The organism is Streptomyces sp. NPDC031474 (genome assembly GCF_055581185.1).
On the sequence record NZ_JBVIJX010000011.1, the window covers coordinates 1 to 115,343 of the forward strand.

Consider the following 115,343-nt stretch of genomic DNA (forward strand, 5'->3'; position numbering starts at 1 on the left):
ACAACTCCACCAGAGCCAATCCCGGCCTCCCGCCACACGCCACAACGACGTGCACAGAAAAGCCGAACACGGCCACCGTCAACCATCAGCTGGGACCGAAGTGTCAAGCATCTCCCGGGACCGGACAGACGCTGGTCAGGGCGGTGCGTTCAGATTTTCTCTACGAGGTTCAAGGCGGCTTCCGCCCGCCGAGGCTGGCCGCCGTCGCCGACAAACCCGCCGTTCAATCGGGAGGCCAGCTACGCCGCAGGTGGCGAGCCGCCCCGGCAGTCGGGGGTAATCCGGGGTTGCCGGAGCGGCAATCTGCCTGGTCGCCGGGCTGACCGTAACTGGGCTCCTGGCGGAGCAAGTTGTCGCCTACGACCGTCCTACGGCCGGATCGCAGGCACAGGGCCGACCAGGGGGCCGCCCCTCACGTTCGCCGCCGGGCTCACCGAGGGCGGTGGCCGGCGCTGCCTCCGGCGGGGAGCGAAGCTCCCGGCCGCCCGTCGCAGGCCAACCCCTCCCGCCCCGGCCCCCGCGCTGCGAGACTGATCGACGCACCAGCTGGCCGCACGCCTGCTGTGGGTCGCCCCGGCGGCCGCCCGCCGAACCGCGTAGGTCATTGGGCCTACCTGATTGGTCTAGACCCTTGACGGCAGTAGTGACGGCAACAACCACGAACAACCCCGGCCGAACCCGCACCTCAGCGGACCGTCGAATACCGCTTGACCTGCGAAAACGCAGGTAGAGAGGGGTCGCGTAGCACACGTACTATGTGCTGGCTGGCTCGATACCAGTCCTGGTCCACAATTCTGGCTGTTGGACGGCATCCGATGACGTGCTGGACCATATCTACGACACCTATGGACCGGCGGTGGCTCAAGGGGTGGAGTACAACATAGCTCGATATGGCGAGGGCGCTACTGGACATGCCCTCAATGGGATCGGAACTGATGCGGTGGCTACCGCGCACTACCTCGCGCAGCCTCGCAATTTCACCCACGTCGACTCTTCGACCGGCAATGCCGTCCACTATGACTCGTCAAACAAAATACTCGTGGTTCGAACCCCGCAAGACGTGCATGCCTACAACTTCACAGAGCAGCAGTGGAAGAATGCCGTCGGAACAAAATATGTCGAACCCTAATCGGTCGGTCCGGTTTTCGATTGGGGCGGGCATTGTGCTGCTGATCCAGATGATTTCATGAAGCGGGTACGTCGAGTGAGGGGCTGGGCGCATGGGCGCGGTCTCGATGGCAAAGGAATAGGATTTGCATGCATATGGAATATATGGAGGGTGAATTCTCCCTCACGATGAACCGTCGCGAGGTCGTCATGATCATCTCGGTTTTGGGGTGGGTAGATGCTCTAGTCCCGTCCGACCAAGCGTTCAAAGATTACGTCGGCTGGTCGAGGGGGGAGTGTGAAGCATTTACGGACATGCTCGCCGACTTCTACCGGTCGGTCCCGCCCGGAACTCCCGAATAAATCGATTGTGAAGGGGATCACTATTGCCTCGAGTGGGGCGGCGGCGTCGACGGAGATGCAGCGCTGCACAAAGTAGTAGTGGTTCATCCCCGATAGTCGGCTGTTTGGGTCGATGGGCTGGTAATTAGCTCTTTTTAATATTAGGCAGGGTGCCTGGCTGAAGCAGAGATGTTCTCGCTGCCCAGGCGGGTAGGGAGGGTCTCATGTGGTGATTCTCGCGAGCGGATGACGAGGTCCACGCCTTGCTCCGGGGCGCGGTCGAGTGTCAGAGGCCGTGGAGGCAGACCTGCCGGCGTCCGGCCCGGCCGCGTCGAGGGGGTCGCCAGTAAGTGTGGTGAGACGAGGCTGCTGTCTCTCCGGTCCGCCTTGCCGACACGTGTGGACGTGCCCGTCGTCGCCTGCCAGGATGGGGTGCCAGGGAGGGGGCGCTTTGGGCTGGGATCCGCATGAGCTGTTGGCGCCATGGCCGGCGGCGACTCCGTATCCCCCGCGTACTCGCGAGAACCATCGTTGCCACGTGGCTGATTGGCTCGATCACGGTTGCGAGACGGGCCTGGCGTGGGACAGGGCCGCCGCCCAGCACGTCGCGCTGTGAGCCCACAGGCCTGGGGCACCCCACAGCTCCACGGCGCGGCGCATCTCCGCGGTCCGCTCCTTCTACGCGTAGTCGCTCCGCAGTGACGCCGTCGCGCACAACCCGGCGGTCCGCCGCCCTCGTCTCGGGAATCCCGCCCAACTGACCCCGGCAGGTCTCGGCTCATGGTAGATGGCGGTCCTTCTCGCCGTGTTCGACGAGCGGGGCCCGCACGCGTCGCCAGTGAGAGCCGGCACGGCGGCCCGCTGTTCACCGGCCGTACGGGAATCAGGATGCCGCACCGTTATCCCCATGACCTGCTCCGTGCGGTGGCCAGAGCGAGCGGCCTGCCTTCACCACCCGTATGAGGTGACCGAGGCGGGCTGGGTCAGTGGTGACGATCTCGTCGGGGGCGTCGCTCTCGCGGAGGCGGAGGGTGCCGTCGGGGGTGGCCGCGAGGTAGAGGCAGTTGCCGGACTCGTCGCCGCTGAACGATGATTTCTGCCAGGTGAGTTGGGGCACTGTGGGCCTCTCTAGAGGTCGTACAAGAGGTGTTGGATCAGCATCAAGGAGCCCGGTACCGCCTGCGCTTCGGGGGCGTGCGAGGGTGCGATCGGAGGGAGCGCGGATTCCTTCAACCGGGTGAAGAGCGCACGGTATTGGGACAGATGGTCAGGTGCGTCACGGTAGATCGGCTCGTTCGGATGTTCCAGTACGACCGTGGCCAGTTCTTCGACCGGCGGCCGCACGTACAGGAACGGGGTGCTGACGCCCAGGAAGGTTCGTGCGCGGAACGGGAAGACCTGGATGGTCACGTTCGGCAATCTCGACAGTTCGATGAGATGCAGCAGTTGCCTGCGCATAACAGTGGAGCCGCCGTAGTGCATGCGCAGGGCGGCCTCGTGGATCACGGCGTGCACAGCGGGGGCGTTCTCGCCCACGAGAGGTCGCTGCCGCTCCAGCCTGAAGGCAATGGCGTCCTCGGCTGTGGCGTGTTTGGGCTTCACGTCTGCGAACAGAGCCCGGATGTACTCCTCGGTCTGGAACAGGCCGGGGACGAGCAAAGGCTCGTACGAGCAGAGGCTGACCGCACCGGCCTCCAGTTCCGCGAGGTTGAGCGCGTACTGAGTGACCCTTCCCTGATAGGCGCTCCACCAGCCCTTGCCGCTGGACTCGGACATGGCGACCAAGGCTTCAAGATATGGGGCAGAAATGCCCCCGTAGTGCTGGCATAGCTTGTGCATCCGGTCGGTGGTGACGGCCGTGCGGCCGGCCTCGATCTTGCTCAGGAAAGGGGCCTTCATGTCGGCCGCCGCAGCAGCGTCGTTCGTGGAGATGCCGCGGGCCTCGCGCAGTCTGCGCAGCTCGGCCGCGACGCGCCGCTGCCGTTCACTGATCCTGGTTCGTAGCGCCAAGGGTCCGTCCTTTTCTGGGAGTTGGGTGTCACTCTTTCGTGGAAGGTGGTGGAAAATCTGGCCCCACTCGCTCTACCGTCAGTATCGCAACCGGCACACACTGTGTGTAGCCGAGCGGTGAATCTTCCCTAGGGCGGAGGCCTCATGAACAACGAGGACGACTGGGAGTACAGCATCAACCTCCCGCACAACCCCCTCGCCGTCGACGTCGCGCGCGGTGCCCTGCGGCTGATCCTCCGCGCACATGGGTTCGGCGAACTCCTCGTCACAGCCGAACTGTTGGTCTCCGAGCTGGTCACCAACGCGCATGTGCACGCCCCTGGCCCTTCCTGTCTCCGCGTGAAGGGCTCGGCTAAGTGGCTGCGGCTCTCGGTCTGGGACACCAGCAGTGTGCCGCCCCGACTTCCACGGCTGTGCGGCGCCGAGCGTGAAGAGGGGCGCGGGATCGGGATCGTCGAAGAGCTTGCCGACCGGTGGGGGCATTACTCCCTCGGCGCGCCCGTCCCGCGCGGGAAGCTGGTCTGGTGCGAGCTGGGCGGTGGGTGACTCGTGGGAGGGAACCGGCGTCAGGCGGTCGCCGACGAGGTCAGGCCGTTCAGCAGGAGCATGGTGAAGGTGCGGGCCCATTCGGCGTCGACAGGCTCGGCGCTCACCAGGGACCGGTGGACGACCGCGCCGGCGACGACGTCGAAGATGAGGTCGACGGTGCGGGCCGCCTCCTCGGGGTCGGACTCCGGGGGGAGTTCGCCGCGGGCGTGGGCGCGGGCCCGGCCCTCCAGGACGAGGTCCTTCTGAGGGTCGACGATGGAGGCGCGGATGCGCTCGCGCAGGGCGTCGTCGCGGGTGGACTCGGCGACGGCCGCCATCAGACCGCTCTTGGCCTCCGGGCGGGCCAGGATCGCCGCGAACTGCAGGACCACGCCCTCGATGTCGGCGGCCAGGCTGCCGCGGTCGGGGAGTTCGAGTTCGCCGAAGAGTTCCGCGACCGCGTCGACGACCAGTTCGTTCTTGCCGGACCAGCGGCGGTAGAGGGTCGTCTTCGCCACGCCCGCGCGCGCGGCCACATCGCCCAGGGTCAGCTTCGACCAGCCCAGTTCGACCAGCGCCTCCCGTGTCGCAGCCAGGATCGCGGTGTCCGCGGCGGCGCTGCGCGGACGGCCGGTACGGCATACGGGGGTGCGGCTCTGCATCCCCCGACCATAACCGGCGGTTTGTTCCGGGCTCCCGTGAGGCAGATCACCAGAGGGCGATACCGGGGGGTGCTGTTGTGGCGGCACTCAGTGCCATTACGCTACGACTCGTAGCGTAAGCGCGTGTCGTCGGGGACGTGCACGGAACGCTTTTCATGTAGGGGCGCTGACGGGGGAGGATAGACGCATGCAGCCACGGAACATGTCCATGAGCGGAGTCGTCGACCTCGCCGCGGTGAAGGCGGCCCAGGAGGCCAAGGCGAAGGCGGAGCAGACGCGCGCCGAAACGGCGCGGCAGGGCGGCGCGGGGGCCGTCTCCCCGGCCGATCTCGTCATCGACGTCGATGAGGCGGGTTTCGAGCGGGAGGTCCTGCAGCGGTCCGCCGAGGTGCCGGTCGTCATCGACTTCTGGGCCGAGTGGTGTCAGCCCTGCAAGCAGCTGAGCCCCGTCCTGGAGCGGCTCGCCGTCGAGTACAACGGCCGCTTCCTGCTCGCCAAGATCGACGTCGACGCCAACCAGATGCTGATGCAGCAGTTCGGGGTGCAGGGCATCCCGGCGGTGTTCGCCGTCGTCGCCGGGCAGGCGCTGCCGCTCTTCCAGGGGGCGGCCGGCGAGGCCCAGATCCGGCAGACCCTCGACCAGTTGGTGCAGGTCGCCGAGCAGCGCTTCGGGCTCACCGGTCTGAGCGTCGATCCCGACGCCGAGCCGGGCGGCCGTCCGGAGGCCGCCGCGGCCGAGCCGGTCGGGCCGTACGACGGACTGCTCGAAGCCGCCGTACAGGCGCTGGACGCCGGTGACTTCGGCGGCGCGGTGCAGGCGTACAAGAACGTGCTCGCCGACGACCCGGGCAACAGCGAGGCCAAACTCGGGCTCGCGCAGGCCGAGTTGCTTCAGCGGGTGGGCGGTATGGATCCGCAGCAGGTGCGCAAGGAGGCGGCCGACCGACCCATGGACGTCGAGGCGCAGATCGCCGCGGCCGACCTGGATCTGGTGGGCGGTCATGTCGAGGACGCCTTCGGGCGGCTCATCGACACCGTGCAGCGCACGGCCGGCGATGACCGGGACGCCGTACGGATGCGACTGCTCGAACTGTTCGAGGTGGTCGGGCCCGACGACCCCCGGGTGGCGGCGGCCAGGCGGGCGCTGGCGCGCGCGCTGTTCTGATCCGGACGGAGCGCGGGTTCTGACCAGTCGCTAAACGTCAGAGCCCGTGTCGCCGGAGTGAAAGTTCTGCCGAGAAGGTTCTTCCGCGGCCGCGTTTTACCAAATCTTGGTAATCGCGGCCGCTGTTACTGCCAGTAAGACGAGGGCGTTGATCTGTCGGATTCTGTCCATCCATCAACAGCTTTGTCCTGGGCATGGATGACACCCTGTGTTGCCGGTCGAGACCTGTGGGTCGTTGTTCGGTTATCCGGCCGTTACTAGCCAGTAACGAACCCTCTTGTGCGGGCGGCGAGAATGCACCACGATCGGCCACGCTCGGTCCAATCCCGTACCCCGACAGCCGGTTGGGTCAACGGGTTTTCCTGGGTCCCCACCGAGCAGGGCAGGCGGCAGTGGCGCCGGCCCTTGGGCAGGGGGGTCTTCGCTGCGCGAAGCCTGCCCAGCAAGGTTGTGCGTGATGCGTGTCAGGCGCGACCAGTGGTTGTCGCTCGGGGGTGATCGCCGGTGATCGGTGCGCGGTTCGCGCCTCCGAGTTACGGGCGCTCCCCTTCCCGAGGACGTAGCACTTCTCCCATCCCTGCCCGGCTGAGCCGCCGTTTCAGGAGGCTAGTCAGGGCCAGGAGATGTACGTCCGAGAAGGAGGAAATATGGAGTCCCAGGTGCGTGGCGGGACCAGATGGAAGCGGTTCGCTGTGGTCATGGTGCCCAGCGTCGCCGCCACGGCATGCATAGGTGTCGCCCTCGCGCAGGGTGCACTGGCCGCGTCGTTCAGCGTGTCCGGCCAGTCGTTCAAGGTTACGGCCGACCAGCTCGACGGCACGGGCTTCTCGCAGTACGGCGCGATCGACTCGGGTTACACCCTCGACGGCAAGAAGACGGCTCACCCCGTCGCCGTCTCCGGGTTCAAGAGCGCCACGATCACGAACATGTGCCAGTCCGTGGTCACCCCGAACATCCCGCTGATCGGTTCCGTCAGCCTCACGCTGAAGGCGGGCGGCGGCAGTAAGCCGGTCGAGGCCGAGAACCTGTACATCGACGTCGAGGACCTTTCGGCGGACGCCGTGTTCCGGGGTCTCGACATCGGCGTCGCGGCCAAGGACGCCAGCAAGGGTCCTGGTCTCAAGAGCGGTGACGCGGCGAACCCGTTCGGGTTCGCCCAGCAGGCCGACTCCGTCACGCTGACCGACGTGAAGCAGACGGCGTGGGCGACCACCGCCGGAACCTTCAAGCTCAGCGGCCTGAAGATGTCGCTGTCGACGGGTGTCAAGGAGTGCTACTAAGCACTCTCTGACGGGCGGGGGAGCCGGTGGCGCCCCCGCCCGTCCATCGTGAAGGCCGGGTCTTCACGCGCTGTACGACTCACCACCACAGAAACGCCGCACCAGGGAGCTGTTTTCCATGAGCGCCGAGACCCCTGCCGACCCCGGTCAGTTCACCCGCCGGAGGCAGCAGTTCCGCGCCTGGCGGGGCACCAGGCCTTTCTGGGCGGGCCTGTTCGTCCTTCTCGCCGGCTTCCCCATCGCCTACTTCCCTTACGCGCACCTCCAGGTGGGCCATCTGACACTGGCGATGTCGACCACCGCGGGCGCCGGGTCGCTGATCATCGGTGTGCTGCTGGGCGTCCTGGGCATCAGTCTGTGGTTTCAGAAGCACGTACAGGTCTTCGCGGGCGTCGCGGCGATCCTGCTCGGCCTGGTCTCCATCCCGGTGTCCAACCTCGGCGGATTCCTCATCGGCTTCCTGTTCGCGCTGATCGGCGGGGCGATGGCCGTGTCCTGGGCGCCGGGCACGCCGCCCGCCCCGGCCCAGGCGCCCGACGCCGTCGCGAACGCCGGAGACGCCCCCGAGGGCGCGTTTCCCGAGGGTTCCGCCCCGGCGGGCGATCTCACCGTGAACCCGTACAGCACGGGCCCGGCCCCCGCTGCGGGGCCGTCCTTCACCAAGGACGACGAGGCGCCGGGCGAGCCGCACGATCTGCACGAACTGTCACGAACGAGCCCGGCGAACGGGGCGAACGGGAGGCACAGTGCCGGCTGACGAGGTTTCCACCGGGAGCGATGTGGACGCTGCCCGCGTGAGAACCACCGGGCCGCGCCATGCGGCACCCAAGAAGCCGCTGTTCACGAGATTCCACGTGCCGGCCGGCAAGGCGATAGCCCTGGCGGCCATGCCGACGGCGGTTCTCATGGGGATGGGCTTCACGCCGACCCTCGCCAACGCCGACGACCAGCCGGCGTCCAAGAGCCTCACGATCGACGAGTACAAGGACTGCGTGGCGGCCCTGGAGGGCGCGGACGCGTCCGCGTCGGCCTCGCCGTCGCCGTCCGCCTCGGACAGCGCGAGCGAGGACGCCGGCAGCTCGAAGGGCGACTCCAAGGACGAGTCCACGGACGGTTCCAAGGGCGGCTCGAAGGACACGTCGGGCGACTCGGGCGACAAGGGCGGCTCCTCCTCGTCGGATTCAGGTTCCGGCGACGCGGCGGAGCCCTCCCCTTCGGCGTCCTCCTCGCCCGCGAAGTCGGCGACGTCCGGTGACACCGCGACGGCGAGCCCCTCGGCCACCGAGACGAGCAAGAGCGTCCTGGAGACCGTCGGCGACGCCATCACGGACCTCTTCGACGGCAAGGACGCCGACTCGACGGCCACGGCGAGCCCGTCCCCGTCGGCCTCCGGATCGGCCTCGGCCGGCGACGCGTCGTCGGGCTCGGGCTCCGGCTCCTCGGACCCGTCCGGCTCCTCGGGCTCCGGCACGTCGGGCAAGGACTCCTCCGGCACGTCCAAGGGCACCAAGGACGCCGTCACCGACAAGGTGAAGGACACCGTCAAGGACACCGCCGAAACGGCCGGGGAGACGGCGAAGGACGCCGGGAAGGCCACCGGCGACGCCACGGCCTCGCCGAGCCCCTCGGAGAGCGCCACCACGAACGCCGACGACTGCCCCGTCGCCACCGACGACGAGGGCGGCATCGACAACAAGATCAGGCTGCCCGACGACCCCTGGTACCTGAACGCCAGTTCGCTGCTCCTCAAGGGCGCCGACTACCAGGGCGTCGTCAAGGTGAAGACCGCCAACGGCACCGTCAAGGAGGTGCTGAAGTACGTCATCTCCGACGGGACGGACATCGGCGACCTGCACCAGACGGTCAACGACAAGCAGTCCGGCCGGACCTACCACGTGCAGGCCGGCAAGGGCACCACGTCGACCATCCGCGACGGCGACACGATCATGTACACGGAGAGCATCTCCGGGAACCTGTTCGGCCTGATCCCGATCACGTTCAGCCCGAAGAGCCCGCCGCCCCTGAACATCCCGCTGATCTACTTCACCAACGTGAAGGTGCAGCAGGCGGGTCAGTTCGGCGGCACGCTGACCGTGCCGGGACTGCACCAGTACACGACCGCCGGCTGACGGACGACACGAGCAACACCGGCTGAGCGCCCCCCAGACCCGTCCGGGAGCCGCACAAGCGCTGAGGGCGCCCCCTTCAACAGGGGGCGCCCTCAGCGTCGTTCACGCCCCTTCGCGGGGCTGCCGGGATCAGTCGCGGGAGCCGCCGCCGCCGAGGTGGTGGACGCGCAGCATGTTGGTGGTGCCGGGGACGCCGGGGGGCGAACCGGCCGTGATGATGACGATCTCGCCCGGGTTGAAGCGGTTGATCTTGGCGATCTCCATGTCGACCATGTCGACCATCTCGTCCGTGGTGTTCACGAACGGCACGACGTGCGACTCGACGCCCCAGCTCAGCGCCAGCTGGTTGCGGGTGTTCTCGTCGGTGGTGAAGGCGATGATCGGCTGGGACGCCCGGTACCGGGACAGCCGGCGGGCGGTGTCGCCGGACTGCGTGAAGGCCACCAGGCCGCGGCCGCCGAGGAAGTCGGAGATCTCGCAGGCGGCACGGGCGATCGAACCACCCTGCGTGCGCGGCTTCTTGCCCGGCACGAGCGGCTGCAGACCCTTGCTGAGCAGCTCCTGCTCGGCCGCGGTGACGATCTTCGACATCGTCTTCACGGTCTCGATCGGGTACGCGCCCACGCTCGACTCGGCGGACAGCATCACCGCGTCCGCGCCGTCCAGGATCGCGTTGGCCACGTCGGAGGCCTCGGCGCGGGTCGGACGGGAGTTGGTGATCATCGACTCCATCATCTGGGTCGCCACGATCACCGGCTTGGCGTTGCGCCGGCACAGCTCGATGAGGCGCTTCTGCACCATGGGGACCCGCTCCAGCGGGTACTCGACGGCGAGGTCGCCACGCGCGACCATCACACCGTCGAACGCCATCACGACGTCCTCCATGTTGTCGACCGCCTGCGGCTTCTCCACCTTGGCGATGACGGGGACCCGGCGGCCCTCCTCGTCCATGACGCGGTGGACGTCGTTGACGTCCTTGGCGTCCCGGACGAAGGACAGCGCGACCAGGTCGGCGCCCATCCGCAGCGCGAACCGCAGGTCGTCGATGTCCTTCTCGCTCAGCGCGGGCACGTTGACGGCCGCGCCGGGCAGGTTGATGCCCTTGTGGTCGGAGATGACACCGCCCTCGATGACGATCGTCTTGACCCGCTGGCCCTCGACGTCCAGGACCTTCAGCTCGACGTTGCCGTCGTTGATGAGGATCTGGTCGCCGCGCGAGACGTCACCGGGCAGGCCCTTGTACGTCGTGCCGCAGATCGTCTTGTCGCCGGGGACGTCCTCGGTGGTGATGGTGAACTCGTCACCGCGCACCAGCTCGACGGGACCCTCGGCGAAGGTCTCGAGACGGATCTTCGGGCCCTGCAGGTCGGCGAGGACACCGATGGCCCGGCCGGTCTCCTTGGCGGCGGCCCGGACCCGGTCGTAACGGCCCTGGTGCTCGGCGTGCGTGCCGTGGCTGAAGTTGAAGCGGGCCACGTTCATGCCGGCCTCGATCAGCGACACGAGCATTTCATGGGAGTCGACCGCGGGGCCGAGAGTACAGACGATTTTCGAACGGCGCATGGGGCGATCCTATCGGTTTGTTTCGCAACGGAATATTCCGTCTGGTGGAAGATACAAATGAGAAGGGATGTGCTCAGTTGCCACGCGGCGGAGCCGCATTTCAACGCGGCTGCTCGGTCGCCACGCGGCGGAGCCGCATATCAATACCGTTCCACCAGTGCGTAGGTCTGTGTGGCGATCTCCAGTTCCTCGTCCGTCGGCACCACGGCGACCGCCACCCGCGCGCCGGCGGGCGAGATCAGCCGCGGCTTGTCGCCGCGTACGGCGTTCAGCTCGCCGTCCACCGCCAGACCCAGCGACTGAAGGCCCGCGAGGGCCGCCTCCCGCACCGGCGCCGCGTTCTCCCCGACCCCGGCGGTGAACGCGACGGCGTCCACGGTGCCGAGTACCGCGTAATAGGCGCCGATGTACTTCTTCAAGCGGTGAATGTAGATGTCGAAGGCGAGCTTCGCCCGCTCGTCGCCCTCGTCGATCCGCCGCCGGATCTCCCGCATGTCGTTGTCGCCGCACAGCCCGATCAGACCGCTCTTCTTGTTGAGAAGAGTGTCGATATCGTCGATGGACATTCCCCCAACGCGCGCCAAATGGAAGATGACGGCCGGATCGACGTCCCCGGAGCGGGTCCCCATGACGAGACCCTCGAGCGGGGTGAGCCCCATCGAGGTGTCCACGCACCGGCCCCGCTCGACCGCCGACGCGGACGCCCCGTTGCCCAGGTGCAGCACGATGACGTTCACCTCTTCGGGGGTCTTCCCCAGCAGCTTCGCCGTCGCCCGGGAGACGTACGCGTGCGACGTCCCGTGGAAGCCGTAGCGGCGCACGCGGTGCGCGTCGGCGGTCTCGACGTCGATCGCGTAACGGGCCGCGGCCTCCGGCATCGTCGTGTGGAAGGCGGTGTCGAAGACGGCGACCTGGGGCAGATCCGGCCGCAGTGCCGTCGCGGTGCGGATGCCGGTGAGATTGGCCGGGTTGTGCAGCGGCGCGACGGGGATCAGCCGCTCGATCTCGGCGAGGACGGCGTCGTCGATCACCGTCGGCTCGGTGAAGTGCTTGCCGCCGTGCACCACGCGGTGGCCGATGGCGGCGAGCTCGGGGGAGTCCAGCCCCAGCCCGTCCTTGGCCAGCTCCTCCGCGACGGCCTTCAGCGCGGCGTCGTGGTCGGCGATCGGCCCGCTCCACTCACGGCTCTCGCCGCCGGCCGCCAGCGGCGTGTGCTTCAGCCGGGAGGACTGCTCGCCGATGCGCTCGACGAGCCCGCTCGCCAGCCGGCTGCTGTCGCGCATGTCGAGCAGCTGGTACTTCACCGACGAGGAGCCGGAGTTGAGGACGAGGACGCGCGTGGAGCTCACTGGGCGGTTGCCTTCTCACTCGATGTCTGGGCCTGGATCGCCGTGATGGCGACGGTGTTGACGATGTCCTGCACGAGGGCGCCCCGCGACAGGTCGTTGACGGGCTTGCGCAGCCCCTGCAGCACCGGCCCGACCGCGATCGCGCCGGCCGAACGCTGCACGGCCTTGTAGGTGTTGTTGCCGGTGTTGAGGTCCGGGAAGATCAACACGCTGGCCTGCCCGGCGACTTCGGACCCCGGCAGCTTGGTCGCCGCGACGGTCGGCTCCACGGCCGCGTCGTACTGGATCGGCCCCTCGATCTTCAGGTCGGAGCGCCGGGCCCGGACCTGCTCCGTCGCCTCCCGCACCTTGTCGACGTCGGCGCCCGAACCCGACGTGCCCGTCGAGTACGACAGCATCGCGATCCGCGGCTCCACGCCGAACTGCGCGGCGGTCGCCGCCGACTGGATGGCGATGTCGGCGAGCTGCTCGGCGTTCGGGTCGGGGTTCACGGCGCAGTCGCCGTAGACCAGGACCTTGTCGGCGAGGCACATGAAGAAGACCGACGAGACGATGTCGGCGTCCGGCTTGGTCTTGATGATCTCGAAGGCCGGGCGGATGGTCGCGGCCGTGGAGTGCACCGAGCCCGAGACCATGCCGTCGGCGAGGCCCTCCTGCACCATCAGCGTGCCGAAGTAGTTCACGTCCGAGACGACGTCGTACGCCAGCTCCACCGTGACGCCCTTGTGGGCGCGGAACCCGGCGTACAGCTCGGCGAAGGAGTCGCGCAGCTCGCTGGTGGCCGGGTCGATCAGCTGGCAGTCGCCGAGGTCGATGCCCAGGTCGGCGGCCTTCTTGCGGATCTGGTCGACGGGCCCGAGGAGCGTGAGATCGCAGACGCCGCGACGCAGCAGCACCTCGGCGGCGTGCAGCACCCGCTCCTCCGTGCCCTCCGGCAGGACGACCCGGCGCTTGTCGGAGCGGGCCTGTTCGAGGAGCTTGTGCTCGAACATCATCGGGGTGAGCCGGTCGGTGCTGGGCGCGGAGACCCGCTTGAGCAGCTCACCGGTGTCGACGTGCCGCTCGAAGAGCCCGAGCGCGGTCTCGGCCTTGCGCGGGGTGGCCGCGTTCAGCTTGCCCTCCATCGAGAACAGCTGCTCGGCCGTGGGGAAGCTGTTGCCGGGCACCGACACGACGGGGGTGCCGGGGGCGAGGCGGGCGGCCAGGGTGAGGATCTCGTCGGTCGGGACCTCGCCCAGGGTGAGTACCACCCCGGCTATCGGCGGGGTGCCGGCGCTGTGCGCGGCGAGCGAGCCGATCACCAGGTCGGCCCGGTCGCCCGGGGTGACGACCAGCGCGCCCGGCGTGAGAGCGGCCAGGAACTTCGGCAGCATGGCCCCGCCGAAGACGAAGCCGAGGGCGTCGCGGGCCAGCCCCGAGTCGTCGCCCAGCAGCACCCTCGCGCCCAGGGCGTGACTGATCTGCGCGACGGTCGGCGCGGACAGGGCCGGCTCGTCGGGCAGCACATAGCAGGGGACAGGCAGCCGGTTGGTGAGGTGGGAGGCGATCTCGTCGCGGTCCTCGCGGTCGACCCGGTTGGCGACCATGGCGAGGATGTCGCACCCGAGGCCCTCGTACGCCCGGTAGGCGTTGCGGGTCTCGGCGAGCACGGACTCCGTGGTCTGCCCCCGGCCGCCGACGACCGGCAGCACGGACGCGCCGAACTCGTTGGCGAGGCGGGCGTTGAGGGCGAGCTCGTCGGGGAACTGGGTGTCGGCGTAGTCGGTGCCCAGGACGAGGACGACGTCGTAGTCGCGGGCGACCAGGTGGAACCGGTCGACGAGGGTCGAGACCAGCTCGTCGGCCCCCTGCTCGGCCTGCAGCGCGGACGCCTCGTGATAGTCCATGCCGTAGACGCTCGTCGGGTCCTGCGCCAGCCGGTAGCGGGCGCGCAGCAACTCGAACAGCCGGTCGGGTCCGTCGTGGACGAGGGGCCGGAACACGCCCACCCGGTCGACCTGCCGGGTCAGGAGTTCCATGACCCCCAGCTCGACGACCTGCCGGCCGTCGCCGCGGTCGATACCGGTGACGTACACGCTGCGGGTCACGCGAGCTCTCCGTTTCCTTGCAGTTTCAGGGACACAAAAATCGCCCACCTAGGTGAGCAGATCCCTCTTGACAATACCCCTGGGCGTAGATAAGGCGCCCGTCAAGCGACAGCCCGCTCGGCGGCGTGAAACAATCGAACCTGGCTCCCCGGTACCCACAGCGAGCAGGAGACACAGCACGATGCGCATCGGAGTTCTCACCGCAGGCGGCGACTGCCCCGGCCTGAACGCAGTGATCCGGTCGGTCGTGCACCGCGCCGTCGACAACTACGGCGACGAGGTCATCGGCTTCGAGGACGGCTACGCGGGTCTCCTGGACGGCCGCTACCGCGCTCTCGACCTCAACGCGGTGAGCGGCATCCTGGCCCGCGGCGGCACCATCCTCGGCTCCTCCCGCCTGGAGCGCGACCGGCTGCGCGAGGCCTGCGAGAGCGCCTCCGACATGATCCACGACTTCGGCATCGACGCGCTCATCCCGATCGGCGGCGAGGGCACGCTGACGGCGGCGCGGATGCTGTCGGACGCCGGGCTGCCGGTGGTCGGCGTCCCGAAGACGATCGACAACGACATCTCCTCCACGGACCGCACGTTCGGCTTCGACACGGCGGTCGGCGTCGCCACCGAGGCGATGGACCGCCTGAAGACGACGGCCGAGTCGCACCAGCGGGTGATGGTCGTCGAGGTGATGGGCCGCCACGCGGGCTGGATCGCGCTGGAGTCCGGCATGGCGGCGGGCGCGCACGGCATCTGTCTGCCGGAGCGCCCCTTCGACCCCGCCGACCTGGTGAAGATGGTCGAGGAGCGGTTCGCGCGCGGCAAGAAGTTCGCGGTGATCTGCGTCGCGGAGGGCGCGCACCCGGCCGACGGCACCATGGACTACAGCAAGGGTGCGATCGACCAGTTCGGCCATGAGCGCTTCCAGGGCATCGGCACGGCACTGGCGTACGAGCTGGAGAAGCGGCTCGGCAAGGAGGCCCGCCCGGTCATCCTCGGCCACGTCCAGCGCGGCGGCGTCCCGACGGCCTACGACCGCGTCCTCGCGACCCGCTTCGGCTGGCACGCGGTGGAGGCCGCGCACCGCGGCCAGTTCGGACGGATGACGGCGCTGCGCGGGACGGACGTGGTGATGGTGCCGCTGGCGGAGGCGGTGACCGAGCTGAAGACGGTCCCGAAGGACCGGATCGTCGAGGCCGAGTCCGTTTTCTAGACATTTCAGGCGCTGCTGGACGTATCTGGGCTGGACGTATCTAGGCGGTCCGGCTTGCAAGGCTCGTCCAGAAGGTGTCGACGATCCGGTCGAGGAAAGCCCGGCCGGCGTCGCTCGCCTCGTCGGCCGCGCCGCCGTCGCCCCAGCTCAGCGTGGCGGTCAGCTGCCCCTGGTAGTCCCGGTGCAGCTCCTGGAGCGCGTTCTCCAGGAGCCGCCGGTCCAGGGGCACGATCCTGCCCACCGGTTTCACGTACGCCTGCCAGCGGGTGCTGACGGCGGTGCGCAGCAGTTCGGCGAGCCTGGCCTCGTGGCCGGTTACGGTGATCAGGTCGGGCAGCGAGAGGTCGAGCAGCTCGGCGAGCGCGGCGGACTGCCGGTCCGTGCCGTGCCACTGCCCGCTCTCCTCCATCCGCGTGTATGCCGGGAACTCGTGCCCCACGGCCCGCGCGACGTCCTCCGGGGCGAGACCTCGGGCGATGCGGTGCTCGCGCAGGGTGCGGGGCCGTCCGATCAGCTCGGCGGGCGAACACCACAACACCCCTGCCAGGGCGGTGAGTTCGGGGTAGGCGGGGGTGAGTGTCCCCCGTTCCCAGGCGTGGACGAGGTCGGGCGTGGCATGCGCGAGGGCGTAGGACGCGCGGAGCCCGTGGGCGACGTGGGCCGGGGTCATCCCGAGGGCGACGCGGAGCCTGCAGGCGGCGGGCGCGTTGAAGGGAGGACCTGCCTGGCGGGTGTGGGACGGGGGTCTGGGCACGGGGACAACGTAGGGGGTGGGTGGCGGGGTGGCTACAGGGGGTTGGGCCGGAGTGACGGATCGTAGAAGGGGTTAAGGGCGTCCCGTGCGTCCCGCGTGTCCCGTGTGTCCCGTGTGTCTCGTGTTCCCTGTGATCTTCCCGATGACCGGTCCGTAGTAGGTCCCGCCCTGGAAGGTGATGTGGTCGCCCCCGGAGCCGGAGCCGGAGCCGCGTCGGGGGCCTTCCGGGGTGCCAAGGGTGTCGGACGTGTCCTGTGGGTGGTGCTTGCGCAGGACCGCCACCGCCACCTCCGCCGCCTGCGCGGCGGCCAGTCGTTGTGACCCGGTGGCGTCGGCCCTGCTCTTCCTCGCGTCGGCGCGGTCGCTGATCCCGCGGATCACCAGGGCGCTCACCTGGCCGTTCAAATGGGCCGCGTGGGCTGCGCCCGAGCCCTCCATCTCGATCGCGGCGGCGTCGTTGTAGTGCTCGCGAAGGAACGTGACGATTTCGGACTCGGCGTCGGCCAGGACGACGTCCCCCGAGGCGATCGGCTTGAAGTGCGGCCGTACGTCCGTCATGTCCCGCACGGCCGAACGGGCCGCCTGGACCAGGGCGTTGGACGCGTGCCAGGCCTCGGGGCGGGAGTGGAAGCCCTGAGGGGTCCACTTGCCGCCCTGGATGCCGTAGACCTTGGTGCCGACGAGGACGTCCCCGATGCCGATGTCCTCCTTCAGGCTGCCCGCGATGCCGACGAACAGCACGGCCTGCGGGCGGAGCCAGTTGATGAGCTGGGTGGTCATCGCGGAGGCGTTGCTCACGCCCTCGCCCAGCTCGGCGAGCGCCACCTGCCAGGACGTGCCGTCCAGGCGGCCGATCTCGACGCGGGTTCCGTCGGGATGGACGTCCTCCTGCCGGTCGGCGATGTGGGCACGCACGGCCGCGTATTCGAGCGCGAGTGCGGTAAGGACCACGACAGTGGGTTTTGTCTCTGACACACCTTTAAGGTACTGCCAGGTTCATCGGGGGAGAGGGTGGTTGCAGTGGCCGAACAGGACGTCGGGGCGGGGCAGTTGCTGCTGGCCGAGTACCAGAGCGTCAAGGACGAGCAGAAGGCGCGGATCGGGTTCCGGGACAACCTGCTGTACGTGACCCTGGCGGTGGTGGCCGCCGTCATCGCCGCGGCGGCCCAGGCCAAACAGACGTCCATGCTGCTGGCGTTGCCGCCGGTGTGTGTGGTGCTGGGGTGGACCTACCTGGTCAACGACGAGAAGATCTCGGCCATCGGACGGTATGTGCGGGGGGAGTTGGGGCCACGGCTGGCGCAACTGACCGGTACCGAGGCCGCTTTCGGGTGGGAGACCTATCACCGGGGCGATGCCCGGCGGGTGTCCCGGAAGGTCGTGCAGTGCGCCGTCGACCTGCTGGCGTTCTGCGTCGTGCCGTTGGCCGCGCTGGTCGTGTACTGGAGCGGGGGACAGGTCTCGGCGGGCCTGCTGGTGCTGTCCCTGGCCGAGGCGGCCGGCGTGGTCGGGCTGGGGGTGTTCGTGGTGCTGTACGCGATGCCGTTCGGGAGCGGAAGCGGAGCAGGCGGCGGAGGCGGAGCAGGCGGCGGGGGCGGAGCCGACAGTGATGACGGAGCCGACAGTGGTGGCGGACCCGGGGGCGATGACGGAGCCGGCAGTGGTGGCGGAGCCGGGGGGTGACCCCGTCTCACCGTCCCTTTCCGGCACTCCGTACCCATCGGTACACCAGTTCCGGCCTCCCGACCTGCCCGTACAGCGGCTTGCGTTCCGCTCGTCCCGCCTCCACCAGGTGTTCCAGGTACCGCCGGGCGGTGATCCGGGAGATTCCCACCGCCTCGGCGACGCCCGCCGCGGTGAGCCCCTCCTGGGCCTCCCGTATCGCCTCCGTCACCCGCTCCAGGGTCGGTGCGCTCAGGCCCTTCGGGAGCGCGGCGGGCCCGGGTGCGCGCAGGGCGGCCAGGGCGCGGTCGACCTCGTCCTGGCCGCTCGCCTCGCCCGCGGCACCCCGGAACTCGGCGTACCGGACCAGCCGGTCCCGCAGGGTTGCGAACGTGAACGGTTTCAGTACGTACTGGACGACCCCCAGGGAGACGCCCTCGCGCACCACTGTCAGGTCCCGCGCCGACGTCACCGCGATCACGTCGGCGTGGTAGCCGGCCGCGCGGAGCGATCGGGCCAGTTGCAGCCCGTGCGCGTCGGGGAGGTGGAGGTCGAGCAGGAGCAGGTCCACCGGGGTGCGGTCGAGCAGGCGGCGGGCTTCCGCGCCCGTGTGCGCCTTCCCGACCGCGACGAAGCCCGGCACCCTCCCGACGTACATGACATGGGCGTCCGCGGCGACCGGATCGTCCTCGACGACCAGTACTCTGATCGGCTCCTCGGCCGTCATCCCCTGCCTCCAGACGTAGACGCGGAACCGGATGCACCGGACGCGGAGCCCGCCCGCAACGGCAGACTGACCGTGAACTCGGCTCCGCCGCCCTCCGCCTCCGCCACCGACAGCGTCCCGTCGTGCCGGTGCACGGCCTGCCGGACCAGGGCCAGCCCGAGGCCCCGGCCGCCCGGCCCGGCCGGTTTCGTGGAGAAGCCGCGTTCGAAGACGAGGGAGGCGTGCGCGGGATCCACGCCCGTTCCCGTGTCCGTCACCCGGAGCAGGAGCTCGTCGCCCTGCGTGTACGCGGTCACGGTCACCCGCGCCGGCACGCTGCCCTGCGCCGCGTCGACGGCGTTGTCGATGAGGTTGCCCAGGATCGTCACCAGGTCCCGGGCCGGCAGCGACTCGGGGAGCAGCCCGTCGTCCAGGTCGCTGTCCGGTGAGACCACCAGCTCCACGCCCCGCTCGTTGGCCTGGGCCGTCTTGCCCAGCAGCAGGGCCGCCAGGACCGGCTCGCTGACCGCCGCGACCACCTGGTCGGTCAGCGCCTGGGCGAGTTCCAGTTCCGCCGTCGCGAAGTCCACGGCCTCCTCCGCGCGGCCCAGCTCGATCAGCGAGACCACCGTGTGCAGGCGGTTCGCCGCCTCGTGGGCCTGCGAGCGCAACGCCTGAGTGAAGCCCCGCTCGGAGTCCAACTCGCCCGTCAGGGACTGGAGTTCGGTCACATCGCGCAGGGTGACGACGGTGCCCCTGCGTTCGCCGCCCGACACCGGGGAGGTGTTCACCACCAGTACCCGGTCCGCCGCGAGATGGACCTCGTCCACCCGGGGTTCCGAGGAGAGCAGCGCGCCCGTCAGCGGGGCCGGCAGGCCGAGGTCCGCCACCGACGTGCCCACCACCTCTCCGGAGACGCCCAGCAGCTCCTGGCCGCCGTCGTTGATCAGCGCCACCCTGTACTGCCCGTCCAGCATCAGCAACCCCTCGCGCACCGCGTGCAACGCGGCCTGGTGGTAGTCGTGCATCCGGCTCAGCTCCGCCGCGTTCATGCCATGGGTGTGCCGGCGCAGGGACGCGTTGATGACGTACGTGCCGATCGCGCCGAGGGCGAGCGCGCCGACGGCCACCCCGAACAGGGCCGTCACCTGGCCCTGCACCCGCTTGCTGATCGACTCGACCTTGATGCCCGCGCTGACCAGTCCGATGATCCGGTCGTTGCCGTCCTTGATCGGGGTGACGGCGCGGACGGACGCGCCGAGAGTGCCGGTGTAGGTCTCGGTGAACGTCTCGCCCTTCAGCGCCCTGGCCGTGTTGCCGCGGAAGCGCTGGCCGATCTGGGTCACGTCCGGGTGGGTCCAGCGGATGCCCTTCGGATTCATGATCGTGACGAAGTCGACCTCCGCGTCCTTCATGACGCGCAGGGCGTAGGGCTGGAGCTCGACGGTGGGGTTCGGGGTGCTGATGGCCGACCGTACCGAGGGGGAGTCGGCGACCGACCGGGCCACGGCCTTGGCCTGGAGGCCTGCCGCCTCCTCGGCCTGGCTGCGGTCGCTGACGTACGTGAACAGCGCGTATCCCGCGACGAGCACCGCTATCAGCACCGCCTGCATGGCGAAGAGCTGGCCGGCGAGGCTGCGTGGTCTCGGGAGGTCGGGGATGCGCATGTCGTCAGTGTGCCTCCGAGGTTAAGTGTGAACTAAATGAACGGAAGGGTGACCGCGCTCACAGGGGCGGGGGATAGTCGCCGCATTCCCCCATAACTCCCCGGACGTGAGCCGCACGCCGGTGATGCCGACGAAGACGTCAAGGAGGGCAGCCGTGGCCGCCAGCAGCACCCCCGATACGGCACCTGCCGCACCCGTGGTCAAGCGGGACCGCACCCACTATCTCTACCTCGCGGTGATCGGCGCGGTCGCCATCGGCATCGCCGTGGGTCTCATCGCCCCCGACTTCGCCGTCGAGCTGAAGCCCATCGGCACCGGTTTCGTGAACCTGATCAAGATGATGATCTCGCCGATCATCTTCTGCACGATCGTTCTCGGCATCGGATCCGTACGGCAGGCCGCCAAGGTCGGCAAGGTCGGCGGTATCGCGCTCGGCTACTTCGTGGTCATGTCCCTCGTGGCGCTCACCATCGGCCTGGTCGTCGGCAACATCCTGGAGCCGGGCAGCGGGCTCCACATCACCGACGCCGTGAAGGAGAGCGGTCAGGCGCAGGTCTCCGCGGAGGCCAAGGACACCACCGAGTTCCTGCTCGGCATCATCCCCACCACGATCGTCTCCGCATTCACCCAGCCGGACGTCCTGCAGACCCTGCTCATCGCGCTGCTCTGCGGTTTCGCCCTCCAGAGCATGGGCAAGGCCGGCCAGCCGGTGCTGCGCGGCGTCGAGCACATCCAGCGGCTCGTCTTCCGCATCCTCGCGATGGTCATGTGGGCCGCCCCGGTCGGCGCGTTCGGCGCGATGGCCGCGGTCGTCGGCTCGGCGGGCGTGGACGCGCTCAAGAGCCTCGCCGTCCTGATGCTCGGCTTCTACACCACGTGCTTCCTGTTCGTCTTCATCGTGCTCGGCGCGCTGCTGCGGATCTTCGCGGGCCTGAACATCCTGACGTTCTTCAAGTACCTGGCCCGTGAGTTCCTGCTGATCCTCTCCACCTCCTCCTCCGAGTCGGCGCTGCCGCGGCTCATCGCGAAGATGGAGCACCTGGGCGTCAGCAAGCCCGTCGTCGGCATCACCGTGCCGACCGGCTACTCCTTCAACCTCGACGGCACCATGATCTACATGACCATGGCGTCCCTGTTCATCGCCGACGCCATGGGCACGCCGATGTCGATCGGCGAGCAGATCCCGCTGCTGCTCTTCCTGTTCGTCGCCTCCAAGGGCGCGGCCGGTGTCACCGGCGCCGGCATGGCGACCCTGGCCGGCGGCCTCCAGTCGCACAAGCCCGCCCTGGTGGACGGCATGGGCCTCATCGTCGGCATCGACCGCTTCATGAGCGAGGCCCGCGCCCTCACCAACTTCGCGGGCAACGCCGTCGCCACCGTCCTGGTCGGCACCTGGACCAAGGAGATCGACAAGGAGCGCGTCCAGCTGGTGCTCGCCGGGGGTCTGCCCTTCGACGAGAAGACCCTGCTCGACCACGAGGACGAGGCCGAGGACGACTCCGCGGACCTGCCCGAGCAGCGCGAGGGCGGCGAGAAGGAACTCGCCAAGGCCTGATCCGCTGACGGGCCCCCGACTCCGGGTGTCCGGCCCCGCCTGAACCGGGGCCGGACACCCGGGCACCGCACCGCCGCACCGCCGCACCACCCCCGTCTCCACCCTCACCACTCCCGTCCCCACCTTCTCCACCTTCTCCACCCCACCGTCTCCGGGCGGCCGAGCACTCCCCCGTGGCTCGGTCGCCCGGTTTTGTTGTCGGCGCACGGTGTCGTCGGCGTTGCCTTGACGTCGGCGTCAAGCCGTACCTTCGTAGGCATGCGCATCGGCGAGCTGGCCGCGCGGGCCGGGACCACGACCCGGACGCTGCGGTACTACGAGTCCCGGGGGCTGCTGCCCGCCCGGCGGAACGACAACGGATACCGGACGTACGACGAGGCCGACCTGAAGCTGTTGCGGCAGATCAGGACGCTTCAGGACTTCGGGTTCGACCTGGAGGAGACGCGGCCCTTCGTGGAGTGTCTGCGGGCCGGGCACCCGGAGGGCGACTCCTGCCCGGCGTCGCTCGCTGTCTACCGGCGCAAGCTGGCGGAGCTGGACGAGCTGATCGGGGAGTTGCGGGCGGTGCGGGAGACGGTCGCGGGGCAGTTGGTCAGGGCCGAGCAGGCCCGCGACGAACTGGCAGCCGAGGCGCTGGTTCCGGGGGGTCCGGAACCCGGGTGTGAACTGGGCCCGAGGGTGGCCCCAGAAGGGCGGGAGTTGTGATCAAGGCTGAGGGCGTGGCGGAAGTGACGGACGCGGACTTCGGGTGGGAGGTGCTGGGGGCAGGGTTGCCGGTGCTGGTGGAGTTCACCGCCGACTGGTGTCCGCCGTGCCGGCAGATGGGGCCGGTGCTGAGGGCGATCGCCGCGGAGGAGGGCGAGCGGCTGAAGGTGGTGCAGCTGAACGTGGACCTGAACCCGGAGACGACCAACGCCTACAAGGTGCTGTCGATGCCGACGTTCATGGTGTTCCGCGACGGTGAGCCCGTGAAGGCGATGGTGGGGGCCCGGCCCAAGCGGCGGCTGCTGGAGGAGCTGTCCGACGTGCTCTGAGCCCGTGGCTCCGAGCCCCCGTCGCACACTTCGCCGGGCAGCTCACCGGATACGAAGAAATCCCCCGAGCAATTGCGCTCGGGGGATTTCTTTGCGTATATTCGATGGTTCGCGACTTCAAGAGAATCAGGTCGCAAAGAAGCTCAGTGAGCACAGTATATGCGGGCGGGAGTGGAATTGTCAAACACCGACTTTCCGGATAGTGAATTGCGGCGCGAGCAGGAATTCATCGACCGGGTGTACGCGAGGGTGGACGCCCTGCGCGGCGACACCGAGACCTCCGTCACGGACGCGCTCGCCCAGGGCAACACGCCCCAGCAGGCCCGACTGGAGCGCGACATCCTCGTCGCCGAACGCTCGGGTCTGCTGGCCGCGCTCAACGCGGTGGACGGCTCCCTCTGCTTCGGCCGCATCGACCTCACCTCCGGCACCAGCCACCACATCGGCCGCATCGGCCTGCGCACCGACGACGCCGAGCACACGCCGATCCTCATCGACTGGCGTGCCGATGTCGCCCGCCCCTTCTACCTGGCCACCGGCCACACCCCGCTGGGCCTGCGCCGCCGCCGGCACCTCACCACTTCAGGCCGCCGGGTCACCGCCCTGCACGACGAGATCCTCGACCTCGGCGACCAGGAGCGGACCGGCCACGAGGACCCCACCGGCGACGCCGTGCTGCTCGCCGCGCTGGGCTCTGCCCGCACCGGCCGCATGAACGACATCGTGCAGACCATCCAGGCCGAGCAGGACGAGATCATCCGGGCTCCCCACCGAGGGGTCCTGGTCGTCGAGGGCGGCCCCGGCACCGGCAAGACGGCCGTCGCCCTGCACCGCGCCGCCTACCTCCTCTACGAGCACCGCGAACTGCTCGCCAAGCGGGCCGTGCTGATCGTCGGCCCCAATCCCGCCTTCCTCGGCTACATCGGCGAGGTGCTGCCCTCGCTGGGCGAGACCGGCGTGCTGCTGGCGACGGTCGGCGAACTCTTCCCCGGCGTGAAGGCGACGGCGACCGACACCCCCGAGGCGGCCGCCGTGAAGGGCCGCGCCGACATGGCGGACGTCCTCGCCGCCGTCGTACGCGACCGGCAGGCGCTGCCCGACCCGGTGATCACGATCGAGCACGACCGTGAGGTCCTGATGCTCGACGACGGACTCGTGGGCGTCGCCCGCGAGCGCACCCGCGCCGCACGGCTGCCGCACAACGCGGCCCGCGAGCACTTCGAGGGCTACATCCTCAACACGCTGACGGACATGGTCGCCGAGCGCATCGGCACCGACCCCTACGACGGCTCGAACATGCTGGACGCCAGCGACATCACCCAGATCCGCGACGAGCTCGCCGACAACCCCGAAGTCTGGTCCGCCATCGACCGGTTGTGGCCGCGCATCACTCCGCGCCGCCTGGTCGCCGACTTCCTCGCCGCCCCCGAGGGGTACGTGAGCGACGAGGACGCGGCCGCGATCCGCCGCCCGGTGACCCGGGCCTGGACGGTCGCGGACGTCCCGCTGCTCGACGAGGCGGCCGAACTCCTCGGCGAGGACGACCGGTCGGCCCGCGCGCGGGCCGACCGGGAGCGCGAGACACAGGTCGCCTACGCCCAGGGCGTCCTCGACGTCTCCTACGCCTCGCGCACCTACGAGTTCGACGACAAGGAGGAGGAGGACTCCGAAGTCCTGTCCGCGCACGACATCATCGACGCCGAGCGGTTCGCCGAGCGGCACGAGGAGGACGACCACCGCAGCGCCGCCGAGCGCGCGGCGGCCGACCGGACCTGGGCGTTCGGCCACATCATCGTCGACGAGGCGCAGGAGCTGTCGCCGATGGCCTGGCGGCTGCTGATGCGGCGCAGCCCGACCCGCTCGATGACCCTGGTCGGCGACCCGGCCCAGACGGCCGAGGCGGCCGGTGTCGGCTCCTGGTCGGGGATCCTCGCCCCGTACGTCGAGGACCGCTGGGAGCACACCCGCCTCGGCGTCAACTACCGCACCCCGGCCGAGATCATGGAGGTCGCTGCGGCCGTCGTCCGCGCGCAGAACCCCGACTTCGAACCGCCGAGCTCGGTCCGCTCGACGGGAGTGAAGCCCTGGGCCCGCGCGAGCGACGACCTGCCGGGCGCGGTCGCCGAGGCCGTGGCCGAGCTGACCCCCGCCGAGGGCCGGCTGGCGGTGATCGCCCCGCGCGCGCTGCACCGACGGCTGGCGGCCCGCCTGGACGGCGTGACGGCGGGCGCGGAACCGGACCTGACCCGCACGGTCGTCCTGCTCGACCCGCGCCAGGCCAAGGGGCTGGAGTTCGACTCGGTGCTCGTCGTGGAGCCCGCCGACTACGGCACCAGCGACCTGTACGTAGCCCTCACCCGAGCCACCCAACGCCTCGGCGTGGTCCACACCAAGGAGCTGCCGAAGCCGCTGACGGAAGCGCTGACGTAAGCGCTGACGTAACGGGCCGGAACAGTCCCCGGCCCGCCTACGCCGGGCGTAGCCACACCGTCGACAGGGGTGGCAGTGTCAGGCGGACGGCGGCCGGGCGGGCGTGGCGGGCGTGGGGTTCCGGTTTGATCGGGTCGGGGTGGGCTACGCCGCTGCCGCCGTAGGCCGCCGCGTCGGTGTTGAGCATCTCGTGCCACGCCGGGATGTCGTCCGGGACGCCGAGGCAGTAGTCGTGGCGGACGACGGGGGAGAGGTTGGAGACGGACAGCAGCGGGGAGCCGTCGGCGTCGTAGCGCAGGAAGGCGAAGACGTTGTCCTCGGCGGCGTCCCCGACGATCCACTGGAAACCGGCGGGGTCGGTGTCCTGCTGCCACAGGGCCGGGGTCGTCCGGTAGACGCTGTTCAGGTCGCGGACCAGGTCCCGGACGCCCCGGTGGTCGGCCTCGGCGCCGTAGGCCGGGTCCAGCAGCCACCAGTCGGGGCCGTGCGCCTCGGACCACTCCGCTCCCTGGGCGAACTCCTGCCCCATGAAGAGGAGTTGCTTGCCGGGGTGGGCCCACATGAACGCCAGGTACGCCCGCAGGTTCGCGCGCTGCTGCCACCAGTCGCCGGGCATCTTCGACACCAGTGAGCGCTTGCCGTGCACCACCTCGTCGTGGGAGATGGGCAGCACGTAGTTCTCGCTGTAGGCGTACACCATCGAGAAGGTCATCTCGTGGTGGTGGTAGCGGCGGTGCACCGGCTCGTGGGTCATGTACTCCAGCGAGTCGTGCATCCAGCCCATGTTCCACTTCAGGCCGAAGCCGAGCCCGCCGAAGCCGCTCGGGCCCGGGTGGTGCGTGGCCCGCGTGACGCCGTCCCAGGCCGTGGACTCCTCCGCGATCGTGACGACCCCGGGGCTGCGGCGGTAGACCGTCGCGTTCATCTCCTGGAGGAACGCCACTGCGTCCAGGTTCTCCCGCCCGCCGTGCTCGTTCGGCGTCCACTGGCCGGGCTCGCGCGAGTAGTCGAGGTAGAGCATGGAGGCGACGGCGTCCACCCGCAGCCCGTCGATGTGGAACTCCTCGCACCAGTAACTGGCGTTGGCCACCAGGAAGTTGCGCACCTCGCGGCGGCCGAAGTCGAACTCCAGCGTCCCCCAGTCGGGGTGGGCGGCGCGCAGCGGGTCCTCGTGCTCGTAGAGCGGACGGCCGTCGAACTCGGCCAGCGCCCAGTCGTCGCGCGGGAAGTGCGCCGGGACCCAGTCCATCAGGACGCCGATGCCGGCCCGGTGCAGCGCGTCCACCAGGTGCTTGAAGTCGTCCGGCGTGCCGAGCCGGGCCGTGGGCGCGTAGAAGCCGGTGACCTGGTAGCCCCAGGAACCGCCGAAGGGATGCTCGGCGACCGGCATCAGCTCGACATGCGTGAAGCCGAGGTCCTTGACGTACGCGGGGAGCTGATCGGCGAGTTGACGATACGTCAGGCCCGGTCGCCAGGAGGGGAGATGGATCTCGTAGATGGAGAAGGGCGCCTTGTGCACGGGTATCTCGGCCCGGCGCGCCAGCCACTCCTCGTCGCCCCACTCGTACGACGACGCGTGCACGATCGACGACGTCGCCGGCGGGACCTCGGTGCGCCGGGCCAGCGGGTCGGCGCGCAGGGTGTGCGAGCCGTCCGGGCGGGTGATGTCGAACTTGTACAGCTCGCCCTCGCCGATCCCGGGCACGAACAGCTCCCAGACCCCGGTTCCACCGAGCGAACGCATCGGGTACCCGGTGCCGTCCCAGAAGTTGAAGGTGCCGGCCAGCCGCACGCCGCGCGCGTTCGGCGCCCACACCGAGAAGCTCGTGCCGCGCACGCCCTGGTGGGTCCTCGGGTGCGCGCCCAGCACCGTCCACAGCTGCTCGTGCCGGCCCTCGCCGATCAGGTGCAGGTCCAGCTCGCCCAGCGTGGGCAGGAAACGGTAGGCGTCCTCGGTCTCCACGGCCGTGCCCTCGTACGCCACGAGGAGCCGGTAGGCCGGGACCTCGGTGAGGGGCAGCAGCCCGGAGAAGAAGCCGTCGCCGTCGTCATGGAGCTCGGCGCGCAGGTCGCCCGCGAGCACCGTGACGGACCGCGCGTACGGGCGCAGCGCCCGGAAGACGATCCCGCCGGGCGCCGGATGCGCGCCGAGCACCGCGTGCGGGGCGTGATGGGCGCCGTGCAGCAGACGCTCGCGGTCGACGGCGTCCAGGGCCGGGGAGAAGGGCGCGACCGGCGGTGCCACGGGAGGCTTCTTCGGCTTCCGCACGGGGGCTTTCGCGGCAGTTTTGGCGACAGTTTTCGCGGCGGTTGTCGCGGCGGCTTTCGGGGCAGGCGCCGCCTTCTCCTTCCCCTGGGCCTCCTTCCCCTGGGCCTCTTTCCCCAGGGCCTTCTTGCCCGTCGCCTTCTTGCTCGCCGCCTTCTTCGCCACCGCCTTCTTGGTCACTGCTTTCTGCGCGGCGGACTTCTTCTTCGGGGGAGTCACGTACGGAGCCTCCTCAAGGCAGGTCGGGTGCGGCGAGGCGGTGTATCGCGGACAGCGGTACGGGGAGCCAGTCGGGCCGGTGCCGGGCCTCGTAGACGACCTCGTAGACGGCCTTGTCCGTCTCGTAGGCCCGCAGCAGCACGGGGTCGGTGCGCGGGTCGGCGCCCGCCACCTCGGCGTACCCGGAGCAGTAGGCCGCCCGGCAGGCGTGCGCCCAGCCCGGGGCGGGCGGGTCGGCCGAGTGGGCCGCGTAGTCGAAGGAGCGCAGCATGCCCGCCACGTCCCGCACCGCCGGCTGCGGCATGCGCCGCTCGGCCAGCGGCCGGGCCGGCTCCCCCTCGAAGTCGATCAGCGTCCACTCCCCGGAGCCCGCGCGCAGGCACTGCCCGAGGTGCAGGTCGCCGTGGACGCGCTGGGCGGTCCAGGTGTGGCCCTCGGCCGCGAGGCCGGCCAGCGCCGTGAAGGCGGTGCGCAGCGCGGGCGCGTACGGGCGCAGGGCGGGCACGGCCTGCGCGGCCGCGTCGAGGCGGACGGCCATGCCGTCGGCCATCGGCTGTATCTGTGCGTGGCCGAGCGTCGCCGTGGGCAGGGCCCGGGCCAGCGCCCCGTGCACCTCGGCGGTGGCCCGCCCCAGCGCCCGCGCCTCCGCGGCGAAGTCCTCGCCCTTGGCCAGCTCCCGCAGCGCCAGCTCCCAGCCGTCCGCCGCGCCCTGCACATACGGCTGGAGCACGGCCAGCACATAGGGCTCGTCGTCGAGGTGCGCCTCCATCCAGGCCGTCGGGGCGGGCACCCGGGGGCAGCCCTCGCGGGCCAGCGCCAGCGGCAGTTCCAGGTCCGGGTTGACGCCCGGCACCACCCGGCGCAAAAGCTTCAGGATGAACGTATCTCCATAGACGATCGACGAATTCGACTGCTCGCCCGTCAGCCGGCGCGGGACCAGCCCCGAGCGGATCTCCTGCCCGGGTTCCCGCTCGCAGCGCAGCGCCCCGATCCGCGCCCGGGTGCGCAGGGCCTCCAGGAGCACCTCGGCGGGCCGGGTGTCGTACAGGGCGTCGAACACGGTCCCCCCGGCCAGCGGCCCCTGCGTCACGTGTCCGATCAGCGCGGGCGCCAGCCGGGGCGGCAGAGCCTCGCGTACGCCGATGAGCAGCTGGTAGCAGTCGCCGGGGCCGGCGCCCTGCTCGGCGCGCACCAGCAGGTGGTAGAGGCCCAGCCGGGTGCCGACCGGGAGCAACTCCGTGGCCGCCACCAGCGAGAACCCGGTGACCGGACGCCCCTTGCCGGCGAACCAGCGCTGGCGCGGCAGCCACTCCCGCAGCAGAGGGTCCAGTGACGCGAGGAGGCCGGGGCTCGTCTTGCCGGAGAGTGTGACCGTTTCCGCCATGGCGTCACATTCCTTTCCCCGGGGGGTCGGGGTGTTACTGATGCGTGCCCCGGGCGGGGCGGGGGAAACCCGGAGGGAACCGCCCCGCCGCGGGGTTCTAGGCCGCGTCGCGACGCAGCCGGAACCAGTAGAAGCCGTGCCCCGCGAGGGTGAGCAGGTACGGCAGTTCACCGACCGGCGGGAAGCGCACCCCGCCGAACAACTCCACCGGGTACCGCCCCTTGAACCGGCTCAGGTCCAGTTCGGTGGGCTGGGCGAAGCGCGAGAAGTTGTGCACGCACAGCACCAGGTCGTCCCCTCCGTCCTTGGACAGGGGGGCCTCCCGCAGGAACGCGAGGACGGCCGGGTTGGAGGACTGCAGTTCGGTGTACGTTCCGAGGCCGAAGGCGGGGTTCTGCTTCCGGATCTCGATCATCCGCCGGGTCCAGTGCAGCAGCGACGACGGCGACGACATCGACGCCTCGACGTTGGTGACCTGGTACCCGTAGACGGGGTCCATGATCGCAGGCAGGGACAGTCTGCCGGGGTCACAGGAAGAAAAACCTGCGTTGCGATCCGGTGTCCACTGCATGGGGGTGCGGACGGCGTCGCGGTCGCCGAGCCAGATGTTGTCGCCCATGCCGATCTCGTCGCCGTAGTACAGGATCGGCGAGCCGGGGAGGGACAGGAGCAGCGCGGTGAACAGCTCGATCTGGTTGCGGTCGTTGTCCAGCAGTGGTGCGAGCCGGCGCCGGATGCCGATGTTGGCGCGCATCCGCGGGTCTTTCGCGTATTCCGCGTACATGTAGTCGCGTTCTTCGTCGGTGACCATTTCGAGGGTCAGCTCGTCGTGGTTCCGCAGGAAGATGCCCCACTGGCAGTTGGCCGGAATCGCAGGGGTCTTGGCGAGGATTTCCGACACGGGGTAGCGGGATTCCCGGCGTACCGCCATGAAGATGCGGGGCATGACGGGGAAGTGGAACGCCATATGGCATTCGTCGCCGCCGGAGGAGTAGTCGCCGAAGTAGTCGACGACGTCCTCCGGCCACTGGTTGGCCTCGGCGAGGATCACCGTGTCCGGGTAGTGCGCGTCGATCTCCTTGCGGACCCGCTTCAGGAACTCGTGCGTCGCCGGAAGGTTCTCGCAGTTCGTGCCCTCCTGCGCGTACAGGTAGGGCACGGCGTCGAGGCGGAAGCCGTCGATGCCCAGGTCCAGCCAGAACTTCAGCGCGGAGATCATCTCCTCCTGCACGGCCGGGTTCTCGTAGTTGAGGTCCGGCTGGTGGGAGAAGAAGCGGTGGAAGAAGTACTGCTTGCGGACGGGGTCGAAGGTCCAGTTGGAGACCTCGGTGTCGACGAAGATGATGCGGGCGTCGGCGTACTGCTTGTCGTCGTCGGCCCACATGTAGTAGTCGCCGTAGGGTCCGTCGGGGTCTTTCCTCGATTCCTGGAACCACGGGTGCTGGTCGCTGGTGTGGTTCATCACGAAGTCGATGATGACGCGCATGCCGCGTTGGTGTGCGGCGTCGACGAATTCCACGAAGTCGGCGAGGTCGCCGAATTCGGGGAGGACGGAGGTGTAGTCGGACACGTCGTATCCGCCGTCGCGCAGCGGTGATTTGAAGAACGGCGGGAGCCAGAGGCAGTCGACTCCGAGCCATTGCAGGTAGTCGAGTTTGGCGGTGATGCCCTTGAGGTCGCCGACGCCGTCGCCGTTGCTGTCCTGGAAGGAGCGGACGAGGACCTCGTAGAACACGGCGCGTTTGAACCACTCGGGGTCGCGGTCCTTGGCGGGCGTGTCCTCGAAGGTGTCCGGAACGGGCTCATTGACGATCATGGTGTGGGTGACCCTCCGATCTGCGGGTTGGACGGTCGCAGGACGGTGAGTACATGCGCGGGCCGGGTGCCCGGTTCGAGGCGCACGTAGTTGGCCCTGCCCCAGTGGTAGGTCTCGCCGGTGAGCTCGTCGCGCACCGACACCGACTCGTGCCAGTCCAGGCCGAGTTGCGGCATGTCCAACGACACCGTCGCCTCCTGGGTGTGGTGGGGGTCGAGGTTGACGACCACCAGAACCGTGTTCGAACCGCTGCTCTTCGAGCTCCTTCTGGAGTAGGCGATCACCGCTTCCTTGTCGGTCGGATGGAAGTGCAGATCACGCAGCCGGTGCAGGGCCGGGTTGGCCCGCCGGATCTCGTTGAGCTTCGTGATCAGCGGGGCGAGACTGCGGCCATCGCGTTCGGCCGCCGCCCAGTCACGGGGCTTGAGCTGGTACTTCTCCGAGTCGAGGTATTCCTCGCCGCCCTCCTTCAGCGGCGTGTTCTCGCAGAGTTCGTAGCCGCTGTAGATGCCCCAGGTAGGGGACAGCGTGGCGGCGAGGACCGCGCGCACCTCGAAGGCGGGCCGGCCGCCGTGCTGGAGGTAGGCGTGCAGGATGTCGGGGGTGTTGGCGAACAGGTTGGGCCGCATGTAGGAGGCGGCATCCCCCGAGAGTTCGGTGAGGTACTCCGTCAGTTCCTGCTTCGTGTTGCGCCAGGTGAAGTAGGTGTACGACTGCTGGAAGCCGATCTGGCCGAGCGTGTGCATCATCGCGGGCCGGGTGAAGGCCTCCGCCAGGAAGATCACGTCGGGGTCGCCGCCGTTGATCTCCGCGATGACCCGCTCCCAGAACACCACCGGCTTGGTGTGCGGGTTGTCGACGCGGAAGATCCGCACTCCGTACGACATCCAGTGCCTGAGCACCCGGACGGTCTCGGCGACGAGGCCGTCCAGGTCGGCGTCGAAGGCGATCGGGTAGATGTCCTGGTACTTCTTCGGCGGGTTCTCGGCGTACGCGATCGTCCCGTCCGGCCGGTGGTGGAACCACTCGGGGTGCTTGTGCACCCAGGGATGGTCCGGCGAGCACTGGAGGGCGAAGTCGAGGGCGATCTCCAGCCCGTGCTCCGCCGCCCGCTCCACGAACCACGCGAAGTCGTCGATGGTCCCCAGGTCCGGGTGGACGGCGTCGTGGCCGCCCTCGGGCGAGCCGATCGCCCAGGGCACGCCGACGTCGTCCGGGCCGGGGTCGAGGGTGTTGTTGCGGCCCTTGCGGAACGTCGTGCCGATGGGGTGGATCGGCGGCAGATAGACGACGTCGAAGCCCATCGCGGCGATGGCGGGAAGCCTGCGCGCGGCGGTGCGGAAGGTGCCGTGCGGGCGCTCGGGGGTGCCCTCGGAGCGCGGGAAGAACTCGTACCACGCGCCGTACAGCGCGCGCTCCCGCTCCACCAGCAGCGGCAACGGCTCGGAGGCGGTGACCAGTTCGCGCAGCGGATGACGGCCGAGGACGGCTTCGGCCTGCGGGGTCAGCGCCGCCGCCAGCCGGGCCGCGGCCGGGCGGGACGCGTCGCGCAGGGCGTCGACCGCGGCCAGCACCACGGTCCGGTCCGGCCCCTGCGGTACTCCGGCGGCCGCCCGCTCGTACAGCCGGGCGCCCTCTTCGAGGACCAGTTCCGTGTCCATCCCCGCGGGGATCTTGATGCGGGCGTGGTGCCGCCAGGTGGCGACCGGGTCCCCCCACGCCTCCACGGTGTACGTCCAACGGCCCGTGGTGTCCGGCGTGACGTCCGCGCCCCAGCGGTCGGTGCCGGGGGCGAGTTCGCGCATCGGCGTCCACGGGCCCGGGGCGCCGTCCGGGCCCTTGAGGACCACATTGGCGGCGACGGCGTCATGTCCCTCCCGGAACACGGTCGCCGACACCTGGAACGTCTCACCGGCGACCGCCTTGGCGGGCCGGCGCCCCTGCTGGACCAGCGGGCGGACATCGAGGACGGGTATGCGCCCGACGGCGGTACCGGCGACCCCGTCCGAGGGGGCGGATCCGGCGGGGCGCACGGGGAGCGCTTCCGGTGCGGGGAGCGCTTGCGTTGCTTCGGGGGCGGGTGTCGCCCTGGTGCGGGGTGTCGGGGGTGCTGACGAGTGGTGCGTGGCGGGCATGACCGCTCCTGTCCGCATCAACGAGGGTGGGCGGATGGATGTGGGGTCGTGTACCGAGGGAGCCTTCCCACCTTGTTCGGGTGAGCAATCCGGCACTTTGTTAACTACTCAGGCGTATGTCTACACACAAGTCCGGCCTCGTTCGAGAGGAACGAGACCGGTTTTGAAGCCCCGTTACCCGGCCGCGAGGACCTGCAGCAGTTTGTCCGGCGAACCGGCCCCCCGACCGGACACCTTCCCGCTCGCCGCCCCCGCGAACAACGCTTTCGAGACCGTCGCCGGAGTGGCTTTCGGATGGTCGGCGAGATAGAGCGCGGCCGCGCCCGCCGCGTGCGGCGACGCCGTCGACGTACCGGAGCAGGCGACCCGGCCCGTGTCGCTCGTGTACGACGCGGAGGTGATCGACACACCCGGCGCGAACAGGTCGACGGCCGAACCGTAGTTGGAGAAGGCCGCCCTGGCGTCCTTGCTGTCGGTCGCGCCGACCGTGATGGCCTCCCGCACGTCGGCGGGGGAGTGCAGCGCGGCCGGCTGCCCCACGTTGCCCGCGGCGACGGTGTACGTGACACCGGAGCGGATGGAGGTGCGCACGGCGGCGTCCAACGCCGCGTTGTACCCGCCGCCCAGACTGAGGTTGGCGACCGCCGGCCTGTGCGCATGACGGGTGACCCAGTCGATGCCCGCGACGGCCTGCGCGGTGGTGCCCGCACCGGAGTCGTCGAGCACCCGCACCGCGACCACCTTGGCCTTCTTGGCGACGCCCAGGGCCGTGCCCGCGACGGTGCCCGCGACGTGCGTGCCGTGTCCGTTGCCGTCGGCGGCGACGCCGTCCCCGCCGACGAAGTCCCAGCCGTAGCTCGCCCGGCCGCCGAAGTCGTCGTGCGTGATCCGGATGCCGGTGTCGATCACATACACGGTGACGCCCGCGCCCGCGGATCTCGGCCAGCGGTAACCGCCGTCCAGCGGCCGGCTCGGCTGGTCGAGCCGGTCCAGCCCCCAGGACGGCGGGTTCTTCCCGACGGCGACCGGCGCGGCGTCCAGCGTCACCCGGGTGTCCTGGACGACGGACGCCACGCGCGGGTCGGCCGCGAGCCGCCGGGCCTGTCTCTCGTCGGCCTCGACGGCGAACCCGTTGAGGACCGTGCCGTAGGTCTGGCTGATTCTCGCCCCGTACGTCCGGGCAAGCCGTCGTCCGTCCTCCGACGACGCGTGCGTGTCCCCCTTCAGCGTCACGAGATAGCTTCCGCCGACGGAGCCGGGCAGACCGGCGCCGAGTATCTTCCCCTCCGGTGCGGCGTGCGCGGGCAGGGCGACGGCCGACAGCAGCACGGTCGTGGCGACCGCGGTCAGACCCCCCACCCGGCGCAGACGCCGCATACGCGTCCGTGCCATGGTTCGCGTTCCCCTCCTCGACTCGACGCACCCCGCCTTCGCCGGGCACGCCACCGGGCAGCCTCTCGCGGGGCGCGAACCGCCACAAGGTGGCCTCCGGGGGAGAAACAGGGTTTTCGGCCCGTTGCGGAGGGCCCGGCCGGCCCCGAATCCGGGAGCCCCCACCCGTACGGCGACTGAGGACGAGGCCGTTCGGGCAGAAAAGTGAGGGGCCCGGGGGCGGCCAGCCCCCAGCAAGGCCGCCACCGACGCCGGTACCTTTTTCCACAGACGTGGACGCACACCGCCGTGCGCCCATCCAGCGAACGCGCCACGCCGAGGTGGAATGTGAAGGCGATCCGTCGATTCACCGTCCGACCCCTCCTCCCCGAACCCCTCCGCCCGCTCAGCGACCTCGCCCGCAACCTGCGCTGGTCCTGGCACGCGGAGACCCGCGACCTGTTCCAGTCCGTCGACCCCGAGCGCTGGGCCGTCTGTGACGGCGACCCGGTCAGACTCCTCGGCAGCGTGCGCCCGGCACGCCTCGCCGAACTCGCCGAGGACCGCCGTTTCCTGCGCCGGCTCACCGCCGCCGCCGACGACCTGCACGACTACATGAGCGGCGACCGCTGGTACCAGGACCAGCCCGCCACCGCGGGACTCCCCGCCGCCGTCGCCTACTTCTCACCCGAGTTCGGCGTCACGGCCGCCCTGCCGCAGTACTCCGGCGGCCTCGGCATCCTCGCCGGCGACCACCTGAAAGCGGCCAGCGACCTGGGCGTGCCGCTGATCGGCGTGGGACTCCTCTACCGGCACGGCTACTTCCGCCAGACCCTCTCCCGGGACGGCTGGCAGCAGGAGCACTACCCCGTCCTCGACCCCAACGAGCTGCCGGTGACCCTCCTGCGGGAGGACGACGGCGCCCCCGCGCAGATCTCCCTCGCCCTCCCGGCCGGCAAACAGCTCCACGCCCGCGTCTGGCTGGCCCAGGTCGGCCGGGTCCCGCTGCTCATGCTCGACTCCGACATCGAGGAGAACGGCCTCGGCGAACGCGGGGTGACCGACCGGCTCTACGGCGGCGGCAGCGAGCACCGTCTGCTCCAGGAGATGCTGCTCGGCATAGGGGGTGTCCGGGCGGTGCGCACGTACTGCCGCCTGACCGGTCACCCGGAACCCGAGGTCTTCCACACCAACGAGGGCCACGCGGGCTTCCTCGGACTGGAGCGGATCGCCGAACTCGCCGACACGGGACTGGACTTCGACTCCGCCCTGGAAGCCGTCCGCGCCGGGACCGTCTTCACCACGCACACCCCCGTCCCGGCCGGCATCGACCGCTTCGACCGCGAGCTGGTCGCCCGCCACTTCGGACCCGACGCCGAACTCCCCCACATGGACGTCGACCGCATCCTGCGCCTCGGCATGGAGACGTACCCGGGCGGCGAGCCGAACCTCTTCAACATGGCCGTGATGGGCCTGCGGCTGGCACAGCGCGCGAACGGCGTGTCCCTGCTCCACGGCCAGGTGAGCAGGGGGATGTTCGCCGGCCTGTGGCCCGGCTTCGACCCCGACGAGGTGCCGATCACCTCCGTCACCAACGGCGTGCACGCCCCGACCTGGGTCGCCCCCGAAGTGCTCCGGCTCGGCGCCCGCCAGGTCGGCAGCGAGCGCGCCGAGGACGCCCTGAGCGTCGGCGGCTCCGAACGCTGGGACGCTGTCGCCGACATCTCCGACCAGGACATCTGGGACCTGCGCCGCGACCTGCGCGAACAACTGGTGGTGGAGGTACGGCGCCGGCTGCGCGCGTCCTGGCGTCAACGCGGCGCGGGCACGGCCGAGTTGGGCTGGATCGACGGCGTCCTGGACCCGGACGTCCTCACCATCGGCTTCGCGCGCCGCGTCCCGTCGTACAAACGCCTGACGCTGATGCTGAGGGACCGCGACCGGCTGATGGACCTGCTGCTGCACTCCGAGCGGCCGATCCAGATCGTGGTGGCGGGCAAGGCGCACCCGGCGGACGACGGCGGCAAACGCCTCGTCCAGGAGCTGGTCCGGTTCACGGACGACCCACGGGTCCGCCACCGCATCGTCTTCCTCCCCGACTACGGCATGGCGATGGCGCAGAAGCTGTACCCCGGCTGCGACATCTGGCTGAACAATCCGCTGAGGCCGCTGGAGGCGTGCGGGACCAGCGGTATGAAGGCGGCCCTCAACGGCTGCCTCAACCTCTCCGTCCTGGACGGCTGGTGGGACGAATGGTTCCAGCCCGACTTCGGCTGGGCGATCCCCACCGCCGACGGCGCCGGCACCGACCCCGACCACCGCGACGACATCGAGGCGGCGGCCCTCTACGACCTCCTGGAACAGCGCATCGCCCCCCGCTTCTACGAACGCGGCCGGGCGGGCCTGCCCGACCGCTGGATCGAGATGGTCCGCCAGACCCTCACCCTGCTCGGCCCGAAGGTGCTGGCCGGACGCATGGTCCGCGAGTACGTCGAACGCCTCTACACCCCGGCCGCCCACACGCACCGGACGATGGCCCCCGACACCGCCCGCGAACTAGCCGCCTGGAAACAGCGGGTGCGCTCGGCCTGGCACGCGGTGACCGTCGACCACGTCGAGACGTCGGCGGCCACCGCCACCGCGGAACTCGGCACGACCCTCGCGCTGCGGGTCCGCGTCGGCCTCGGCGACCTCGCCCCCGACGACGTCGAGATCCAGGCCGTCTCCGGCCGGGTCGACGAGGAGGACCGCATCACGGACGCCTCGACGGTCCCGCTGAAACCCGCGGGCGGCCCCGACCTGGAGGGCAGGTGGGTGTACGAGGGCCCCCTGTCCCTGGACCGCACAGGCCCCTTCGGCTACACGGTCCGCATCCTCCCGGCCCACCGCCTACTGGCCTCCGGCGCCGAACTGGGCCTACTGGAGATGCCGTCCGGGGATGCGGTGGAGGGGGCGGGGGTGGTGCTGCGGTAACCGGTCTGCCGGGGCGCCGACGAGGGATCGTCGGCGCCCCTCGCGCGTAACTGACGAGCCGGAAAATATCTGGTGGGCGGATCAGCGTCGGAGGGCTACGATCCCCGTGATGACTACTCCTTCTCGTGTCAGATCGGGGGACCCGTCCGCGCAAGGTGAGTGCTGATGCTCACTCACATCGCGAACGAGGACTCCCGGCTTTCCTTCTGGCTGCGCGTGCGCGAGTTCGCCGTGCCGGCCTCCATGATCGAGACTGCGACCGCCCGCCGGCATGCCGGGGACTGGGCGGGGGCGTGCGCCGCCGCAGGCATCGACGTCGACTTCAATCTGCGGGCCGTGGCACGTGAGCACGGCCAGGATCTCGCCGCCCGAGTCCGGGCGGATCTCCGCCACCTGGCACCCGACCTACTGCGCTGGCACCTGCCGAGGATCGCTCCCGACGGGCTGCTGCGGCCCGGTCTGACGGTGCCCCTCGCCCGGTACGAGGCGGTGGGGCGAGGGCGGGGCGGCGTACGTCCGGTGCATCTCGTGGTGCGGACACCGCCTGCGTGGGCGGATGCCGGGCAGCGGATCAGCCTCGCGCTGTGGGACGCGTCCTCCGACTTGGGGACGACTGGTTCGGGGGCGGCCGGTTCGGGGGCGGGCGGCTCGGGGGCGAGTGGCTCGGGGGCTGGTGGCTCACGCCATCCGCATCCGCGTCCCAGCCGGCGGTTCCGGCTCGATCTGCACCGTCATCTGTGGGATGCGCGCAGGGCGGGTGAGCTGCGGGTCCGGTGCGGGGCGGATCGTCCGCCGCCTGGAGACGATCCGCCCCCGCCGACGGTGGACCGGGCCGCGGAACCGTCGGAGCTCGGCTGTGCCGTGGACCGGTGGGCGGCCGAGGCGCGGATCGTGCTGCGGGCGGCGGGCCGGACCACGGGTTCCGTTCTCGTGCGGTTCGGGGCCGGACAGCGGCTGGTGCTCGATCCGGGCGAGGACGGGGAGGGGGCGCCCGTCCTGCGGAGTCCGTCGGGCTGCGTCTCCGCGCTGCCCGTTCTGCCCGACGCGGCGACCTGGGTGCTGCCCGACCTGGAGTTGCTCCGTAGGGGAGCGATCGAGGCCGAGCGGCTGCATCCGCTGGTCGCCTCGGCGCTCGTACCGGAGCACGCGGCATCCGGTGCGAGCCGGCTTCCCGATCGGGCGGGACGGGCCCGGTTCGTGGACTGCCGGGGAGCTACGCACCGGATCGGCCTGGTCGACGGCGTGCTGGCCCCGTTGGACCACGATCCGGCCGAGATCCGGCGCGAGGAGCTGCTGGCCGCGCTGACCGGCACTCCGCTGCCCTGTCTCCAGGCCGTCGACGCGGCGCACCGGCGTCCGGACTGCCTCGCCGGCGTACGCGAACGCCTGGTCCACGGCGACATCGTGGGCGCGCTGGCCGTGGTGGAGGGGCTGCTGGGCCCCGACGCGGTGCTGCGCGACGGCGCGTTGCGGGACGAGCTGGAAGCGGCGGCTCGACGACGGATCACCTACGGACTGTTCCGGGCCGGCCTGATCGGTCCCGGGCCCGGCCAGGACCGCCGTCGTCCCCCTCGTATGCGCGAGCACCCGCGCCACGGCATCCGCCGCTGACCTTCCGAGCTTTTTCTCTTCCTCCGCGCTTTCTCCGTTCCTCCTTCTCTCGTCCGAGCTTTCTCTCTTCCGGTCTTCATCTCTTCCGACCACGAACCCCAAAGGTGATCACACATGTCCGTAGGCACCCCTTTCATCCCGGTATATTCCAACCAACTCGACGTGGCGGGCGAGTTGTTGACCCTGTTGCGCGACGCCGCCACCGAGCCGCGCCCCGACAGCCAGCTGGAGGCCCTGACCCTGGCCGTGGCCGCCGACCTGCCCGTACTGCTGTGGGGGGAGCCGGGGATCGGCAAGACCGCGGCGCTGACCCAGCTCGCTCAGACGCTGGACCTGCCGCTGACCACGGTGATCGCGAGCGTGCACGAGCCGTCCGACTTCTCGGGGCTGCCCGTCGTCGGGGACGATCCCGCCGAACAGGGCGTCCCGATGGCCCCGCCGGACTGGGCGGTGCGGCTGGTGCGCGCCGGCCGGGGGCTGCTGTTCCTGGACGAGCTGTCCACAGCCCCGCCCGCCGTGCAGGCGGCCCTGCTCCGGCTGGTGTTGGAGCGGCGGATCGGGGCGCTGACGCTGCCGCCCGGGGTGCGCATCGTGGCCGCCGCCAACCCGCGGGGCTCGGCGGCCGACGGCTGGGAACTGAGCCCGCCGCTGGCCAACCGGTTCGTGCACCTCCAGTGGATCCACGACCACGAGGTCGTCGTACGCGGACTCGGCGGCACCTGGCCCCGGGCGACCCTGCCCCGGCTCGACCCGGCGAAGCTGGCCGACGCCGTGGCCTTCGCGCGCCGGGCGGTGTGCGGGCTGCTCGCCGCCCGCCCCAAACTCGTGCACCAACTGCCCAGCAGCGAGGCGCGCCGTGGCGGAGCCTGGCCCTCGCCCCGCAGCTGGGAGATGACGCTGACCCTGAGCGCCTTCGCGACGGCGGCCGGCTCCTCCCGCGACGTACTGTCGCTGCTGGTCAGGGGCGCGGTCGGCGACGGCCCCGGGCTGGAGCTGCTGGCGAGCCTGGACCGGATGGACCTCCCGGACCCCGAGACGCTGCTCGCCGACCCGGCGGGCGCCGACCTGCCCGAGCGCGGCGATCTGCGCCAGGCCGTGCTGGACGGTGTCGTGGCCGCCGTCCGCACCCGCCCCGACAAGTCCCGCTGGGACGCGGCGTGGAGCCTCCTCGTCCGGGCGCTGGAGACCGGCGCCCCGGACCTGGTGGTCGTCCCCGCGACGACCCTCGCCTCGCTGCGCCGGCAGGACTGGGACGTACCGGCGTCGATCGAGAAGCTCGCGGGAGTGGTGACCCTGTCCCGGCGGGCCGACCAGGCGGCAGACCGTGCTGCGGATCGTGTGGCGGCGCGCTCCGCGGCGCTGACGAAGGCCGGCCGATGAGCGCCGACGAGCCGCTGAGCCAGGACAAGTCAGTGGCCACCGGCGAACCGAGGCCCCTGGACCTCGACAAGCTCTTCGCCGCCCGGCTGCAGGCCGCCCGGGCCCGCCCCTACCTGGCGACGGCTCTGTTCGCCCTGCATCCCGTGGAGTCGCGGTGGGTGCCGACGATGGCCGTGGACCGGCACTGGCGGTGCTACGTCTCACCGGCGTTCGTGGACCGTACGCCGGTGGAGGAACTGGCCGGGGTGTGGGTGCACGAGGTGTCCCACCTGCTGCGCGACCACCACGGACGCAGTGATCGGGTCGCCCGGGAGCGCGGGCTGAGCGGCCCCGGCGAACGGCTGCGGATGAACATCGCCGCCGACTGCGAGATCAACGACGACGCGTTCGGGGACGGGCTGGTCCAGCCCGAGGGCGCGGTCACGCCGGAGTTCCTCGGGCTGCGGCCGGGCGAGCTGATGGAGGACTATCTGCGCCAGTTCAGGCTCGGGCTGCAGACGCAGGACCTGGCCTGGCTGGACTGCGGCAGCGGCGCCGACGGCCGGGAACGGGAGTGGGACCTGGGCCCGGACGGCGCACACGGCCTGAGCGAACAGGAACGCGACGCGGTCCGCTTCCGCGTCGCGCAGGGCATCTCCGGCCGCCGGGGCACCGCGCCGGCCGGATGGCAGCGGTGGGCGGAGGAGGCGTTCCATCCGCCGCAGCCCTGGCGGGAGTTGCTGGGCGCGGCGGTCCGCTCGGCGGCGTCCGCCCTGGGCGCGGGCGAGGACTACTCCTACGGTCGTCCGTCGCGCCGCTCGGCGAGCGTCCCGGGCGCGGTCCTGCCGAGCCTGCGCCGCAGACCGCCCAGGGTGAGCGTGGTCATCGACACCTCCGGGTCGGTCAGCGACGCCGAACTGGGCAGCGCGATCCTCGAGGTCGCCGCGATCTCCCGGGCCGTGGGCGGCCGACGCGACATGGTCACCGTGGTGCCCTGCGACGCGGCGGCCCACTTCGTGCACACCCTGTGCCGGGGCGAGGCCATCCCGCTGCTGGGCGGCGGCGGCACGGACCTGCGCGAGGGTTTCACCAGGGCCCTGCGCGCCCGCCCCCACCCCGACGTCGTCGTCGCCCTCACCGACGGCCAAACCCCCTGGCCGAGCACCCGCCCACCCTGCCGCACGGTGGTGGGCCTGTTCCCCCGAAGTCCGTCCTACGACGAGGACGACCCCGAGTACGTACCGGATTCGCCGCCTGCCTGGGCGCGGGTGGTGGAGATCGGGTGACCGGGTGATGGCGTTCCGTGGTGAATGTCGTGTGAGCATGTGACGCAGACCACACCGGGCGGCGCGAGGACGTCGTACCGCTACTACGCGGGCGGTGACCTGGCCGAGGTGACGTCGCCTTCGGGCCTGGTGACCTCGTACACCTACGACGGGCTCGGCCGGAAGACCGCCGAGAAGCAGGTCTCCGACACCTTCCCGGCCGGTGTCACCACGGCCTACGCCTACGATGCGGCCTCGCACGTCGTCACTGCCGTGATCGGCCGCGCCTACGACGAGGACGGCAACCTGCTCTCGGAGTCGACCAAGGACACCACCGGCGGCGACCCCGAACGCACCGAGACCTACCACTACGACGCCCACGGCCTCAACGACAGCGCCACGGACGCCGAGCAGAACACCACCCTCTACGAGCACGACGAACTCGGCCGGGCCGTCGGCATGACCGACGCGGCGGGCACGCACTTCACGTACACGTACACCGCGCGTGGTCAGCACGCCACGACGGTCCTGGACGACTGGACGGGCGACCCGTCCGGCAGCACGCGGGACCTGACCGTGGTCTCCAACGCCTACGACCCGGCGGGCCGCCTGGCGTCCACGACGGACGCGATGGGCGCGACGACCGCGTACACCTACTACGACGACGGCCACGCGGCCACCACGACCGCCCAGCAGGTCACCCAGGCCGACGGCAGCCGGCACGACATCGTGCTGGAGTCCGACGTCCACGACCCGGCGGGCAACCTCACCCAGCAGGTCACCGGCGGCGGCACGACCACGCAGACGTTCACGGTGGACGCCCTGGGCCGCACCCTCACCAGCGCCCTTGATCCGTCCGGCCTGAACCGCACCGCCACGTACACATACGACGGCGACGACCGCGTGAAGGAGCAGACGCAGACCATCTCGGGGACCAAGAAACTCACCACGACCTCCGAGTACGACGCGGCGGGCAACGTCACCAAGCAGACCCTCACGGACGGCACCACCACCCACACGTCCACCGGCACGTACGACGACCGAGGCCTGCCGCTGACGTCGGTCAGCCCGCGCGGCAACGTCACGGGCGCGGACCCGGCCGCGTCCACGACCACCTTCCGCTACGACGCCCTGGGCCGCCCGGTGCAGCAGTCCGCCCCGGCCGTCCAGACCGAGGAGAACGGCGGCGAGTGGGTCACGCTCAAACCGACCACGCTGACCGGCTACAACACCTTCGGTGAGGCCACCGACACGAAGGACCCGCGAGGCAACGTCACCCGCACTAAGGTCGACCGCCTCGGCCGCACCACCGCCGTGACCCTGCCCGACTACACCCCGCCGGGCAGCACCACCGCCCTGACAGCGACCGCGCGCACCACGTACACGGCGCTCGGCCTGCCGCAGACGGCGACGGACCCGCTGGGCCGCGTCACCCGGTACGCCTACGACCAGTTCGGCCAGGTCATCAGCCAGACCGACCCGGTGGCCGACGCGGCCGGCGCCGTCGCCGCGGAAACCGACTCGGACCTGCTCAACCCGGCAGGCGCGGACGGTGGCGGCGTCACGCGCACCGCCTGGACCCCGACAGGCCTCCAGCTGTCGGTCACCGACCCGATGGGCGCGCGCACCGAGGCGACGTACGACGAACTGGGCAGGCAGCTGACGGCGACGACCGTCGAGCGCTACCCGAGCACCGCCAACCTGGTCAGCCGCTACACCTGGGACGACGCGAGCAACCAGACCAAGTCGACGACACCGTCCGGTATCACCACGACGAGCACGTACAACGCGGCCGGTGAGCCGAAGACGGTGACGGACCCGGCCGGCACGTCCACGCTCGACTACGACGGCCTGGGCCGCACCACGGAGACGACGGACGCGACCAACCGCCGTACGACGGTGGCTTACGACGCCCTCGGGAACGTCACAGGGACCACCGACTACGGCACGGGCCCGGTGGCGCTGCGCACCGCGACCGCCGAGTACGACGCGGAAGGCAACCGCACGGCCGCCGTCTCCGCGCGGACCAACGCCCGCACCACCTACGTGTACGACGCGTTGAGCCGGCTGCGGAGGCAGACCGAACCGGTCTCCGCGACCGAGTCGATCACCACCACGTTCGGCTACGACGCGGCGGGCAACCGGACCAGGATGACGGACGGCCGCGACAAGGAGACCGACTACACCTTCAACACCTGGGGCCTGCCCGAGTCGACGATCGAGCCGATCACACCGGCCCAACCGAACGCGTTCGACCGCATCTGGACGACCGTGTACGACAAGGCCGGTCAGGCGGTGACCGAACTCCTGCCGGGCGGCGTGAAGCGCGAGCGCACGTATGACGGGCTGGGCCGCCTGACGAGAGAGACGGGCAGCGGAGCGGAGGCCGCAACGGCGACCCGCACCCTGGAGTACGACCTGACCGGCCGCCTGACGGCGGTCGGCACGGCGGACGCCCTGACCCGCAACACCTACACGTACAACGACCGAGGCGCGCTGCTCACCGCCGAAGGCCCGAGCGGCGCCTCCGCCTACGCCTACAACGCCGACGGCAGCATGACGCAGCGCACGACCACGGCAGGCACCACCGACTACACCTACGACGCCGCGGGCCGCATCGACACCGTCCGGGACTCGATCACCGGCAACAACGTCCTGTACGACTTCGACGCGGCGGGCCGCCCGAGCGTGGAGCAGTACGCCGTTGGCCAGACGATCACGGCCAAGCGCACGTACGGCTACGACCCGTTGGGTCGCGTGCAGTCGGACACGGTGGCCTCGCCCGACGGACGACCGGCGTGGCTTCGACGACGTACGGCTACGACCTGGACGACAACCTGACGTCGAAGCAGACGACGGGCACGGCGGGCGCGGGCACCAACGCCTACGACTACGCGAACCGCATGACGTCGTGGACGAAGGACGGCACGGCGACGACGGCGTACGAGTGGGACGCGGCAGGCAACCGCACCTGCCGGATCTGGCGGGATTTGGAGACTGAGCCTTTTCCAACCTGGCTTACGAGTAGTTCAATAGCACTCGCTTACGCGCGCACCGCCGGTCGTTCGGCAGCCGCTGGAGGTGTCTGAAGGCTGGGTGGCAGACCCTGCTCAGTCTCGCCCCCATTTACGCAAGGGCACGCCTACGCGCGGCTCGCGGCCGGGTTCGGCACTGACACCACCGCCTACCGCTTTATCACGAACGCCATCGAGCTCCTGTCCGCTTTCACCCGACGCTCGCCGAAGTGGCCAGGACGGTGGGAGGCATTCGTTCTGCTGGGCGGCACTGCGCACCTGCGCCGGTTCGGGCACACCGTCACAGAGCTCATGCCTTTCTACGGATGATCGTCTGTGTGATAGCCACAGCGACCGCCAAGAAGCCCGCGGCGACGGCGAGCAGGACACCCGTGGGGACCAGGGCATCCGCCGAGTCCGAGGCGTTCTGCAGGTGGGTGAGCATGATGTTGACCGGGGAAACGCCTTTGCCCAGTAGCACGGCCAGCAGGAGCACCAGGGCGAGGACAAGCGCGTAGCCTTGCCGTCGGAACACCAGCCGTGAGCAGACCAGTCCGATGGCTATGCCGGTGAAAGCGCAGGTGAGTTGGGCCTCGGTCCCCAGCACCAGGTCCGCAAGGCCGGGTGTGTGAGTTCCGAACATCAGCGGCAGCACCAGACCGGCAGCCGTCAGCAGCAGGCACCACACGGCGGCCGTCCCGACCGCCGCGAGCAGAACGCGTAGATGGCTGCCGCTGCTGACGACGACGATCGATCGGTGCGGCTGATCCTCGAGACCGATCAGTGCCATGGTCAGCCAGATCGAGCACAGCAGCATGGCCCCGGCCACCGAGGCATAGGTCGCGGTGAGCGGGCCGGCGTCGCTGCTGGTCAGCACGGCCACCAGACCGAGGAACAGCAGCAGCGGCGCGAGGTAGCGCTGGGAGAGCACCAGCACCGTGAACATGTAGCGGACCAGGGCGATCACAGGGCGGTCCTCCTGGCATCGAACCGGAAATCGTGTTCACTCACGGCCCCGGCGAGGCCGACCACCGACCACCGATGCTGCAGCGCCGTCAGCAGTACGGCGTCCGAATGTTCCCGCGCCACCCGCAGGACGACCTCCTTGCCGCGCCGGGCGGAGTCCACCACACCCGGCAGCGTGGACCATTTCACCTCGACCGGAATGACGCCGGTGGGCGGCGCGGTCAGGATCAACTCGACCATCGAGGCCCGACCCTCGGAGTGCCGGCCGCCGTGCAAGGTGACCCGGCCGTCGCTAATGACGTAGACGCTGCCGGCGTGCGTCTCGGTGATCGCCTCGCGGTGGTCGGTGAAGACCACCGCGCCGCCCTGTGCGGCCGTTTCGTCGATGATCTCGGCGAGGACCCTGTGGGCCGAGGCGTCCAGACCTGACCAGGGTTCGTCAAGGACCAGCAGGTCGGGCTGGACGAGCAGGGCCTGGGCGAGCGCCACCTTCTGCGCGTTGCCCTTCGATAGTGTGCGCAGCGACGCGTTCCGCCCACCCACCAGGGACAGCCGCTCTAGCAGATGATTGCCTCGGGTACGGGCGGCGGAAGCTGACATGCCACGGATACGCCCCATGTGGGTGAGGTAAGAGATCGCCGAGATGCGATCGTGGGCGGTGAAGCGGTCCGGTACGTAACCGATGTGCGGTGGTCGGCCCGATACGCTTCCGGAGGTGGGCCGGGACAGTCCGGCGAGGATCCTCAGCAAGGTCGACTTCCCTGAACCATTGCTGCCCACCACCGCGAGGACGTCACCGGTCGAGACCTCCATGTCCACGTCACTGAGGATCCACCGTCCTCCGGCGTAACGTTTGCCGACCGCCTCGCAACGTAGCAACTCGACTCCCCACTGTGCTGGCCCTTCCAGCCTAGCGGGCGGGCTTGACAGTTAAGCCGACACGCAGGTGAAGCCCCTGGTAGATGGCTTGTTGACCGAAACAACCGTCTCCATCAGAGGCTTCGCGTGCTTCTTTACCCGTCGGGTGTCGACGTGTCCAGCTCTGCCCTTCGCTTCCTGTCCACCCGCCTGCAAGCGCGTCGCCGCGCTCTTGGTACCCGATGGCGGCGCCTGAACGCGGGTCGACAGGCTCTGCTCACCCTCGCTCACCTCCGCAACGGACATACCTACGCCCAGCTTGCAGCCCGGTTTCGGCGTCGGTACCACTACCGCCTACCGCTACGTCACCGCGGCCGTCGAGCTCCTGGCCGCCCTCGCACCCACGCTCGCCGAAGCCGTACGGGCCGCGTCGATGAAGGCGTATCTGATTCTGGACGGGACGCTTCTGCCCATCGACCGGATCGCCGCCGACCGGCCCTTCTACTCGGGCAAACACAAGAAGCACGGCATGAACGTGCAGCTGATCGCCGACCCGAAGGGCCGTTTGGTGTGGGCATCACCGGCCCTGCCCGGAGCCGTCCATGACGTCCGAGCGGCACGCGAGCACGGCATCGTCGATGCTCTCGCCGAGGCAGGCATCAACTGCTGGGCGGACAAGGGCTACCAGGGTGTCGGCGGCACGGTCCGCACTCCCTACCGCGGCCGTTGGAACAGCCTTTCCACGGGCCAGCAGGCGGTCAACCGGTCTCATGCGAAGATCCGGGCACTCGTCGAGCCGGCCGTCGCCACTCTGAAGTCCTGGCGGCTCCTCTGCCGGCTCCGGTGTTCAACCACCCGCATCACGAGCCTCGTCCAAGCCGTCCTCAGCCTGCATCTGGCCAGCCGAAACTGAGAATGGAAGAGGCTCACTGGCGGTCGATTTGGTCCAGGCAATCGAATGCGAACAACGAATGAGCGGAATGCGGCAAGTGAATGAGGAGAGACCAGGGATACGGCGAGTCCGCCCCCTGAAGTCGGTGGTGCTGGTGGCTGCCGTGGTTGTGGTCGGCCTGGGTGTGGTGGGATGTTCGGCCGCCGGGAGTGCCGGGGCCGGTGAGCCCGAGCGAGGGGAGGGTTCCCCGTCGAGTTCTGCGTCCGTGTCGGCGAGTCCGTCGAGTGGCGTAGCTTCGCCGAGTCCCAGCGCGAGTCGTCTTGTGGCCGCGTCCCCGACGCCGTCTGTGTCCAAGACCCCAGTTGCACAGAAGACGAGCCACTCCTCCGTGGAAGGGGGCGACAGCTCCGGCAGGTCGGACGGATCCGGTTCGGCCTCGACCGATCGCGGGTCGAGTGGGGGGAACGGGTCAGGTTCTGTTCCGCAGAACCCCAATCGTGGCTCGAATCCTCCACCCGCGCCGCCTCGGCCGTCGCCCACGCCGGAGTGGAGTTCGGCGGAATGGCAGCCTGGCGATCCGGTCGCGACGGTGCCCGGCTCGGGGGCCAGGGGTGAGGGGTGAGTCCGGCGTGCCGTACGGCTGAGGCAAAGTCCTCGTCATGCCTGTGCAGGGCTGACATAGGCTGTGACGCCCGGTAACCCACTCACAGAGAGGCCGACGGCGCGTGTCCGACAGACCGTCCGAAGAGCACAGATCCGGTTCGGAAGAGGGGGACGGGGGTGGGGCTTCTCCCCAGTCCGGCAGCTCCATATCCGATGAGGAGTGGGCGAAGTTCATCCAGGACAGCGAACGGGAGATAGCGTCCGCGCCGAAGGAGCCGTCCGCCCGGGCCCGTATGGTCACGGAGCGGCTGCGGCAGCAGGAGGCGCGCGGCGAGCTGCCCGAGAGCTGGCGTGCGGGTCCGTCCCCGCAGGAGATACAGGGGAGAGCCACTCGGAAGCGGCGGCTGTGGGCGATCCTCGGCCTGCCCGTCGTGATCGCCCTGGCCGTCGTCGCGATGAAGCCGTCGCTGTTGCCCGGTGATCCTTTCGGCACCGGGGAGTCGGAGGCCGGGGCGTCCGCGTCACCGCTGCCGGCGGAGACCGCGGCACCGACCAGGGCCCCCGAGGCGGCGGACCCCCAAACCCCCACGCTGGACCGGCCGTTCGCGGGCTCCCCGGCCTTGCAGTGGGCCGACGGCGCCGCCGGCATCGTTCTCCCGAAGGCGACTCCCGTCGGGTCGCTGTCCAAGGCTCAGGTGGAGCAGGCGCTGCAGCAGACCAGGAAGCTGCTGATCGACTCCAACCTCGACCCGGCCACCCTGCGCGGCGGACGTCCCACGGCCGCGCTCTCGGTGATCGAACCACGGCAGAAGGAACTGCTCGACCGGCTGAACACCGGGCTGAGCAAGCCGGACAAGGAACACGACCCGCTGTCGATGTTCAGCCGCTTCAACCCCTCCGAACTGCGCCTTGCCGGTGATGTGGTCAAGACGAGGGGGCGAATGACGTTCAAGGCCGGTGAGCAGGCCTCCGTCGTCGTCCACGCCGACTACACCTTCGTCTACCCGCTGGTGCGCGTCGACAAGGACGCCCCGACCGAGGTCTCCCGCACCATCGTGCGCCGCGTACTCGACCTCGAGCTCCCCGATCCCACCAAGTACGCGGTCACCCCGGGCAAGATCGCCGTCCGGAAGTTCGACCGGGACATCGGCAACTCCGCCTGCGACGTCTACGACGGCTTTATGCATCCCCACTTCTCGACGGCCGGGACATCGGCCGACCCCACGGGCGCGCCCCCGACCGGGCCGACCACGGACCCGTACGACCGCAGTCACAACCTCGACGAGAACCGCGACGAGAGCTGCGGCGTGGTGTCCCGCACCTGACCTTCCATCGCCTTCAGCCCCTTCAGACCACATATCAGTGCTTGCAACCGGGCCGGAGTCGTCGTGAGGACGACCTCCGGCTCGTCGCTTTCGCGGAGGTGGAGGGTGCCGGCGGGGGAGACGGCGACGTTGACGCAGTTCGAGCCGTCACCGCTGTAGGACGACTTCTGCCAGTGGAGGGTCTGCATGGGCGGTCCTTTCACAGGTCCTGTATGCGGTGGTGGATGAAGTCGCGTGACTCGGCGGTGGTCAGGGCGCAGGCCTCCATGCGGTCGAGTACCGCCCGGTACTTGTCCAACTGGGCTTCTGCGTCGAGGAATTCGCAGGCACCGTGGTGTGAGTCGAGTTGAACCGTGTCGAGTTGGGCGAGTGGACCTTCCACGAAGTCGAATGACTGGCCCGTCGTCGGGAAGTCGTCCGTGTCGAAGGTGATGACACGGATGGTGACCTGCGGTAGTTCGGTCATGTCGAGCAAGTGTTTCAGTTGGCCGCGTGTGACGACCGGGCCGCCGAAGCCCATGCGCAGCGCCGCCTCGTGAATGATCGCCGTGTACGGGGGCGGGTTCTCACGGTGCAGGACACCTTGTCGCTTCATGCGGTGGGTGAGGCGGTGCTCGACCTCGTACTGCCGCATGGGCGGGACCACGGCCTGGAACAGGGCTCGAGCGTGGTCGGTCGTCTGGAGCAGTGCCGGGATGTGGAACAGGAGCGCCACGCGAAGTGCGGTGGCGTGGTGTTCCAGTTCGGCCAGGTCGACGAGTGCCACAGGTACGTGGTCGCGGTACTCCTCCCACCAGCCGCGAGTGCGTCGGCCCGTCATCGCGGCAAGGGCGTCGACAAGCCGCTCGTCGGAGCAGTCGTAGGCATGGGCCATGGAGCGGATGCGGTCGGCGCTGATTGGTGTGCGCCCCGTCTCGATCATGCTGATGCGCGCTTGGTTGACGCCGAGCAACTGGGCGGCACCGGTGGTCGTGAGTCCCGTGCGCTCACGGAGTTTGCGCAGCTCCGCGCCCAGCCTCCGCTGACGGAGCGTGGGGCTGTTGGTGGGCGGCACGCAGTCTCCTTCCTGGCCGCAACGCGACGCTCCGATCCCTCACACGAGTGAAGGTTGGAGGCTTACTGTCGATTCAGTTAGAGCTATCTAACCATTGGTCCTACGGTGGTCACGTACCCGCTCCGCTTCCTCCCGGAGGTCCTCATGGTCACCGTAGCCCCGCCCGATGCCTGGGTGTACGCGCTCCGTCTGCCGCATGACCCCAGAGCCGCACGTGTCGCACGTATGACCGTGCGGGCGGCCCTCGGCGGGCATGGCATGGGTGAAGTGCTGGACGTCGTCGAGTTGTTGACGTCCGAGATGGTGACCAACGTCTACCTGCACACCGACGGGCCCGCCTCGCTGCGGCTCACCGCCCTTGGCGGCGGGCGGGTCCGGGTGGGTGTCTGGGACAGTCACCCGTACATTCCCGCGCCCTTCGCCAGGCCTCCTGGAGATCGTCTGCCGCTCGCCCCGGTCGACCGCGAAGGCGGACGGGGGCTGTACCTCGTGCAGGAGTACGCGGACTGGTGGGGTGGTTGGTCGCTGGGGCGTGGGGCGGGGAAGCTGCTGTGGTTCGAGGTCGGCGGGCGGCGGGGCGCCGTAGCGCCGGTGCGTCTGGACATCGCCGATCTCGATGACTAGCGTGCCGTGTTCCCGCCAGGTCAGTCCTCGGCGGCCTCCTCGCACAACCCCCGCAGCACCACCCCGCACCGCCGTGCGTACGCCTGCTGCAACCCCCGGGTCGCGGGGCCGCCCGCCCTCGCGTACCACTTCGCGGCGCGGCTGAAGGCGGAGACAGTCAGCCAGACCGTGCCGTCTCCTGTGCGGTCGACGACGAAGGACTCCTCGCCGCACTCGGGGTGGCCGGGGAGCGTGCCGTATGCCCAGCCGGCGCGGCGGTGTTCGTCCACCGTCCAGACCACGCGGCAGGGGGCCTTGATGAGGCCGGCCAGGGTGACCGTGACGTCGACGTCCGGGGCCGCGCGTTCCGCGGAGGCGTCGATGCCGACGCCCAGGGCTCGGTGCATCTCCCAGGTCAGGAGGGCTTCCGCGGCGCGGCGGAAGACCGCGTGGCCCTCGCCGAGGCGGGTGCGGACGTGGAGGGGGTGGAAGCCCGGCGGGCAGAAGCCGGGGCGGTCGCGCGTCGCGCCGACGTCGGTGTAGGTGAAGTCCTGGGGAGACATGGGGCCCAAGCGTAAGGCGGCACCCGGGGATGCCTTCGTCCCGGGTGCCGCCCTGACTCAACTAACGCTTGTTCAGCTGACGTTGACGGCAGACCAAGCCGCCGCGACAGCCTTGTACTCGGTGCTGCTGGTGCCGCCGTACAGCGCCGAGGCCGCGCTCAGCGTGCCGGCACGCGCCGCCTTGTAGTTCGTCGTCGACGTGAAGTACGTCGTCAGCGCCTTGTACCAGATCTGCAGCGCCTTGTCGCGGCCGATGCCGGTGACCGTGGAGCCGTTGGACGTCGGCGAGTTGTAGGTCACGCCGTTGATGGTCTTGCTGCCGCTGCCCTCGCTCAGCAGGTAGAAGAAGTGGTTCGCGACGCCCGACGAGTAGTGGACGTCCTTGTTGCCGACGGAGGAGGACCAGGAGTCCGCCGAGCCGCCGTCCTTGCTGGGCTTGTCCATGTAGCGCAGCGGGGTGCCGTCGCCGTTGATGTCGATCTTCTCGCCGATGAGGTAGTCGCCCTTGTCGGAGGCGTTGTTGGCGTAGAACTCGACACCGGTGCCGAAGATGTCGGACGTGGCCTCGTTGAGGCCGCCGGACTCGCCCGAGTACTCCAGGCCCGCCGTGTTCGCGGTGACGCCGTGGCTCATCTCGTGGCCGGCCACGTCCAGCGAGGTCAGCGGGTGCGTGTTGCCGTCGCCGTCGCCGTACGTCATGCAGAAGCAGTCGTCGTCCCAGAAGGCGTTGACGTACGAGCTGCCGTAGTGGACGCGCGAGTAGGCGCCGACGCCGTTGTTCTTGATGCCGCTGCGGCCGAAGGTGGCCTTGTAGAAGTCCCAGGTCTCCTGCGCGCCGTAGGCGGCGTCGGCGGCCGCGGTCACGTCGGCGGTGGAGCTGGAGGCGGCGCCGGTGCCCCACGTGTTCGTGGTGTTGGTGAACAGGGTGCCGGTGCCGGTGCTGCTGGTGTGCTTCAGGTTGTACGTCTTGTGACCGCCGCGCGAGGCGTCGGTCAGCGAGTACGTCGAGCCCGACAGCGTGGTGGTGAGGCTGACGGTGCCCGAGTACAGCGTCTTGCCGGTACCGGTCGCGTTCTCGATGCCCTGGTACTCGTACAGCTTCTTACCGGTGGCCGCGTCGGTGATGACGTGCAGCTTGCTCGGGGTGCCGTCGTCCTGGAGGCCGCCGACGACGGTCTCGTAGGCGAGGACGGGCGTGCCGCCCGCGGCCCAGATCACCTTGCGGGGGGCCTGGTCGGCGGCGGTGGACTCCGAGCCCGCGGCCTTGGCGGCGGTCAGCGCCTGCTTCTCGGCCTTGGCGGTGGCGACCTTCGGGGTCAGCGTGGCCACCTTGATGGTGGCCGGGTTGGCCTTGGTGACGCCCTTGGCCGCGCCCGTGGCGGACTCGTGGACGACGAGGTCGCCGCCGAGGACCGGCAGGCCCGCGTAGGTGCGCTCGTAGCGGGTGTGGACCGAGCCGTCGGCGTCCTTCACGACGTCCTTGACGACCAGCTTCTCCTTGGCGCCGAGACCTATCGTCTGAGCGGTCTCGGGCGCGTCGGCCTGCTGCTGCTGGATGAGCGTCGTGCGGGCGGCGGCCGACAGCTGGACCGGAGCGGCCAGCGGGATCGCCTTGCCGGTGGACTCCGCCGGGGTCTGGGCGGCAGCGGTACCGGCGGTCAGACCGGTGGTGACCAGGGCTCCGGCCGCGACGGCGGTGGCGATGGCCAGAGTGGTGCGCTTGTGACGCGCGTAGAGGGAGGTCACACAAGCTCCTTGGATGTGGGGGGTCCGGGCGGCGTGGGGCGGCCGTCCGTGACGGGTGTGAAGTTGTGCGGCGGGTGAAGGAAGAGTGACATCAAGGCGCGTACATGTCAGGACCCCGAAGTGATGTTGGCTGAAAGTCGACTGTCTGGTGAACGTTGCTGGAATGTAAACGGAGTTGACCTCGGCAAAGGGCCAACAGGGCGTCGGTAAGCGGCCGGTAAAAAAGGAGCGCCGCCCCGGGGAGGTCGAACCCCCGGGGCGGCGTCCTGTGCCCTGTCTTTCAGGCGGCTGTGCAAGGGGCAGTGCGTGGCCCGTGCGCAGCCGGCCGTGCGTGGCCCGTGCGCAGGCGGCTGTGTGCGGCCCCTGCGCCCTGCGGGCCCGCGGCCTACGGGAAGGTCAGCTTCCAGCTGTTGATGTAGCCGGTGTCCTGGGCCGCGTTGTCCTGGACCCGCAACTTCCAAACGCCGTTGGCGACTTCGGAGGAGGCGTTCACCGTGTACGTGGTGTTGAGGTTGTCCGTGCTCCCGCCGGTGCCGTACGCCTTCAGCGTGTACGCCGTGCCGTCGGGCGCGACCAGCTGCACCTGGAGGTCACCGATGTAGGTGTGCACGATGTCGACCGCCACCGCGAGGTTCGACGGCGCGTTGCCCGTGCGCCCGGAGACGGTGATCGACGAGGTGACCGCCGCACCGTTGTCCGGAATCGATACGTCGGCGGTGTTCTCGAAGGAGGTGCCGCCGCCGGTTCCGCCGCCGGAACGCGCGCCGACCGCGACGGCCGCCCACGCGTCCTGCACCGCCTTGTACTCGGCGGAGGTGGTGCCGTACAGGTCGCCGGCCGCCGCCAGCGTGCCGGTGCGGGCGCTCGCGTAGTTGGTGGTGGACGTGAACTTCGTCGTCAGCGCCCGGTACCAGATCTGCAGCGCCTTGTCGCGGCCTATGCCGGTGACCGGAAGCCCGTCCGAGGTGGGCGAGTTGTAGCTGACGCCGTTGATGACCTTGGCGCCGCTGCCCTCGCTCAGCAGGTAGAAGAAGTGGTTCGCGGGGCCCGACGAGTAGTGCACGTCGAGGTTGCCGAGGCCCGAGTACCAGCTGTCCTTGGACGAGCCGTCCTTGCTGGGCTTGTCCTGGTAGCGCAGCGGGGTGCCGTCGCCGTTGATGTCGATCTTCTCGCCGATGAGGTAGTCGCCCACGTCGGAGGAGTTGTTGGCGAAGAACTCGACGCCCGTGCCGAAGATGTCCGAGGTCGCCTCGTTGAGGCCGCCGGACTCGCCGCTGTAGGTCAGGTCCGCGGTGTTCGAGGTGACGCCGTGGCTCATCTCGTGGCCGGCCACGTCGAGCGCGGTCAGCGGGTCGGCGTTGCCGGAGCCGTCGCCGTACGTCATGCAGAAGCAGGTGTCGTCCCAGAACGCGTTCACGTACGCGTTGCCGTAGTGGACGCGCGAGTAGGCGCCGACGCCGTTGTTCTTGATGCCGCTGCGGCCGAAGGAGGACTTGTAGAAGTCCCAGGTCTCCGCGGCCCCGTAGTGCGCGTCGGCGCCCGCGGTGGCGGCGTTCGACGTGGTGCCGTTGCCCCAGGTGTCGCTGGTCTGCGAGAACAGCGTGCCGGTGCCGGACGTGCCGCGGTTGAGGTTGTACGTCTTGTGGTTGCCGCGTGCGCCGTCGTTCAGCGTGTAGTTCGACCCCGACTGGGTCGTCGTCAGCGTGACCTGGCCGCTGTACTGGGTGTTGCCGATGCCGGTCTTGATGCCCTGGTACTCGAAGAGCTTCGCGCCGGTGGCCGCGTCCGTGATGACGTGCAGCTGGTTCGGCGTGCCGTCGTCCTGGAAGCCGCCGACGACCGTCTCGTACGCCAGGGTGGGCTTGCCGTTCGCCGCCCAGATCACCTTGCGGGGCGCGGAGTCGGCAGCGGAGCTGGTGCCGCCGAGGGCCTTGGCGCGCTTCACCGCCTGCTGCTCGGCCGCCGCCGCGGTGACGCTCGGGCTGAGCGCGGAGACCTTGATGGTGGCGTTCGTCGCCTTGATGACGCCCTTGGTGGCGCCCGACGCGGCGGTGTCGACGACGAGGTCGCCGCCGAGGACCGGCAGGCCCGCGTAGGTGCGCTCGTAGCGGGTGTGCAGGGTGCCGTCGGCGTCCTTGACGACGTCCTTGACGACCAGCTTCTCCTGCGAGCCGAGGCCGATGGACGCGGCGGTCTGCGCCTTGGCGGCGTCCGCGTCGCGGATCAGCTCGGTGCGCTGCGAGGGGGAGAGCGCGAGGGCCGAGTGCGCCGGGTTGCCCTTGGCCGCCGCGAGCGGTGCCTTCTCCGGGGCGGCGGTCGCGGCGCCGGACTGCACGGCGGCGGCGATGAGCGCGGACACGCCGACGAGGGCGACGGCCGCGGCACGGCGGGGGGTGGTGTGGGGGGTGCGTCTGCGAGAGGGACTGCTGCTCAACACTGACTCCTTCTGCGCGGCCGCGGGTCACGCGGCCAGGGGAGACCCGACGGCGGGTGAGCCGTGCGGGCACGACAAAGGCGGTACGCAGAACAAAGGCGGTACGTGGAGCGTGCACATCGAACGCGTGCACATCGAACGCGTGCGACTGTGGGGTTGCTGTGAAGTAGCAGTGGGAAGAGTGGCAGTGGATTGCGCTGTCTGTCAGGAGCGCGTCAGGAAGTTGGCCGGAAATGGTTCGTTGTCCGGGAGTTCATGTTCGATATACGGACCGAAAACCTTCTGGCGGCTTCCGCTCTTTGCGCTCCCCCTGGTGTCAACGCTCCCCGTGGTCCGCGCCCTCGCCGTGCCACGTCCGCCACAGTGCCGCGTACGGGCCGTCCGCCGTCACCAGCGCCTCGTGCGTGCCGAGTTCGGTGAGGCGGCCGTCCTCCATCACGGCGACCCGGTCCGCGTCGTGCGCGGTGTGCAGACGGTGGGCGATCGCGATGACCGTGCGGCCTTTCAGGACGGCGGCCAGGGCGCGCTCGGTGTGGCGAGCGGTCGTCGGGTCCAGCAGCGCCGTCGCCTCGTCCAGGATCAGCGTGTGCGGATCGGCCAGCACCACCCGGGCCAGGGCGAGTTGCTGGGCCTGCGAGCCGTCCGTACGACAACCACCGCCGCCACCGCCCCCGCCCTCGCCGCTGCCCCCGGCCCCGCCCCCGCTCTCGCCCAGCGCGGCGTCGAGGCCGTCGGGCAGTTCACGGACCCAGTCGGCGGCGCCGACCGCGGCCAGTGCCGCCCACAACTCCTCGTCGCTCGCCGCCGGTTCGGCGATCAGCAGGTTGTCGCGGACCGTGCCGAGGAAGACATGGTGTTCCTGGGTGACCAGGACGACCTGCCGGCGCAGCGTCTCGGGCGCCAGCTCGGCCACCGGCGCCCCGCCCACCGTCACCGTGCCCGCGCTCGGCGCGTCCACGCCCGCGAGCAGCCGGCTCAGCGTCGTCTTGCCCGCGCCGGACGGGCCGACGACCGCGAGCCGCTCCCCGGGCCGCACCGTCAGATCGACCCCGCGCAGCACCTCGCCGCCGCGTTCATAGGCGTACCGCACGCCGGTGACGTCGATCCGGTCGTCCGCCGGGACGGGCGCCGCACCGTCCGCTTCGGCGCGGGGCGCCCGGGCCAGGCCCTCCACCCGGGCGAACGAGGCGCCGCTGCTCTGCAGTTGCTCGACACGCACCAGGATCTGGTCGAGGGGCTCGGTGAACTGGCGCAGATACAGCGCGGCCGCGACCACCGCGCCCAGGCTCATCGCCCCCCGCGCGTGCAGCGCCCCGCCCACCAGCAGCACGCCCGCCACCGGCAGCGCGTACGACACCTCCACCACCGGGAAGAACACCGTGCGCAGGTACAGCGTGCGGAAGCGGGTGCGGCGCGAGCTCTCCAGCGCGTCCTGGGTCGCCGCCGTCCGCCGCTCCCGCAGCCGGAACGCCTCCACCGTCCGCGCCCCCGACGCGGTGGCCGCGATGATCTCGGCGACCTCCGAGGTGGCCGCGCCCTCCGCGAGATACGCCGTGCGCGCCCGCCGCAGATACCAGCGCAGCGCGAACCAGATCGGCGTCAGCGCGAGCACCCCTACCGCACCGAGCAGCGGATCGATCACGAACACCGCGCCGAGCGTGAACAGCGCCTGGACCGTGCAGACCAGCAGCTCGGGTCCGGCGTCCCGCAGCGTCGTGCCGACGGCCGCCACGTCGGCGGTGCCGCGCGTGGTCAGGTCCCCGGTCCCGGCCCGCTCCACGACCGACGCGGGCAGCGCCAGCGCCCGGCCGACGAACTCCTCCCGCACCCGTGCGAGGGTGCGTTCGCCGAAGCGGTGTCCCGCGTACCGGGCCCAGCGCGCCAGCAGCAACTGCGCGGTCGCGCAGACCAGGATGGTCGCCGCCAGCCGGTCCACCGGCCCGGTCCCGTGCCCGGCCCGCACCTCGTCGATGATCCGTCCCAGCAGCCACGGCCCGGCGAGCCCGGCCCCGGCGGCGAGCACGTTCAGGGCGAGGACGCCGGGGAACGCCCGCCCGTCGGCCCGCACCAGCCGGGCCGCCGCCCGGCGCACGTCGGCGGCCTCGGCGACCGGCAGCCGGCCCGGCGCCCCGTCGGTCACCGTCATCGCAGGGCCTCCTTCGCTTCGGCGTCATCCGGCTGATCGGCGTCATCCGGTTCATCGGCGTCATCCGGTTCATCGGCGTCCCGCGCCACCAACTCCCGGTAGCCCGGCTCCTGTTCCAGCAGGTCGCGGTGGCGGCCGGTCGCCGCGACCTTCCCGTCGACCAGGTAGTGCACGGTGTCGGCCTGGTCGAGGACCAGCGGGGAGGTGGTGGTGACGACCGTGGTCCGGCCGGTCCGCGCCGCCCGCAGTCGCCGCGCGACCGCCGCCTCCGTGTGCGCGTCCAGCGCCGACGTGGGCTCGACGGCCAGCAGCACCTCGGGATCGGCGAGCAGCGCCCGCATCAGCCGGACGCGCTGTCGCTGGCCCCCGGAGAGGCTGCGGCCCTGCGCGCTCACGGGCGAGTCGAGCCCCTCCGTCAGGCCCTGCACGATGTCGTCGGCCGCCGCCGCCCGCACCGCCCGCAGGAGGTCCGCCGGGGAGGGCTCACCTCGTCCGGCGACCACCTCGCGCAGGCTCCCCGCGAACAGGTCGGCCTCGTGGTCGGCGACCAGGATCTGCGCCCTGACCTGCTCCAACGGCATGGCGTCCAGCCGTACCCCGCCCCAGGTGGCGTCCGAGGGGCCGTACCGGCCGAGTCGGTCCACGACGGCCGTCACCTCCGCGTGCCGCGCGCCGACCAGCGCGGTCAGCCGGCCCGGCGCCGCCCGCACCCCCGACCCGGGATCGTGCAGCACGGCAGGCTCGGCGGGCGCGTCGACGGTCCCGGTGTCCGGGGCGGGCTCCAGCCGCAGCAGCCGGACCACCCGCCGGGCGGCCACCACGCCCCGGCTGAGCTCGTAACCCATGTCGACGAGGAACGCCACCGGGCCGACCAGGACGGCGACATAGCCGTACACCGACACCAACTCGCCCACCGTCAGGTCCCCTTGGGCGGTGAGCCGGGCCGCCAGCCAGGTCACCACCGCGAGGAACAGCGTCGGCAGGCCCATCCCGAGCGCCTGCATCCAGCTGGTGACCGCGCCGACCCGGTAGCCCTGCGCCCGCAGCCGCTGCGAGTCACGGTTGAAGGCGTCCGCGAACAGCCCTTTGCCGCCGAGCCCGTTGAGCACGCGCAGCCCGCCCGCGAGGTCGCCGATCCGCGCGGTGAGGACGCCCTGCCGCTCCCGGTACTCGGCCTCCGCTCCCTGCAGCCGCGCCATCAGCGGCCCGACCAGCACCGCGATCACCGGCATCCCCAGCAGCACCACCGCCGCCAGCAGCGGCGACACGGACAGCAGCAGCCCGGCGACGAAGACGTACACGACCACCGAGCCGACGCCCGGTCCGATCACGGTCAGCGAGCCCGCGATGGTGTGCACGTCACCCACCCCGATGGTGACGACCTCCCCGGCCCCCACCTGCCGCGACAGCCCGGCGCCGAGCCGCACCGTCTGCCGGACGACGACCTTGGCGGTGCGGAAGAAGCCGTCCATCCGCACCCGCGTCATCGTGCGGTGCCGCATGATGCTCACCCACGCGTTGAACGCGCCCACCGCGACCATGGCGGCCGTCCAGCCGGCCAGCACGGCCGTGTCACCGGGCTCCAGCCCGTCGTCCACCGCTCTCGACAGCAGGTACGGCTCCACGGCCATCAGCACCATCCAGGCGCTGGCCAGCACCGCCCCCGTCAGCGACCGCCACGGCTGGCAGCGCACCAGCCACGCCAGATACGCCCAGCCGCCGCGGCAGTCGGGCGTGCCGGGATCCTCGTACGCGTCGATCATCCACTCGTCCTTCCGGCCCCCCGCCCCCCTGAGTGCCTACGCCAGGCTGTCCCGCCAGGCACGGTGCAGGTCCGCGAACCGGCCGGTGCCCGCGATCAGTTCGGCCGGGCTGCCGTCCTCCACGATCCGGCCGTGCTCCATGACCAGGACCCGGTCGGCGATCTCCACGGTCGACAGCCGGTGCGCGATCACCACCGCCGTACGGCCCTTCAGCACCGTCGCCATCGCCGCCTGCACCGCCCGCTCGCCCGGGACGTCGAGCGAGCTGGTCGCCTCGTCGAGGATCAGCACCGCCGGATCGGCGAGCAACGCCCTCGCGAACGCCACCAGTTGACGCTGCCCGGCGGAGATACGGCCGCCGCGCTTGCGGACGTCGGTGTCGTAGCCGTCGGGCAGGGAGCTGATGAACTCGTGCGCGCCGATCGCCTTCGCGGCCCGCTCGATGTCCTCCCGGCTCGCGTCCGGCCGCCCGATGGAGATGTTCTCGGCGACCGTGCCGGAGAACAGGAACGCCTCCTGCGTCACCATGACCACCCCGCGCCGCAGCTCGGGCACGGGCAGCTCGCGCAGGTCGACCCCGTCCAGCAGCACCCGGCCCTGCGAGGGGTCGTAGAAGCGGGCGAGCAGCTTGGCCAGCGTGGACTTGCCGGCGCCGGTCGAGCCGACCACGGCGACGGTCTGCCCGGCGGGGAGGGTGAGGTCGAAGCGGGGCAGAACCTCGCCGCCCGTGCGGTAGCCGAAGGAGACCCCGTCGAACACGACCTTGCGGCCGGGCTGTCCGCCGGTGAGCGCCGGGAGTTCCTTCGGCGCCGTCGGCTCCGGCACGGACGGCGTCTGCGCGAGCAGGCCGGCGATCTTCTCCAGCGAGGCGGCCGCCGACTGGTAGGAGTTGAGGAACATGCCGAGCCGGTCGATCGGGTCGTACAGCCGCCGCAGATACAGCACCGCCGCCGCCAGCACCCCCAGCTCCAGCGAGTCGTCCGCGACCCGCATGGCGCCCCACAGCACGATCGCCGCGACCGCCGTGTTGGCGACCAGCCGCGACCCGACGACGTACCGGGCCATCTCCAGCAGGGCGTCGCCGTTGCGCCGCTCGTGCCGCCGGTTCAGGACCCGGAAACCGGCCTCGTTGACGGCCTCGCGGCGGAACGCGCGCACCGGCCGGATGCCGTTCATCGTCTCCACGAACTTCACGATCACCGCGGCGATCGCGGTGGACCGGGCGGTGAACACCCGGCCCGCGCGCCGCCGGTAGCTCCGGACGAGGAGATACAGCGGCAGGAACGACGCCACCGCGACGGCGCCCAGGCCCAGATCCAGCCAGAGCAGCATCGCGGAGATGAACAGGAAGGACAGCACGACCGTCACGAGTTCCTGAAGGCCCTCGTTGAGGAGCTCGCGCAGGGCCTCCACGTCGCTGGTGGAGCGGGAGATGAGCCGGCCCGAGGTGTAGCGCTCGTGGAAGTCCAGGCTCAGCGCCTGCGCGTGCCGGAAGATCCGACCGCGCAGGTCGAGCAGCACGTCCTGGTTGACGCGGGCGGAGACGATCAGGAACGCGTACTGCAGCGCGCCCGAGGCCAGCGCGCACAGCAGATAGCCGACGCCCACCGCGACCAGCGGCCCTCGGTCGTCGGCCCGGAACGCCGGCACGGCACGGTCGATGGCGTACGCCACCAGCAGCGGGCCCGCCTGCACGGCCGCCTGCTGGAGCAGCAGCAGAAGGGTGGTGAGGGCGACGCGCGCCCGCATGGGGGCCAGCAGGGACCGCAGCAGCGCGCGGGTGGCGCCGGGCGGGGTGGGCAGGACGTCCCGGTCGAAGGGGTCGTCGGCGGAAGCCCGCAGGGGGGCCTCCTGGTCGTCGTCGGCGGCTTCGGGGGAGGCGGTGGCGGGGGCGGTCATCGGCGGTCGGCCTCCTGTTCCCCGGACAGGGTGGGGGACTGGTCTCCGGACATGAGGTGGGCGTACTCGGCGTTCGTGCGCAGCAGTTCGTGGTGGGTGCCGACGGCGGTGACGCGCCCGTCGGACAGCAGGGCGACGCGGTCGGCGAGGAGCACGGTGGACGGGCGGTGGGCCACGATCAGCGCGGTGGTGTCGGCGAGGACCTGCCGCAGCGCGGCCTCCACGGCGGCCTCGGTGTGCACGTCCAGCGCGGACAGCGGGTCGTCGAGGACGAGGAACCGGGGCCGTCCGACCACGGCTCTGGCCAGCGCGAGCCGCTGCCGCTGCCCGCCGGAGAGGCTGAGCCCCTGCTCGCCGACCTGGGTGTCGACGCCCTGCGGCAGCGCGCGCACGAACTCGGCCTGTGCCACCTCCAGGGCCCGCTCCAGCTCGTAGGCGCCCGCCCGGTCGTCCGCTCCCATGAGGACGTTCTCCCCGACGCTCGCGGAGAACAGGGTCGGTTCCTCGAAGGCGACGGCGACCCGCGCGCGCAGCTCCTCGCGCGGCATCGCGGTGATGTCCTCGCCGTCGAGGGTGATGCGCCCGGCCGTCACCTCGTGCAACCGGGGGACGAGTGCCGTGAGGGTGGTCTTCCCGCTGCCGGTCGCCCCGACCAGCGCCATGGACTCACCGGGCCGGATGTGCAGGTCGACGCCGTCGAGGGTGGGCCGGGAGTCGGGGGCCGCGTCGGGGTAGCGGAAGGTGACGCCGTGGAACCGCAGCCCGCCGCCGCCCTCGGACCCGGACCCGGACCCGGGCGCACGGTCACCGAAGCCGCCGGGTTCCTCCGGCAGTTCGTCCATCACCTCGAAGTACCGCTCCGTGGCCGTGGCCGCCTCCTGGCTCATCGCCAGCAGGAACCCGATGGAGTCCACCGGCCAGCGCAGCGCGAGCGCGGTGGACAGAAAGGCGACCAGGGTGCCCGCGGACAGCTCGCCGTCCGCCACCTGCACCGCCCCCAGCACCAGCGCGGCCCCGATCGCCAGTTCGGGCAGCGTCACGATCACGGCCCAGATCGTGGCCAGCAGCCGCGCCTTGCCCAGTTCGGTGCCGCGCAGGGTCGACGACAGTTCCCGGAAGGCCCGCGCCTGGCTGCGGTGCCGGCCGAAGCCCTTGATGATCCTGATCCCGAGGACGCTCTCCTCGACCACCGTCGTCAGGTCCCCGACCTGGTCCTGGGCGCGCCGCGCCACGACCGCGTACCGGCTCTCGAAGTACACGCACATCACGACGACGGGGATGGCCGGCCCGAGGATGACCAGCCCCAGCGTGAAGTCCTGGATCAGCATGATGACGACCCCGAGAAGGATCGTCACCGCGTTGACCAGCAGGAACGTCAGCGGAAAGGCGAGGAACATGCGCAGCAGCCCCAGGTCGGCCGTCGCCCGGGACAGCAACTGCCCCGACGCCCACCGGTCGTGGAACGCCACCGGCAGCCGTTGCAGCCGCGCGTACAACTCGGCCCGCATCTCCGCCTCGACGTGCGACAGCGGACGCGCCACCAGCCAGCGCCGCGCCCCGAACAGCAGCGCCTCCGCGAACCCGAGCAGCAGCAGACAGAGCGCGCCCAGCCAGACGCCGGCCGTGTCCCGGTCGGCCACGGGGCCGTCCACCATCCACTTCAGGACGAGCGGGATCACCAGGCCCGTACAGGAGGCGAGCACGGCGACGAAGGCGGCCGTGAACAGCCGTAGCCGTGCGGGACGCACGTACGGCCACAGACGCAGCAGGGAGCGTACGGCGGAGCGGTCGGGGGTGGTGGTTGCACGTGTACTGGCCATCACCGCGAGCCTACGGACCGGCACTGACAACGCCCACCGAGTTTTGGCCGGACCGGGCTCGGACGCTGGTCCTACGACCTGCGTGTTCGAGCCGTTCGTTCGAGGGGTTCTGAACTGCTGGCGATCGAGTGCGCATGGGGGTGTCCTGGCGCGCATAAGTGAGTCTTGCTGCCGGGGCGGGTCCAGTGGCCTTAGAGGGGAACAGGAGTTTCTTGGTCGAATGGGTGACCTTTGCCGGTGGTGGTCGTTGGATGCGGTGAGGGGTTCTCAGGCCGAGGCGGGGAGGGGGCGGAGGGGATGGGCGGGTTGCGGGAGGTGTCGGCGCCGTTCGTCGCGCTGGGGCCGTCCGGTGTGGCGGTCCGTGACCGGCTCAAGAATCTGACGGCCGGGGACGAGGAGGTGCTGCGGCTGGTCGGCGACCATCTGGGCGCGCTCGCCTCCCGGGACCTGAAGGCCCGCTGCACGGCCGGGCTGGAGCACGACGGCGGGCGGTGGGCCGAGCGCAAGCGTGCCCTCACGGTGGAGTCTTCCTCGCGCTGGGCCGGGTCGGTCACGAAGGCCAGCCACGATCAATGGGCGCTGGCCCGGCGCGGCCAGCTCGCGCACATCCGAACACTCGAAGCGGGTGTGCGCACGATCGCCCACCGGCTGTCCCTCCCGGTCGGGGAGAAGGGCAGCAGGCGGGCTCCGGGCGGCTACCGCAGCAGGCGGGAGCGGCATGCCAAGACCCGCCGCCTGCACGTGCTCGCCGACCGGCTTCAGGCGGCTCGCGCCGACCTTGAGGCCGGGCGCGTGCACATCGTGCGCGGCGGGAAGCGGCTGCTGAACACCCGCCACCACCTGGAGGCGGCGCGGCTCACCGAGGAGCAGTGGCGCGAGCGGTGGCGGGCCGAACGCCGCTTCCTGCAGGCGGACGGAGAGTCGGGGAAGCGGTTCGGCAACGAGACGATCCGCGTCAGTCCGGACGGTGAGGTCTCGATCAAGCTGCCCGCGCCGCTGGCGCACCTGGCCAACGCCCCGCACGGCCGGTACACGCTGACCGCCCGTGTCGGCTTCGTGCACCGGGGCGAGCAGTGGCGCGACCGGGTGGCGGCGAACCGGGCCGTCGCCTACCGCATCCACGAGGACGTCGAGCGCGGGCGCTGGTACCTGACAGCCTCCTGGACCATCCCGCCGGTGCGGACCGTCCCCCTCGCCACGGCCCGCGCCAAGGGCATGGTCGGCGTCGACACCAACGCCGACCACCTCGCCGCCTGGCGCCTCGACCGGCACGGCAACCCCGTCGGCGAACCCCGCCGCTTCGGCTACGACCTGACCGGCGCCGCCGACCACCGCGACGCCCAGGTCCGCCACGCCCTCATCCGCCTCCTCCACTGGGCCAGACGCCACGGCCTCGCGATCGCCGTCGAGGACCTGGACTTCACCGCCGAGACCACCCGCGAGAAACACGGCCGCAAGAAGCGGTTCCGCCACCTCGTCTCCGGCATGCCCGTGGCCAGGCTGCGCGCCCGCCTCGTCGCCATGGCCGCCGAACTCGGCATCACGGTCGTCGCCGTCGACCCGGCCTACACCAGCCGGTGGGGCGCGCAGCACTGGCAGAAGCCCCTCACCGGCAAGAACCGCACGACCACCCGCCACGACGCAGCCGCCGTGGCGATCGGAAGACGCGCCCTGGGACACCCGATCCGGCGACGGACGACACCGCCCCCTGCTCACCAGAGCGATGAGCACGGGCATCGGACCGTCCAGGCCCGACCGGGAGCCCCTAGGCGTGAGGAAAGCCGCCCCCGCATTCCCGGACCACGGACACGATCCGTGCCGCCCGGACGCGGAGCGAACGCGGCAGACCAGGACGCCCAACACCGTTCGGGGCGTCCGGCTGAGCACGAGCCCTGGCAACAGGACTCACTACCGCTCAGTCTTTAGGAACGGTCGTGCCGCCGTATCCACCGATCGGCTGATGTGCGTTCGAGCGAGCCGGCCGATGTGCGGGCCCGGCGCCGGCCGCGACCCTGGTGGCATGCCCGTCATCGAAGTCACCGAGCTGCGCAAGTCCTACGACGGCCGTGCGGTCGTCGACGGCGTGTCCTTCGCCGTCGAGGAGGGCGAAATCTTCGGGATCCTCGGCCCGAACGGCGCCGGCAAGACCACCACCGTCGAGTGCGTCGAGGGTCTGCGCGTGCCGGACGCGGGCCGGGTCCGGGTCACCGGACTCGACCCCGTCGCCGACCACGCGCGCGTGGCCCGCGCCCTCGGCGCCCAGCTCCAGCAGAGCGAACTACAGCCCAAACTCACCGTCCGGGAGGCTCTGGAGCTGTACGCCTCCTTCTACCCGAGGCCGCTGGACTGGCGTCCGCTCGCCGAACGCCTCGGTCTGACCCCGAAGCTGTCCACCCGGTTCGCGAAGCTCTCCGGCGGCCAGAAGCAGCGCCTGTTCATCGCGCTCGCCCTGATCGGCGACCCGCGGATCGTCGTCCTGGACGAGCTGACCACCGGCCTGGACCCGCGCGCCCGCCGCGACACCTGGGAGCTCATCGAGGACGTGCGGACAGGCGGGGTGACGGTCCTGCTGGTCACCCACTTCATGGAGGAGGCCCAGCGGCTGTGCGACCGGATCGCCGTGATCGACAAGGGGCGGGTCGCCGCCCTGGACACCCCGGCGGGACTGATCCGGCGTTCGGCCGGGGCGACCGTCATCAGTTTCACGCCCTCCGCACCCCTCGACGACCGTGACCTGAACGCGCTCCCCGCCCTCGCCTCGATCGAGCACAAGGACGGCCGCGTCACGCTCGCCGGCACGGACGAGACGGTCAACGCCGTCATCACCCTCCTCGCCCGCCACCGCATCACCGCCCACCAGCTCCGCGTGTCCGACGCCACGCTCGACGACGCGTTCCTCGACCTGACGAAGGACGCGACCAAGGACGCCACGAAGGACGCCACGAAGGAGGCAGCGGCATGAGCACCGCCGTACTGAAGACCGAGGTCCGCCTCTTCCGCCGCGAACCGGGCGCCGTCTTCTGGATCCTGCTGTTCCCGACCCTGCTCCTGGTGATCCTCGGCTCCATCCCGTCCTTCCGGGAGCACCAGGCCGACCTCGGCGGGCTGCGCACGGTCGACGTCTACGTCCCGGTGGCCGTGCTGCTCGGCCTGATCGTCGGCGGCCTGCAGTCGATGCCGCAGACCCTCACCGGCTACCGCGAGCGCGGCATCCTGCGCCGCATGGCCACCACGCCGGTACGTCCGGACACCCTGCTGTCCGCGCAGATGCTGGTGTACGGCGGCGCCTCCCTGGCGTCGGCGCTGCTCGTCCTCGTGGTCGGGCGGCTCGGCTTCGACGTGTCCGTGCCGAAGCAGCCCTTCGGATACGCCCTGGCCCTGCTGCTGGCCGTCCTCGTCGCCCTGGCTCTCGGATCGGTGGTGGCGGCGTTGTCCCGCACGACGAAGATCGCGGGCGCGATCGGGTCGGCCGTGTTCTTCCCGTCGATGTTCTGCGCGGGCGTGTGGGCGCCGGTGCAGACCATGCCGCATGTCCTCGCCCGGATCGTCGGCTGCACCCCCTTCGGGGCGGCCGCGCAGGCCCTGAACCAGGCGGCGGCCGGGCACTGGCCGGGCTGGAGCCACCTCGGCGTGCTGGTGGTGTGGATCCTGCTGCTGACGGGCGCCGCCAGTCGCTGGTTCCGCTGGGAGTAGGGGCGGCGCCGTGCAGACTGGGGACATGACCGCGGTGGACACGCAGATCGAGCGGCGCTGGGACCAGTTCCACACCTGGGGGCCGTACGGGCTGCTCGGCATCAGCGTCGTCCCCGCGCTCGCGACCGCCGACCCGCACGCCCCCCTGGCCGAGTGGTACACCGGCTGGGCCCTGCTCGGCGCCGCGGTCGCGCTCCAGCTGTGGTGGCACGGCACCCGTCCCGGCGGGCCCGACCGCCGTCGGACGCCGTCCCGGGCCGGGGCGGCGTACTACGTCGTCCGCTGGGCCCTCGCCTTCGCCCTCACCTGGCTCAACCCGTTCTTCGCGTTCTACGCCGCCGCCGGCTACATGGACGCCGACGAGACGATCCCGGGCAGGCGTTGGCAGCGGCTCGGGCTGCTGGCGAGCGCGGTCACCGTGGCCGGTGCACAGGCCGGCGGGATGCCGTTCGGGAGCGGAGTGCAGTGGGCCGTCTTCGCCGCGCTCCTGGGCGCCAACTCCGGTCTGCAGATGGTGATCGCCCATCTCAACGAGCAGGAGATGCAGCGGGGCCGCGAACGCACCGCGACCATCGCCGAACTCGAGCGCACCAACACGGCGTTGCAGCAGGCACTCGACGAGAACGCAGCGCTTCACGCCCAACTCCTCGTCCAGGCACGGGAAGCCGGGGTCGCCGATGAGCGCCGGCGGCTGGCCGCCGAGATCCACGACACGATCGCCCAGGGCCTGACCGGGATCATCGCGCAGCTCCAGGTCGTGGCGAGCGCACCCGACCTGACCGTCGCGCGCACCCATCTGGCCCGCGCCTCGGACCTGGCCCGGCACAGCCTCGGCGAGGCCCGTCGCTCCGTGCACAACCTGGCCCCGGTGGCGCTGGAGAACGACGGACTGCCCGAAGCCCTGAAGAAGACGGTCGTCGAATGGGGCGAACGCACCGGCGTACGCGCCGAGTTCACAATCACGGGCACGGCCGCGCAGCTCCACGACGAGATCGCCGCCACCCTGCTGCGCATCGCCCAGGAGGCCCTGTCCAACGCGTCGCGGCACGCCGGGGCGACCCGGGTCGGCGTCACCCTCTCCTACCTGGGCGACGAGGTCATCCTCGACATCCGCGACGACGGCGTCGGCTTCGCCCCCGACGCCGTGCGCACCCGCCCCCGCACCCGGTCGGGCGGCTTCGGCCTCGACGGCATGCGGGCCCGCGCCGAACGCGTCGCGGGCGCCCTGACCGTCGAGTCCGCGCCGGGGCAGGGCACGGCGCTGTCGGCTCACGTACCGTTGATCCGCCATGAGTGACGCACCCCTGATCACCCTGCTGATCGTCGACGACCATCCCGTCGTACGGGACGGTCTGCGCGGCATGTTCGAGTCCGCCGCCGGCTTCACGGTCGTGGGCGAGGCGGCGAACGGAGTGGAGGCGGTGGCGACGGCTCAGACGGCCGACCCGGACGTGATCCTGATGGACCTCCGTATGCCGGGCGGCGGCGGAGTGGACGCCATCCGGGAACTGACCCGTCGTGGAGCGCGTGCGAAGATCCTGGTCCTGACGACCTACGACACCGACTCCGACACCCTCCCCGCGATCGAGGCGGGCGCGACGGGCTACCTGTTGAAGGACGCCCCCCGGGCCGAGCTGTTCACGGCGGTCAGGGCGGCGGCGGAAGGCCGTACGGTGCTGTCGCCCGCCGTGGCCACCCGCCTGGTCTCCGCCGTCCGCACGCCCCGCACGCCCGCGGCCGAGCCTCTCTCCGCCCGCGAACACGAGGTCCTCACCCTGGTCGCCAAGGGCACGTCCAACCGGGAGATCGCCCGCGAGCTCTTCATCAGCGAGGCCACCGTGAAAACCCACCTCACCCATCTGTACGCCAAGTTGGGCGTCAACGACCGCGCGGCAGCGGTGGCGACGGCGTACGAGCGGGGGATCCTGGGCCGGGGCCGGCGGTGAGCACGCGACGCGTCGGTTCCTGAACTCACCGCCCTCACCCCACCACCCGCAACAACAGCACCGCCCGCCCCGGCACCGGCACCGCCACCCCCGCCGGATGCGTCACCCCCGGCGCCTCCCCCTGCTCCTCGCTCGACGTGTCGACGACCACCTCGTACCGCTCCGCCCACGGCGGCCCCGGCAGGACGAAGTCCACCGGAGTGTCACCGGCGTGCAGGACGGCGAGAAAGCTGTCGTCGGTGATCGGCGCGCCCTGTTCGTCGCGGCCGGGGATGTCCCGCCCGGAGAGGTACATGCCGAGGGTCGCGGCGGGGGCGTACCAGTCGCCCTCCGTCATCTCCGTCCCCCGCTCCGTGAACCAGGCCAGGTCCCGCAGCCCGTCCGCCGAGTGCGCCCGCCCGGAGAAGAAGGCCCGGCGGCGCAGCACCGGGTGCCGGTGGCGCAGGGCGATCAGCCGGGACGTGAGGTCGAAGAGCGCTCGCCAGCCGGGGTCCTCCAGCAGGCCCCAGTCCAGCCAACTGGTCTCGTTGTCCTGGCAGTAGGCGTTGTTGTTGCCCTGCTGGGTGCGCCCGAGCTCGTCGCCCGCGACCAGCATCGGCACGCCCGTCGACAGCAGCAGGGTCGTCAGCAGGTTCCTCAACTGCCGTCGCCGCAGGGCGAGTACGCGCTCGTCGGCGGTGTCGCCCTCGGCCCCGCAGTTGAAGGAGCGGTTGTCGTTCGTGCCGTCCCGGTTGCCCTCGCCGTTGGCCTCGTTGTGCTTGCGCTCGTAGGACACCAGGTCGCGGAGGGTGAAGCCGTCGTGCGCCGTCACGAAGTTGACCGAGGCGTACGGGCGCCGGCCGCCCCACGCGTACAGGTCGCTGGAACCCGACAGGCGGTAGCCCATCTCCCGTACGTCCGGCAGCGCGTGCCGCCAGAAGTCGCGTACGGCGTCGCGGTAGCGGTCGTTCCACTCCGTCCACAGGGGCGGGAAGGAGCCGACCTGGTAGCCGCCCGAGCCCACGTCCCAGGGTTCCGCGATCAGCTTCACCCGCCGTAGCACCGGGTCCTGCGCGATCACCGCGAGGAACGGGGACAGCATGTCGACGTCGTGCATGGAGCGGGCCAGCGCCGCGGCGAGGTCGAAGCGGAAGCCGTCCACGCCCATCTCCGTCACCCAGTAGCGCAGCGAGTCGGTGATCAGCCTCAGGACATGGGGCTGGACGACGTGCAGGGTGTTTCCGCAGCCCGTGTAGTCGGCGTAGCGGCGGGCGTCCGACTGGAGGCGGTAGTAGCCGCGGTTGTCGATGCCCTTCAGCGACAGCGTCGGGCCCAGCTCGCCGGCCTCCGCCGTGTGGTTGTAGACGACGTCGAGGATGACCTCGATCCCGGCCGCGTGCAGCGCGCGCACCATCCGCTTGAACTCGCCGACCTGCTGCCCCGTCGTCCCGGCGGCCGAGTAGGCGGCGTGCGGGGCGAAGTAGCCGATCGAGTTGTAGCCCCAGTAGTTCTTCAGGCCGCGGCGCAGCAGATGGTCCTCGTGGGCGAACTGGTGGACCGGCAGCAGCTCCACCGCCGTCACGCCCAGCCTCACCAGGTGGTCGACGGCCGCCGGATGGGCCAGTCCGGCGTACGTGCCGCGCAGGTGCTCCGGAATCCCCGGGTGCCGTCGCGTGAAGCCCCGCACATGGAGCTCGTAGATGACCGAGTCCGCCCAGGGGGTCTTCGGACGGCGGTCGTCGGCCCAGTCGTCGTCATCGTGCACGACGACACCCTTCGGGACGTGCGGCGCCGAGTCCCGTTCGTCGCGGACGGTGTCGGCGACCTGCTGCTGGGGCCAGTCCCGGACGTGCCCGTACACCTCCGGCGGCAGCCTGAACTCGCCGTCCACCGCGCGGGCGTACGGGTCCAGGAGCAGCTTCGCCGGGTTCCAGCGGCCGCCGGTCCACGGGTCCCAGCGGCCGTGCACCCGGAAGCCGTAGCGCTGGCCCGGCATCACCCCCGGCACGAAGCCGTGCCAGATCTCGTGGGTGAGCTCGGTGAGCGGGGCGCGGGTCTCCCGTCCCGTCTCGTCGAACAGGCACAGCTCGACCGCCTCCGCGCCCCCCGCCCACAGCGCGAAGTTGGTGCCCGCGACGCCGTCCGGGCCGACCCGGAAGCGGGCGCCCAGCGGGGTGGGCGCGCCCGGCCGCACGGGTGGGCCCGGCACCTTGCGCGACGCACCGTTCACGACGGTGTCCGGCGCGGCGCGCTTCGCCGCCACCGCCTCCTGCTCGGCTGCGCTGGACACCGGCTCGCCTCCCGCGGCTCATGGAACGACGTGGGCGAAGAGCGCGCGGTGTCCCGCCGCGGCTCCCCGTGACGTCGTCCTCCCCCCATTTCTGCCCAGAGCGGCCCTCGCACTCACGTTTCCCCGGAGCGTGCCCGGTCGTTGGGCACCCCGTGAGGCACGTACATGGGCGCGCACGGCGCGCAGGGGTCGCACTGGCCGCCGTACTGACATGGGCAGGACTACTGGCCGGGGCCGCCGGCTGTACCGGCGGAGACAGCCGGAGCGGCATCGACCGGATGCTCGGCAAACCCCCGGCCCCCGAGGACGTCATCCGCGTCACCCCGGCGGACGGCGCCAAGGGCGTGCGGCCGGGGGAGGGGCTGCGGGTGCGGGTGCCCGACGGGCGGCTGGAGTCGGTGAAGGTCGTCCGCTCGCAGGACGCGCAGGAGGCCGAGGTGCCGGGCAAGGTCGCCGCGGACGGGCTGAGCTGGCGGCCGGACGACGACCGGCTCGGGCTCGCCGCCCGCTACACCGTCGACGTCGTGGCGGTGGACGGCGACGGCAACCGCTCGGCCCGGCACACCACGTTCACCACCTACGTCCCCGGGGAGCGCTTCATCGGCTACGTCACCCCCGACAACCGCGCCGTCGTCGGCACCGGCATGATCGTCTCGCTGGAGTTCAACCGGGAGATCGAGAACCGGGCCGCGGTCGAACGCGCCGTACGGGTCACGGCCGAGCCGGCGGTGGAGGTCCGGCCGCACTGGTTCGGCGCCACCCGCCTGGACTTCCGCCCCGAGCGGTACTGGGCGCCCGGCACCCGCGTCACCGTCGCGCTCGGCCTGCGCGATGTCGAGGGGGCGCCCGGTGTCTACGGGCTGCAGCGCAAGTCGTTCTCGTTCACCGTGGGGCGCAGCCAGGTCTCCCTGGTCGACGCGGCCAGGCACACCATGCAGGTGCGGCGCGACGGCGAACTGCTGACCACCGTGCCGATCACCGCCGGGGCGCCGAAGAACACCACCTACAACGGCAAGATGGTGGTGACCGAAATGCTGGAACTGACCCGGATGAACGGCGCCACCGTCGGCTTCAAGAAGGCGAACGGCAAGGGCGAGTACGACATCCCGGACGTGCCGCACGCCATGCGGCTGACCAACTCCGGCACCTTCCTGCACGGCAACTACTGGGCCGAGGAGGACGTCTTCGGCAACGCCAACGTCAGCCACGGCTGCGTGGGGCTCAGGGACACCAAGGGCGGCAGCTCGGACACGCCCGCGGGCTGGTTCTTCGACCGCAGCCTCGTCGGGGACGTCATCGAGGTCGTCCACAGCAAGGACAAGCAGGTCGCCCCCGACAACGGACTCGGCGGCTGGAACCTGACCTGGAAGGAGTGGATCGCCGGCAGCGCCGTGAAATGACCTCGTGGAAATGACCTCGTTCCCGGTGCAACCTTCCCCCCGTTCCCGCGGTCCTAGTACCTGTTCGGCCGATCATGCCGCTGACGCGGGGTGTGGCACGCACATCTGCGGCGTTGTCGTCGGTTGCCGACGCTCCGCGTCGCCGCCCTCCTCCGCCTTGCAGCTGCACGCGCCACACCCCGCTCACCGGCGCAGAACAGTCCCGTCGATGTCCTGCGACCCGATCGGCCGCACAGGCACTAGTTGGGACTGAACGGTGACAATCTTGGCCCGTCCAGGCCGTTGACCTTGTGGTTAATATGCGGCGAACGCGGGGGACGCGTCGCGGTGCGGGTCCGGTCGGGCCCGGGGGAGTGGGGAGAACGACTTTGAACGTGCGACCGATATCGGGGGCGTCGGTTGGGGGGCGCCCGCGTGGCCGCGACAAGCGGCTGGCGCTGATCGCCGGAGGCCTGCTGCTGGCCGTCACGGCGTGCGGCGGCGGTGGGAAATCGGACTCCGGGTCCGACGCCAAGGACGCGGGCGGCAAGGGGGCTTCCGCCGCCGCCGAGAGCAAGCAGTCGGAGGCGGTCGTCACGATCGCCCCGAAGACCGGGGCCAAGGACGTCGACACCAGCGGCACGCTGAAGGTCACCGCCGCCAAGGGCAAGCTGACCGAGGTGACGGTCAAGGACACCAAGGGCCGGAAGATCGACGGCGCGATCTCGGCCGACGGAGCCGGCTGGACGCCCGCCACCCACCTGGCCGCGTCCACCGCGTACCAGGTCCACGCGGTCGCCAAGGACACGGAGGGCCGGACGGCCGCCGAGGACTCGTCCTTCACCACGCTGAGCCCGCAGAACACCTTCGTCGGCAACTTCACGCCCGAGGACGGCTCGACGGTCGGCGTCGGCATGCCGTTCTCGGTCAACTTCACGCGCGGCATCACCAAGCCGGCCGACGTCGAGAAGGCCATCAAGATCACGACCGTGCCGGCCGTCGAGGTCGAGGGCCACTGGTTCGGCAACGACCGCCTGGACTTCCGCCCGGAGAGGTACTGGAAGGCCGGCACCAAGGTGACCGTCCAGCTGAACCTCGACGGCGTCGAGGGCCGCAAGGGCGTCTACGGCAAGCAGTCCAAGACGGTGTCCTTCACCATCGGCCGCAACCAGGTGTCCATCGTGGACGCCAAGAAGCACACGATGAAGGTCATGCAGGAGGGCAAGGTCGTCAAGACCATCCCGGTCACCACCGGCAAGCCCGGCTACGCGACCTGGAACGGCCAGATGGTGATGAGCGAGAAGTTCACCGTGACCCGGATGAACGGCGACACCGTCGGCTACGACGGCGAGTACGACATCAAGGACGTCCCGCACGCCATCCGCCTGACCAACTCCGGCACCTTCGTGCACGGCAACTACTGGGGCGGCGACGCCTTCGGCAACTACAACGCCAGCCACGGCTGCATCGGCCTGCGGGACGTGCGCGGCGGCTACGACAGCTCCGTGGCGGCCGCCTGGTTCTTCAACCACTCGATGGTCGGCGACGTGGTGACCGTGCGGAACTCCACCGACCCGACGGTCGACCCGGCCAACGGCCTCAACGGCTGGAACATCCCCTGGTCGGAGTGGAAGAAGTAACCGTCCCTCTTTTTCCGGGTCCGGTGAACGGGTCCGGTGCCGTACGTCCTGTGACGCACGGCACCGGACCCGTTGTCGTTAGTGGTGGTTAACCTGCTGCCATGACCGTGAATCTCGAAGTCGCCGAAGGCGTCGGCACCATCCGCCTCGACCGCCCGCCCATGAACGCGCTGGACATCGCCACCCAGGACCGGCTCAAGGAGCTCGCCGAGGAGGCGGGCCGCCGTGACGACGTACGCGCGGTCGTCGTGTACGGCGGCGAGAAGGTGTTCGCGGCGGGCGCGGACATCAAGGAGATGCAGGAGATGGACCACACCGCGATGGTCCTGCGCGCCCGCGCCCTGCAGGAGTCCTTCACGGCGGTGGCCCGCATCCCCAAGCCGGTCGTGGCGGCCGTCACCGGATACGCGCTGGGCGGCGGCTGCGAACTCGCGCTGTGCGCGGACTTCCGTATCGCCGGGGACAACGCCAAGCTGGGCCAGCCGGAGATCCTGCTCGGGCTGATCCCCGGCGCCGGCGGCACCCAGCGCCTGGCCCGGCTGATCGGCCCCTCCAAGGCCAAGGACCTCGTCTTCACGGGCCGGATGGTGAAGGCCGACGAGGCGCTGACGCTGGGTCTGGTGGACCGGGTGGTGCCCGCGGCCGACGTGTACACGGAGGCGCATGCCTGGGCGGCGAAGCTGGCGCAGGGTCCGGCGATCGCGCTGCGCGCCGCGAAGGAGTCGATCGACACCGGTCTGGACACGGACATCGAGACGGGTCTGGCGGTCGAACGCAACTGGTTCGCGGGCCTGTTCGCGACCGCCGACCGCGAGATCGGCATGCGCAGCTTCGTGGAGGAAGGCCCCGGGAAGGCCAAGTTCCTGTGAGGGACGTCTCCTTCGGCATCTCCTGAAATCGCTTGCAATTGACGGGCCGTCTCATCCGGGTCCCTCGATGGGGCGGTTTATGGAAACCTTAAGGTGACCTTAAGGCTGCCCTGTCGAGGAAGCCCGGCGATTGCCCCCGGATGGGCCGTCATCGCAGGTTGGTGGGGGTTTGGTGGGGAACGAGCTGCCTCTGGCATATGCCGGTCGAAACGTGCGGAATGGTAGGTTCCGGGGGGCGTATTCCGTCGGAACGCCTCCGTAGGGGACTCCGGGCGGCCATGATGGGGGCATGGCGGGGCTGGAGGGCATCGAACAGCCGCGGGGACAGGGCCGTGCGACCGCGGCGCGCTGGTCGCCTGCGGTCGAGGACGAACGGGCGCTCAGGGCGCTGGAGTTGTTCGGCAACCCGACGGAGGGCGAGGTCCAGCTGCCGTCCCGCCCGGAGTCCGCCGCCGCGGCCCGCCGACTGGCCCAGGTCGTCGTCCTGCGCCACTGGGGACTGACCCCCAAGATGACGGAGGATGCGGTCCTCCTCGTCTCCGAACTCGTCGGCAACGCCGTACGGCACACCGGCGCCCGCGCCTTCGGGCTGCGGATGCGGCGCCGACGCGGCTGGATCCGCGTCGAGGTCCGCGATCCCTCCCGGGGGCTGCCCTGTCTGATGCCGGTCCAGGAGTTGGACGTCAGCGGGCGGGGACTGTTCCTCGTCGACAAGCTGTCCGACCGGTGGGGCGTGGACCTGTTACCGCGGGGGAAGACGACGTGGTTCGAGATGCGGGTCGCCGACCGGTAGACGGTGGCGCCGGCCGCGACGCCGGCCGCGTCCGCAGGCGCCGGATGAGCTGGTTGTACGGGCCGCCGTTGCGTCAATCGCCGGAATTGCCGCATTTCACCCCTTAAATGGTGCGGGTGACCACATCCGACCGTCGTTCCGTGCTGTGGGCGGGCGCCGGGCTCGTCGCCGGGGGTGCGTTCGCGGCCGCGTGCTCGCCCACCGGGTCCGCCTCCGGCGCCGTCGCCGCCCACCCTGCCCCCACCTCCGCGACCCCCGCCCCCACGCCCCCGGCCTCCGCAGGCCCCGCTTCCGCGAGACCCGCCCCCGCCCCCCGCGCCTACCCCGGGCAGCCCGTCCAGATCGCCCACGGGCCCCGGGACCGGCCCCGGGTCGCCCTCACCTTCCACGGGCAGGGGGAACCCTCCGTCGCCCGGGCCCTGCTCGGGGAGGCCGAGCGACAGGGGGCGCGGGTCACCGTACTGGCCGTCGGAAGCTGGCTCGACGAACACCCCGACCTCGCCCGCCGCATCCTCGACGGCGGGCACGACCTCGGCAACCACACCCAGCGCCACCTGGACATCAACGCCATGTCCGAGACGGACGCGGCGGCCGAGATCACCGGCTGCGCCGAACGGCTGCGCAGGCTCACCGGATCCATCGGAACCTGGTTCCGCCCCTCCCGCACCGCCCGCGCCTCCCCGCTCGTCGAGACGCTGGCCCGCCGCGCCGGCTACCCGCACGTCCTCTCCTACGACGTCGACTCCCTCGACTTCACCTCGCCCGGCGCCCCCGCCGTCGCCCGCAACGTCCTCGACGCCGTCCGGGACGGGTCCGTCGTAAGCCTGCACTTCGGGTACGCGGACACGGTCGCCGCGCTCCCCGCCGTCCTGGACGAACTCGACCACCGCGGACTGCGCGCGGTCACCACCACGGAGCTGATCGGCTGATGCACCGCAACCTCGTCACAAGCACCCTGCTGGCCGGCGCCGCACTCGCCGTCCTCGCCGCCTGCGGCGCCGACGGCAAGGACGGCGCCGACCGGGCCGGCACGGACCGGGCCACCAAAGCGGCCGCCCCGGCACCAAAAAAGCCGCGCAAACCGGTCGTCGACGGGCTGCCCGGCATGCCGCCCGTGCTGGATCCCAAGGACGTCTACGCCGCCGACCGCCCGAACAAACTCTCCCCGGTCGTCAAGGACTTCCCGTCCCGGGTCTACGTCCCCAACACCGAGTCCGACACCGTCTCCGTCATCGACCCGAAGACCTACGAGGTGATCGACACCCTCCACGTCGGCCGCCAGCCGCAGCACGTCGTGCCGTCCTGGGACCTGAAGACGCTGTGGGTCAACAACGACCGAGGACACACCCTCACCCCCATCGATCCGAAGACCGGGAAGACCGGCCGGTCGGTCGAGGTGCACGACCCGTACAACCTCTACTTCACGCCCAACGGCCGGTACGCCGTCGTCATGGCCTCCCTCGACCGCGAGCTCGTCTTCCGCGACCCGCACACCATGAAGCGGATCAAGACCGAACCGGTCACCTGCTACGGCGTCAACCACGCCGACTTCTCCCCCGACGGGCGGTACTTCATCGTGTCCTGCGAGTTCAGCGGGGAACTGCTGAAGGTCGACACCGAGCGGATGAAGGTCGTCGGACAGCAGAAACTGCCCTTCAAGGGCGCCATGCCGCAGGACGTGAAGATCTCCCCCGACGGCAAACGCTTCTACATCGCGGACATGATGGCCGACGGGGTGTGGATCATCGACGGCGACACCTTCGGCAAGCCGCGGTTCCTGTACACCGGCAAGGGCTGCCACGGGCTGTATGTCAGCCGCGACTCCCGCGAGATGTACATCTCCAACCGCGGCGAGGGCACCGTCTCCGTCTTCGACTTCACCAAGAACGCGCTCACCAAGAAGTGGCGTCTGCCCGACGGCGGCAGCCCCGACATGGGCGGCGTCTCGGCGGACGGCAAGGTCCTGTGGCTGTCCGGGCGCTACGACTCCGAGGTGTACGCCATCGACACCGGCACCGGCCGCCAGCTCGCCCGCATCAAGGTCGGCAGGGGACCGCACGGCCTCGCCGTCTACCCCCAGCCCGGCCGCTACTCACTCGGCCACACCGGCATCTTCCGCTGAACCGAGTCCTCGGGCGCCGTCAGCAGGAGCTCCGCGCCCACCGGTGTGTAGCCCGCCGCCTGGAACGCCCGTGTGCTGCGGGCGTTTCCGGGGGCGATCTGGGCCCAGACCGGCTCGGTGGCCAGGTGGCGGGCGGCGGTGACCAGGCGGCGGCCGAGGCGCCGGTGTCGTACCGTCTCGTCGACCTCGACCGACACCTCCAGCCGGCCGCCCACGCCGCGCCCCATGACCAGGATCCCGCCGTCCGCCGCCCAGGCGCGCACCTCGTGGCGCCGCCGCCGGGCGTAGCGGATCCGGGGATGGCCGCGGTCCTCGATCTCCCGTAGCGGCAGCGGCGGCTCGCCGGGCAGCGGGGCGGCCACCAGCATCGCGTCGATCGTCTCGGCCGTACGCCCCGTGCGCTCCATCAGAGCGGCCAGGAAGCGCGGGTTCATGGACGCCGACAGGGGATCGGCGTCCACGTCGCGCAGGACGTCGTACACCCAGCCCGGGTCCTCGTCCGTGAAGACGACCGAGTGCGCGGTGAACGCGAGGACGCCCGCGTCGCGGGGGGAGGGCTGGGGGACGACGGTCGTGCGGCCGTCGGGCGGCGGGAACGCCCCGCGTGCCGCCGCGTCGAGAATCTCCCGCAAGGTTCCCATGGTCGGTACTCCTGGAGTCTGTGGGCGGCCGCTGCGCCGGGCGTTCGCCCGGGCCGTTAATCTGACCTGCGTCAGTAGGACAGCAACGTACGACCGCAAGGCATGACGAAGAGGGGCGGATCGGTGGCCGACATCGAAGAAGCGCGCAAGCAGTTCCAGCGGATCGACACGGACGGTGACGGCTTCATCACCGCGGCCGAGTTCAAGGCCGCCCTGGCCCAGGAGGGCGACTGGAACGTCACCGAGTCGGTCGCCGAGGCCATCATCAAGAGCCGCGACCTCAACGGGGACAAGGTTCTCTCGTTCGACGAGTTCTGGACGTACCTGAGCAAGTGACCTGAGTCCAGGCAGAGAGGGGGGCGCCGCCTAGGGCGCCCCCCTTCGCCATGCCGGCGGCCGTCAGGCCCGTAGCACGGGCGCCCCCGGGGCGGTCCGTCGGCGGTACTGGCCCGGGGCCACCCCGTACTCCCGCTTGAACGCCTTGGCGAAGGCGAACTCCGAGGCGTAGCCGGTGCGTTGGGCGACCTGGCGCATCGGGACGTCGTCCGCGCGCAGCAGCCGGCCGGCGGTCGTCATCCGCCACCACGTCAGATACGTCAGCGGCGGCTCGCCCACCAGCGCGGCGAACCGGCGGGCGAAGGCGGCGCGGGAGAGCCCGCCCTGCGCGCCGAGTTCCTCCACGGTCCACGCGCGGGCCGGGTCGCCGTGGATCGCGCGCAGGGCCGCCGAGACCGCCGGGTCGGCGAGCGCGGCCGCCCAGCCCGCCGCCCGCCCGGCGCCCCGCTCCTGCTGCCACCAGGCGCGCAGGATGTACAGCAGCAGAGTGTCCAGCAGCGCGGTCACGATGGCGTCCGAACCGGGACTGCGCTCGTCCAGTTCCATGCCCAGCAGCTCCACCGCCGCCCGCAGCGAACGGTGCGTGCCGACCCGGGCGGGCAGGTGCACCACCTCCGGCAGCTCGGCCAGGAAACGGTGGGCCCGGCCGCGGTCCAACTGGTAGACACCGCACATCATGACGGTGTCCGCGGTGCCCGACTCCGCTTCCTGGGGCGGCTCTTTGAGCCAGCGCCCGTCGGGGCCCACCGGCGCCTCCTCCACGGTCACGTCGAGCCCGCTGGCCAGCGCGTGTCCGTGCCCGTGCGCCAGGAACACCACGTCCCCGGCCGTCAGCGCCACCGGCTCGCCCGTCGCCGGGATCAGCCATGCCGACCCGCGCAGCAGCACATGGAAGCCGGCCCCGTCCGAGGCCCCGAACCGGACACCCCAGGGGGCGAACTTGTCCCGCCGCGAGGAGTGCGGCCGCCCGCTGCGCATCGCGGCCACGGCGTCGCTGAGTACGTCCATGCCGACACCGTAGGTCCTTTGCGCGGGGAGTGAGGGGAGTGAGACGTACGGACAGGAAACCGATACCGATGGACATGGATCGTCTCGCCCCACCGCCCTAGCGTCGACGGCATGACAACTTCTTCAACGAATTCCCCGTCGAATGCCTCGTCAACTCCCGCTCGGGCAGTGCTCTTTCACGAGATCGGCGGCCCCGACGTCCTGACCGTCGAGGAGGTGGAGCTGCCCGCGCCCGGCCCCGGGGAGGTGCTCGTCCGTGTCGAGGCGCTGGCGCTCAACCGGGCCGAGGCCCTCTTCCGCTCGGGCGGCTACTTCTACCAGCCCACCCTGCCCGGCTCCCGCAACGGCTACGAGGCGGCCGGCGAGGTCGAGGCGGTCGGCGAGGGGGTGACCGGCTTCGCGCCCGGCGACCCGGTGCTGTCGGCGGGCAACTTCGACCTCGGTGTCCACGGCGTCTACGGCGACCGGGTCCTGCTGCCCGAGACCTCGCTCGTGGCGCGTCCCGCCGGCGCCGACCCCGTCACCGCCGCCGCCGTCTGGCTGACCTATACGACCGCCTACGGCGCCCTGGTCGAACGGGCCGGGATGCGCCCCGGCGACCACGTCCTGATCACCGGCGCGTCCAGCGGGGCGGGCACGGCCGCGATCCAGGTCGCCCGCCGGGCCGGCGCCGTCCCGATCGTCACCACCCGTACCGAGGCCAAGCGGCGGCGCCTGTACGACCTGGGCGCGGAGCACGTCATCGTCAGCGACGACGAGGACGTGGTCAAGGAGACCCGGCGGCTGACCGGAGGGCAGGGCGTCGACATCGTCTTCGACGCGATCGGCGGCGCCGGCTTCGCGGCGTTGGGCGAGGCGGTGGTGCCGGACGGCACGCTGGTCAGCTACGGCTGGCTGGACCAGCAGCCCATCCTGCTGCCCCGCCGGTGGCCGCTGACCGTGCACGGCTACGCCGACTTCGTGGTCACCGGCAACCCGGAGGGACGTCGCCGCGCCGCCCACTACATCGGCTCCGGTCTCGCCGACGGCACCCTGCGCCCGGTCGTCGCCGAGGTCTTCGACGGCCTGGACCGCATCCGGGACGCCCACCGTCTGATGGAGACGAACACGCACACGGGAAAGATTGTCGTGCGGGTGGAATAGCCTGCCGCCGACCGGGGTTGCCGCCATCAGAACGCATGCATGTGCATCGATACTGATCGACTCCGGAAGGCAAGGCCTGTCATGAAGATCGGCATCATCGGCGCGGGCAACATCGGCGGCAACCTCACCCGGCGCCTCACCGCCCTCGGCCACGACGTCTCCGTCGCGAACTCCCGCGGCCCGCAGACGCTCACGGAACTCGCCGAGGAGACCGGAGCGACCCCCGTCACCGTCCAGGAGGCCGCCCGCGGCGCCGAGGTCGTGGTGATCACGATCCCGGTGAAGGCGGTGCCCGACCTGCCGTCCGGCATCCTGGACGGCGCGGCCGACGACGTCGCCGTCATCGACACCAACAACTACTACCCGCAGCAGCGCGACGGCCGGATCGCGGAGATCGAGGACGAGGGCATCACGGAGAGCCGCTGGACGGAACGCCGCATCGGCCACCCCGTGATCAAGGCCTTCAACGGCACCTTCGCCCAGGACATCCTGGACCGCCCGCTCCCCGCCGGCGACCCCGACCGCATGGCGCTCCCGGTGGCCGGCGACGACGAGGCCGCGAAGGCGAAGGTACGCGCCCTCATCGACGAGCTCGGCTTCGACACCGTCGACACGGGCGGCATCGACGACTCCTGGCGCCAGCAGCCCGACACCCCCGTCTACGGTCTTCAGGCCGGCGTCGAGGCGGTCACCGAGGCACTGGCGGAGGCGAGCCCGGAACGCCCCGCGACGTTCAGGGCGTAATGCCACGCAGGGCGTAGTCGTAGTACTGGGGGCGCAGGGAGCGGTTACACGCGCTCCAGGGGCCGGTGCGGCCCGGCCGGCAGCTCGACCGTGATCGAGTCCCCGGGTCGCACCGTGCCCCCGCTCAGCACGACGCTCATGATCCCGGCCCGGAACTGCGGACGGCCGTTCGCGTCCTGGCGGACGACCTGCTTCAGCAGGCCCTTCTGGAAGTCGTCGATCTGCGCGCAGGGGTTGCGCAGCCCGGTCACCTCGACCACGGCCTCCGTGCCCAGCCGCAGCAGCGTCCCGACCGGCAGCGCGTGCAGGTCGATCCCGCGGGTGGTCACGTTCTCGCCGAGCTGACCGGCCGTCACCTCGAACCCGGCCGCCCGCACCTCCTCGAACAGCTCCTCGTGAATGAGGTGGACCTGCCGCAGATTCGGCTGCGTGGGATCCTGCTTCACCCGCGACCGGTGCTTCACCGTGACCCCGGAGTGCACGTCCCCCTCCACGCCCAGCCCGGCGAGCAGCGTGACGCTGTCGCGATTGGGCTTGGTGAAGGAGTACACCCCGTTACTGCTGACAGCGCTGACCGACCCACCCATGACGGGAACTCCCCTCTCCCTGCGACTCCCAGCGAACCGCAGGCCAGAGCCTAGGGGAGTGGGCGAGGAAGGAACGGGCGGATTTCGTCGGTAGAGCGGGTCGGGCCCCGGCGCACGCCCCGCACGTCATACGCGGACCGCGGCTTTTGGGCGATATATACTCATCTGGGTGTCCGAGCTTGCCGTCAGGCCTGATTCTCTGGAGTCCTCCCGATGACGCCGATGAGCCGCCTGCCATGAGGCCCCACCCGACACGGGGGCGGATCACGGCGCTGGACGCCCACGACATCCGGTTTCCCACATCGCGTCGGCTCGAAGGGTCGGACGCGATGAATCCCGATCCGGACTACTCGGCGTCATACGTGATCATCCGCACCGATGTCGGGGACGGGCTGGAGGGGCACGGGTTCTGCTTCACCATCGGCCGGGGCAACGAGGTCGAGGTGGCGGCGATCAACGCGCTGCGCCCGCATGTGGTGGGGCTGCGGCTGGGAGAGGTCCTGTCCGACCTCGGGGGATTCTCCCGCTCGCTCGTCGGCGACAGCCAGTTGCGATGGCTGGGGCCGGAGAAGGGCGTGGTGCACATGGCCATCGGCGCCGTGGTCAACGCCGTATGGGATCTGTACGCGAAACGGGAGCGGAAACCCCTGTGGAAGCTGCTGGCCGACCTTGCGCCCGAGCAGGTGGTCGCGTTGCTCGACTTCCGTTACATGGAGGAGGCGCTGACCCCCGATGAGGCGCTGGGAATCCTGTGGCGGGCGCGGGGCGGGATGGGGGAGCGGGAGGCGCTTCTGCTCGCCGAGGGGTATCCGGCGTATGCCACGTCTCCTGGCTGGCTCGGTTATTCGGACGACAAGGTCGCCGGGTTGGCCCGGGAGGCCGTGGACAGCGGGTTCAGGCAGATCAAACTCAAGGTCGGCGCCGATCTGGACGACGATGTGCGGCGGTGCCGTACCGCGCGGGGGGTCATCGGCCCCCGAGTGCGGATGGGGCTGGACGCCAATCAGCGCTGGGGAGTCGCCGAGGCGGTGGGGTGGATCCGGCGACTGGCGGAGTTCGACCCGTACTGGATCGAGGAGCCGACCAGCCCGGACGAGATTCTCGGTCTCGCCGCGATCCGCCGGGAGGTGGCGCCGGTGCGGGTGGCGACGGGCGAACATGTGCACAACCGGGTGGTGTTCAAGCAACTGCTCCAGGCGCACGCGATCGACTTCCTGCAGTTGGACGCCTGCCGGGTCGGGGGAGTCAACGAGAACCTGGCGATCCTGCTGCTCGCGGCCAAGTTCGGGATCCCGGTGTGTCCGCACGCGGGCGGGGTGGGCCTGTGCGAGCTCGTCCAGCATCTGGCGATGTTCGACTATCTGGCGGTCTCCGGCACCCTCCAGGACCGGGTCATCGAGTATGTGGATCATCTGCACGAGCACTTCCTCGACCCGGTGGTGATCGTCAGGGGGCGGTACGCAGCCCCGACCGCCCCCGGCTTCAGCTCGGCGATGCGGCCCGAGTCGCTCGCCGCGTACGCGTACCCCGGCGGCGCCGCCTGGCAGGCCCCGGCCGACGCGCCCCCGCTGACCACTGACTCGGAGCCGAGCACATGAAGCGACGCATCGCCGCTGTCGGAACAGCCCTCGCACTCGGCTGCGGGCCGGCCGTCACCGCCTGCGGTGGGGGCACGAGCAGCACCACCGGCACCGCTTCGGGCAAGGTCGGGGTGGTCCTGCCGCTGCTCACCTCACCGTTCTGGGAGTCGTACAACTCCTACGTCCCCCAGCAGGCCGCCGCGCAGGACGTCCGCCTGCTTCAGACGGTGAACTCCGACTCCGATCCGAGCAAACAGATCACCGACATCCAGAATCTGCTCGCCCAGAACGCGAAGGGCCTGGTCGTCTCGCCGCTGGACTCCGCGGCGATCGTCGCCGGGCTGAACGCGGCGCAGCGCAAGGGCGTGCCGGTGGTCGCCGTCGATGTGGCGCCGGACAAGGGCAAGGTCGCGATGGTGGTCAGGGCCGACAACCGTGCCTACGGCGAGAAGGCCTGCCGGCAGATCGGCGACGCGGTGAAGACGGGCAAGGTCGTACAGATCCAGGGCGATTTGGCGTCGGTCAACGGGCGGGACCGGTCCGAGGCGTTCAGCGCGTGCATCAAGAAGAACTACCGAGGCATCAAGGTGCTGGACATTCCCGCCGCCTGGAACGCGGAGAAGGCGGCGGCCGGCCTGGAGGCGCTGTACACCGCCAACCCCGACGTCAAGGGCATCTACCTACAGGCCGGCGGCGTGTATCTGGCCCCCGCGCTGAGCACGCTGCGGCGGCACAACGCGCTGGTGGCGGCCGGTGATCCCAGGCACATCGTGATCGTCTCGAATGACGGCATCCCGCAGGAGCTGGACGCGATCCGCAAGGGCCTGATCGACGCGACCGTCTCCCAGCCGGCCGACCTGTACGCCAAGTACGGCATCTTCTACATCAAGCGGGCGATGCAGGGCCAGACCTTCCACCCGGGCCCGACCGGCCACGACAGCACCATCGTCCGGCTGCCCAGCGGAATCCTGGAGGACCAGCTCCCGGCGCCCCTGGTGACCAAGGGCAACGTCGACGACCCGTCGCTGTGGGGCAACCGGATCGGCAAGAGCTCCTGAGACCCGGCAGACCGTCTCCCCGGGCATCCAGGAAGCGAGACCGCGATGAACCAGACGCCACTGACCGAACCCCGCGCCGACGACGCAGGCCGCCGCGCGGTGGCCGAGGCCCACGGGATCCGTAAACGCTACGGGCCCACCGTGGCCCTGGACGACGTGGGGATCGCCGTCCGGGCCGGTGAGTCGCACGCCCTGGTCGGCCGTAACGGGGCCGGCAAGTCGACCCTGGTGGCCATCCTGACCGGACTGCAGCGGCCGGACCACGGTGTGGTCCTGTTCGACGGTGAACCCGCCCCCGGCCCGGCGGACCGTGAGGCGTGGCAGCGGCGGGTCGCCTGCGTCTACCAGCAGTCGACGATCATCCCTGACCTCACCGTCGCGGAGAACCTGTACGTCAACCGGCAACCCACGGTTCGCGGCCGGGTGATCAGCTGGCGGCGGATGCGCTCGGCGGCCCGCGACCTGCTGGACGAATGGGGGGTGGAGGTCGACGAGAACGTGCCGGCCGGCGGGCTCACCGTCGGGGACGCCAAGTTGGTGGAGATCGCACGGTCGATCTCGCGCGGAACCCGGTTCATCATTCTGGACGAGCCGACCGCCCAGCTGGACAGCCGGGCGATCGACCGCCTGTTCACCCATGTCCGGCGGTTGCAGCGGGCCGGGATCACCTTTCTCTACATCTCCCATCATCTGGAGGAGGTCTACGCCGTCTGCCAGGTCGTCACCGTCCTGCGGGACGCCCGCTGGATCACCACGGCACCGGTGGGAGAGCTGGGCAGGACCCAACTCGTCCAGGCGATGACCGGAGAGCGGGGCACGGGTGCGGTCCCCGACTCCGGCCGCGTCCGGTCGCGGCCGGCGGACGCGCCCGTGGCCGTACGGGTGCACCGGCTGAACGCACCGCATTTCACCGACGTCAGCTTCACCGTCCGGTCCGGGGAGACGGTGGGGCTGGCCGGGCTCGCGGGCTCCGGGAGCCATCAGGTCGCCGAGGCGCTGGCCGGGCTGTACCGGCCCGACAGCGGGCGCATCGAGATTCTCGGCCGTCCGACGCGGCCGGGCAGCGTCCCCTCGGCGCTCGCGGCGGGCGTGGGGTGCGTGCCGCGCGACCGGCACCACGAAGGGCTGGTACCGCAGCTGTCGGTGGCCGAGAACGCCTCCATGACCGTCATGGACCGGCTGGGGCGGCTGGGTGTGATCTCGCGCCGGGCCCGGGACGCCTTCGCCCGGCGGACGATCACCGCTCTCGACATCACCACGACCGGCCCGGACCAGCCGGTCAAGGACCTGTCGGGCGGTAACCAGCAGAAGGTCGTCATGGGCCGGGCGCTGGCCACCGACCCGGGGGTACTCGTGCTCATCAATCCGACGGCGGGTGTCGACGTGAGATCCAAGCGGGCGTTGCTGTCGGTCGTCGACCGAGCCAGGGCCGCGGGACGCGCGGCGCTCGTCGTCTCCGACGAGCTGGCGGACCTGCGGACCTGCGACCGCGTCCTGGTGATGTTCAACGGCGCGCTCGCCGCCGAGTACCCCGCCGGCTGGACCGACGAAGAACTGGTGGCCTCGGTCGAAGGGGTCGGCACCGGCCATGAATGACACCGCGCCGAACGGCCCGGGGCCCGGTGGCGGGCCGGACAGAGCGCTCCGCCACCCCGTCCGCACGATCGCCCTGGGCCGGATCCGCGACCTGGCGCTGCTGCCCGCGGTGCTGCTGCTGCTGGTCATCGGTGCGGTCAGCAACGACAGCTTCCTCGAGCGGGACAACCTGCTCAATGTGCTCAGCGCCTCCTCGGCACTCGGACTGCTGGTGCTCGCCGAGGCGATGATCCTGATCAGCGGCAAGATGGACCTCTCGCTGGAGTCGATCGCGGGGCTCGCCCCGGCCCTCGGCTTCATGGCCGTGATCCCGGCCGCCTCGGCGGGTTTCGGCAGCGAGCTGCCCACCTGGTTCGGCCTGCTGATCATTCCGCTCACCGGGGCGCTGATCGGGGCCGTGAACGGTCTGCTGATCGTCAAGCTCCAGCTCAACGGCTTCATCGTGACCCTGGCGATGAATATCGTGCTGCGCGGAGTCCTGGTCGGCATGGTGTCCGGCAAGACCTTGTTCGACGCCCCCGCCGCGTTCTTCGCCCTCGGGTCCGACAACTGGCTCGGCGTCCCCGTCTCCGTGTGGGCGACCGGTGCCGCTTTCGCTGTCGCCGGGTGGGCGCTGCGCTACCACCGGCTGGGACGCGCGGTGTACGCGGTGGGCGGCAACGCCTCCGCCGCGCGGGCGGCGGGCATCCGCGTCGACCGGGTGGCCTGGGGCGTTCTGGTCATCGGCGGGACGCTGGCCGCGCTGGCCGGTCTGGTGATCGCCGGACGGGTCGGGGCGATCAACGCCAATCAGGGACAGGGCCTGATCTTCACCGTGTTCGCGGCCGCTGTCATCGGCGGCATCAGCTTGAACGGCGGCAAGGGATCCCTGGCCGGGGCGTTGCTCGGGGTCCTGCTGCTGGGCATGCTGGAGAACCTGCTCACCCTGGCGCAGGTGTCGTCCTTCTGGATCCAGGCCATCTACGGCGCGATCATCCTGGTGGCGCTGATGATCGCCCGACTCACCACCGGCGAGGGCCAGGAGTAGGGCGGGGGCCGGGAGGAGGGCGAGGTCCGGGAGCGGTCCGAGAGGGGTTCGAGAGGGGGAGGGCAGCGCCGGGCGGTACGCACTAGAATGTCCCATATGCCATCCGCCAGATGGGACGGCTGTCATGATGTTCCCCAAGGAGGTAACACCGGACGGAACGCATGGACCGTTCGAGATGGCGAATGTGGCTGCTGCGGTGATCGACGCGAAAGGCACGGTCATCGGCTGGACGGAGGCCGCTGAGCGGCTCCTGGGATACGGCGCGGCGGAGGTCCTCGACCGCTCCGCCGCCACGTTGCTGGCACAGCCCGAAGACGCGTCACGGGCGGCCGAGGTCGCCGATGAGTGCGAGATCCGGGAGAGCTGGGGCGGCCTGGTGGGCGCCCGGCACCGTGACGGCCGCCGTCTCGAGGTCGGGCTGCGGGTGACCGCGATGTCCGACACCGGCGACCGCAAGGCCTGGCTCGTATCGGCGATCGACGTGTCGAAGGCGCCGACCTGGGCGGTCAGCGGGGAGGTGCTGGAGGGTTTCCTCACCCGCTCCCCGCTCGGCATGGCCGTGCTCAGCCCGGACCTGCGGTATGTGTGGATGAACGACACCCTGGAGCGCTACGGCGGTGTGCCGCGCGCCGAGCGGCTCGGGCGCCGCATGTCGGACTCGTTGCCGGGCCTGAACACCGACGCGCTCGAAGCGCAGATGCGACGGGTGCTGGAGACCGGCGTACCGGTCATCGACTACGAGTACCGGGGCTGGACCTGGGCGGACCCGCACCAGGAACACGCCTACTCCACCTCCTTCTTTCGGCTCGACGACCCCGACGGCAAAACGCTGGGCGTGTGCTACATGGGCATGGACGTCACCGACAGATGGCGGGCCCGGGAGCGCCTGGCCCTGCTCAGCGAGGCCAGCGCCCGTATCGGGGGCACCCTGAATGTGATGCGGACCGCCCAGGAACTGGCCGACTTCTCGGTGCCGAGGCTCGCCGACTTCGTGACCGTCGATCTGCTGGAAGCGGTGCTGCACGGCGACGAACCCGGTCCGGGGCCGGCCGACAGCGCGGTGCGGCGTGCCGGTCAGCAGTCGATCCACGAGGGCTGCCCGGAGTCGGTGATCGCCACCGGAGACTCGATCGACGCACCCAGGTCCTCGCCGTACTTCGAGAGCATGGTCAACGGCACCGCGGTGCTGGAACCGTTCCTGGACCCGGCCACCGCCCCGTGGGTCGCGAAGGACCCGGCGCGGGCCAGGAGCATCGCGGAGTTCGGCATGCACTCGGTGATGTGGGTGCCGCTGTCCGCGCGCGGCACCGTGCTGGGGGTGGCGACCTTCGTCCGCATGGAGCATCCACAGCCGTTCGAGGAGGACGATCTGCTGCTCGCCGAGGAACTGGTCGGCCGGGCCGCGGTGTGGGTGGAGAACGCCCGTCGCTACACCCGTGAGCACGCTGCGGCGCTGGCCCTGCAGCGCAGTCTGCTCCCGCAGGGGCTGAACGGCGGGGCCGCCATGGAGGTGGCGTCGCGCTATCTGCCGGCCGATGTGCGGGAAGGGGTGGGCGGCGACTGGTTCGATGTGATCCAGCTCTCCGGCGCCCGGGTCGCCCTGGTCGTCGGTGATGTCGTCGGGCACGGCCTCAACGCCGCGGCGACCATGGGCAGGCTGCGTACCGCCGTCCAGACGCTCGCCGACATGGACCTGCCGCCCGATGAGCTGCTGGCCCACCTGGACGACCTGGTGATCCGTCTGACGGAGGAGAAGGGCGGCGACGACGAGCCCATCGCCACCGCCGTACTGGGCGCCACCTGCCTCTACGCCGTCTACGATCCGGTCACCCAGCTGTGCACCATGGCCCGGGCCGGACATCCGCCGCCCGCCGTGGTCACCCCCGGCGGCAAGGTCAGCTTCCCGGCCCTTCCGGCGGGCCCTCCGCTGGGCCTCGGCTCGCTGCCCTTCGAGTCCGCCGAGATCTCCCTCCCCGAGGGAAGCCTGATCGCCCTCTACACCGATGGCCTCATCGAGACCAGCGACCAGGACATCGACGTCGGGCTGTCCCGCCTCAGCGATGTGCTCGCGCACTCCGGCCTGCCGCCGGAGGAGCTCTGCTCGGCGGTCGTGGACAATCTGCTCACCGGCCCGCAGACCGACGACGTCGCGCTGCTTCTGGCCCGGCCGCATGCGCTGGGCGCCGACCGGGTCGCCTCGTGGGACCTGCCGACGGATCCGGCGATCGTCGCGGGCGCCAGGGAGCTGGCCGTCCGCCGGCTCCTCGGATGGGGGCTGGACGACCTGGTGACGACCACGGAACTGGTGGTCAGCGAGCTGGTCACCAACGCCATCCGGCACGGCACCGGACCCATCAGGCTGCGCATGATCCGGCATGACAGGTTGATCTGCGAGGTGTCCGACGCCAGCAACACCTCGCCTCGGATGGGCCATGCGCGGACCACCGACGAGGGCGGCCGGGGGTTGTTCCTGGTCGCCCAGCTGACCCGCCGATGGGGTACGCGCTACACCCCCGCCGGAAAGATCATCTGGGCGGAGCAGGACCTCCCGGGCCCGTTGAGCCACCGAGGCGGCCGCTGACGGCCCGGGCGCTGAGTGCCCGGGTGCTGAGTGCCCGGGTGCTGAGAGCCCGGGGGCCTTCCCCCGCGTGAGCGAGGAAGGTCCCGACAGCGCTGAAAGACACGAACGCGCCGGTCAGGGCCTGTTGCCTCAGCACTCGATGATGTTCACCGCCAGCCCGCGGGCGTAGCGGTCGAGCGTGACCTTCGGGGCGCGCCGTCCGCCGACTACTCCCCAGGGAGTAATCCGCACCCGCCGTCGCCCCCGGCAGTACGCGTCACCTCGCCCTCCCGCCCGACGAAAGCCGTGGTTCTCACCGGAAGTCTGGGGACCGAAGCAGAGGTCACCCGGAGGGAGATCGGTCAATGAGGGCCGGAGAGACAACCACGACGAGGACGGGGCGCGGGCGAGCCGTTCCATGGGCGGTGCTCGGGCTGTGGATCGCCGCGCTCGTGCTCGTCGGGCCGCTCGCGGCGAAGCTCGCCGACGTGCAGCACGACAAGGTCACCGACTACCTGCCGGCGAGCGCGGACTCGACGCAAGTGGCGAAGATCGAGGAGAAGTTGCCCGGTGGCGAGACCACGGAGATGGTGCTCGTCTACCACCGCGACGGCGGGCTCAGCGCCGCCGACCGGGAGACCGCGGCCGGGCAGGTCGCGGAGATCACCCGGCAGCACGAGCTGATCGGCGGTGCTCCCCAGGGGATTCCGTCCAAGGACGGCACGACCCTGATGTACCCGGTCGCCAGCAACGAGCCCGGGGCGAACGAGGAGCAGCGGGACAAGCTCGTCGACGATGTCCGCGAAGTCGCCCAGGGCGAAGGCGGGTTGAGCGTCGAGGTGGGCGGCACCGGCGCGCTGGCCACGGACTCCGGCACGGTCTACGACTCGCTCGGCGGACCGCTGCTCTACACCACCGTCGCCGTCGTCGCCGTACTGCTGATCCTGATCTACCGCAGCCCCGTGCTGTGGCTCGTGCCCCTCGTCGTCGCCGGGATCGCCGACTACATGTCGATGGGTGCCGCGTACGGCCTCAACCAGGTCTTCGGCACGACCGTCTCGGGGCAGAGTTCGGGCGTGATGACGATCCTCGTGTTCGGGGCGGGCACGGACTACGCCCTGCTGCTCGTCTCGCGCTACCGGGAGGAACTGCGGCGCTTCGAGCGGCCGTACGAGGCCATGGTCGCCGCCCTGCGCGGCTGCGGGCCCGCCGTGCTCGCCTCCTCCGGCACCGTCGCCGCCGGACTGCTGTGCCTGCTCGCCGCCGACCTCAACAGCAGCCGGGGCATGGGCCCGCTCGGCACCGTCGGTGTGCTGTGCGCGCTGATCGCGATGATGACGCTGCTCCCCGCCATCCTCGTACTGGTCGGACGGCGTGTGTTCTGGCCGCTCGTGCCCGCCTTCGGGAGCACGCCCAAGAAGCGGCGGAGCCTGTTCTCGGCGATGGGCAGCTCTGCCGGACGCAGGCCGCTGACCGTACTCGTGAGCGGTGCCGTACTGCTCGGCGCCCTCGCCCTCGGCTCACTCAACCTGCCGGGACCGCTCAAGCAGGAGGACTCCTTCGTCGACAAGCCGGAGTCCGTCGTCGCGATGGAGACCCTTGCCAGGGCCTATCCCGGGCAGGGCAGCCAGCCCATCGACGTGATCACCCCGCAGGGCCGCGCCGACGAGACCCTCGCGGCCGTCCGCGGCACCCCGGGAGTCGCCGGCGCGGAGCAGGGGCGTACCGGAGACGGCTGGACCGAGATCTCCGTCTTCGCGAAGAGCGCACCCCAGTCGGCGGGGGAGACCGCCACCATCAAGTCCCTGCGGGACGAACTGAAGGGCTCCTACGTCGGCGGGGACAGCGCCCAGCAGATCGATCTGGAGGACACCAACGCCCGGGACACGAAGATCGTGGTGCCGCTCGTCCTCGTCTCCGTGCTGCTCATCCTGATCGTGCTGCTGCGGAGTCTGGTCGCACCGCTGCTCCTGGTGGTCGCGGTCGTCGCGGTGTGGGGCGCCTCCCTCGGGATCGGCGGACTGGTCTTCGAACCGCTCCTCGGCCTCAAGGGCACCGATCCGGGGCTCGGACTGCTGTCCTTCGTGTTCCTGGTCGCCCTCGGCGTCGATTACGGCATCTTCCTCATGCACCGGATGAGGGAGGAGTCCCTGGCGGGAGCGGAACCGGCCGCGGCGGCACTCACCGCACTGCGCACCACCGGCGGCGTCATCGCCTCCGCCGGACTGGTCCTCGCCGCGACCTTCGCCGTGCTGACGAACATGGGCCTGGTGCAGCTGGCCCAGCTCGGCTTCGTGATCGCCGTCGGCGTCCTGCTCGACACCTTCCTCGTACGGACGTACCTGGTGACCAGCGCCAGCGTCGCCCTGCGCCGGAAGGTGTGGTGGCCGGGAGGGCTCTCACGGGAGCCCGAGCCGGCCGGGCCGCCACGGCGGCCGGAAACCGTCGGCGCACCCTGAGCACGCTGATCGAACGCCTCGATCGAGCACTCTGATCGAGCACCTTGAGCCGGCGGGCCCGCCCGGGCGCGCCTCCTTCCGGAGGGGCGCCCGGGTTCCCGCACGAGTACCGGAAGATGGAGCCGTGGAAGAACGGGGAACGACCACAGGGGTACGCGACCGGTCGGCGGCGGAGACGGCGGCCGGTGGCGGCGGGCGGTCCCGTCGCGTCGAGCGCATCATGTCCGCCGTCAACCGCGAACCGCTGACCGCACCGCACCGCACCCGCAACGACGCGGTCCTCGCGCTGGGCGTCGCCGTGCTCGCCGTAGCCATCGCCCTGATGGGCGGCGAAGGGATCCGGCCCGACCCGCTCGGCTGGACGCTGCTGCTCGCCGGGCACGTGCCCCTCGTATGGCGGCGCCGCCGTCCGGTGGTGGCCCTGCTCGGGGTGGTGGCCTGCGTGGCTCCGTACTACGCCCTCGACTACAACCCCGCCCTGCCCATCCCCGCGACCGTCCTGGCGCTCTACACCGTCGCGGCGACCGGCACCGTACGCCGCACGCTGCTCACCGGTGTCGCCGTCCTCGGCCCGACAGTGATCAGCGACGGCCTCACCAACCCGGAGGGGGCGCTGGAGTCCCTGGAGATCTCCGGCTGGGTCATCGCGGTCCTGTTCATCGGTATTGACGTCCGCTACTACCGCCGGTACGTCGCCTCCGTCGTCGAGCGGGCCGAACGGGCCGAACGCACCCGGGAGGAGGAGGCCAGGCGCCGCGTCGCCGAGGAACGGCTGCGGATCGCCCGTGACCTGCACGACCTGCTCGCCCACAGCATCACGCTCATCGGCGTGCAGACCTCCGTGGCGGCCCACGTCCTCACCGCCGACCCCGAGCGCCTCGACCGCAAGGCCGTCGCCCAGGCACTGGACGACATCGCGGGGACCTGCCGGACCGCCCGGGGGGAACTGCGTACGACGCTGGAGGTGCTGCGGGCGCATGACACGGTCATGGGAGTGGGCGCGGATCTGGTAGCGGGGGCCGGTTCCGTGTCCGGTTCTGTTTCCGGGGCCCGGGACATGCGGGGGCCGCTGCCCGGGATCGACGGACTGGCCGGTCTCGCGGAGACCGGCCGGGTGGCCGGGGCCAAGGTCGAACTGTCCGTCCGCGCGGACGACATCCCGCCCTCCGTGGGCGCCGCCGCGTACCGGATCGTGCAGGAGGCGCTCACCAACGCCGTACGTCACGGTGGCCGCGAGGACCTCACCGTGCGGGTGGGTCTGTGGACCGCGGACGGCGCACTGCGGGTGAGTGTCAGGGACGACGGGACGGGCGGGGACGACGGCTCGGGCGGCGGGGTGGGCCCGTCCGACGGCAGGCCGGGGTTCGGGCTCGTCGGAATGCGGGAGCGCGCCCGTAGCGTGGGCGGCACACTGGACGCCGGTCCGGGGCCCGCCGAGGGCTTCGAGGTGACCGCCACACTGCCGCTGTCCCGGGAGGGCGAGATTCGATGACCATCCGCGTACTGCTGGCCGACGACCAGAACCTCGTACGGGCCTCCTTCGCGATGCTCGTCTCGTCGGCCGGGGACATGGAGGTCGTCGCCGAGGCGGGCACCGGGCGGGAGGCCGTGGCGCTGGCCCGGTCCGCGCGGGCCGATCTCATCGTGATGGACATCCGCATGCCCGACCTCGACGGGATCGAGGCGACCCGGCTCATCGCCGCCGACGAGGATCTCGCGGGGGTGAAGGTGCTCGTCCTGACGACGTACGAGACCGACGAGCACATCGTCGAGGCACTGCGGGCCGGGGCGTCCGGCTTCCTCGTGAAGGACATCAGGCCGGCCGAACTCCTCGACGCCATCCGGACGGTGGCCGCGGGGGAGTCCCTCCTCTCGCCCGGTCCCACCTCGCGGCTGATCGCCCGCTTTCTGCGCGCGCCGGACACCAGGACGACATCCGCGGTGGGCGGGCCGAGCGGGCTGTCCGAACGGGAACGGCAGGTGCTCGCGCTGGTCGCACGCGGTCTCAACAACCCCGAGATCGCCGACGCGTTGGGACTCAGCCCGCTGACCGCGAAGACCCATGTCAGCCGGATCATGGGCAAGTTGGGGGCGCGGGACCGGGCACAGCTGGTGATCGTGGCGTACGAGTCGGGGCTTGTGATACCTGGGACAGTCTGAGTCCGGGCCGACTTCGGGCCGGGTTCAGGTTGCGTTCCGGGGGCCGGTTGATCTCCTGCGCGAGGGCGCGGAAGTCGCCGAGCTGACCGGCATGATCGAGCTGGCCGACCACCCGGACGGCACGCGGGTCATCGCGCGGCGAGAGCGTCCGCACCCGGGCGCCCAGCTATCACTGTTCGACAGGGAAGAGGGCATGCGCCACCAGGTCTTTCTCACCGACACTGCCTACGGCGAGGGCTCCTTGCGGCATCTGGAGGTCCGCCACCGCGCACACGCCCGCGTCGAAGACCGTATCCGCAGCGGCAAGACCACCGGCATCGGCCGCTTCCCCTCCCGCCACTTCCAGATCAACGCCGCCTGGCTCGAACTGGCACTGACCGGCGCAGACCTGCCGGCCTGGACTCAAACCCTGCTCCTGGACGGCGAGTTGGCCACCGCCGAGCCGAAGAAGCTCCGCTGCCGGCTCCTGCACACCGCCCGAGGGCCCCTCAGCCTGCCGTTAGCGCCGCCAGGGCTCGGTCCATCGCGGCGTTGAACTCTTCCGGCGTCAGTGGCAGTCGGGACTTGACGTCCCGACTCCACTGGTCGGCGAGGACCTCGGCGGAGCCCGCCTCGACACCGTCGAGCGCCGCGTCGGCCAGGTCCGACGGCGCGATCTTGTCCACGGGCCAGCCCGCGGCCATGTCGGTGTCGGCCAGGCCGAGGTGCACCGCTGTCACGAGCGTGCCCTGCTCGGCGAGCTCCAGGCGGACGCCGTTGGTCATGGCCCAGGCGGCGGCCTTGGCCAGGTGGTAGGCGTTGGCGCCCTGGCCCCCGAACCACGACATGGCGGAGAGGACGTTGACGATCGCGCCCCCGCCGTTCCTGGCGAGCGCCGGCGCGAACTCCCGGATCATTCCCAGGTGGCCGAACACGTTGGTCTCCAGCTCGTGCCGCACCGCGTCCAGCGAGCCGGTCACCAGGTCGGTCCCCGTCTGGATCCCCGCGTTGTTGACGAGCAGCGAGACGTCCGCGGCGGCCTCGGCGGCGGCCCTCACGGATGCGGGATCGGCGATGTCGAGGGGCAGCACCTCGACCCCGGGCAGGTCCACGGTCTCCGGTCGGCGGGCCGTCGCGTAGACCTTGCGGGCGCCCCGTTCGAGCAGGCGCTGGGCGAAGGCGCGGCCCAGGCCACGGTTGGCTCCGGTGACAAGGGCAACTGAGTTGGTGATGTCCATGCCCGGTACGCTAAAACCTGACGTTGACGTCAGAGGCAAGTGCTGGTCGTCAGGACCGGGGTGAGAGGAATCTCCATGACCGTCACGGAGGCCGCAGCCGAGCGGCTGGTCCGCATCGGCGAGGTGGCGCGGGGCGCCGGCGTCTCGGTACGCGCCGTGCGCTACTACGAGCAGCAGGGACTGCTCATCGCGGAGCGCAGCCCATCCGGCCAGCGCCTCTACCGGCAGGACGCCGTCACCCTGGTGCGCTTCTTCCAGCAGATGTTCGCCGCCGGCCTGACCAGCCGAAGGATCACAGAACTCCTTCCATGCTGGGACTCCGGGCACACCGACGCCGAGCAACGAGCCATGCTGCGCGCCGAGCGCGACCGCATTCAGGCCAAGGTCGACGACCTGCAGGCCGCCTTGGACCGCCTCGACGAGGTCATCGCGATCACGGACACGCACCCGTAGGCGCGGTCGGTTCGGACTGCGCACCAGCGATCTACGGCTGGAGTACCAGAAGCTCACGGCCACCACATCAACGCCTCAACCACCCGCCTCCGTACACCAGCCGACGTCGCGACGTTCCTCGCTTCCGCACCCGGCTCCAGTCTCTGGCCGATGCGAAGGGTTGGCCGGCTCCAGACGACTCCACCGCCGCTACGAACGCAAAGCGGACCACTCCATGGCTTTCGCCAGCATCGCGCGCACCCTCATCTGCTACCGCCGACTCACCGACTGACGTGAGTTGCCAGGTGACGGGAGACGAAGTCGCGCCAAAGGGCTGTGGCAACAGGCGTTGTATCCGTGTGGGCGCCGGTGTAGCCGATCAGTTGCTTGTCCGGTGCCCCCAGTACGTCGAAGAGGGCTAACTGGCCGTCCCTGGGGAAGATCTCGTCGTGCCATTGAATGTGAAACAGGGTCGGTGCGGTGATCCGTCGGGCGTCTGTCGCGATGCGTTCTGGCGCTTCCATGCCTTGGTGCAGGGCTGGTCCTTGCCAGAGGCCGAACTTGCCGAGTACTGCGCAGCGGAGCCGGCCCCCCAGGGCGGCTGCCAAGGGGATGCCGAACCGCGTACCCATGGACATTCCCAGGTAAGCGAGGTTGTCGGCGTCCACGAGACCCAAGGCCGACAGCGCGTCCACCGTCGCCTGCCAGTCGTCCGCCATGCGATCTAGGACGACATCGATCCCTTCTTCGGCGATGCGGGTCTGGTATTCCGAGGCTGGGAGCGGACTGGGCACTCGCTCGCCATGGTGCGGTCCGTCGATCGCGAGTGCAGCAAGGCCGGCGCAGGACGCAAACCAACAGGCCAGGCTAGCGATTCGCGCGTTTCGCTTGTGCCCGCTGCCTCCGTGCCCTAGCAGGACGAGACGAGGCGGTGAAGAGATAGGGGAAGGCGGTAGCCAGAGCACGCCCGGAACCGTGCCGGCTTCTCGGGCCACACGAAACCCCAGTTCAAGGGTGCCGCCATCCATGCTGCGGCGGTCAGTCCACTCGATTGCCTCATCCACGCCGTCATCCAATCAGCCGCCTGTCGCGACCTGGGAGCGGCCGGAGCACGTCACAGACTGCTGCCGCCTCAGCATCCCGCGCACTCTATTTGCCACTGCGGACCGACCAATTGAGATGACGTTTAGTGGGGTTGCTTGGCCGTGCGCATTCTTCTCCAAGTGGCGTGTGCTGTGGTCACGGTGCGTTGTCTCCAGGGGCGGTGCGGATTGCAGTGGCCCGGTCCACCGGCGAGTTGAGTGCGTCTGGGTCGACGCGCCGAAGACCGCGTCGTCGTCAGAGGTCGTTCTTCTCCGTTGTTTCGTCCCGCGGATGTTGTTCGGTTCCACGGGGTCGGGTCGCGCCGGCTCGGGGTGGCTTTGCCGGTGAGGCGGCGGGGCAGGGCGAGGAATTCCGTGGCATCGTCGGTGCGTTCGACGGTGGTGAGCGCGAGGCGGAGTCGGGGGCGCAGTACGAGTCGGCGTATCCCCCGTCGGCCCACACCAGGGTGATCCTGCGGTGGAGTTCACGAAGTTGCTGCAGCAGCGGCCCGGTCCTGGACGCTCGCGGCGGTGACCAGCACCACCAGCAGCAACTTCGGACAGTCCGCGACCTGCGCTTTGCGGCCCCCGCCTTCTTCCCCTCGTCCCGGCCGACACCGTCGGCGCCGACGGTGCCGGCCGCCCACAGGGACCGCGAGTCGATGATCGCCGCCGCTGGCGGCCGCTCGAAGCTTACACTTCTGAGCAAATCGCAGTTTAGAATAATTTAACCCTGCAATTCTGGCACGAGTGCAGCCAGAAACGTCGGATCCGGCGTCCGTTCTGCCCCAAGGTCCGCAGCGAGTGGCCGCCGGCAGCCTTGGGAGGGCGCGGGCGGATCACATAGGCGCCAGGAGGAAGATTTCTCGATGACCCGGCCCGATGACCCGCGCACCGCGGCGGCCCGGATGTTCGCCGAGGCCGGTGCGTTCGGCGAGCTTCTGGCCGGGATCGAGTGGGCGGCGACGCCGCTCGGGCCCCCCGAGTCCTGGCCGGGGCCCCTGGTGGACACCCTGCGCCTCATGCTCACCTCTGAGCACGGGATGGCTCTGTACTGGGGCTCCGACTTCGCCACGCTGTACAACCTGGGCTCCTCACCCATCGTCGGCGCCAAACACCCCTGGGCGCTCGGCAAGCCCTACAAGGATGTGTTCCCTGAAGTCTGGGCCCACCCAGTGAGCTCCCACTTCCACTATGTGACCGACACCCGCAAGTCACTGCTGATCCCCGATGAGCCGCTCATCATGGAGCGCCACGGCTTTTTGGAACAGTGCTACTTCGACTCCTCCTTCCAGCCCGTGCTGCTGGACGACGGCACCGCCGGCGGCGTGCTGCAGATCATCACCGAGACCACCGGCCGGGTACTGGGCGAGCGCCGGCTGCGCCTGCTGAGCGAGACCGGCGCCCGCACCGCCGGGCTGCCCACCCCGGGCGGGGTCGCCCGTGTCGTCGCGGAGGTGCTGGGCTCCTATCCCGAAGAGATCCCGTTCCTCGACCTGTACCTGGCCTCCGAGTCGGGGATGCTGCGGCCGGCGGCCTCCGCCGGACTGCGCCCGGCGCCCGAGGCCGTCTCGCCGAGCGCGGCCAACGGGTCGGCGGCCGCGGCCCGGCTGGCGCAGGTGGTCGCCGACGGTGCCCCTGCCACGCTGCCGGCCGCCGCGCTCACCGGCGGCCACACGGCCGGGCAGCACGCCGCGGCCTCCCGACTCCCAGTCGAGGAGGCGTTGGCTCTGCCGCTGGACTGTGCGGGGCAGGTGGGAGGTGTCCTGGTCGTGGGCATCAACCCCTGCTTCCCGCCGGCCGGGGCCTACCGGGACTTTCTGGAGGTGCTCGCCGCCGCAGTGGCCGGGGCGCTCACGGCCGCACTCGCCCACGACGAACAGCGCCGGCGGGCGGAGGCACTGGCCGAGCTGGACAGGGCCAAGACCACCTTCTTCGCCAACGTCAGCCATGAACTGCGCACCCCGCTCACCCTGCTCCTGGGTCCACTCCAGCAGGTTCTGGCCGACGAGGACCGGCCCGAGCGCCGCGAGCAGCTGGAGCTGGCCGAGCGCGGCGCCCTGCGCCTGCTGAAGCAGGTCAACACCCTCCTGGAGGTCGCCAGGGCCGATGCCGGGCAGATACGCCCGGCCCTCGAGCCGGTCGACCTCGCCGGTGTCACGGCCGAGCTGGCCGGAGTGTTCCGCTCCGCCTTCGAGGCGGCAGGGCTGACGCTGGAGGTGGACTGCCCGCCGCTGCCCCGGCCGGTATCCCTGGACCCGGAGATGTGGGAGAAGATCATCCTCAACCTGCTCAGCAACGCCCTGAAGTTCACCTTCACCGGCGGTGCCCGGGTACAGGTGGCCGTGGCCGGCGGCCGGGCCCGTCTGACCGTGACCGACACCGGCACCGGCATCCCCGCGGACGAGCTGCCGCGCCTGTTCGAACGCTTCCACCGGGTCCGCGGCGCCCGCTCCCGCTCCCACGAGGGCAGCGGCCTCGGCCTGGTGCTGGTCAAGGACCTGGTGGAAGCGCACAGCGGCACCGTCGGCGTGGACAGCCGACTCGGCCAGGGCACCACCGTCACCGTGGACCTCCCCTTCGCCGCCGCCCACCGGCCCCACCCGGCCCCGCCCGCGGCCGGCGCCGAATCCCCCGGGGAATCCCCCGGGGAAACCCCCGGGGAAGGCGGAGGCGGCCGGCCCGGCCGCGCCGCGGCCTATGTGGACGAGGCGCTGGGCTGGCTGGCGGCCGACCCCGTCCCCCCTGCGGCCACCCCCGCGGCACGCACCCCGCACGCCCCCGCGACCCACGATGCCCCCCACGGCCCCGGCCCGCACGAAACCGAGCGCCCCCAGCGGGCCCGCCTGCTGGTCGTCGACGACAACGCCGACATGCGCGCCTACCTCACCCAGCTCCTGCAGCCCGACTACGACGTGCTGCTCGCCGCCGACGGCCGGGCCGCCCTGGAGACGGCCCTGGCGCAGCCGGTGGAGATGGTGCTCAGCGACGTGATGATGCCCCGCATGGACGGCTTCGAGCTGGTTCGGTCGCTGCGCGCCGACCCGCGCACCGCCCGCCTGCCCATCGTCTTGCTCACCGCCCGCGCCGGCGAGGAGGAATCCGTGCAGGGGCGGCGCGCCGGCGCCGACGACTACCTGGCCAAACCCTTCTCCGCACGCCAGCTGCTCGCGCGCGTCCGCACCGGATTGGAACTGTCCCGGCTGCGCGAACAGGTCCTGACCGAGACCCGCGACCAACTGGCCGTGCTGGCCTCCCTGGCCGACGCGGGCCTGCGGCTGTCCGCCACCCTCGACCCGGACCAGATTCTGCAGACCGCCGGCCAGATCCTGCTGCCCGACTTCGCCGACCAGATCAGCATCCACCTCACCGCGGCGGCACCCGCCCCGGCGCAGTCGCCCCCGGCATACATCGCCGGCACCCCCCTTCTTGCCCGCGAGGCCCTGGCCACCGCCGCCACCCACGCGATCAACGGCACCGCCCCGGCCCCGGCCGGCCCGCACCCGGCGCCCGCCGCCGTGCTGGCCCTGCCGCTGCACCCCCACGACCGGACACTGGGCGCCTTGGTACTCGTCCGGCACACCGAATACTCAGCGGTCGAACACAAGTATCTGGAGAACCTCGCCCACCGCCTGGCCATGGCCTACGACAACGCCACCCGGTACCACAACGAGCGCCGCCTCGCCCTGACCCTGCAGCGCGCCCTGCTGCCCCACCGCCTGCCCCAGGTGCCCGGGGTGCGCCTGGCCACCCACTACCGGGCCAGCAACCGCGGCGCCGAGGTCGGCGGCGACTGGTACGACGTGCTCGCACTGCCCGACGGTGCCGTGGGGCTGGCCATCGGCGACGTCATGGGCCACGACGTGGAAGCCGCCACCGTGATGGGCCAACTCCGCTCCGCCCTGCACAGCCTCGCGATGGAGGGCGCCGGCCCGGCCCAGGTGCTGGCCAGGCTGGACGCCTACCTGCAGTCACTCGCCACCGAACGCTTCGCCACCTGCCTGTACGCGGTCTACAACCCGCACCGCCACCGCCTGCGCTACGCCGCCAGCGGGCACCTGCCGCCCCTGCTGGTAGCCGCCGACACCACCTACCTGGAGCTGCCCCCAGCGCTGCCGCTGGGACTGGGCAGCACCCCAGTCGACCGCGAGGTGGCGTTCCCGCCCGGCACCAGCCTGCTGCTATACACCGACGGCCTGGTGGAAAACCGGGCACTGTCCCTGGACGACCGCCTGGCGGCCCTGCGCCAGACCTGCGGGGCGCTGCCCGCCGCCGCCCGCACCGACCCCCAGCAGATCACCGAACGGGCCCTGGAGCTGCTGAACACCCCCGACCGGGTCGACGACGACACCGCCCTGCTCGCCGCCACCGCCGAACCATCGTGTCGAACCGGCGACCCGCAAGCCGACGGAAGTGCCATGCGACCGACCGCTACTGCTCGTAGTCATTGCTGACGAAGCTGCGGATTTGCTGATCCACTGCCAACGAACTGTCTTCATCGCTAACAGAGTTGCGGATCCTGGAGTCGGCAGGGGCGGGGCCGGTGCGTTCGTTCTGCAGATCCCACAGTTCGCGGAACAAGCCGTCCCGCTGGGCCAGCAGTTCCTCGGGGGTGCCGTGCTGGATGACGCGGCCTTTGTCCAGGACGACGATGCGGTCGGCGATGGTCACGTTGGTGAGCCTGTGGGTGACCAGGACGACCGCGCGATCGGCGGCAAGTCGGCGCAGGCCGGTGAAAATGCGGTGCTCGGCCCTTGGGTCGAGGGCGGCGGTCGGTTCGTCCAGAACGAGGAGGCCGGCCGGCCGATGGAATGCGCGGGCGAGTGCGATCCTCTGCCACTGTCCGCCGGACAGTTCCTGCCCGCCCCACCATTCCTTGGCCAGCAGGGTGTTCAGGCCGCTGCGCAGCCCGTCGATGACCTCGTCGGCGCCCGCGGCATGCGCCGCGGCGAGCACCGCGGCGTCCCCTCCCTCGGTGGCCTGACCGAGGGTGATGTTCTCCCGCGCGGACAGAGGCCAGTTCGCGATCTTGGTCCAACCAGGCGTCCATCGCGGCCAGGCCGCGATGACCAGCGCCGGGCATGAAGTGAGCGTAGTGGTCGAGCGTGACCTTCGGGGCGGAGTGCCCGAGCCACTTGGACAGGCTCACGACCGACTCGCCGGCCTCCGCAGCTTGGCGATCATGCAGGGCAACGTCTCACGACACCTGATCACGATCTACAGCTGGAGTACCACCCGGAGCGAACCGCGAAACTGCCCAGGTAGCGGGCCCGCCCTGAGCCCGATACCGCAGCTGAAACCCGTGGCGGTGTGGCAGTGGGTCCGGCATCATCCCCGTGTGATTGTGATGCAACCCGTTCTGGAGGTCCTCGCTGTCGACGACTTTGCGCTCTGGCCGGTTGGCGAGCACGAGTCGTACGGCTACCTCGTTCTGGACGGGGAGCTGACTCCGGCGGAGGTCGGCACGGCGGTCATGCGGATCGCCGACTGCAACGACTTCGAGCCGGAGGAAGAGCACGGGCCGTGCCCGACCGACCCGCTCGGCACATTCCTGCACGGGCTGCTCACCATGCCGGATCTGTTCGCCGCCGGAGGGTTCCGGGTGACCGACAACGTCACCGGCACCGCCTTCGTCGAGCCGGGCTGCTGCAGCGGCCTGGAGACCTGGCGGGACTGGCTGGAGGTGCTCGACGGCACCGGCTACGCCGATTTCGGCCACGACCCGTCCTCGGTTGCCGAACGCGTCGGCGGCACCGTCCGGCTGACTCTCGACGCCTACGGGGAGGAGAGCAGCCCGGTGATCGAGCTGCCAGTAGACCAGGTACGCACGCTCGTCACCCGTGCCCAGCGGGACTTGCAGGACTTTCGCAGCCTCGCCGGAACCTGGGCCGAACAACACCTGCCGGCACACGCCGCCGCCGTCACCGCCGCCTTGGCACGGGCACTGGACCTGGAGCCCACACAATGACCAGCTTCCTGACCCACCGAGCACGCGTGCACGACGCCCGCCTCTCCCTCCGCCGCCGGCACAGCGCGCTGCGGACCTGCATCACTCTCTTCGCGCCATACGGTTTCCGGGCGACCTACCACCACCTCACGCTCAGCGCCGCGATCCCCCGGCGGCTGGAGGCGGATCCGGACGCGCTGGTGCGGGCGGTGGAGGAACTGTATGAGGCGAGGGTGCTGTGGCTCGCGCGGGCGGAGGAGTACGTCGCGCAGCGCCGGGTGGAGAAGTGGGCCGGGCGGAGGGCTGTAGCGAACCCGCGACCGTGGTGGCTGCGGATCAGATGGGAGGGCCCGGACCGCGCCTGGTACGAAGACCCGTTTCGCCACCCGTCGCTGCGTCTGTCCGAGTACGTCCGGCGACAGAACGCGATTCTGGACGGCGCCGATCCCCCCGGCTGCCCGGCCTGCGGGGACGAGGGACCGCTGGAGCCGCACTCGACCGGGCACGCATGGGTCGAGCTGTGCCGTGGGTGCGCGTGGGCGCCGGTGACATGTCCGTGCGGGCAGCGGCATCGGATCGTGCCGGAGATCCCGTACGGCTGGAACGAGATCTGGCAGCGGGCGCACATGAGCGATGACGGCATGCCGAACCCACACTGGCCCGCAGGCTAACGAACTCGTGCATGGTTGGCTGTCGCTCATGTGCTCGCGTCGCCCAAGGTCAGAGCCCGCCAGTTTTTCAGGTGTGCGATGCCGTGCTCGACGCGGATGCGTCGTGAGGAGTGAGCCTTGCGCTGCTGCTCGTGTCGTTCCTCGTACCAGGCGGGAGCGTTCTTCTTGAACTTGCGATGGGTCGGTGTCACCACCCGTCCGCCGGTCTGCGCTCCCATGCCCTGGTAGCCGGCATCCGCGAGGATCTCCATGCATGCCGCCTCTGGCCTGGGCATTCACGGAACTGCGGCCAGAACCAATGTCAAAGAGCGCCAACAACGAGCCGTATACGGCCCTGTCCTCTCGTGTCTTGGAGAGCCTGCGGGCCTCCGTGCAGCACCCGCAGCCCCCGCCTGGTGTACCGAGGACGGTCTCAGGCGGTATCGCGCACACTCGTCTCCTCTGGAGGTGGAGGGGCGCCGCTCCGGACCCGCCGTCTGGAATCGACACAGCAGACCGAGACATCATCGTATGTCGGGCTATACGGCACGAAGGCCGAGTTATCTACGCGAGTAGCGAGGATCCCCCAATAACCTCCGTCACCTCCTCTCTTTGTGATTGAAAAATTCGCGCCAATGTGGCTCGTTGTCATGCCGCAGTGCGCTCAGTCGTCAGTTTCAGGCTGCTCTGGAATGGTGCAGGTTTCCGCCAGGCATGAGCGGGGCGCTTCTCGGGGCGCCGTCGCCAGAGTTCCCTGATCAAGCGGTCTGCAGGGGGGTCGGCCTGCTGTGAAAAATACTAGCCATGCAAACTTCTCACGCCTTAAGCGGAGTGCAGTACTCCGAAGTTCCCGGCGGGTCATGTGATGTACGTCACGCGCGCCCGGGTTGATCTCGGTAGGTAAAGAGTTCCTATAGTTGGTGGTGCAACGGGGAGCAACCAATGATCACCGCGCTGAAGCAGTGACGTAATGACACGGGGGCTACGTGCAGAAACTCTCCTGTTTTTGAAGGAGATTCTGCCCGGTTGTCCGCATTGCATTTTCAGCCGGCGTGCTCGCAGATACTCATCGGAGTCTTTTGTGCGGCACTCACCCTCCGAATATTTCGGCAACCGCATCACGGGGGATCTGTTTTTCGTTGCGGAAGATCCGACCATGGATTCAAACAGAATGGAGAGTGTCGTGGCTGAGATAGCAGCCTTCATGAACAGACAGGAGATGTCTCCTCTCAAGGAGGGCATGGCCAAGACCGACGGCGCGCCGATCATGGCGACCCCGGCGGCCGTCGCCGTTCCGGCCGGCGCCAAGATCGCGGCGGCTGCGGTGGCGTTCACCATCCCCGTCGGCGCGTACGTCACCGGGCGCGTCTTCGGCTGAGGTGGGGAGATCTCGATGAACCAGATCACAGAGAGCGCGCGCACGGCCGCGTCGCCGACCTTGTCCGAGGTGGCAAGCGACAAGGTCGTGCGCATGATGCCGGTGGCCTTCACCCCGAGTGTCGTGGCGCTGTGCCCCTACGCGGCCGGCGGGCTGGCTGCGGGTGCCGCGGTGGTCGGCGCCTATGAGGCCGGGCGCGCGGCCGGCTGAGTCTCACCCCCGCCGCCCGCGCTCTGAGCGCGGGTTCGTAACGGCACCTCTGGAGTGACATCCGCGGGTGCGACGAAGCTGTCGGGCCGCGCTCCAATCGCGGCCCGACAGCTTTCCGATGTTAGCCGACCCGCTGACGAGTCAGGAGGAATCATTTCTTGAGATACCTGAAGAAGATCAGCTCGGCAGTTTTCGGCGCTGTGCCGATTTCCCGAGACAGGGCGTTAGGGGTATCGGAGAGGCTGGCGGCACTCACAACGCTGTCCTCTTCTCTGGAGTACCTGGCCCAGCACAGACACATGGATCCCGGTGGGCTGAATGACTGGGAGATCATGAAGAGGACCCCGGAGGCCAAGAGCGTAACCCTCCGCAAGGTTGCGGATATGGTGAGCGGGAAGAAGGTGACGCTGGCGCTGCATGCGACCCGGGCGGCTGTCAGCATCGGCATGCTACTACGGGGACAGTCACGGTGGCGCGGTGCTGGGAGCCTCTTCCTCAGCGGTACCAACTGTCTGATGCAGGCTCGCCACCGTTATGGAACGGATGGATCGGACCAGGTGGCGAATCTGGTGCAGAGCGTGACCGGTGTGGCTCGGCTGGCAAAGAAGTCGGAAACTCAGGACGCACTTCTCTGGTATATCGGAATACAGGCCAGTATGTCCTACGCCGTCTCCGGCTGGGTCAAGCTGGTGGGTGACAAATGGCGAGACGGGACGGCTCTTCCGGGAGTGATGCGGACGCGGACCTACGGTTCTGAACCGGTCTACCGCCTGACGCAGCGTTACCCGAAGACCTCCAACGTCGTTCAGCACGCCACCTTGGCGATGGAATGCCTCTTCCCGCTTGTCTATGTCGCCGGCGGCCGATTCACCCGCCCGTTCCTGGCTGCTGCCGGAAGTTTTCACGTAGCCAACGGCTTCATCATGGGGCTTGGGCGTTTCATGACCGCATTCCCCGCGATGCACCCCATGGTCGCGTACACCACGGTCCCCAGGACCCATCCCGCGGTCACAGGACGCGATGACCGGGCGGCCAAGGCGGCGGCGCTGCTGCTCGCTGGGGGAGTCGTTGCCAGTGCCGTGGTCGCGGCTCAGCGCCGGGCTGTGGTTCTCGAAGGCTGGCCGACCTCCCGGAAAGTCGTGACCCGGCACGGCAATGAACTGATGTACGAAGCGGCCGGGCCGGAGTCGGATGCGCCGGTCTTGGTGTTCTGCGCGGGACTGGCCTCCACCTCAGAGCACTTTGCGTGGATCACCGAGTGGTTCGCGCACGGCTCGGATCACGCCGTCGTGTCGTACGCGCGGGCGGGCTACGCGGGCAGCCGCCGCCACAACAAGGCAGCCTACGAGCTGACGGAGTCGGTCGATGACTTGGAAGACCTGGTGCGTGCGCTTGTACCGGAGAACCGCAAGGTGGTGCTGGTAGGGCATTCCTTGGGCGGCGAGCTGATCCGGCGAGTCGCCGAGCGTATGCCGGAGCGGCTGGCCGGTCTCGTCTATCTCGATCCGTCGCATCCGGCAGAACTGCAGCGCTCTGACCGACAGAGTGCCGGGGCGAAGGACCTTCGTGTCACCCTCACTCACGTGGCCCGTTACGTTCAGATGGGCACGGGGATCCTGATGAGCCGGCCCGGCTGGGTCGACAGACTGCCCCCGGCGTACCGCGAGAAGGTGTTCGCGCAGTACACGGACGCCCGGCTGTGGACAGCGGGCAAGCGGGAATGGCTGGCCGTCGAGAAGGAATTCACCGAATTCACGGGGGCCATCGACCCGGTCGCCACACCCGCGTTGATCATCGCCGCGCAGCAGACCGTGGATCAGGATCCGGAGCAGTTCCTGCTGTACAACGAGCTGGCGCGGGTCCACCAGGGCCACGGCGAGCGGGGTGCGGTCGAAGTCATCGCGGGAGCTGATCACGACTCCATGCTCACCGAGGCGCGCTATGCCCACCAGGCTGCCCGGCTCATGGCCGAGTTCCTGGCTGCAGAGCGCCAGCGCGACAGAGCCGACGCGATCGCCGCTCACGAGGGAGGTGCTGAACGATGAGACCTGCCGCCCTCTTCAAGGACGCGTTCACAGGGCCGGGCTCCCTCGCGAGATGGGTGGGAGCGGGCATGCTGGTGACGACACTGGCCGCGCAACATCCGCATCTCGTGTTCGACCGTGCTCGCACCAAGGATCTCTTTTCCATGGTGCCGAACTGGAAGTTCTTCGCCCCGAACCCGGCGGTCCACGACTTCCACTACACCTACCGGACCCTTGATCCGGACGGTGAGACCAGCGAGTGGCGCGAGATCGAGATGATCGCGTCGCGAAGGCTGTATCAGGCGTTCTGGTTCGCGTCCCGCCGTCCGGAGAAGGCGGTCTTCGACATCTGCACCGCCATCCTGCAGGAGGCGCAGAAAGGCGGAGTCCGGCAGGCTCAGACGCTGTCCTCCTATCAGCTGCTGGTCGAGTTCATCCGCCGCACCGTCAGCGAGGAGCAGGGCGAGGAAGCAGTGAAGGGATTCCAGTTCGCGGTCGTCCGTGCCGCAGGGCACGACGGCAGCGAACAGCCGGAGACCCTCTTCGTCTCGCCCTACACGTCGATGAAGATGCCGACGCCGCGGTACCTGGCCGCCGCCTAGGCGACAGGGCCTGCACTGCCATGACGGCGTCACGCGGCGCCCTGCCACCGCGCAGGGCGCCGCACACCAAGGTCACCCGGACTCGGTGTGGCCGCCGCCCGGAGCCCGGTAAGGAACAGACACGTAGATGAACGGTCACGTAGACGACATCGGCTACGGCAAGCAGTTCGCCGCCTGGTACGACCGCCTTTTCCCCAAGGACGCCAACGCCGTCGCCACTGCGGAGACACTCGCCCGTCTCCATCCCGACCCTGGGAAGGGCACCCTGGAGTTTGGTGTGGGCACCGGCCGCATCGCCATCCCGCTCTCCGGGAAGGTCGGCCACATCATCGGCATCGACACCTCACCGGAGATGTTGGCACAGCTCGGCGACGATCCCGAAAGCGTGGACGTCACAGGAGTCCACGCAGACATCCGCTCCTACAGCGACGACCGCGCCTACGCACTCGTGTACGCGGTCTGCGGGGTCCTGTCCATGCTCTTGACACCAGAGGACCAGCAGAAGGCCGTACAGCGGGCGGCAGAGCTCCTGGCGCCGGAGGGCCGCCTGGTGATCGAGAGCGGCAACCGGCCGGCCGTCGAGGCAATGCACGAGGGCCTTGCGCGGACAACTCTGTTCACCCCGTATCCGGAACCTGGCACGGGGCTTCAGACGCACTCGACCCTTCCCCCTGGATCTGATCTCTGGCAGTGCTCGCACGTCTGGTACGAAGCCGACGGAACCACTCGCGTGGGAAGTGAACTCGCCCGTCTGACCACCCCGGACGAGGTCGACGCCTACGCCGTCGCGGCCGGGCTTACTCCCGAAGCCCGGTACGCCGACTGGCACTTGTCTCCCTACACGTCTCAGTACCCGATGTTCCTCACCACTTATCGGAAGGGTGTATGAGCCGGAGCTGAAGCGCCTGTCTGCATGCCACGACCAGGGAAAGGAATCATGGTGACAACCAATCGTGTGGTGTCGTTCGTCGTAGCCTTCATCGTCGCCGTGCCAGTCATGCTGACCGTTTTTCGCGATAGCGGCGAAATCACAAGGGCGAGTTGGGCCAAGAGTCTCATCTTCGGCGGCAGCATCGCCGCGATCGCCGCGATCGCCTTCGGCAGGAGCAGGCAGTGAATATATCTGCCGTCGTCCGCCGCCATCGGCTGCTGCTCGGCGCGGGCATCCTGCTGGGCCTGCTGGGAACGGCTGCGACGCTTCTGCAGCCACTGCTCATCGGCGACTTGATCGAAGCGGTAGCCGTGGATGAGCCAACCATGCGGCCGATCCTGCTCCTTGCGGGGCTCTTCGTCGCAGACGCGCTGCTTGCCGCCACCCACTTCTATCTCATCGGGCGAGCCGGAGAGAACATCGTCTTCGACATGCGGGGCACCCTCACCGGGCGTCTCCTGCACTCCCGTATCCGCGCCTTCAACCGCCTCGAACACGGCGACGTCTTCACCCGCACCGTCGCCGACACCTCCTTGGCACGCGTCGCGCTCTCCTCTTCCGTATCCCAGATGATCACCTCCGGATTCGCGGTCGCCGGCTGCGTCGGCGTCATGGCCTGGCTCGACTGGCGGATGCTGCTGGCCACCGCCGGCTGCCTTGGAGCAGCCTCGGTGATCGGGCTCGGTCTGGCGCGAGCCGTGCGTAAGGCCGCGGTGACGAACCGCGAGGACACCAGCAATTACGGATCGGCGCTCCTACGGGTGCTGGGCGCCCTCACCACGGTGAAAGCGTCCCGCGCCGAAGAGCGCGAAGCCGAACGCATCGGAGAACTGGCTGATGACGCGCGGGCCAGTGGCATCCACGTCACCCGCCTGTCGGCGATGCTGATGCCCGCCATGAACGTCGGTACTCAGGTGTCCCTTGCCGTGGTCATCGCCTGGGGCATGTCCCGTACAGCCACGGGCGCTCTGCCCATCGAGGACCTCACCGCGTTCATCATGTACCTCTTCTACCTGGTGTCCCCACTGGTGATGCTGTTCATGTCGCTCGGGGAGATCCAGCAGGGCCGGGCGGCCATCGACCGGGTCAAGGACCTGGCCCGCATCGAGACCGAGTCCACCGAAGGCACTCCTGCCTCAACACCCGTTGCGGGGACGCCCGCCGTCGAGTTCAAAGACGTCACGTTCTCCTATGGCGACACCACCGCGCCCGCCCTGACCGGTGTGTCGTTCTCGCTGCCGCCCACCGGCGTAACCGCGATCGTGGGCCCTTCCGGAGCAGGCAAGACCACCCTGTTCCAGCTCATCGAGCGCTTCCAGGCGCCCGACGCAGGTACGGTCCGCTTGGGCGGCACGGACATAGGTGCTCTGCGCCTGGACGAACTACGGTCCCGAATCGGCCTTGTCGAGCAGGACGCTCCCCTGATGCGCGGGACTGTCAGGGAGAACCTCACCTACGCTCGCCCTGACGCCACTGCCGCGGACATCGACGAAGTCATCGCCGCGGCTCACCTCGCTGACGTCGTCAGCGCTCTGCCGGACGGCCTGGACACCCGCCTGGGTGAGGCCGGAATCGGTCTCTCCGGCGGGCAGCGGCAGCGCCTCGCTATCGCCCGCGCCCTTCTCACCCGCCCAGACGTACTGCTGCTGGACGAAGCCACCGCCCACCTCGACTCCGACTCCGAGACAGCGCTGCGCGAGGCCATCTCCGCCATCGGTACGCGGTGCCTCGTCCTCACCATCGCCCACCGTCTCTCCACCACCATCGGCGCGGACCGCATCCTCGTGATCGAGGACGGAAAGCTGCGTGCCACCGGAACCCACACCGAGCTGATGGAAGGCGACACAACGTACCAACGCCTCGCCAGCAGGCAGATGACACCTGTCGGGACAGGCACCCGGTGACCGATGCCGCGATCGTGGGCACGGGTCCCAACGGGCTCGCCGCCGCTGTGACCCTCGCCAGAGCCGGGCTCAAAGTTGCCCTGCACGAACAGGCCGACACGCCTGGCGGTGGTCTGCGCTCGACGTCGCTGTTCGATAGCGCCGTCGTCCACGACATCTGCTCGGCAGTTCACCCGATGGCCGCCGCCTCCGCGTTCTTCCGGGCATTCGACCTGCCTTCTCGCGGCGTCCGCCTGCTCCAGCCCGACATCCCCTACGCCCACCCCCTGCCTGGCGGCCACGTAGCGGCAGCCTGGCGCAGCATGGCCCGCACCGCTGAGCACCTTGGTGCAGATGGGCGCCGTTGGACACGTTTGCTGGGCCCGCTTGTGGAACGGTCCACCACTGTGGTCGACCTGTTTCTCTCCGACCAGCGCTCCTTGCCCCGCGACCTCCTCACGCCCGCGCTCCTGGTCCCTCGGGTTCTGGCACACGCCACGAAGCGCACACCGTTCACGACATTGGAGGCCAGAGCCCTGCTGACAGGCGTGGCAGCCCATGCCGTCGGAAGACTGCCTTCGCCGGCGTCGGCAGCGGTAGCCCTGCTATTGGCCCATACCGCCCACGCCAGTGGCTGGCCACTGCCGGAAGGCGGAAGCATGCGCATCGCCGACGCACTCGTCGCCGACATCACCGCCCACGGCGGCACCATTCACACCGGCCACCACGTCAAGGACCTGGCGGAGCTGGGCAATGCACCCCTTGTCCTCTTGGACGTGAGCCCCAAGGAATTCCTCGCCATCGCCGGCGACCGACTCCCCGCGGCGTATCGCCAGGCTCTGCGCCGCTACCGCTACGGCCCGGGCGCGGCCAAGGCCGACTTCCTTGTCAGCGAGCCCATCCCGTGGACCAACCCCCTCTTGTGGCAGGCCGGCACGGTGCACCTCGGTGGCACTCACGCTGACATCGTCAGGCAGGAGAACGCCACCGCCGCAGGTCGGAAGATCCCGGACCCGTTCATGCTCGTTGTCGACCCGGCCGTCACCGACCCGACACGAGCATCCGGCCGCAAACGCCCGGTGTGGGCATACGCTCACGTGCCCAACGGAGACACTCGTGATCCAGTCGAGATGATCCGTACACGCATCGAGGAGTACGCCCCCGGATTCACGGACACGATCATCGCCTCACGCGGCCTGTCGGCAGCCCAGTACGCGAGGTACAACCCGAATTACGTCGGCGGGGACATCGCGTCTGGTGCTCTGACCCTGCGCCAGACCCTGGTACGCCCGACCTTGCGCCGGGATCCGTACACCACGCCCCTGCCAGGCGTGTACCTGTGCTCGGCCTCGACTCCGCCGGGCCCATCTGTCCACGGCATGTGCGGCCACTACGCCGCGCTCTCTGCGCTCCGGCGCCACCACGGCGTACGGACATCGCCTGAGCTGTCCCTGAAGTAGAAGAAGGAGTTCTTCTTGTGCGCACACACGTCTTGGTAGCCCGCGCAGTCACCGTCGCCGGCCTGGCGTTAGCCACCGCCGCCCCGGCCTTTGCGAGTGAAGACACGTCAGCCCGTTCCGTCGAGTGGTCGACGGAGTTCGGAACGGCCGCCGCAGCATGACAGCGGTGGACCGAGCCGGGGAGCTCCGGTTTGACACGCGATCTGGTACTCAGCGGAACGCTCTCCACCACCGGCGACGGCTGCTACTCCCCGTGGACAAGGTTCGTGTTCGACCGAAACGATCGAGGCCACTTCAACGCTGCGCATCTGAGGTGAGGTTCGAGCACCCGCCAATCAGCAGTGAATTGTGGCAACATCCAATGAACGAGGTGCACTCTTGCTGACGTCCCTGTGGAAACGCCACGGCCTGTTCATCGCTGTCGGGGCGCTCTGCATCGCGGTGAACAGCCAGGGTCTGGGGCCGCTGTGGTACACGGGGGTCGTCCTTCTGGTGCTCGGTGGGTCGATGCGCTGGGGTCTGTGGCGCAATCAACGTCCTCCGCAAGGACAGACACCGATTCCGGTCGGCGTACCCGTCACCGGACGCTGGCGGGCCGTCAACGGCCCTGGCACGAAGGTCCCCAGTCACACGCACAGCCATGCGCAGACCTACGCCATCGACTTGACGTACCACCCGGCTGCAGAGCTCACACCGGCATTCCGCTGGCTCTGGCCGCTCGGCAGCCGCCCGCACCGTTACCCCGCCTTCGGCAGCCCTGTTCTGGCGCCCGGCGACGGCGTGGTCGTAGCGAGCGCCCACCGTCAGCGCGATCACTTGTCCCGCACTTCGCTGCCTGGCTTCCTCTACCTCTACCTGGAGGGCTTCGTACGCAGCCTGGGCCGGCCCCGCCATCTATGGGGCAACCACATCATTCTCGATCTCGGCGAAGGCGTGTACGCGGGTTTCGCGCATCTCAAGCGCGGTTCCCTTCGTGTCGTGGTGGGCGATCGGGTCACCGCAGGTCAGCAGCTCGCCGAGTGCGGCAACTCCGGCAACTCCTCCGAGCCCCACCTGCATTTCCAACTCATGAGCGGTCCGGACTCCGAGACGGCCTACGGACTGCCCTTCGAGTGGCGCTACCGCGATGACGACGGCGCCGAACACAACGGAGTGCCCAAGGACGCCGTCCACTTCACCTCGCTCGAGTCCCAGTCCCATGAGCGGTAGTGCTGCCGCCCGTGCAGGACGGTACGTACGGCGGCGATGCATGTCTGGGGCCGCCATCTGTACTGATCGTGCAAGCCCTCGTAATGCGTAGGTCTCGGGTTCGAATCCCGAGGGCTTGGTCGGCTCGGCCAGGTCTGGCTCATGACCAGGTGAGGGTCGCTGCTCTCCATGCGAGGGTGACGGCGTCGCTAGCGAGAAGTTCAGGGCGATGCCGCGGTGCGCGGCGGTGACGGTCAGTGCCGTGGTGAGTTCTCGGTCGTCGAGGGCGAGCAGGCGGTGGAGCTCGTGGGGCGGCGTGAACCGCGCGGCACGGCGATGTGTCCGGCTGCGGGGATGTCGTCGATCAGCTGATGCAGGGCCGGGGCGGATTCACCGCACACGACGGCGCGAGTGGCCCGTGCCACACGGCCAGCAGATCTGCGTACGTCGTCTCCGGGGCGTCTGCCCGCTGATACGGGGAGCCACTGCTCCAAGCGCGAGTTCTCCCCAGCGCTCATGTATCGAATGGGTACCTCTCCAGGAGGTCCAGGGGACCGATTTGATGCATCCCTTGGCCGCACTGGTCGTCAACAGCGCTGAAAGACACGAACGCGCCGGTCAGGGCCTTTTCCCCTAGCACTCGATGATGTTCACCGCCAGCCCGCCGCGGGCCGTCTCCTTGTACTTGACGCTCATGTCCGCGCCCGTGTCCTTCATGGTCTTGATGACCTTGTCCAGGGACACCTTGTGCGAGCCGTCGCCGCGCATGGCCATGCGGGCTGCCGTGACCGCCTTCACCGCGGCCATGCCGTTGCGCTCGATGCACGGGATCTGGACGAGGCCGCCGACGGGGTCGCAGGTCAGGCCGAGGTTGTGCTCCATGCCGATCTCGGCCGCGTTCTCGACCTGTTCGGGGGAGCCGCCCAGCACCTCCGCGAGGGCGCCCGCCGCCATGGAGCAGGCCGAGCCGACCTCGCCCTGGCAGCCGACCTCGGCGCCGGAGATGGAGGCGTTCTCCTTGAAGAGCATGCCGATCGCCCCGGCGGCGAGCAGGAAGCGGACGACGCCGTCCTCGTCGGCGCCCGGCACGAAGTTGACGTAGTAGTGCAGGACCGCCGGGATGATGCCGGCCGCTCCGTTCGTGGGCGCCGTGACCACCCGTCCGCCGGCCGCGTTCTCCTCGTTCACCGCCATCGCGTACAGCGTGATCCACTCCATGGCGTGGGCCAACGGATCGCCCTCGGCGCGGAGTTGACGGGACGTCATCGCGGCTCGGCGGCGCACGCGCAGGCCGCCCGGCAGGATGCCCTCGCGGGACATGCCCCGGGACACGCAGCCCTGCATCACGCGCCAGATCTCCAGCAGCCCGGTCCGGATCTCGTCCTCGGTGCGCCAGGCGCGCTCGTT

General features: G+C 70.3%; 89 protein-coding genes and 5 pseudogenes (1 of these 94 running past the window's edge). 58 read left to right on the plus strand and 36 right to left on the minus strand.

All coding sequences use genetic code 11. The features are described 5' to 3' along the window. The first annotated feature begins 820 nt into the window (after nucleotides 1-820). A complete protein-coding gene (locus ACZ5SK_RS23550; RefSeq protein ID WP_334577152.1) occupies nucleotides 821-1,129 on the plus strand; it encodes a hypothetical protein in 309 nt (102 codons plus the stop codon). A gap of 1,203 nt (nucleotides 1,130-2,332) precedes the next feature. Here the strand turns inward: ACZ5SK_RS23550 and ACZ5SK_RS23555 are convergent. Then, a complete protein-coding gene (locus ACZ5SK_RS23555; protein WP_334577151.1) occupies nucleotides 2,333-2,566 on the minus strand; it encodes a DUF397 domain-containing protein in 234 nt (77 codons plus the stop codon). Between the two features lie 11 nt (nucleotides 2,567-2,577). Next, on the minus strand, nucleotides 2,578-3,459 hold the full coding sequence (locus ACZ5SK_RS23560; protein WP_334577150.1) for a helix-turn-helix transcriptional regulator: 882 nt from the start codon (nucleotides 3,457-3,459) through the stop codon (nucleotides 2,578-2,580). Between the two features lie 144 nt (nucleotides 3,460-3,603). On the opposite strand from ACZ5SK_RS23560, the gene ACZ5SK_RS23565 reads away from it, so the two are divergent. Next, nucleotides 3,604-4,005, plus strand: a complete 402-nt coding sequence (locus ACZ5SK_RS23565) for an ATP-binding protein (RefSeq protein ID WP_334577149.1) — start codon at nucleotides 3,604-3,606, stop codon at nucleotides 4,003-4,005. Nucleotides 4,006-4,025: 20 nt separating this feature from the next. Here ACZ5SK_RS23565 and ACZ5SK_RS23570 read toward each other — a convergent pair whose 3' ends face one another. Beyond that, a complete protein-coding gene (locus tag ACZ5SK_RS23570) occupies nucleotides 4,026-4,649 on the minus strand; it encodes a TetR/AcrR family transcriptional regulator (protein ID WP_334577148.1) in 624 nt (207 codons plus the stop codon). Nucleotides 4,650-4,836: 187 nt separating this feature from the next. Between ACZ5SK_RS23570 and ACZ5SK_RS23575 the strand changes: the two genes are divergently transcribed. The 4 genes from ACZ5SK_RS23575 to ACZ5SK_RS23590 all read left to right on the plus strand — a co-directional run bounded on the left by ACZ5SK_RS23575 (nucleotide 4,837) and on the right by ACZ5SK_RS23590 (nucleotide 9,223). After that, the gene (locus ACZ5SK_RS23575) at nucleotides 4,837-5,814 is read left to right on the plus strand and encodes a tetratricopeptide repeat protein (RefSeq protein WP_334577147.1); all 978 of its coding nucleotides are present in this window, start codon (nucleotides 4,837-4,839) and stop codon (nucleotides 5,812-5,814) included. Between the two features lie 647 nt (nucleotides 5,815-6,461). Then, complete coding sequence (locus tag ACZ5SK_RS23580; RefSeq protein WP_334577146.1) at nucleotides 6,462-7,094, plus strand: DUF6230 family protein; 633 nt, start codon at nucleotides 6,462-6,464, stop codon at nucleotides 7,092-7,094. Between the two features lie 118 nt (nucleotides 7,095-7,212). Next, complete coding sequence (locus tag ACZ5SK_RS23585; protein ID WP_334577145.1) at nucleotides 7,213-7,851, plus strand: DUF6114 domain-containing protein; 639 nt, start codon at nucleotides 7,213-7,215, stop codon at nucleotides 7,849-7,851. Next, on the plus strand, nucleotides 7,841-9,223 hold the full coding sequence (locus tag ACZ5SK_RS23590; protein WP_334577144.1) for a hypothetical protein: 1,383 nt from the start codon (nucleotides 7,841-7,843) through the stop codon (nucleotides 9,221-9,223). Before ACZ5SK_RS23585 ends, ACZ5SK_RS23590 begins: the two co-directional genes overlap by 11 nt. A gap of 129 nt (nucleotides 9,224-9,352) precedes the next feature. Here ACZ5SK_RS23590 and pyk read toward each other — a convergent pair whose 3' ends face one another. The 3 genes from pyk to pta form a co-directional block, all read right to left on the minus strand. Beyond that, entirely contained in the window at nucleotides 9,353-10,786 is a 1,434-nt protein-coding gene (gene pyk / locus ACZ5SK_RS23595; protein WP_361710460.1) for a pyruvate kinase, read from the minus strand. A gap of 140 nt (nucleotides 10,787-10,926) precedes the next feature. Next, complete coding sequence (locus ACZ5SK_RS23600) at nucleotides 10,927-12,135, minus strand: acetate kinase (protein WP_468576568.1); 1,209 nt, start codon at nucleotides 12,133-12,135, stop codon at nucleotides 10,927-10,929. Next, entirely contained in the window at nucleotides 12,132-14,222 is a 2,091-nt protein-coding gene (gene pta / locus ACZ5SK_RS23605) for a phosphate acetyltransferase (RefSeq protein WP_334577141.1), read from the minus strand. The genes ACZ5SK_RS23600 and pta overlap by 4 nt, the downstream gene beginning before the upstream one ends. A gap of 181 nt (nucleotides 14,223-14,403) precedes the next feature. Here pta and ACZ5SK_RS23610 point away from each other — a divergent pair, with 181 nt between their 5' ends. Next, on the plus strand, nucleotides 14,404-15,429 hold the full coding sequence (locus ACZ5SK_RS23610) for an ATP-dependent 6-phosphofructokinase (protein ID WP_079659442.1): 1,026 nt from the start codon (nucleotides 14,404-14,406) through the stop codon (nucleotides 15,427-15,429). Between the two features lie 40 nt (nucleotides 15,430-15,469). On the opposite strand, the gene ACZ5SK_RS23615 is transcribed toward ACZ5SK_RS23610, so the two are convergent. Then, nucleotides 15,470-16,183 carry an XRE family transcriptional regulator gene (locus ACZ5SK_RS23615; RefSeq protein WP_468576570.1) on the minus strand — a complete coding sequence of 238 codons (714 nt, stop codon included), beginning with the start codon at nucleotides 16,181-16,183 and terminating at the stop codon, nucleotides 15,470-15,472. Nucleotides 16,184-16,255: 72 nt separating this feature from the next. After that, nucleotides 16,256-17,158: a 5'-methylthioadenosine/S-adenosylhomocysteine nucleosidase gene (locus tag ACZ5SK_RS23620; RefSeq protein WP_468576572.1), complete on the minus strand. Its 903-nt coding sequence runs from the start codon at nucleotides 17,156-17,158 to the stop codon at nucleotides 16,256-16,258. Nucleotides 17,159-17,203: 45 nt separating this feature from the next. Here ACZ5SK_RS23620 and ACZ5SK_RS23625 point away from each other — a divergent pair. After that, nucleotides 17,204-17,740 (plus strand): annotated as a pseudogene (locus tag ACZ5SK_RS23625) (hypothetical protein); the annotation flags it as partial. A gap of 133 nt (nucleotides 17,741-17,873) precedes the next feature. On the opposite strand, the gene ACZ5SK_RS23630 reads toward ACZ5SK_RS23625, so the two are convergent. Together ACZ5SK_RS23630 and ACZ5SK_RS23635 are read right to left on the minus strand one after the other, a co-directional pair. Then, nucleotides 17,874-18,572: a response regulator gene (locus ACZ5SK_RS23630; protein ID WP_334577138.1), complete on the minus strand. Its 699-nt coding sequence runs from the start codon at nucleotides 18,570-18,572 to the stop codon at nucleotides 17,874-17,876. Continuing rightward, a complete protein-coding gene (locus tag ACZ5SK_RS23635) occupies nucleotides 18,569-20,218 on the minus strand; it encodes a sensor histidine kinase (protein ID WP_334577137.1) in 1,650 nt (549 codons plus the stop codon). The genes ACZ5SK_RS23630 and ACZ5SK_RS23635 overlap by 4 nt, the downstream gene beginning before the upstream one ends. Nucleotides 20,219-20,342: 124 nt before the next feature. Between ACZ5SK_RS23635 and ACZ5SK_RS23640 the strand changes: the two genes are divergently transcribed. The 4 genes from ACZ5SK_RS23640 (at nucleotide 20,343) to ACZ5SK_RS23655 (ending at nucleotide 25,237) form a co-directional block, all read left to right on the plus strand. Beyond that, nucleotides 20,343-21,773 carry a cation:dicarboxylate symporter family transporter gene (locus tag ACZ5SK_RS23640; RefSeq protein WP_361710478.1) on the plus strand — a complete coding sequence of 477 codons (1,431 nt, stop codon included), beginning with the start codon at nucleotides 20,343-20,345 and terminating at the stop codon, nucleotides 21,771-21,773. A gap of 258 nt (nucleotides 21,774-22,031) precedes the next feature. Further along, complete coding sequence (locus ACZ5SK_RS23645) at nucleotides 22,032-22,478, plus strand: MerR family transcriptional regulator (RefSeq protein WP_361710469.1); 447 nt, start codon at nucleotides 22,032-22,034, stop codon at nucleotides 22,476-22,478. Further along, a complete protein-coding gene (locus tag ACZ5SK_RS23650) occupies nucleotides 22,475-22,807 on the plus strand; it encodes a thioredoxin family protein (RefSeq protein WP_334577134.1) in 333 nt (110 codons plus the stop codon). The genes ACZ5SK_RS23645 and ACZ5SK_RS23650 overlap by 4 nt, the downstream gene beginning before the upstream one ends. Nucleotides 22,808-22,966: 159 nt before the next feature. Beyond that, on the plus strand, nucleotides 22,967-25,237 hold the full coding sequence (locus ACZ5SK_RS23655; protein WP_361710471.1) for a HelD family protein: 2,271 nt from the start codon (nucleotides 22,967-22,969) through the stop codon (nucleotides 25,235-25,237). A gap of 37 nt (nucleotides 25,238-25,274) precedes the next feature. On the opposite strand, the gene glgB is transcribed toward ACZ5SK_RS23655, so the two are convergent. From glgB to ACZ5SK_RS23680, 5 genes are all read right to left on the minus strand, one after another. Beyond that, nucleotides 25,275-27,722 carry a 1,4-alpha-glucan branching enzyme gene (glgB, locus tag ACZ5SK_RS23660; RefSeq protein WP_468576574.1) on the minus strand — a complete coding sequence of 816 codons (2,448 nt, stop codon included), beginning with the start codon at nucleotides 27,720-27,722 and terminating at the stop codon, nucleotides 25,275-25,277. A gap of 13 nt (nucleotides 27,723-27,735) precedes the next feature. Beyond that, complete coding sequence (locus ACZ5SK_RS23665; RefSeq protein ID WP_334577131.1) at nucleotides 27,736-29,106, minus strand: maltokinase N-terminal cap-like domain-containing protein; 1,371 nt, start codon at nucleotides 29,104-29,106, stop codon at nucleotides 27,736-27,738. A gap of 97 nt (nucleotides 29,107-29,203) precedes the next feature. Continuing rightward, on the minus strand, nucleotides 29,204-30,922 hold the full coding sequence (gene treS / locus ACZ5SK_RS23670) for a maltose alpha-D-glucosyltransferase (RefSeq protein ID WP_334577130.1): 1,719 nt from the start codon (nucleotides 30,920-30,922) through the stop codon (nucleotides 29,204-29,206). Next, on the minus strand, nucleotides 30,919-33,057 hold the full coding sequence (locus tag ACZ5SK_RS23675; RefSeq protein WP_334577129.1) for an alpha-1,4-glucan--maltose-1-phosphate maltosyltransferase: 2,139 nt from the start codon (nucleotides 33,055-33,057) through the stop codon (nucleotides 30,919-30,921). Before ACZ5SK_RS23675 ends, treS begins: the two co-directional genes overlap by 4 nt. A gap of 174 nt (nucleotides 33,058-33,231) precedes the next feature. Further along, complete coding sequence (locus ACZ5SK_RS23680; protein WP_468418659.1) at nucleotides 33,232-34,449, minus strand: S8 family peptidase; 1,218 nt, start codon at nucleotides 34,447-34,449, stop codon at nucleotides 33,232-33,234. A gap of 327 nt (nucleotides 34,450-34,776) precedes the next feature. On the opposite strand from ACZ5SK_RS23680, the gene ACZ5SK_RS23685 reads away from it, so the two are divergent. The 6 genes from ACZ5SK_RS23685 to ACZ5SK_RS23710 all read left to right on the plus strand — a co-directional run bounded on the left by ACZ5SK_RS23685 (nucleotide 34,777) and on the right by ACZ5SK_RS23710 (nucleotide 44,725). After that, nucleotides 34,777-37,401 (plus strand): glycosyltransferase family 1 protein, encoded by a 2,625-nt coding sequence (locus ACZ5SK_RS23685; RefSeq protein ID WP_457494210.1) that lies wholly within the window; start codon nucleotides 34,777-34,779, stop codon nucleotides 37,399-37,401. A gap of 165 nt (nucleotides 37,402-37,566) precedes the next feature. Beyond that, the gene (locus tag ACZ5SK_RS23690; protein WP_334577126.1) at nucleotides 37,567-39,012 is read left to right on the plus strand and encodes a hypothetical protein; all 1,446 of its coding nucleotides are present in this window, start codon (nucleotides 37,567-37,569) and stop codon (nucleotides 39,010-39,012) included. 114 nt (nucleotides 39,013-39,126) lie between these two features. Beyond that, nucleotides 39,127-40,392 carry an AAA family ATPase gene (locus ACZ5SK_RS23695; protein WP_361709387.1) on the plus strand — a complete coding sequence of 422 codons (1,266 nt, stop codon included), beginning with the start codon at nucleotides 39,127-39,129 and terminating at the stop codon, nucleotides 40,390-40,392. Further along, the gene (locus ACZ5SK_RS23700; RefSeq protein ID WP_361709384.1) at nucleotides 40,389-41,657 is read left to right on the plus strand and encodes a vWA domain-containing protein; all 1,269 of its coding nucleotides are present in this window, start codon (nucleotides 40,389-40,391) and stop codon (nucleotides 41,655-41,657) included. The genes ACZ5SK_RS23695 and ACZ5SK_RS23700 overlap by 4 nt, the downstream gene beginning before the upstream one ends. Before the next feature lie 39 nt (nucleotides 41,658-41,696). Continuing rightward, nucleotides 41,697-44,477 (plus strand): hypothetical protein, encoded by a 2,781-nt coding sequence (locus ACZ5SK_RS23705; protein ID WP_468576576.1) that lies wholly within the window; start codon nucleotides 41,697-41,699, stop codon nucleotides 44,475-44,477. Then, a complete protein-coding gene (locus ACZ5SK_RS23710; RefSeq protein ID WP_468576578.1) occupies nucleotides 44,435-44,725 on the plus strand; it encodes a hypothetical protein in 291 nt (96 codons plus the stop codon). The genes ACZ5SK_RS23705 and ACZ5SK_RS23710 overlap by 43 nt, the downstream gene beginning before the upstream one ends. A gap of 235 nt (nucleotides 44,726-44,960) precedes the next feature. On the opposite strand, the gene ACZ5SK_RS23715 is transcribed toward ACZ5SK_RS23710, so the two are convergent. Both ACZ5SK_RS23715 and ACZ5SK_RS23720 read right to left on the minus strand, forming a co-directional pair. Then, nucleotides 44,961-45,617 (minus strand): hypothetical protein, encoded by a 657-nt coding sequence (locus ACZ5SK_RS23715; RefSeq protein WP_334577122.1) that lies wholly within the window; start codon nucleotides 45,615-45,617, stop codon nucleotides 44,961-44,963. Continuing rightward, nucleotides 45,614-46,435, minus strand: coding sequence for an ABC transporter ATP-binding protein (locus ACZ5SK_RS23720; RefSeq protein WP_334577121.1), 822 nt, complete (start codon nucleotides 46,433-46,435; stop codon nucleotides 45,614-45,616). Before ACZ5SK_RS23720 ends, ACZ5SK_RS23715 begins: the two co-directional genes overlap by 4 nt. Before the next feature lie 186 nt (nucleotides 46,436-46,621). On the opposite strand from ACZ5SK_RS23720, the pseudogene ACZ5SK_RS23725 reads away from it, so the two are divergent. Then, a pseudogene (locus ACZ5SK_RS23725) lies at nucleotides 46,622-47,387 on the plus strand (IS5 family transposase). A 704-nt stretch (nucleotides 47,388-48,091) separates the two neighbouring features. Further along, nucleotides 48,092-49,294 (plus strand): hypothetical protein, encoded by a 1,203-nt coding sequence (locus ACZ5SK_RS23730; RefSeq protein ID WP_361709377.1) that lies wholly within the window; start codon nucleotides 48,092-48,094, stop codon nucleotides 49,292-49,294. On the opposite strand, the gene ACZ5SK_RS23735 is transcribed toward ACZ5SK_RS23730, so the two are convergent. Next, entirely contained in the window at nucleotides 49,240-49,482 is a 243-nt protein-coding gene (locus ACZ5SK_RS23735; protein ID WP_334577119.1) for a DUF397 domain-containing protein, read from the minus strand. The genes ACZ5SK_RS23730 and ACZ5SK_RS23735 overlap by 55 nt on opposite strands. A gap of 11 nt (nucleotides 49,483-49,493) precedes the next feature. Next, on the minus strand, nucleotides 49,494-50,348 hold the full coding sequence (locus ACZ5SK_RS23740) for a helix-turn-helix domain-containing protein (protein WP_334577118.1): 855 nt from the start codon (nucleotides 50,346-50,348) through the stop codon (nucleotides 49,494-49,496). A gap of 144 nt (nucleotides 50,349-50,492) precedes the next feature. Between ACZ5SK_RS23740 and ACZ5SK_RS23745 the strand changes: the two genes are divergently transcribed. Next, on the plus strand, nucleotides 50,493-50,972 hold the full coding sequence (locus ACZ5SK_RS23745; protein WP_361709369.1) for an ATP-binding protein: 480 nt from the start codon (nucleotides 50,493-50,495) through the stop codon (nucleotides 50,970-50,972). 20 nt (nucleotides 50,973-50,992) lie between these two features. On the opposite strand, the gene ACZ5SK_RS23750 is transcribed toward ACZ5SK_RS23745, so the two are convergent. The 7 genes from ACZ5SK_RS23750 to ACZ5SK_RS23780 all read right to left on the minus strand — a co-directional run bounded on the left by ACZ5SK_RS23750 (nucleotide 50,993) and on the right by ACZ5SK_RS23780 (nucleotide 63,322). Continuing rightward, nucleotides 50,993-51,514 carry a DUF1990 domain-containing protein gene (locus ACZ5SK_RS23750; RefSeq protein ID WP_457494209.1) on the minus strand — a complete coding sequence of 174 codons (522 nt, stop codon included), beginning with the start codon at nucleotides 51,512-51,514 and terminating at the stop codon, nucleotides 50,993-50,995. A gap of 72 nt (nucleotides 51,515-51,586) precedes the next feature. Next, nucleotides 51,587-53,260: a M4 family metallopeptidase gene (locus ACZ5SK_RS23755; RefSeq protein WP_334577115.1), complete on the minus strand. Its 1,674-nt coding sequence runs from the start codon at nucleotides 53,258-53,260 to the stop codon at nucleotides 51,587-51,589. Between the two features lie 385 nt (nucleotides 53,261-53,645). Next, the gene (locus ACZ5SK_RS23760; RefSeq protein ID WP_334577114.1) at nucleotides 53,646-55,694 is read right to left on the minus strand and encodes a M4 family metallopeptidase; all 2,049 of its coding nucleotides are present in this window, start codon (nucleotides 55,692-55,694) and stop codon (nucleotides 53,646-53,648) included. 316 nt (nucleotides 55,695-56,010) lie between these two features. After that, complete coding sequence (locus ACZ5SK_RS23765) at nucleotides 56,011-57,840, minus strand: ABC transporter ATP-binding protein (protein ID WP_468576580.1); 1,830 nt, start codon at nucleotides 57,838-57,840, stop codon at nucleotides 56,011-56,013. Continuing rightward, nucleotides 57,837-59,603, minus strand: a complete 1,767-nt coding sequence (locus ACZ5SK_RS23770) for an ABC transporter ATP-binding protein (RefSeq protein ID WP_361709357.1) — start codon at nucleotides 59,601-59,603, stop codon at nucleotides 57,837-57,839. The genes ACZ5SK_RS23765 and ACZ5SK_RS23770 overlap by 4 nt, the downstream gene beginning before the upstream one ends. Nucleotides 59,604-59,639: 36 nt before the next feature. Then, on the minus strand, nucleotides 59,640-61,502 hold the full coding sequence (locus ACZ5SK_RS23775) for an ABC transporter ATP-binding protein (RefSeq protein WP_334577111.1): 1,863 nt from the start codon (nucleotides 61,500-61,502) through the stop codon (nucleotides 59,640-59,642). Further along, a complete protein-coding gene (locus ACZ5SK_RS23780; RefSeq protein WP_334577110.1) occupies nucleotides 61,499-63,322 on the minus strand; it encodes an ABC transporter ATP-binding protein in 1,824 nt (607 codons plus the stop codon). Before ACZ5SK_RS23780 ends, ACZ5SK_RS23775 begins: the two co-directional genes overlap by 4 nt. A 297-nt stretch (nucleotides 63,323-63,619) precedes the next feature. Between ACZ5SK_RS23780 and ACZ5SK_RS23785 the strand changes: the two genes are divergently transcribed. The 5 genes from ACZ5SK_RS23785 (at nucleotide 63,620) to ACZ5SK_RS23805 (ending at nucleotide 68,961) form a co-directional block, all read left to right on the plus strand. Continuing rightward, nucleotides 63,620-65,248: an IS200/IS605 family accessory protein TnpB-related protein gene (locus ACZ5SK_RS23785; RefSeq protein ID WP_468576581.1), complete on the plus strand. Its 1,629-nt coding sequence runs from the start codon at nucleotides 63,620-63,622 to the stop codon at nucleotides 65,246-65,248. A 94-nt stretch (nucleotides 65,249-65,342) separates the two neighbouring features. Then, nucleotides 65,343-66,284, plus strand: coding sequence for an ABC transporter ATP-binding protein (locus ACZ5SK_RS23790; RefSeq protein WP_334577109.1), 942 nt, complete (start codon nucleotides 65,343-65,345; stop codon nucleotides 66,282-66,284). Beyond that, entirely contained in the window at nucleotides 66,281-67,015 is a 735-nt protein-coding gene (locus tag ACZ5SK_RS23795; protein WP_334577108.1) for an ABC transporter permease, read from the plus strand. Before ACZ5SK_RS23790 ends, ACZ5SK_RS23795 begins: the two co-directional genes overlap by 4 nt. A gap of 25 nt (nucleotides 67,016-67,040) precedes the next feature. Continuing rightward, a complete protein-coding gene (locus ACZ5SK_RS23800; RefSeq protein ID WP_334577107.1) occupies nucleotides 67,041-68,312 on the plus strand; it encodes a sensor histidine kinase in 1,272 nt (423 codons plus the stop codon). Beyond that, on the plus strand, nucleotides 68,305-68,961 hold the full coding sequence (locus ACZ5SK_RS23805) for a response regulator transcription factor (RefSeq protein WP_334577106.1): 657 nt from the start codon (nucleotides 68,305-68,307) through the stop codon (nucleotides 68,959-68,961). The genes ACZ5SK_RS23800 and ACZ5SK_RS23805 overlap by 8 nt, the downstream gene beginning before the upstream one ends. A 34-nt stretch (nucleotides 68,962-68,995) precedes the next feature. Here the strand turns inward: ACZ5SK_RS23805 and glgX are convergent, their stop codons facing one another. Next, nucleotides 68,996-71,230 (minus strand): glycogen debranching protein GlgX, encoded by a 2,235-nt coding sequence (glgX, locus tag ACZ5SK_RS23810; protein WP_457494206.1) that lies wholly within the window; start codon nucleotides 71,228-71,230, stop codon nucleotides 68,996-68,998. A 152-nt stretch (nucleotides 71,231-71,382) separates the two neighbouring features. On the opposite strand from glgX, the gene ACZ5SK_RS23815 reads away from it, so the two are divergent. The 6 genes from ACZ5SK_RS23815 (at nucleotide 71,383) to ACZ5SK_RS23840 (ending at nucleotide 78,033) form a co-directional block, all read left to right on the plus strand. Then, complete coding sequence (locus ACZ5SK_RS23815) at nucleotides 71,383-72,630, plus strand: L,D-transpeptidase (RefSeq protein ID WP_334577104.1); 1,248 nt, start codon at nucleotides 71,383-71,385, stop codon at nucleotides 72,628-72,630. Nucleotides 72,631-72,998: 368 nt separating this feature from the next. Beyond that, nucleotides 72,999-74,249, plus strand: coding sequence for a L,D-transpeptidase (locus ACZ5SK_RS23820; RefSeq protein ID WP_457494205.1), 1,251 nt, complete (start codon nucleotides 72,999-73,001; stop codon nucleotides 74,247-74,249). 101 nt (nucleotides 74,250-74,350) lie between these two features. Next, nucleotides 74,351-75,118: an enoyl-CoA hydratase/isomerase family protein gene (locus ACZ5SK_RS23825; RefSeq protein ID WP_457494204.1), complete on the plus strand. Its 768-nt coding sequence runs from the start codon at nucleotides 74,351-74,353 to the stop codon at nucleotides 75,116-75,118. 289 nt (nucleotides 75,119-75,407) lie between these two features. Continuing rightward, nucleotides 75,408-75,911, plus strand: coding sequence for an ATP-binding protein (locus ACZ5SK_RS23830; RefSeq protein WP_334577101.1), 504 nt, complete (start codon nucleotides 75,408-75,410; stop codon nucleotides 75,909-75,911). Between the two features lie 107 nt (nucleotides 75,912-76,018). Further along, nucleotides 76,019-76,840, plus strand: coding sequence for a polysaccharide deacetylase family protein (locus tag ACZ5SK_RS23835; protein ID WP_457494203.1), 822 nt, complete (start codon nucleotides 76,019-76,021; stop codon nucleotides 76,838-76,840). Beyond that, entirely contained in the window at nucleotides 76,840-78,033 is a 1,194-nt protein-coding gene (locus tag ACZ5SK_RS23840) for a YncE family protein (protein WP_334577099.1), read from the plus strand. The genes ACZ5SK_RS23835 and ACZ5SK_RS23840 overlap by 1 nt, the downstream gene beginning before the upstream one ends. Here the strand turns inward: ACZ5SK_RS23840 and ACZ5SK_RS23845 are convergent. Next, nucleotides 78,000-78,674, minus strand: a complete 675-nt coding sequence (locus tag ACZ5SK_RS23845; protein ID WP_334577098.1) for a GNAT family N-acetyltransferase — start codon at nucleotides 78,672-78,674, stop codon at nucleotides 78,000-78,002. The two genes, ACZ5SK_RS23840 and ACZ5SK_RS23845, sit on opposite strands and share 34 nt — an antisense overlap. Before the next feature lie 123 nt (nucleotides 78,675-78,797). Between ACZ5SK_RS23845 and ACZ5SK_RS23850 the strand changes: the two genes are divergently transcribed. Next, a complete protein-coding gene (locus tag ACZ5SK_RS23850) occupies nucleotides 78,798-79,010 on the plus strand; it encodes an EF-hand domain-containing protein (protein ID WP_334581161.1) in 213 nt (70 codons plus the stop codon). Nucleotides 79,011-79,073: 63 nt separating this feature from the next. On the opposite strand, the gene ACZ5SK_RS23855 is transcribed toward ACZ5SK_RS23850, so the two are convergent. After that, nucleotides 79,074-80,018 (minus strand): AraC family transcriptional regulator, encoded by a 945-nt coding sequence (locus ACZ5SK_RS23855; protein WP_334577097.1) that lies wholly within the window; start codon nucleotides 80,016-80,018, stop codon nucleotides 79,074-79,076. A 111-nt stretch (nucleotides 80,019-80,129) separates the two neighbouring features. Between ACZ5SK_RS23855 and ACZ5SK_RS23860 the strand changes: the two genes are divergently transcribed. After that, nucleotides 80,130-81,161: a zinc-dependent alcohol dehydrogenase family protein gene (locus tag ACZ5SK_RS23860; protein WP_361709348.1), complete on the plus strand. Its 1,032-nt coding sequence runs from the start codon at nucleotides 80,130-80,132 to the stop codon at nucleotides 81,159-81,161. Nucleotides 81,162-81,200: 39 nt separating this feature from the next. Next, entirely contained in the window at nucleotides 81,201-81,905 is a 705-nt protein-coding gene (locus ACZ5SK_RS23865; RefSeq protein WP_443041226.1) for an NADPH-dependent F420 reductase, read from the plus strand. Nucleotides 81,906-81,949: 44 nt separating this feature from the next. Here the strand turns inward: ACZ5SK_RS23865 and ACZ5SK_RS23870 are convergent, their stop codons facing one another. Then, nucleotides 81,950-82,492, minus strand: coding sequence for an MOSC domain-containing protein (locus ACZ5SK_RS23870; protein WP_334577094.1), 543 nt, complete (start codon nucleotides 82,490-82,492; stop codon nucleotides 81,950-81,952). Nucleotides 82,493-82,728: 236 nt separating this feature from the next. On the opposite strand from ACZ5SK_RS23870, the gene ACZ5SK_RS23875 reads away from it, so the two are divergent. The 9 genes and pseudogenes from ACZ5SK_RS23875 to ACZ5SK_RS23915 all read left to right on the plus strand — a co-directional run. After that, nucleotides 82,729-84,090 carry an enolase C-terminal domain-like protein gene (locus ACZ5SK_RS23875; RefSeq protein ID WP_468576582.1) on the plus strand — a complete coding sequence of 454 codons (1,362 nt, stop codon included), beginning with the start codon at nucleotides 82,729-82,731 and terminating at the stop codon, nucleotides 84,088-84,090. Next, entirely contained in the window at nucleotides 84,087-85,130 is a 1,044-nt protein-coding gene (locus tag ACZ5SK_RS23880; RefSeq protein ID WP_334577092.1) for a sugar ABC transporter substrate-binding protein, read from the plus strand. Before ACZ5SK_RS23875 ends, ACZ5SK_RS23880 begins: the two co-directional genes overlap by 4 nt. A 45-nt stretch (nucleotides 85,131-85,175) precedes the next feature. Beyond that, a complete protein-coding gene (locus ACZ5SK_RS23885; protein ID WP_334577091.1) occupies nucleotides 85,176-86,726 on the plus strand; it encodes a sugar ABC transporter ATP-binding protein in 1,551 nt (516 codons plus the stop codon). Beyond that, nucleotides 86,719-87,753, plus strand: a complete 1,035-nt coding sequence (locus tag ACZ5SK_RS23890) for an ABC transporter permease (protein WP_468576583.1) — start codon at nucleotides 86,719-86,721, stop codon at nucleotides 87,751-87,753. The genes ACZ5SK_RS23885 and ACZ5SK_RS23890 overlap by 8 nt, the downstream gene beginning before the upstream one ends. Nucleotides 87,754-87,877: 124 nt before the next feature. Further along, entirely contained in the window at nucleotides 87,878-90,334 is a 2,457-nt protein-coding gene (locus tag ACZ5SK_RS23895; RefSeq protein WP_468576584.1) for a SpoIIE family protein phosphatase, read from the plus strand. A gap of 344 nt (nucleotides 90,335-90,678) precedes the next feature. Beyond that, complete coding sequence (locus ACZ5SK_RS23900; RefSeq protein ID WP_468576585.1) at nucleotides 90,679-92,772, plus strand: MMPL family transporter; 2,094 nt, start codon at nucleotides 90,679-90,681, stop codon at nucleotides 92,770-92,772. 124 nt (nucleotides 92,773-92,896) lie between these two features. Then, nucleotides 92,897-94,264, plus strand: a complete 1,368-nt coding sequence (locus ACZ5SK_RS23905) for a sensor histidine kinase (RefSeq protein ID WP_468576586.1) — start codon at nucleotides 92,897-92,899, stop codon at nucleotides 94,262-94,264. Then, nucleotides 94,261-94,932: a response regulator transcription factor gene (locus ACZ5SK_RS23910; protein WP_361709333.1), complete on the plus strand. Its 672-nt coding sequence runs from the start codon at nucleotides 94,261-94,263 to the stop codon at nucleotides 94,930-94,932. The genes ACZ5SK_RS23905 and ACZ5SK_RS23910 overlap by 4 nt, the downstream gene beginning before the upstream one ends. 55 nt (nucleotides 94,933-94,987) lie before the next feature. Next, nucleotides 94,988-95,410, plus strand: a pseudogene (locus ACZ5SK_RS23915) (transposase); the annotation flags it as partial. Nucleotides 95,411-95,420: 10 nt separating this feature from the next. Here ACZ5SK_RS23915 and ACZ5SK_RS23920 read toward each other — a convergent pair. Further along, nucleotides 95,421-96,149, minus strand: a complete 729-nt coding sequence (locus ACZ5SK_RS23920) for an SDR family oxidoreductase (protein ID WP_334577086.1) — start codon at nucleotides 96,147-96,149, stop codon at nucleotides 95,421-95,423. A gap of 75 nt (nucleotides 96,150-96,224) precedes the next feature. Here ACZ5SK_RS23920 and ACZ5SK_RS23925 point away from each other — a divergent pair, with 75 nt between their 5' ends. Together ACZ5SK_RS23925 and ACZ5SK_RS23930 are read left to right on the plus strand one after the other, a co-directional pair. Continuing rightward, a complete protein-coding gene (locus ACZ5SK_RS23925; RefSeq protein WP_334577085.1) occupies nucleotides 96,225-96,602 on the plus strand; it encodes a MerR family transcriptional regulator in 378 nt (125 codons plus the stop codon). 160 nt (nucleotides 96,603-96,762) lie between these two features. Further along, a pseudogene (locus ACZ5SK_RS23930) lies at nucleotides 96,763-96,873 on the plus strand (IS5/IS1182 family transposase); the annotation flags it as partial. Here ACZ5SK_RS23930 and ACZ5SK_RS23935 read toward each other — a convergent pair. Then, a complete protein-coding gene (locus tag ACZ5SK_RS23935; RefSeq protein ID WP_361709329.1) occupies nucleotides 96,863-97,645 on the minus strand; it encodes a dienelactone hydrolase family protein in 783 nt (260 codons plus the stop codon). The pseudogene ACZ5SK_RS23930 and the gene ACZ5SK_RS23935 overlap by 11 nt on opposite strands. An 887-nt stretch (nucleotides 97,646-98,532) precedes the next feature. Here ACZ5SK_RS23935 and ACZ5SK_RS23940 point away from each other — a divergent pair. Continuing rightward, complete coding sequence (locus ACZ5SK_RS23940) at nucleotides 98,533-102,117, plus strand: SpoIIE family protein phosphatase (protein WP_468576587.1); 3,585 nt, start codon at nucleotides 98,533-98,535, stop codon at nucleotides 102,115-102,117. Here ACZ5SK_RS23940 and ACZ5SK_RS23945 read toward each other — a convergent pair. Further along, nucleotides 102,095-102,688 (minus strand): annotated as a pseudogene (locus tag ACZ5SK_RS23945) (ATP-binding cassette domain-containing protein); the annotation flags it as partial. The gene ACZ5SK_RS23940 and the pseudogene ACZ5SK_RS23945 sit on opposite strands and share 23 nt — an antisense overlap. Nucleotides 102,689-103,010: 322 nt before the next feature. Here ACZ5SK_RS23945 and ACZ5SK_RS23950 point away from each other — a divergent pair. Together ACZ5SK_RS23950 and ACZ5SK_RS23955 are read left to right on the plus strand one after the other, a co-directional pair. Continuing rightward, nucleotides 103,011-103,631, plus strand: coding sequence for a hypothetical protein (locus ACZ5SK_RS23950; RefSeq protein ID WP_334581158.1), 621 nt, complete (start codon nucleotides 103,011-103,013; stop codon nucleotides 103,629-103,631). Beyond that, nucleotides 103,628-104,281 (plus strand): hypothetical protein, encoded by a 654-nt coding sequence (locus tag ACZ5SK_RS23955; protein WP_361705227.1) that lies wholly within the window; start codon nucleotides 103,628-103,630, stop codon nucleotides 104,279-104,281. The genes ACZ5SK_RS23950 and ACZ5SK_RS23955 overlap by 4 nt, the downstream gene beginning before the upstream one ends. Before the next feature lie 26 nt (nucleotides 104,282-104,307). On the opposite strand, the gene ACZ5SK_RS23960 is transcribed toward ACZ5SK_RS23955, so the two are convergent. Beyond that, nucleotides 104,308-104,532: a transposase family protein gene (locus ACZ5SK_RS23960; protein ID WP_334577081.1), complete on the minus strand. Its 225-nt coding sequence runs from the start codon at nucleotides 104,530-104,532 to the stop codon at nucleotides 104,308-104,310. 911 nt (nucleotides 104,533-105,443) lie between these two features. Between ACZ5SK_RS23960 and ACZ5SK_RS23965 the strand changes: the two genes are divergently transcribed. From ACZ5SK_RS23965 to ACZ5SK_RS24005, 9 genes are all read left to right on the plus strand, one after another. Next, nucleotides 105,444-105,638 (plus strand): hypothetical protein, encoded by a 195-nt coding sequence (locus ACZ5SK_RS23965; protein WP_334577080.1) that lies wholly within the window; start codon nucleotides 105,444-105,446, stop codon nucleotides 105,636-105,638. A 15-nt stretch (nucleotides 105,639-105,653) separates the two neighbouring features. Further along, nucleotides 105,654-105,848, plus strand: coding sequence for a hypothetical protein (locus ACZ5SK_RS23970; RefSeq protein ID WP_334577079.1), 195 nt, complete (start codon nucleotides 105,654-105,656; stop codon nucleotides 105,846-105,848). Nucleotides 105,849-106,006: 158 nt separating this feature from the next. Then, complete coding sequence (locus ACZ5SK_RS23975; protein WP_468576588.1) at nucleotides 106,007-107,893, plus strand: alpha/beta fold hydrolase; 1,887 nt, start codon at nucleotides 106,007-106,009, stop codon at nucleotides 107,891-107,893. Continuing rightward, nucleotides 107,890-108,474 (plus strand): hypothetical protein, encoded by a 585-nt coding sequence (locus ACZ5SK_RS23980; RefSeq protein ID WP_334577076.1) that lies wholly within the window; start codon nucleotides 107,890-107,892, stop codon nucleotides 108,472-108,474. Before ACZ5SK_RS23975 ends, ACZ5SK_RS23980 begins: the two co-directional genes overlap by 4 nt. Nucleotides 108,475-108,601: 127 nt before the next feature. Further along, on the plus strand, nucleotides 108,602-109,363 hold the full coding sequence (locus ACZ5SK_RS23985; RefSeq protein ID WP_334577075.1) for a class I SAM-dependent DNA methyltransferase: 762 nt from the start codon (nucleotides 108,602-108,604) through the stop codon (nucleotides 109,361-109,363). A 48-nt stretch (nucleotides 109,364-109,411) separates the two neighbouring features. Further along, the gene (locus tag ACZ5SK_RS23990; protein ID WP_334577074.1) at nucleotides 109,412-109,591 is read left to right on the plus strand and encodes a hypothetical protein; all 180 of its coding nucleotides are present in this window, start codon (nucleotides 109,412-109,414) and stop codon (nucleotides 109,589-109,591) included. After that, on the plus strand, nucleotides 109,516-111,309 hold the full coding sequence (locus ACZ5SK_RS23995) for an ABC transporter ATP-binding protein (protein ID WP_334577073.1): 1,794 nt from the start codon (nucleotides 109,516-109,518) through the stop codon (nucleotides 111,307-111,309). Before ACZ5SK_RS23990 ends, ACZ5SK_RS23995 begins: the two co-directional genes overlap by 76 nt. Next, nucleotides 111,306-112,748, plus strand: coding sequence for a phytoene desaturase family protein (locus ACZ5SK_RS24000; RefSeq protein ID WP_361705219.1), 1,443 nt, complete (start codon nucleotides 111,306-111,308; stop codon nucleotides 112,746-112,748). The genes ACZ5SK_RS23995 and ACZ5SK_RS24000 overlap by 4 nt, the downstream gene beginning before the upstream one ends. A 378-nt stretch (nucleotides 112,749-113,126) precedes the next feature. Then, on the plus strand, nucleotides 113,127-113,957 hold the full coding sequence (locus ACZ5SK_RS24005; protein WP_334577071.1) for a M23 family metallopeptidase: 831 nt from the start codon (nucleotides 113,127-113,129) through the stop codon (nucleotides 113,955-113,957). Nucleotides 113,958-114,190: 233 nt separating this feature from the next. On the opposite strand, the gene ACZ5SK_RS24010 is transcribed toward ACZ5SK_RS24005, so the two are convergent. Continuing rightward, nucleotides 114,191-114,361, minus strand: a complete 171-nt coding sequence (locus ACZ5SK_RS24010) for a hypothetical protein (RefSeq protein WP_361705217.1) — start codon at nucleotides 114,359-114,361, stop codon at nucleotides 114,191-114,193. 208 nt (nucleotides 114,362-114,569) lie between these two features. Beyond that, nucleotides 114,570-115,343, minus strand: partial view of an L-serine ammonia-lyase gene (locus ACZ5SK_RS24015; protein ID WP_468576589.1) — the 3' portion only. The gene runs 594 nt beyond the window's last position; the window shows 774 of its 1,368 coding nt (coding positions 595-1,368); its start codon lies off the right edge, out of view — the gene reads right to left on this strand; it ends in the stop codon at nucleotides 114,570-114,572.

What these genes read in the sequence shown, in the direction of transcription:
- ACZ5SK_RS23565 (WP_334577149.1), top strand. Translation starts at nt 3,604, where the DNA reads ATGAACAACGAGGACGACTGGGAGTACAGCATCAACCTCCCGCACAAC.
- ACZ5SK_RS23570 (WP_334577148.1), bottom strand. Translation starts at nt 4,649, where the DNA reads ATGCAGAGCCGCACCCCCGTATGCCGTACCGGCCGTCCGCGCAGCGCC.
- ACZ5SK_RS23575 (WP_334577147.1), top strand. Translation starts at nt 4,837, where the DNA reads ATGCAGCCACGGAACATGTCCATGAGCGGAGTCGTCGACCTCGCCGCG.
- ACZ5SK_RS23580 (WP_334577146.1), top strand. Translation starts at nt 6,462, where the DNA reads ATGGAGTCCCAGGTGCGTGGCGGGACCAGATGGAAGCGGTTCGCTGTG.
- ACZ5SK_RS23585 (WP_334577145.1), top strand. Translation starts at nt 7,213, where the DNA reads ATGAGCGCCGAGACCCCTGCCGACCCCGGTCAGTTCACCCGCCGGAGG.
- pyk (WP_361710460.1), bottom strand. Translation starts at nt 10,786, where the DNA reads ATGCGCCGTTCGAAAATCGTCTGTACTCTCGGCCCCGCGGTCGACTCC.
- ACZ5SK_RS23610 (WP_079659442.1), top strand. Translation starts at nt 14,404, where the DNA reads ATGCGCATCGGAGTTCTCACCGCAGGCGGCGACTGCCCCGGCCTGAAC.
- ACZ5SK_RS23630 (WP_334577138.1), bottom strand. Translation starts at nt 18,572, where the DNA reads ATGACGGCCGAGGAGCCGATCAGAGTACTGGTCGTCGAGGACGATCCG.
- ACZ5SK_RS23635 (WP_334577137.1), bottom strand. Translation starts at nt 20,218, where the DNA reads ATGCGCATCCCCGACCTCCCGAGACCACGCAGCCTCGCCGGCCAGCTC.
- ACZ5SK_RS23640 (WP_361710478.1), top strand. Translation starts at nt 20,343, where the DNA reads ATGCCGACGAAGACGTCAAGGAGGGCAGCCGTGGCCGCCAGCAGCACC.
- ACZ5SK_RS23645 (WP_361710469.1), top strand. Translation starts at nt 22,032, where the DNA reads ATGCGCATCGGCGAGCTGGCCGCGCGGGCCGGGACCACGACCCGGACG.
- ACZ5SK_RS23655 (WP_361710471.1), top strand. Translation starts at nt 22,967, where the DNA reads ATGCGGGCGGGAGTGGAATTGTCAAACACCGACTTTCCGGATAGTGAA.
- ACZ5SK_RS23665 (WP_334577131.1), bottom strand. Translation starts at nt 29,106, where the DNA reads ATGGCGGAAACGGTCACACTCTCCGGCAAGACGAGCCCCGGCCTCCTC.
- treS (WP_334577130.1), bottom strand. Translation starts at nt 30,922, where the DNA reads ATGATCGTCAATGAGCCCGTTCCGGACACCTTCGAGGACACGCCCGCC.
- ACZ5SK_RS23675 (WP_334577129.1), bottom strand. Translation starts at nt 33,057, where the DNA reads ATGCCCGCCACGCACCACTCGTCAGCACCCCCGACACCCCGCACCAGG.
- ACZ5SK_RS23680 (WP_468418659.1), bottom strand. Translation starts at nt 34,449, where the DNA reads ATGGCACGGACGCGTATGCGGCGTCTGCGCCGGGTGGGGGGTCTGACC.
- ACZ5SK_RS23690 (WP_334577126.1), top strand. Translation starts at nt 37,567, where the DNA reads ATGCTCACTCACATCGCGAACGAGGACTCCCGGCTTTCCTTCTGGCTG.
- ACZ5SK_RS23695 (WP_361709387.1), top strand. Translation starts at nt 39,127, where the DNA reads ATGTCCGTAGGCACCCCTTTCATCCCGGTATATTCCAACCAACTCGAC.
- ACZ5SK_RS23700 (WP_361709384.1), top strand. Translation starts at nt 40,389, where the DNA reads ATGAGCGCCGACGAGCCGCTGAGCCAGGACAAGTCAGTGGCCACCGGC.
- ACZ5SK_RS23735 (WP_334577119.1), bottom strand. Translation starts at nt 49,482, where the DNA reads ATGCAGACCCTCCACTGGCAGAAGTCGTCCTACAGCGGTGACGGCTCG.
- ACZ5SK_RS23745 (WP_361709369.1), top strand. Translation starts at nt 50,493, where the DNA reads ATGGTCACCGTAGCCCCGCCCGATGCCTGGGTGTACGCGCTCCGTCTG.
- ACZ5SK_RS23750 (WP_457494209.1), bottom strand. Translation starts at nt 51,514, where the DNA reads ATGTCTCCCCAGGACTTCACCTACACCGACGTCGGCGCGACGCGCGAC.
- ACZ5SK_RS23765 (WP_468576580.1), bottom strand. Translation starts at nt 57,840, where the DNA reads ATGACGGTGACCGACGGGGCGCCGGGCCGGCTGCCGGTCGCCGAGGCC.
- ACZ5SK_RS23770 (WP_361709357.1), bottom strand. Translation starts at nt 59,603, where the DNA reads ATGATCGACGCGTACGAGGATCCCGGCACGCCCGACTGCCGCGGCGGC.
- ACZ5SK_RS23775 (WP_334577111.1), bottom strand. Translation starts at nt 61,502, where the DNA reads ATGACCGCCCCCGCCACCGCCTCCCCCGAAGCCGCCGACGACGACCAG.
- ACZ5SK_RS23780 (WP_334577110.1), bottom strand. Translation starts at nt 63,322, where the DNA reads ATGGCCAGTACACGTGCAACCACCACCCCCGACCGCTCCGCCGTACGC.
- ACZ5SK_RS23785 (WP_468576581.1), top strand. Translation starts at nt 63,620, where the DNA reads ATGGGCGGGTTGCGGGAGGTGTCGGCGCCGTTCGTCGCGCTGGGGCCG.
- ACZ5SK_RS23790 (WP_334577109.1), top strand. Translation starts at nt 65,343, where the DNA reads ATGCCCGTCATCGAAGTCACCGAGCTGCGCAAGTCCTACGACGGCCGT.
- ACZ5SK_RS23795 (WP_334577108.1), top strand. Translation starts at nt 66,281, where the DNA reads ATGAGCACCGCCGTACTGAAGACCGAGGTCCGCCTCTTCCGCCGCGAA.
- ACZ5SK_RS23800 (WP_334577107.1), top strand. Translation starts at nt 67,041, where the DNA reads ATGACCGCGGTGGACACGCAGATCGAGCGGCGCTGGGACCAGTTCCAC.
- ACZ5SK_RS23805 (WP_334577106.1), top strand. Translation starts at nt 68,305, where the DNA reads ATGAGTGACGCACCCCTGATCACCCTGCTGATCGTCGACGACCATCCC.
- ACZ5SK_RS23825 (WP_457494204.1), top strand. Translation starts at nt 74,351, where the DNA reads ATGACCGTGAATCTCGAAGTCGCCGAAGGCGTCGGCACCATCCGCCTC.
- ACZ5SK_RS23830 (WP_334577101.1), top strand. Translation starts at nt 75,408, where the DNA reads ATGGCGGGGCTGGAGGGCATCGAACAGCCGCGGGGACAGGGCCGTGCG.
- ACZ5SK_RS23835 (WP_457494203.1), top strand. Translation starts at nt 76,019, where the DNA reads ATGGTGCGGGTGACCACATCCGACCGTCGTTCCGTGCTGTGGGCGGGC.
- ACZ5SK_RS23840 (WP_334577099.1), top strand. Translation starts at nt 76,840, where the DNA reads ATGCACCGCAACCTCGTCACAAGCACCCTGCTGGCCGGCGCCGCACTC.
- ACZ5SK_RS23845 (WP_334577098.1), bottom strand. Translation starts at nt 78,674, where the DNA reads ATGGGAACCTTGCGGGAGATTCTCGACGCGGCGGCACGCGGGGCGTTC.
- ACZ5SK_RS23855 (WP_334577097.1), bottom strand. Translation starts at nt 80,018, where the DNA reads ATGGACGTACTCAGCGACGCCGTGGCCGCGATGCGCAGCGGGCGGCCG.
- ACZ5SK_RS23860 (WP_361709348.1), top strand. Translation starts at nt 80,130, where the DNA reads ATGACAACTTCTTCAACGAATTCCCCGTCGAATGCCTCGTCAACTCCC.
- ACZ5SK_RS23865 (WP_443041226.1), top strand. Translation starts at nt 81,201, where the DNA reads ATGTGCATCGATACTGATCGACTCCGGAAGGCAAGGCCTGTCATGAAG.
- ACZ5SK_RS23870 (WP_334577094.1), bottom strand. Translation starts at nt 82,492, where the DNA reads ATGGGTGGGTCGGTCAGCGCTGTCAGCAGTAACGGGGTGTACTCCTTC.
- ACZ5SK_RS23875 (WP_468576582.1), top strand. Translation starts at nt 82,729, where the DNA reads ATGAGGCCCCACCCGACACGGGGGCGGATCACGGCGCTGGACGCCCAC.
- ACZ5SK_RS23880 (WP_334577092.1), top strand. Translation starts at nt 84,087, where the DNA reads ATGAAGCGACGCATCGCCGCTGTCGGAACAGCCCTCGCACTCGGCTGC.
- ACZ5SK_RS23885 (WP_334577091.1), top strand. Translation starts at nt 85,176, where the DNA reads ATGAACCAGACGCCACTGACCGAACCCCGCGCCGACGACGCAGGCCGC.
- ACZ5SK_RS23890 (WP_468576583.1), top strand. Translation starts at nt 86,719, where the DNA reads ATGAATGACACCGCGCCGAACGGCCCGGGGCCCGGTGGCGGGCCGGAC.
- ACZ5SK_RS23895 (WP_468576584.1), top strand. Translation starts at nt 87,878, where the DNA reads ATGATGTTCCCCAAGGAGGTAACACCGGACGGAACGCATGGACCGTTC.
- ACZ5SK_RS23900 (WP_468576585.1), top strand. Translation starts at nt 90,679, where the DNA reads ATGAGGGCCGGAGAGACAACCACGACGAGGACGGGGCGCGGGCGAGCC.
- ACZ5SK_RS23910 (WP_361709333.1), top strand. Translation starts at nt 94,261, where the DNA reads ATGACCATCCGCGTACTGCTGGCCGACGACCAGAACCTCGTACGGGCC.
- ACZ5SK_RS23920 (WP_334577086.1), bottom strand. Translation starts at nt 96,149, where the DNA reads ATGGACATCACCAACTCAGTTGCCCTTGTCACCGGAGCCAACCGTGGC.
- ACZ5SK_RS23925 (WP_334577085.1), top strand. Translation starts at nt 96,225, where the DNA reads ATGACCGTCACGGAGGCCGCAGCCGAGCGGCTGGTCCGCATCGGCGAG.
- ACZ5SK_RS23940 (WP_468576587.1), top strand. Translation starts at nt 98,533, where the DNA reads ATGACCCGGCCCGATGACCCGCGCACCGCGGCGGCCCGGATGTTCGCC.
- ACZ5SK_RS23950 (WP_334581158.1), top strand. Translation starts at nt 103,011, where the DNA reads ATGCAACCCGTTCTGGAGGTCCTCGCTGTCGACGACTTTGCGCTCTGG.
- ACZ5SK_RS23955 (WP_361705227.1), top strand. Translation starts at nt 103,628, where the DNA reads ATGACCAGCTTCCTGACCCACCGAGCACGCGTGCACGACGCCCGCCTC.
- ACZ5SK_RS23960 (WP_334577081.1), bottom strand. Translation starts at nt 104,532, where the DNA reads ATGGAGATCCTCGCGGATGCCGGCTACCAGGGCATGGGAGCGCAGACC.
- ACZ5SK_RS23970 (WP_334577079.1), top strand. Translation starts at nt 105,654, where the DNA reads ATGAACCAGATCACAGAGAGCGCGCGCACGGCCGCGTCGCCGACCTTG.
- ACZ5SK_RS23980 (WP_334577076.1), top strand. Translation starts at nt 107,890, where the DNA reads ATGAGACCTGCCGCCCTCTTCAAGGACGCGTTCACAGGGCCGGGCTCC.
- ACZ5SK_RS23985 (WP_334577075.1), top strand. Translation starts at nt 108,602, where the DNA reads ATGAACGGTCACGTAGACGACATCGGCTACGGCAAGCAGTTCGCCGCC.
- ACZ5SK_RS23990 (WP_334577074.1), top strand. Translation starts at nt 109,412, where the DNA reads ATGGTGACAACCAATCGTGTGGTGTCGTTCGTCGTAGCCTTCATCGTC.